Below are 111,896 nucleotides of genomic sequence, written 5' to 3' on the forward strand. Positions count from 1 at the left end.
AGATTATGACACGTTTTTAAAAGACCGGTCAACTTTTTCGCTTTTCTTTTTTCAACCCGCCGAACCACTTGGCTCAACCGGTGGATCACAGCGTTTACAGCTGTGATCAGCGAAGCCCACGACTATACAACAACTTGTCTGGCCCCTGCAAAATTTTTTCGACGATGTGCTGCTGCCGCGTGCCGCGAGGTGACGATGCCGGGATAATTTTCACCCTATGGCATTGATCTCTCTCTTGGATGCGCATCTCGCGTTCGGTCACGTTGCACTGCTCGACGGCGCACAGTTCTCCCTCGAAAGCGCCGAGCGCGTGGGGCTCATCGGGCGAAACGGCGCGGGCAAGTCGTCCCTGCTGAAAATTCTCGCGGGCATCGAGAAGCCGGACGACGGCACCATGCATGTGCAGCAAGGCCTGCGGCTGGCGTTCGTCGCCCAGGAGCCCGTGCTGCAGGCCGACGACAGCGTGTTCGCTGCGGCCAGCGCCGGGCTCGCCACGGCGATCGCTGCGCGCGACGCCTACCTGTCTGGCGAGGACGGCATCGATCTGGATGCATTGCAGACGCAGGTCGAGGCCTTCGATGCCTGGAACTGGGAGCAGCGCGTGACCGAGACGCTGCAGCGCCTGCACCTGGATGCCGACGCCCGCGTGGGCGACCTCTCCGGTGGCACGCGCAAGCGCGTGGCGCTGGCGCAGGCGCTCGTCGCGCGCCCGGACGTTCTGTTCCTGGACGAGCCGACCAACCACCTGGACCTCGATTCGATCGCCTGGCTGGAAGAACTGCTGATCGACTTCAAGGGCAGCATCGTGACCATCACGCACGACCGCAGCTTTCTGGACCGCGTCGCCACCCGCATCGTCGAGCTGGACCGTGGCCAGCTGATGTCCTACCCGGGCAACTTCGCCACCTACCAGCGCGACAAGGCAGAGCAAGCGGCACAGGAAGCTGTGATCAACGCCAAGGCCGACAAGCTGCTCGCGCAGGAAGAGGTCTGGGTGCGCAAAGGCGTGGAAGCGCGGCGCACGCGCAGCCAGAGCCGCATCGGCCGGCTTGAGGCCTTGCGCGCGTCCCGCGCGGCGCGGCGCGACGCGGTGGGCCGTGTGCGCATGGACCTGGCCACCGGCCAGAGCAGCGGCAAGATCGTCGCCGAGCTGACCGAAGTCGGCCTGTCGTTCGGCGAACGCCGCATCGTCCAGGACTTCACCGCCACCATCCTGCGCGGCGACAAGGTCGGCCTGCTGGGCGCCAACGGCGCCGGCAAGACCACGCTGCTCAAGCTGATCCTGGGCGAGCTGGAGCCCGACAAGGGCAGCGTGCGCCGCGGCAGCAACCTGGAAGTGGCCTACTTCGACCAGATGCGCAATGCGATCGACCTGGACGCCACGCTAGAGGACTTCATCAGCCCCGGCAGCGAATGGATCGAGATCGGCAACCAGCGCAAGCACGTCAAGAGCTACCTGGGCGATTTCCTGTTCTCGCCGGCCCGCGCCAACTCCCCTGTCCGCTCGCTCTCTGGCGGCGAGCGCAACCGCCTGCTGCTGGCCCGGCTGTTCGCGCGCCCGGCCAACGTGCTGGTGCTCGACGAGCCGACCAACGACCTGGACATCGACACGCTGGAACTGCTCGAGGAACTGCTGCAGGACTACCCCGGCACCGTGTTCCTGGTCAGCCATGACCGCGCCTTCGTCGACAACGTGGTGACCAGCATCATCGCCCACGAGCCCACGCCGCAGCAGCCGGCGCGCTGGCGTGAGTACGAAGGCTCGGTGCAGGATTGGCTGGACCAGTCGCGCCGCGTGCGCGCCCATGAGGCCGCCACCGCGACCGCACCAGAGCCCGCCGCGGCCCCCAAGCCCAGTTCCCCCCCCGCCGCGGCAGCGCCGACGCGCCGCAAGCTCAGCTACAAGGAGCAACGCGAGCTGGAGACACTGCCTGCCCGCATCGCCGCGCTGGAAGCCGAACAGAAACAGATCGATGCCGAACTCGACGGCGGCGCCCTCTACGCCACCAACGGCGCGCGCGCCACTGAACTGGCCCGGCGCCACAGTACGCTGGACGACGAGCTGCTGCAAGCCATGGAGCGCTGGGAACTCCTCGACCAGGCGGGCTGAGCCCACAATGGCGCAGCGGCTGCGCCTACAGACACCGCGTCGGCGCATGGCTACCTTCATGGCGCCATGCCGCAGTCCAGCCGCCTCCAGCCTCAGCCCTCCCAGTTCTCGGTCCTGCGGCTGCTCATCGCGTGGGTGGCGCTGTGCCTCACCGCCTGCGCCAGCCTGCCGTCCGAGGTGCCGCGCCCCGTCTCCCACGCCCTGCAACAGGCCGACGACACACGCCTGGGCCGCAGTGTGGCCGAGCACATCGCCCGCACCAGCCAACGCCACGCCTCGGGCTTTCGGCTGCTGGGCGGAACCGAAGCCGCGTACACCAGCCGGCTCAGCCTGATCGACGCAGCCGACAAGACGCTGGACCTGCAGTACTACGCCATCCTCGCAGACCCCAGCACCGGCCAGCTGCTGCAGCGCCTGCGCGAGGCGGCCGCGCGCGGCGTGCGCGTGCGCATCCTGCTGGACGACTTCAACACCACGGGCGCCAACGCGCAGGTGCTGCGGCTGGCCTTCGTTCCCAACATCGAGGTCCGGCTGTACAACCCGCTGCCCGGTTCGCGGCGCTCGCTCGCCGGCCGGCTGCTGGGGTCGCTGGGCAACATCGAACAGGCCCAGCGGCGCATGCACAACAAGGCCTTCATCGCCGACAACACCGTGGGCATCACGGGCGGGCGCAACCTCGGCGACGCCTACTTCGGCCAGGGTGAAGAGAGCAACTTCATCGACCTCGACGTGCTGGCCGCCGGTCGCATCGTGCGCACCATGTCGGCCAGCTTCGACGCCTACTGGAACAACGAACTCGCCTACCCCGTGCAATCGTTGCTGAGCCCCGCCGAACTCGACGCGCTCAAGAAGCCCGACGATCCGCTCGACCAGCCCGATACTGCCCCCGGCGCATCGCCGCTGGACCTCTCACCCGCGCGGCTGACTTGGGCCCCCTCGCTGCTGCTCGTGGACAAGGCCGACAAGATCGCCTCCGAACAGGAAGGCCAGGACGACACCGTCGTCGATGGCCTGCTGCGCCTGATGGCGGCCACGCGCGAAGACCTGTTCATCGTCTCGCCCTACTTCGTCCCCGGCGAGCCCATGATGGACGTGTTCGCGCAACTGCGCCGCGCCGGCGTGCGGGTGCGTGTGCTGACCAATTCGCTGGCCGCCACCGATGCTCCGTTGGCCCATGTGGGCTACGCGCGCTACCGCAAGCGCCTGCTGGAAATGGGTGTGGAGCTCTACGAGATGCGGGCCGAGCTCGGCGCGGGCGACTCGGTGCTGACCGGCGGCTCGGCCGGCATGGCGCGCGTGGCGCGCCGTGGCTCCGAAAGCAGCCCGCCGCGCCAACCCGGCGCGGGCGGCAGCGTCGGCACCTCGCGCGCGAGCCTGCACGCCAAGACCCTGGTGCTGGACCACAGCCTGCTGGTGGTCGGCTCGATGAACCTGGACCTGCGCTCGCAGCTGCAGAACAGCGAGATCGCGCTGCTGATCCGCAGCGGCACGCTCGCCCGCCAGGCCGAAGACATGGCCAAGCCCGTACTGGAACAGGACGCCTACCGCGTGGCGCTCGAAGACGGCCGGCTGGTCTGGCATGCGCCGGACGGTCCACCCATCCGCACCCGCTTCGAGCCCGATGCGGGCCTGGGCATGCAGTGGCTGCTCAAGCTGATCGGCCCGCTGGCGCCCGACGCGATGCTCTGATCAGATGCGGTGGTGCAGCCGGTCGGTGGCACTGCCCAGCTTGGCCAGCAGGGCCGGTGCGATCTGCGTCAAAGGCAGCACCTCGTCCACGGCGCCATGGGCGATCGCCTCCTTGGGCATGCCGAACACCACGCAGCTGGCCTCGTCCTGGGCGTAGTTGTAGCTGCCCTTGTCGCGCATCTCGCGCATGGCACGCGCGCCGTCGTTGCCCATGCCGGTCAGCATGATGCCGTAGGCATTGCGGCCCACCAGCGCAGCCGCCGATAGGAACAGCACCTCCACCGAAGGCCGGTGCCGGTTCACCGGTGGCGCATCCTCCACCACCGCCACATAGTTGGCCCCGCTGCGTTCGATGCGGAACTGCCTGCCGCCCGGCGCGATGTAGGCATGGCCTGGCAGGATGCGCTCGCCGTGCTGCGCCTCCTTCACGGTGATGCGGCACAGCCCGTTCAGCCGCGTCGCGAAGCTGGTCGTGAAACCCGGCGGCATGTGCTGCGTGATGACGATGGCTGGCGCATCGGCCGGCATGGCCACCAGGACTTCCCGGATCGCCTCGGTGCCGCCCGTGGAGGCACCGATGCAGATCAGCTTTTCGGTCGACACGCGGCCCAGCAGGCCGCTGCGCGGCGCCGGGCTGGCCGGCGCCGCAGTGCCGGCCGACGCTGGAACCACCGGCGCCGGCTTGCGGAACTTGGCGACCGAGGCCACACGCACCTTCTCGACGATCTCGCCCGCCAACTCCTGCAGGCCGGTGGCCAGGCCGATGCGCGGCTTGGCCACGAAGTCGACCGCGCCCAGCTCCAGCGCGCGCAGTGTCACCTCGGCACCCTGCGCCGTCAGCGTGGACACCATCACCACCGGCATGGGCCGCAAGCGCATCAGCCGGCCCAGGAAGTCGATGCCGTCCATGCGCGGCATTTCGATGTCCAGCGTCACCACATCGGGGTTGAGCTCGCGGATCATCTCGCGCGCCACCAGCGGGTCGTTGGCCGCGCCCACGCAGGTCATGTCGGGCTGGCGGTTGATGATCTCCGTCAGCAGGCTTCGCACCAGCGCCGAATCGTCCACCACCAGAACACGGATCTTTGCCATCTCGAAACTCTTCAGAACAGGTCCACGGAGCCGCCCGCGTTGGACTTGGCCACGGTGGCGGCATTGCCGTTCTTCTCGTGGATCTCGATCTGCTCCGGATGGGCATGGGCCAGCCGCTTGACCATGGCCTTGCCCGTCTCCGGGAAGAAGCAGACCTTGCGCGGGTAGATGTCCAGCACGTCCTGCGACAGCAGCGGGATGCGCTCGGTCTGCAGGTAGTCCACCACGAACTTGGTGTTGCGCTCGCCCACGTTCATGGTCGTGAAGTTGGCCATCACCTGAGCGCCGCCGAAGATCTTGGCCTGCAGCGATTCGCGCCGCGCACCGCTCTTGAGCAGCTCGTTGATCAAGAGCTCCATCGCGTAGGAGCCGTAGCGGCCGAAGCCGTCCTCGCCACCGCCCTCGGGCAGCATGAAGTGGTTCATGCCGCCGATGCGCGCACGCGAATCCCACAGGCAGGCCGAGATGCACGAGCCCAGCACCGTCATCATCACGATGTCGTCGCCCGAGACGAAGTACTCGCCCGGCAGCACCTTCACGGCGTTGTACTGGAAGTGGTGGTCCAGGTAGAAGAAGGAAGCCTCGCCCGGCTTGCGCGGCGCGCTCTTGAGCTGCTGCAGCGACACCGCCCCAGGCCCGCTGCGCGCCGCGGGGGCGGCGATGGGCGGCGCCGCACGGCGGCCACCGAGGGAGCCTGTCTCAGCGACGCTCATATGCGGTCTTTCCCTTGAGCGTGAACAGGTCACGCGACTCGCTGAAATTCTCGGCATGGCCCACGAACAGCAGGCCGCCCGGCTTCATCACGCGGTGGATGCGCTCCAGCACCTGGCGCTGCGTCGGCGCGTCGAAATAGATCATCACGTTGCGGCAGAACACCACGTCGAAGGGCTCGCGGAACGGCCAGTCGTTGCGGATCAGGTTCACGGGCAGGAACTCGACCGCCTTGATCAGCTCGGGCCGCACGCGCACCAGGCCCTCGTTGCTGCCCTTGCCCCGCAGGAAGAAGCGCTGCAGCCGCTCCTGGCTCACGCCCTTGAGCGATTCGAGCCGGTACACGCCGCGCTGCGCCGTGGCCAGCACCTTGGAATCGATGTCGCTGGCCCACAGGCCGAAGCCAGTGGCCCCGCCCAGCGCCTCCATCGCCGTCATGACGATGGAATACGGCTCCTCGCCGGTCGAGGCCGCGCTGCACCAGATGCGCCAGCCGCTGCCGGCCGGCCGGTGTTGGCGCAGGTGCTGGTCCAGCAACACGAAATGGTGCTGCTCGCGGAAGAAGGCCGTGAGGTTGGTGGTCAGCGCGTTGACGAACTCCTGCCATTCGGCGCCGTCGTCGCGCTCCAGCCAGCTCAGGTAGTCGTCGAAGCTGTCGTAGCCGGTGTCGCGCAGGCGGCGCGACAGCCGGCTATAGACCATGGCGTGCTTGCCGTCGTGCAGGGAGATGCCGGCACGCTGGTAGATCAGGCGCTGCACGCGCGTGAAGTCCGCCTGGGTCCAGGCGAACTCGCGGCCCACCGAAGCATCCTGACCGGTTGCCATGACAGCCGCCATGGTGTGCGCGGCGCGGCTCAGGCCGCGACCAGCCCCATGTCCACGCCGGACATCAGGCGCTCGATGTCCAGCAGGATCAGCATGCGCTCGCTGAGTGCGCCCAGGCCGACGATGCAGTTCGCGTCCACCGAGGTCTCCACCTCCGGCGCCGGGCGGATCTGGTCGGCCTGCAGCTGCAGCACGTCGCTGACCGAGTCCACCACGATGCCCACGATGCGCGCGCGCAGATGCAGGATGATGACCACCGTGAAGCTGTTGTACTCGGCCTGCGAGCAGTTGAACTTCAGCCGCATGTCGACGATGGGCACGATGGTGCCGCGCAGGTTCACCACGCCCTTGAGGAAGGACGGCGCATGCGCGATGCGCGTGGGCTGCTCGTAGCCGCGGATCTCCTGCACCTTCAGGATGTCGATGCCGTATTCCTCCTGGCCGAGCCGGAAGGTCAGGTACTCGCCCGCCACCGTTGCGTTCGCGCCGTCGCTCTGTTCCAGAACTGCTGCCATGCCAATCCCCGTCAATGCCGCGTGCGGCGCACCAGTGCGCCAATGTCAAGAATGAGGGCGACCTTGCCGTCGCCCAGGATGGTGGCGCCCGAGACGTTCGCCACCTTGCGGTAGTTGGATTCCAGGTTCTTCACCACCACCTGGTGCTGGCCCAGCAACTCGGACACCAGCAGCGCGGCCCGGCTGCCCTCGGACTCCACCACCACCATGATGCCGCTGCCGCCGTTGTCGGTCGAAGGCGGCACCTGGAACAGGCGCTCCAGCTCGATCACGGGCATGAACTCGTCACGCACCTTGACCAGCTGCGCGCCCTGCGCCACCGTGCTCACGGCGTCGTCCTGCACCTGGAAGGACTCCACCACCGCCGACAGCGGCAGGATGTAGACCTCGTCGCCCACGCGCACCGACATGCCGTCCATGATGGCCAGCGTCAGCGGCAACCGCACCGAGACCTTCATGCCGCGGCCGAAGTCCGAATCGATGTCCACCGTGCCGCCCAGGGCCGCGATGTTGCGCTTGACCACGTCCATGCCCACGCCGCGGCCCGACACATCGGTCACCACCTCGGCGGTGGAGAAGCCCGGCGCGAAGATGAGCTGCCAGACCTCGCTGTCGGGCATGCTGTCGGACACCGCCAGGCCGCGCTCGCGCGCCTTGGACAGGATCTTCTCGCGCGACAGGCCCTTGCCGTCGTCGCGCACCTCGATCACGATGGAGCCGCCCTGGTGCGAGGCCGCCAGCGTGATCGTGCCGTGCTCCGGCTTGCCGGCGGCCAGGCGGTCGGCCGGCATCTCGATGCCGTGGTCGCAGCTGTTGCGCACCAGATGGGTCAGCGGGTCGGTGATCTTCTCCACCAGACCCTTGTCCAGCTCGGTCGCCTCGCCCTGCGTGACGAAGTCCACCTTCTTGCCCAGCTTGTTGGCCAGGTCGCGCAGCATGCGCGGGAAGCGGTTGAAGACAAAGGACATCGGGATCATGCGGATCGACATCACCGATTCCTGCAGATCACGCGTGTTGCGGTCCAGGTCGGCCAGGCCGGCGAACAGCTGCTGGTGCAGCGCCGGCTCCAGTGCCCGGCTGTTCTGCGCCAGCATGGCCTGGGTGATGACGAGTTCGCCCACCAGGTTGATGATCTGGTCGACCTTGCTGACGGCCACGCGGATCGAGGTCGCCTCCAGCGAAGACTGGCTGGCCGCGCCAGCCGCGGCAGCCGGCGCTGCGGCAGCCACGCGGGCCGGGGCCGCAGCGGACGGCGCCGGGGCGGGCAGCTCCTGGAAGAAGCCGAAGCTCTCGCTCTCAGGCACCGGCGCGCTCGCTGGCCGGCCCTGCGCTGCAGCCTGGTCCAGCGCGGCGGCGCGTGCCTCCTCGGCGGCCAGCGGATCTTCCGAAGGCGCTGCGCCCTCTTCACGGATGTCCACCAGTTCCTTGGCCACGTGGAAGACGAACAGATCGAGCAGGTCCTCGTTGGACGAACTGGTCGTCACGTCGTAGCTGCGGCGGTCCGGCTGCGCGCTGTCCAGCGGCGTCATCGTGCCCAGGCCGGGGATGTCGCGGAACAGATCCTGCAGCGCATCGGCCAGTTCGGGCTGCGGCAGCGGTCCGATGTGGATCTTCAGGCGGCGCACGCCGGGCGGCAGCGGCTCCGCAGCCACCACGGGGGCAGGTGCCGGCGCGGCGACGGGCGCCGGTGCGGGAGCCGGCGCAGGTGCAGGTGCCGCCGCCACAGGCGCATGGCCCGCGGCCAGATCGGCAATGCGCTGCACCAGCCCGGCCGTCGGCGGCACCTCGCCCTGGCCACCGTTCTGGTGGCGCGCGAGCAGGCTGCGCGAGGCGTCGGCCGACTCCAGCAGCACGTCCACCATCTGCGGCACGGGCGTGATCTCATGGCGGCGCAGCTTGTCCAGCAACGACTCCATGTGGTGTGTGAGTTCGGTCACGTCGCGGAAACCGAAGGTCGCCGCGCCGCCCTTGATCGAGTGGGCGCAGCGGAAGATGCCGTTCAGCGCCTCGTCGTCGGCCTGCGAGAGGTCCAGCCCGACCAGCATCTGCTCCATCTGGTCCAGGTTCTCACCGGCCTCCTCGAAGAAGATCTCGTAGAACTGGCTCAGATCGAAGTCGGCGCCACCGCCTCCGGCTTCCTGGGTGTGTTCAGCCATGCAAGCTCCTCGCGGCGGTCAGCGGATGACTTTCTGGATGACTTCGATCAGGCGCGCCGGATCGAAGGGCTTGACCAGCCAGCCGGTGGCCCCGGCCGAACGGCCGGCCTGCTTCATCTGGTCGCTCGATTCAGTGGTCAGGATCAGGATGGGCACGGTCTTGAATTTGGGGTTCTCGCGCAGCTTGCGCGTCAGGCCCAGGCCGTCCAGCCGGGGCATGTTCTGGTCGGCCAGTACCAGGTCGATGGACTGGGCCTGGGCTTTCTCGTAGGCGTCCTGGCCGTCCACAGCCTCCACCACGTTGTAGCCGGCCCCGGTCAGGGTGAACGACACCATCTTGCGCATGGAAGGCGAGTCGTCTACGGCGAGGATCGAATGCATTGGAAGAACTCCGGGCGAGGTAGGCAGTGTGTGCAAGGAGAGGTCAGAACAGCTCGATCGAACCAGCGTCCATCTCGCTCTGGGTGACGGGGTTGGGGCGGCCGTTGGTCGGGGCGCCGAACGGTGCGGCAGGCTCCTCCTCGGGGCCCTCCCCCATGGATTCGGCGGCCAGCTTGTAGGCGCAGCCCTGCAGCACCTTGGTGGTGTGGGCAATCAGTTGCGAAGCCATGTCCTGGAACTGCAGCTCGGTCACAGCGTCGCGCAGCGTGCCGCGCACCTGCCCCAGGGCCTCGTGGTGCTGCGGCTCCGCCAAGGCGCTGTGCACCTTGTCGAAGCGCTCCATCAGGTTGTCCATGGTGTGGGCCAGCAGGCTGTCCAGCCGTTGCAGGTCGTGCATCACGACCATCAGCGAGTCCTGCAGGTCGGCCACGACCATGACCGGCAGCTGCACTGCCGGTGTCTGGGACTGGTCTGACTCTGCCGACATGGGTGTCTCCATAACACGGGAGAAGCTGCATTACTGAGCGAATGTTTGCCTGATATTAGTGCGGTTTGGGGACAGGCTCACCAAATGTGTAGGATGGGGCGACGAAGTGCAGCGCCGGGGAGACAGGCGTTGCGTACCGTACAGCTCCCATCACCGCCGCAAGCCCGTCCATGGCCGACAACGCCACCCCTGCTCCGATCCGGGTCCTGCACCTGGAAGACTCCGAAATCGACCACCAGCTCGTGGCCCTGACGCTGCGCAAGCATGGCATGGCCTTCGCCATGGAGCGCGTGGAAACGCTGGAGGACTTCGCGCTGCGCCTGGGGCAGGCCCGCTTCGACGTGGTCCTGGCCGACTACCACCTGGCCGGCTTCACCGCGCTGGACGCCTGGGCCCTGCTGCGCGCGCGCGCGCAGCGCCCGCCCTTCGTGCTGCTGTCGGGGGCCATCGGCGAGGCCGCCGCGGTGGAGGCCATCCGCATCGGTCTGTCGGACTACGTGCTCAAGGACCACATCGGCAAGCTGCCGCACGTGATCATGCGCGCCATCGAGGTCTGGCAGGCGCGCCAGGACCAGGCCCGGGCCGACGCCGAGCTGGCGGACTCCGAGCGCCGCCTGGCCGCGCTGACCGAGCACCTGCAGACCTCCATCGAGCAGGAGCGCGCGGCGATCGCGCGCGAGGTGCACGACGACATCGGCGGCTCGCTCGCCGCGATCCGGCTCGACCTGGCCTGGATCGCCCGCCACAGCCAGCAGGACGCCGCGATGCAGGCCCACACCCAGGCCGCCAGCGAGATGCTGCAGCACGCGCTGGAGGCCAGCCAACGCATCATGATGAACCTGCGCCCTCCCATCCTCGACCAGGGCCTGGTGGCCGCCATCGGCTGGCTGGCCGAGGCCTTCGAGCGCCGCACCGGCGTGGCCACCGTGCTGGCCGCCCCGCCGGCCGGCGTGGACATCGACAAGACCCTGGCGCTGGTGGCCTACCGCACGGCGCAGGAGGCGCTGACCAATGCCGCCAAGTACGCCGAGTGCAGCCGCGTGGCGATCGACCTGTCCGACGGCGAAGGCGTGCTGACGCTGGAGGTCAGCGACAACGGCCGCGGCATCGCGCCCGAGGCGCTGGCCAAGCCGCGGTCCTTCGGGCTGCGCGGCCTGTCCGAGCGCGCCAAGACGGTGGGCGGCTGGCTCGACATCTCCAGCCGGCCCGGCGCCGGCACCACCATCGTCCTGTCCATCCCGCTGGACGCCGCGGCGGCCGAGCGCCTGACCCAAGGAGAGTCCGCATGATCCGCGTCGTGCTCTGCGACGACCACGCCGTGGTGCGCCGCGGCATCCGCGACACACTGGCCGAGGCCGTCGACATCCAGGTCGTGGGCGAGGCGTCCAGCTACGCCGAGGTGCGCGAGCAGCTGCGCAAGACTCCCTGCGACGTGCTGGTGCTGGACCTCAACATGCCCGGCCGCGGCGGCATGGAGGTACTGTCCAGTCTGGGCGAGTCCGGCGCCACCGTGAAGGTGCTGGTGGTCTCCATGTACCCGGAGGACCAGTACGCGCTGCGCTGCCTGCGCGCCGGTGCCAAGGGCTACCTCAGCAAGGCCGGCGACCCCGAGGAACTGGTGCGCGGCGTGCGCACCGTGGCCCAGGGCCGCAACTACGTGACGCCCGAGGTCGCGCAGATGCTGGTGGACAGCCTGGCCAAGCCGGCACAGGAATCGCTGCACGCCGCGCTGTCCGAGCGCGAGCTGCAGACGGTGGTCAAGATCGCCAGCGGCAAGCGCCTGTCGGACATCGCCGAGGAGCTCATGCTGAGCCCCAAGACCGTGAGCGTTTACCGCACCCGCGCACTCGAGAAACTCAACCTCGGCAACAACGCCGAACTGACCGTCTACGCCATCCGCAACGGCCTCGTCTGAAGGAATCGTCCATGCAACTGCGTCCCCTGGGTGCCACCGGCATCGCCATCGCCCCCGTCGTCTTCGGCGGCAACGTGTTCGGCTGGACCATCGACGAGGCCACCAGCTTCTCGGCGCTCGACGCCTTCGTCGACCACGGCTTCAACGCCATCGACACGGCCGACGTGTACTCGCGCTGGGCCGCCGGCAACCAGGGCGGCGAATCCGAGACCATCCTCGGCAAATGGCTCAAGGCCCGCCCGAGCCGGCGCGACCAGGTCGTGCTGTTCACCAAGGTCGGCTCCGACATGGGCCAGGGCAAGCGCAGCCTGGCCGCCGACTGGATCGCCCGCGCCGTGGAAGATTCGCTGCGCCGCCTGGGCGTGGAGCGCATCGACCTGTATTTCTCGCACTGGCCCGACCCGGACACCCCGCACGAAGAAACGCTGGACGCCTACGCCAGACTGCAGGCCGCCGGCAAGGTGCGCGCCATCGGCGCGTCGAACTACAGCGCGCAGCAGTTGGGCGACGCGCTGGCCGTGGCGCGCAGCCAGGGCCTGCCCGCCTACCAGGTGCTGCAGCCCGAATACAACCTGGCGGACCGCCCCTCCTACGAAGGCCCGCTGCGCGACCTGTGCGTGCGCGAGGGCCTGGGCGTGGTCACCTACTACAGCCTGGCCTCGGGCTTCCTGTCGGGCAAGTACCGCAGCGAGGCCGACCTGGCCGGCAGCGCACGCAGCCGAGGGGTGGCCAAGTACCTCAACGCGCGCGGCACGGCCATCCTGAAGGCGCTCGACGCTGTGGCCGAAGCGCACAGCGCCACGCCGGCCGAGGTCGCGCTGGCCTGGCTGATCGCGCGCGAGGGTGTGACCGCGCCGATCGCCAGCGCCACCAGCGTGCGCCAGGTCGAAAGCTTTGCCAAGGCTGCCGGGCTGCAACTCGCGGCGGCAGAGATCGCCGCACTCGACGCGGCCAGCGCGCCTCAGCCGGCCTGACGCAGCGTCAGGTTGATGCGTTCCGCGCCCAGCACGGGGTGCGGCAGGTCCTTGAGCGGCAGCACGCCGTGAAAGCGCAGGCGATCCACCCCGCCCCAAACCACCACGTCGCCATGCTGCAGCGGTACGCGCGCCGCCTTGTCGGCACGCACGAGGCCGCCGAACAGGAACACCGCCGGCATGCCCAGCGAGACCGAGACGATGGGCGCGCGGTGGTCGCGCTCGTCTCTGTCCTGGTGCAGCGACAGCCGCGTACCGGGCCGGTAGTGGTTGACCAGGCAGGCATCGGGCGCATAGCCCGCGAAGCCGGTGGCCGCCGCAGCCGCCAGCGCCAGTTCGGCGAAGGCCGCCGGCATCGCCGGCCAGGGCAGACCGCTCAGGGGATCGGTAGCGCTGTAGCGGTAGCCGCGCCGGTCCGACACCCAGCCCAGCGCGCCGCAGTTGGTGTTGGCCACCGACATGGCCAGCCCGCCCGGTGTCACCATGTGCCGCGGCGGCGCGGCGCGCTCGACCTCGGCCAGCGCGGCCAGCAGCCGGTCCACCCATGGCAGCGCGAAGCCGCGCAGCACGCGGGCCTCCCGCCCCAGCACCACGACGCCCTGCTGCGCCGGTTCGTCGAACAGCGCGCCCTGGGCCACTAGCGCGGCCCGAACAGCGCGATGGTGCGCTCCATCAGCGCCATCATGGGCTGGTCCATGAGCGGCAGCGTCGCCGCGATGCCGATCAGCCCCATCACCAGCGTGACCGGAAAGCCCACGGCGAAGACGTTCATCTGCGGCGCCACGCGCGAGACGATGCCCAGCGTGAGGTTGACGAACAGCAGCAGGCCAATCATGGGCAGCGCGATCCACAGCGCGCTGGCAAAGATCTCGCGGCCCAGACCGTGCATCTGCAGCCGCGCCAGCGAGTCGAGGAAGTTGCCGTCGGCCGGGAAGGCCTCGAAGCTGCGGACCACGGCCATCAGCACCATCAGGTGGCCATTGACCACGATGAACAGCAGCATGGAGATGGTGCCCATGAAGCGCGAGACGGCGCTGACCTGCGCGTTGCTGGCCGGGTCGAAGAAGGCCGCAAAGTTCAGGCCCATCTGCAGGCCCACGAGTTCGCCGGCCAACTCCACGGCCGTGAACACCAGCCGCACCGCAAAGCCGATGGCCAGGCCGATGCCGACCTGTTGCACCACCGCACCCAGCGCCTGCGGACTGTTGATGCCAATGATGGGCTGGCCCACCAGGGTGGGCTGGGCGGCCACGGCGATCAGGAAGGCCAGCGCCACGCGCGCGCGCATGGGCACGGCGCGCATGGAAAAGATCGGCATGGCCGTGAACAGCGCCAGCACGCGCAGGAAGGGCCACAGGATCGGCGAGATCCAGGCCACCAGCTGCGCTTCGCTGAAAGTGATCACTGTGGAAGCTGGGGAATCATCTCGATCATGCGCCGGACGTAGTCCACCAGCGTGGTCAGCATCCAGGGCCCGGCCAGGGCCAGCACCAGCAGCGCCGCGATGAGCTTGGGCACGAAGGACAGTGTGGCCTCGTGGATCTGCGTGATGGCCTGGAAGATGCTGATCACCAGCCCCACCACGAGCACGATGGCCAGCACCGGGGCCGACACCATGAGCAGCAGCGTCAGCGCCTCCTGGCCGAGCGTGAGGACGAATTGCGGGCTCATCTGGCGAACGAGGAAGCGAGTGAGCCGATCAACAGGTTCCAGCCGTCGGCCAGCACGAAGACCATGAGCTTGAACGGCAAGGCCACCAGCACCGGCGACAGCATCATCATGCCCAGCGACATCAGCACACTGGCCACCACGATGTCGATGACCAGGAACGGGATGAAGATCATGAAACCGATCTGGAACGCCGACTTGAGCTCGCTCGTCACGAAGGCCGGCACCAGCACGCGCAGCGGCGCGGTCTCGGCCGTCACGGACGCATCGAGCTGCGCCAGCCGCGCGAACAGCGAGAAGTCGGACTGGCGCGTCTGCTTGAGCATGAACTCGCGCATCGGCGCCTCGCCGCGGGCCACCGCCTGCTCGAAGTTCAGGGTGTTGTTGGTGTAGGGCACATAGGCCTCCTGGTACACCTTGTCCAGCGTCGGCCCCATCACGAACAGCGTGAGGAACAGCGACAGGCCGACGACGACCTGGTTGGGCGGCGCCGACTGCGTGCCCAGCGCCTGGCGCAGCAGCGACAGCACGATCACGATGCGCGTGAAGCCCGTCATCATGAGCAGGACGGCCGGCAGGAAGGACAGCGCCGTGAAGAACAGCAGCGTCTGGATCGGCACCGAGTAGCTGCTGCCGCCCGGCCCGCTGCCGATGATGAGCGGCAGCGTCGCGTTGTTCTGCGCCAGCGCCGGCCCGGCCAGCAGGGCCAGCCCGGCCAGCCCGGCCAGGCGCGGGTTCACGGCTTGACCTCCGGCGCGGGAGCCGGCGTGGCCTCGGCCTTCACCAGCGCGCCGGCGAAGTCCGGCGCACCGGCTGGCATGCTGTGCAGCAGGTTGACCGACTGCGCCGTCACGCCCAGCACCAGCCAGGTGCGCGCACCGGGCGGGCCCACCTCCACCGTCACCACGCGCTGCTGCGGCCCCACGGCCAGCGCGCCGACCAGGCGCGAGGCCGGGCCGGCGGCGGCCATGCCGCCCTGCACGCGCCGCTGCAGCCACTTGACAGCCCAGGGCAGCGTGCACAGCGCGGCCACGAACAGGGCCACGACCAGCAGGGTCTGCGAAGAAATCGACATCTGGGAGTCAACCGCCGCGGCTGACGCGGCGCAGGCGTTCGGAGGGCGTCACCACGTCGGTCAGGCGGATGCCGAACTTGTCGTTCACGACCACCACCTCGCCCTGGGCGATCAGGTAGCCGTTGACCAGCACGTCCATGGGCTCGCCGGCCAGTGCGTCGAGCTCCACCACCGAGCCCTGCGCGAGCTGCAGGATGTACTTGATCGGCACCTTCACGCGCCCCAGTTCCACCGACAGGGTGACCGGGATGTCCAGCACCATGTTGATGTCCTGCATGGTGCCGTCCTTGTTGAAGGCCTGGCGCGGCGCGGCCTCGGCCCCGGACAGAGGGCCACCCTGCTCGGGGTCGGGCGCGGTGGCTTTCTGCTCCTCCAGCGCCTCGGCCCAGGCGGCCATCGGATCTTCTTCGGTGTTGTCTTTGGGATCTTCAGTGGCCATGGCGGTCCTCCGGATGGATGTCGTTGCCGCGCAGGCATTCCTCGATGCGGATCGCGTACTTGGCGTTGTGCGTGCCGTATTGGCACTCGAAGATGGGCACGCCGCCGATGGTGGCGGTGATGCTGGGCTGGCGCTCCAGTTCGATGAAATCGCCCGGCTTCATGGCCAGCAGCTGCTCCACCGTGGCGTCGGCCCGGGCCAGCTCGGCCACCAGCGTGACCTCGGCCGACTGAATCTCGCGCGACAGCACCGAGACCCAGCGCCGGTCGACCTCGACCGAGTCGCCCTGGGTGGACGAATACAGCACGTCGCGGATCGGCTCCAGCGTGGAGTAGGGGATGCAGACATGGATCACGCCGGCGATGTCGCCGATCTCCAGCTGGAACGCGGTGGACACCACGATCTCGCTGGGCGTGGCGATGTTGGCGAACTGCGGCTGCATCTCCGAGCGCTGGTAGTCCAGCTCCAGCGGATAGATGCCGTGCCAGGCCTTCTTGTACTCGCCAGCGATCACGTCCAGCAGCCGGTTGATCACGCGCTGCTCGGTGGCCGAGAACTCGCGGCCCTCGATGCGGGTGTGGTACTTGCCGGCGCCGCCGTACAGCGTGTCGATCACGCCGAACACCAGCGAGGGCTCGCACACCACCAGGCCACTGCCGCGCAGCGGGCGGACGGCCATGATGTTGAAGTTGGTGGGCACGGCCAGCTCGCGCAGGAAGGCGCTGTAGCGCTGCACGGTCACGGTGCCGACCGAGATCTCGGGGCTGCGGCGGATCAGGTTGAACAGGCCGACGCGGAAGTTGCGCGCAAAGCGCTCGTTCACGATCTCCATGGTCGGCATGCGGCCACGGACGATGCGTTCCTGGCTGGAGATGTCGTAGTTGCGGATCTCGCCGGTCTCGACGACCTCCTCGACATCCTTCTGGCTCTCGCCGGTCACGCCCTCCAGCAGGGCATCGACCTCTTCCTGCGAAAGGAACGACTCACTCATGGCGTGGCCCCATCACTGGATGATGAAACTGGAGAAGAGCACGCGGTAGATCGGGTTGAACGCGGCCGGGCGCGGGCGCTTGCGCGGCTTGCCTTCCTGGGCCGGTGGCTCGTCCTCTTCGACCTCGTAGCCCAGCGGCGCGGAGGCTTCGCGCAGGATGTCGTGGGCGAGCTTCTCCTTGCCGTCGCGCGTGAGCAGCTCTTCCGAGGTGCGCTGCGACACCAGCATCAGCACCGAACTGCGGATGCCGGGCAGGTGCGCCTTGACCTGGTCGGAGGTCTTCTGGTCCATGAGCTCCAGCGTCACGCCGACCTGGGCGAACTTCTCACCGCCGGCATCGGCCAGGTTCACCACCATGTTCTCCAGCGGCAGGTAGACGGGCGGTGCCGCCTCCTTGCCCTTCTTGGCATGGGCGGCAGGCGCTGGGGTGGCGTCGGCCTCTTCCTCGTCGGCATGGCCGCGGCCCAGCAGCATCCAGGCCGCGCCAGCCACGGCCAGCAACAGGACGGCCACGACACCCAGGATCAGGGGCTTCTTGCCCTTGGGCTTGGGTGCGGCGTCGGCGGCAGCAGGAGCGGACACGGCGGTTTCCTTTGTCTTCGGGGCTGGGATCGGTTCTGGCCGGATTATTGACCCGGATCGACAGACCGATCAGCGGATTAGGCTGGGAAAACAGGCATATATGCCCCGCCTTCTTCAGACATAGAGGTCCAGCGCACCCGCGGGCCGGCGCGGCCCGGCCGCCACGGCCACGGTCTCTGTGGCTGGCGCGGGCTGCGCGGCCGGCTGGCGTGCGCCCTGCCCGCCGGCTTGCGTTCCCGCCTCGCCACGGCCGTCGTGCGCGCCGTGCGCACCGACCGACACGCCGGACAACACCAGGCCCTGGGCGCCGAGCAGGTCGCGCAGCTGGTCCACGGTGCCGGCCAGCATGTCGCGCGTGGCGGCGTGCTCGGCGCGGAACTGCACCTGGGCTTCGTTGCCGTCCAGCGCGATGCGCACCTGCACCGGCTCGCTGGTGCCCACCGTCAGCTCGGCGCTGCGCACGCCCTGGCTGGCCCAATGGCGCAGCTGATCGGCCAGTTGCCGGTCGAACGCCGCATCGGGCTGCGCCGAGGCGTCCAGGTTGGCCAGCGTCGCGTCGTACTGCACGGTGGGCGTGAAATCCGGCGCGGCCCAGCCGGCAGCGCCATGGGAGCCGCCGTGCTGGCCCGTGCCATCGCCGGCGGCTTCCTGCCCGCCACGGCGGGCGCCGCCACCGGCGCCCAGACCGACCACTTCCGGCACCAGCGCCTGGACGTCGGCACGCACGGGGCCTGACAGGGCCCGCTCGGCCCGGGCCGGCTCGCGCATCTCGCGCGGCTGGCCGGCCCATGCGGCGACCGGGGGGGGCTGCCGCGAGCCCGGTTCGGGTGCCGCCTGCTCGCGTGCAGCGAGGTGCTGCTGGAGCTGCTCGAACACGCTGGCGTACTGCGGTGCCAGGCGCGGATCGGCCACGGCGGCGGTGCCCGGCGCGGCCTGGCCACCGACCGGTGCCCCCTGCGCTACCTGCGCTATCTGCGTTGCCTGCGCTGCCTGGCGCTCGCCCGCGCCGCTGGTCTTGCCGTCCTCGGGCTGCACCACCAGCGGGGTGGCGGTGGCCTCGGCCGCCACCGCGGCGGATGGCGGCTGCGCCAGCCCGGGGGTGGCCGGGGCCGGCATCGGCGCCGGCACGGGCAGCAACAGGGCCAGGGCCGCCGCATCCGCTGGGGCTGGCAGCGCGTCGGCATCGCGCCGGCCGCGCTGGCCCTCGGGCTGGGCTGCGCCAGGCAAGCAGCCAGCGGCATCGCCCTCGGCCAGGCCCAGGCTGTCTTCCAGGGCCGACATCAGGGCCAGGAAGTCGCCACCGGCCGCGGCCTGCGCTGCGGCCTTGGCGCCCGCGCCGGTCCGCTGCGCCGCGGCGGCGCCCGCGTGGCCGGCCGCCGCTCCTTTTTCAATGCCCATGTTCTTCCTCCTCGGCCTGCTGGCGCCGCGTCAGGGCGTGGCGCACGGCGGCCATTTCATCGGTCTGCCGCTGGTCGCGGCGTGTCTGTACCAGGGCCATGGCCTCTTCCTTGCGGCGCACCGCCTGGCGCAGCGTCGCCACGCGCAACTCGGCCTGCAGCAGCGCCTGGCGGGCCATCTCTTCGCGGCGCAGCTGCTCGGCCACGGCACGGCGCTGCATGGCGATGGCTTCGTCCAGCCGCGCCATGAAGCGGTGGTGGTGCAGCATGAGTTCGGGCAGCGCGCTGATGCGGGCCTGCGATTCCCAGCGCTGCTCGGTCTCCTGGGCGTAGCCGCTCAGTTGCGCGAGCTGCTGCTCGGCCGCGACGCGGCGCTGCTGGGCCTGGCCCAGGGCCTGGCTGGCGGCATCGCGCCGGCGCTCGGCCAGCTCGATGGCCAGGGCCAGGGTCTTGAGCAGTTGCTTGGACATTTCAGTTGTCCACGGCGCTGGCGCGCCACCCGCAGGACACGAAACCGGCTCGCAAGCAGCGGTTCAGAAGGCCGCGGAGCAGGCCATGCCAGCGCAGCCGCGGAACTGGCTCTGCCAGGCCGCCGGGTGCGCCCCCTTGAGGGGGGATGGGACTTCTACACGAAGTGAGAAGTCCAAACGGGAGTGGTTTCATTTCACGCCCCTTCGGGATCGAGCGCCATCGCCATCTGGCGCACGCTCTGCTGCATCGGCGAGCAGGCGAACATGTCCTGCTGCAGGAACTCGGCCATGCCGGGCGCCAGCCGCACGGCCTCGTCGAGCTGCGGGTCGGCACCGGGTGCGTAGGCGCCGATCTGCACCAGGTCGCGGCCCTTCTGGTAGCGCGAGTAGACGGCGCGGAAATGCCGCGCCAGCAGGAAATGCTCCTGGCTCACCACGTTGTGCATCACCCGCGAGGCCGACTGCTCGATGTCGATGGCCGGGTAATGGCCGGATTCGGCCAGCGCGCGCGACAGCACGATGTGTCCGTCCAGGATGGCGCGCGCGGCATCGGCGATCGGGTCCTGCTGGTCGTCGCCCTCGGACAGCACGGTGTAGAAGGCCGTGATCGAGCCATGGCCGTCCTTGCCGTTGCCGCTGCGCTCCACCAGGCCCGGCAGCTTGGCGAAGCAGGAGGGTGGGTAGCCCTTGGTGGCGGGTGGCTCGCCGATGGCCAGTGCGATCTCGCGCTGGGCCATCGCGTAGCGCGTCAGCGAATCCATGAGCAGCAGCACATGCTTGCCCTGGTCGCGGAAGTACTCGGCCACGGCGGTGGCATACGCCGCGCCCTGCATGCGCAGCAGCGGCGGCGCGTCCGACGGCGCGGCCACCACCACCGAACGCGCGCGGCCGTCCTCGCCCAGGATGTCCTCGACGAATTCCTTCACCTCGCGGCCGCGCTCGCCGATCAGGCCGACCACGATCACATCGGCCGCGGTGTAGCGCGCCATCATGCCCAGCAGCACGCTCTTGCCCACGCCGGAGCCGGCGAACAGGCCCAGGCGCTGGCCGCGGCCCACGGTCAGCATGGCGTTGATGGCGCGCACGCCGGTGTCCAGCGCCGTGCGCACGGGGTCTCGGTCCATGGCGTTGATGGGCTGGCGGTCCATCGGCAGGGCCCGCACATCCCGCACCGGCCCCTGGTGGTCCATGGGCAGGCCCTGGGCATCGACCACGCGGCCCAGCAGCCCTTCGCCCAGCGGCAGGCGCAGCACACCTTCGGCCGGCGGAGCGGCGCCGTCGGGCAGGTCGCCCAGGCGCGGCACGGGCACATAGGGCGGTGCCGGCGTGACGCTGGCGCCGCGCGACAGGCCGTGCACGTCGCCGGCCGGCATCAGGAAGGCGCGTTCGCCCGCGAAACCCACGACCTCGGCCAGCACCGGCGCCTGGCCCGGCATCTGGATGTGGACCTGCGAGCCGACCGGCACGCGCACACCCGTGGCCTCCAGCACCAGGCCCGCCAGCCGCGTGAGCGTGCCGCGCACCTCCAGCGTGGTGCCGGCGCGCACGCGCGCCAGGGCCGTGTCCAGCAGGCCGTCCCAGGCGGCGGTGGGCGCCTCGGCTTCAGGCATCGCCGCTCTCCTGCTGCCAGGGCGCGTCCAGCCCCAGCTGGGCCAGCGCACGGCGCCAGCGCGCCGGCAGCCGCCCGTCGACCACGGTGCCCGCGGCCTCCACCAGACAACCGCCGCGCTCCAGCTGCGCGTCGGCGATCCAGTTCACCTGCAGCGCCGCATGCTCCTCGCGCAGCGCGGCCTCCACCACAGCGAGGTCCTCGGGGTTCAGCGTCACGGTGGCCGCCTTGTGCTCGGCCCCCAGCAGCGCCAGCGCCTCGCGCACCACGGGCAGCACGGCATCGGGCTGCACGGCCAGCTCACGGCGCACGATCTGGCGCGCCAGCTCGGCGGCCAGATCCAGCACCTGGCGTGCCTGGCGCTGCTCGCCCTCCGCCAGCCGTTGCTGCAGCTGCTGCACCACGGCCGCCAGCTGGGCCGCGTTCTCGCGCCCCTGGCCGCCGACATAGGCGTCCAGCTGCTCATGGCCCACGCGTGCCGCATCGGCATGGCCGCTGGCATAGCCGGCGGCATGGCCGGCGTCGTAGGCGCGCTGCAGGCGGGCTTCCTCCGGCTCGGGCTCGGGTTCGGGTTGCGGCTCAGGCAACTCCGCTTCCAGCAGCGGCTCCGGTTCGGGCTCCGGCCCGCCCAGGCGGCCGAATTTCCAGGCCGCGACCGCGCCGATTTCCTCGCCCGGGATGAAGCGGGTGTACATGCGGTGGCGGGCCGTGGACATCAGATCAACGCGTCATCGCCGCCGCCCGCGAGGACGATCTGGCCCTCGTCGGCCAGCCGGCGCACGGTCTTCAAGATTTCCTTCTGCTGCGCCTCGACCTCGGACAGGCGCATCGGGCCGCGCGATTCCAGGTCTTCGCGCATGGACTCGGCGGCGCGGCTGGACATGTTGGACAGGATCTTCTCCTTGAGCTCGGGCGCGGCCCCCTTGAGCGCGGCGATGAGCGCATCGGACTGCACTTCCTTGAGCATGACCTGCATGGACTTGTTGTCCAGGTTCAGCAGGTCGTCGAACACGAACATCTTGTCCATGATCTTCTGCGCCAGGTCCGGGTCGTGGCCGCGGATGGATTCGATGACCGTGCTCTCCAGGTTGGTGCCCAGGAAGTTGATGATCTCCGCCGCCGCCTTGACGCCACCCAGCGAGGACTTGCGGATCTTGTCGCCGCCGGCCAGCACCTTGAACAGCACCTCGTTGAGGTCCTTCAGCGCGGTGGGCTGGATGCCCTCCAGCGTGGCCACGCGCAGCAGCACGTCGTTGCGCAGGCGCTCGGTCAGGTGCTTGAGCACGCCGGACGCCTGCTCGTGGTCCAGGTGCACGATGATGGCGGCGACGATCTGCGGGTGCTCGTTGCGCAGCAGCTCGGCCACCGACAGCGGGTCCATCCACTTCAGGCTCTCGATGCCGGAGATGTCGCCGCCCTGCAGGATGCGGTCGATCAGCAGCGAAGCCTTGTCGTCGCCCAGCGCACGGCGCAGCACGTTCTTCACGTAGTCGCCAGTGTCGGACACCAAGAGGCTCTGTCGGCTGGCGGTCTCGGTGAACTTGCTGACCACCGCCTCCACGCGTTCGCGCGGCACGGTGCGGGTGCGGGCGATGGTCTCGCCCAGGCGTTGCACCTCCTTGGGCGAAAGGTGCTTGAACACCTCGGCCGCTTCCTCCTCGCCCAGCGACATCAGAAAGATGGCGGCGTCGGTCAGACCTTCTTCATCCATGTTCTTGCTCCGGTCAGGAAGAAGCGGATTCGCCGTTGATCCAGTCCTTCACGATGTTGGCCACCGCGATGGGATTTTCCAGCGCCAGCTTGCGCGCCGCTTCCAGGCGCAGCTGATGGTCGGTCGGCTGCAGGTCGACCGCATCGCCCAGGGCTGGGCCACCCAGCGCCGGGCGCTCGGCGTCGTCGGCCACCAGCGCGTCGAGCTGCCCACCGCCATCCGGGCCACCCGGCGTGCCACTGCCGTCGGCCAATGCCGGCTCGGGCTTGGGCGGCTGCATGGCCTTGAAGCCCGGGCGCACCAGTCCGAACAGCACGACCAGCGCCAGCAGCAGCATGCCGATGGGCCAGGCGAAGCTGCGCAGGTTCTCCACCGTGGCCACCTGCTGCCAGAGCGGCCGCGTGTCGCCCGGCTCCACCGTCTGCACGAAGGCGGCGTTCATGATGTTGACCGAATCGCCACGGTCCTGGCTGAAACCAATGGTTTCACGCACCAGTGCCGTCATCTGGCTGATCTGGTCGGCCGTCAGCGCCCGCGTGGTCGGGTTGCCCTTCTCGTCGGTGGCGGCCTGGTGGTTGACCACCACGGCGGCCGACAGGCGCTTGATGCTGCCCGAGCCGCCGCGCACCACGCGCACGGTCTTGTCGACCTCGTAGTTGGTGATGGACTCGCGCTTGCTGTTGCTGGGGCCACCCTGCGCGCCGCCCGAGGCCTGCAGCGGCTGGGCCTGGCCGTTGATGGGCGCGTTGGCCGGCTGCGGCGGCTGGTTGGACACCGCGCCCGGCACGCCCGAAGGCTGGCCGGGCTGCGGGCCGGTGGTGGTCTCCACCACCTGCTGGCTGCGCACGGCGCTGGCATCGGCCGCCAGGTTCGGGCGGTGCTGCTCGCTGGTCTGCTCGGTCTGCGAGAAATCGACCTCGGCAGTGACCTGGGCCTTCACGTTGTTGCGGCCGACCACGGGCTCCAGGATGTCCATGATGCGGCGCGTGTACTGCTGCTCGATCAGGGAGACGTACTGCAGCTGCTGCGCGTCCACGCCACTGCCCGACTCGGGCGCGCCCGACAGCAGCTTGCCGGTGTCGTCCAGCACGCTGACGGCCGAGGGGTTCATCTCGGGCACGCTGGAGGCCACCAGGTGCACGATGCCGGCCAGCTGCGCGCGGTCCAGCGTGCGGCCGGCGCGCAGCGTCACCAGCACCGAGGCCGAGGGCTTTTGCTGCTCGCGGAAGAAGCCGTTCTGGTTCGGCAGCGCCAGGTGCACGCGGGCACTCTCCACCGAGGCGATGGACTGGATCGAGCGCGTGAGCTCGCCCTCCAGCCCGCGCTGGTAGCCCAGCCGCTCCTGGAACTGGGTCATGCCGAAGCGGTTGTTCTCCATGAGCTCGAAGCCGGCCACCGAGCCCTTGGGCAGGCCCAGCGAGGCCAGGCGCAGCCGCACGTCGTGCACGCGGTCGGCCGGCACCATGATGGAGCCGCCGCCCTCGGAGTACTTGTAGGGCACATTCATCTGCGTGAGCTGGGCCACGATGGCGCCGCCGTCCTTGTCCGTCAGGCCGTTGTACAGCGTGCGGTACTCGGTGCGGTTGCCCATCATGAAGCCGGCCACGATCACCAGCAGCAGCAGGCCGATGCCCAGCCCCAGCCGGATGCGCTGGGCGCGGTCCAGCCGCGCCAGCCGTTCGGCCAGCGGCGATTTGGCGAGCGCGCCCGCGGCAGCGGGTTCCGCGGGTGCGGGGACCAGAGGACCGGCAGGAACTTCGGCAACGGCGGACATCGTCTTGGGGCACGCCGCGGGGGCGGACGTGCGCAATGGGGGTGATGCGGCGGATTATTCTGAGATCCGGCCGGATTCTTCGCCGGATAAGCGCGCCGATTGACCGGCATTTCGGACCATGGCGGCGCCCGGCGGCCACTAGCATGGACGCCATCGCCCCTGCCAGGACTGCGCCATGGATCTTCGCCTCACCCCCTCGATCGGCTCCGCCGTCGCCCGCCCCGCGCCGGTGACCAGCCCGGCCGCCCGCGGCGTCGCGGCCGAGCCCAAGGAGCAGGCCGGCTTCTCCACCGCGCTCAAGAGCGCCCTGGTGTCGGTGAGTGGCGCCCAGGGCGAATCGGGTCGGCTCTCGCGCGAAGTGCAGCTGGAGAACCCCCAGGTCAGCCTGGAAGAGACCATGGTGGCGATCCAGAAAGCGCAGATCGGCTTCCAGGCCACCTTGCACGTGCGCAACCGCATGGTGCAGGCCTACACCGACATCATGAACATGCAGGTCTGAGTTTTCTTCCCGCCCAACGACAAGAGCCGCCCATCGGGCGGCTCTTTGCTTTGGCGGTGGCGCCAGGCCACCGGCCGGTCCAGCTCAGTGCAGCAGCTGCGGCCGGCTTTCCATCATGTACTCGAACTGGGTGAGCCAGGGCTCGGTGAGGCAGCGGATCTCGGCGTCGTTGCGCAGGATGCGTTGCATGATGCGCGCCTTCTCCTTGCGGTGCTCGGCCGTGAGCTGCTCGGTCTGCGACTGGTGGCGCAGCTGCTCGATCAGCACCGCGCAGGCGCCCTCGTGGCGCACCACCTCGTCCCAGTTCTCCTGCTGGGCGGCCCGCAGCATCTTGACGCTGCTGTCCTCGATGGCCTTGTAGTAGTCGATCAGCATGTGCGACATGGTGCTGCTGCTCAGGAACTGGCCGCCTGGCCGGCGGGGGTGGCAATGCTTTTCCAGGCGCCGTAGACCGGCACGATCAGGTCAATCACTTCTTGGATCATCGGCGCGTCGTTGTGGATGTTGGCTCTTGTCAAGCGGCTGATGCTGTAGTTGTAGACACCGCGCAGGTTGGTCGCCAGCTCGCCGCCCGCTGCATCGTTGAGGGCCGCCTTCAGGCCCTCGTCGATGATGCGCACGGCCTTGCCGATTTCCTTGCCCTTGGTCTCGATGTCGCCACGCATTGTGGCCGCGTGGGCCTGGCGCAATGCGGCAAGCAAGGCCTCATAAAGCAGGCAAATCAGCTGATGGGGGCTGGCGCCTTCCACGCTGGTCTGGGTGCCGACACGCTTGTAGGCGGCTGCGGAGCGGGAACTGACCGAGGTGAACATCGAAGAGCCCATGAAACTGTCGTTGATGTTGTGGTTATCGGCAGGCCGGGCCCGGACTCAAGCGCTGTGTGCGTGAAAAACCGGCGTCAGTCGTTCTTCTTGTTCCACTGCGAGACCTGCTGGTCCATGTAGTTGGCCAGGGCTTGCAGCGTACCCATCTTCACGTCCAGCGCGGTGTAGGTCTTGCGCAGGCGGGTTTCGGCCAGCGTGGCGCGGTCGTTGACCTTGTCCTGCTGTTCCAGGTTGCGATCGGACTCGCGGTCCAGCGCATCGGTCTTGTTGTTGAGAAGCCCGTCAAAGGACAGCAGCTGCCCGGTGTAGCTCTTCATGCGGGCGGCCAGGCCCGTGCTCGTGCCGTCATCGTTGCGCTGGATGAACAGCTTCTTGACATTGTCCAGGTCGTCCAGCGACTTGCTCAGCTTGGCGCCGTCAATCTTCAGGTTGGTATCGCCCACAGCGCCGTTGCTGCCGAGGTTGATGCCAATGGAAGACAGCGTGCTGAACACGCCTCCCGACGTGCTCGCCGTCAGCACCGAACGCAGGCTGTTGCGCAAGCTCACGGCAGTGGAGTCGCCCTGCAGGTCGCCCGCCGTCTTCGTTTCCTTGTCGTACTTGGTCGCATCGCCGAGCAAGGTGTTGATGGCGTTGTACGCATCGACGAATTCCTGGATGTTCTTGGTCATCGCCTCCTTGTCGACGGTGCTGGTGATCAGCGCATCGGAACCGACGGCCGTGACCTCGTTCAGCGAGATCGTCAGGCCCGGCACGGCATTGACCAGCTGGTTCTTGGCCGACGTCACGGTGACGCCGTTGATCGTCGCCACAGCATCCTGCGCGGCCTGGTAGGTGTTGGCCGCCATGCCCACGGTGGGCTGGGCCAGATCGAACGCCAGGCGCGACAGGCCTGCGTTGTCGCCGTTGTTGCCATCGTCGTCGGTGGCGGTGATGCGGAAGCCCGACACAGCGCCGGTCTCCTTGGAGCGCAGCATGAGCCGGTCACCCGAGGCATCGGACAGCACCGTGGCAACGACCCCGGCGCCGGAGTCGTTGATCTTGGCAGCCACCTGGGCCAGCGTGTCGGTCGCACCCACGGTGACATTGACGGCCGCCGCGGTGCCGGCCGTGAACACACCGGCATTCCAGCTGCCCAATTGCAGCGTCAGCTGGCCCGAGCCGATGGTGCCGCCCGCGGAGATGGCGGTGGACACGGTGGTCTGCGACTGCGCCAGCTTCTGCACGCCCACTGAGAAGCTGGTGGCGGCGGCGATGCCGGAGACGCTGACCGACACGGCCGATTCCTTGGACGACTTGACGGCCAGCGTGTTCCAGCCACTGTCCAGGGCCAGCTTGGAGGCCGCGTCCTGCAAGGTGGAGACCAGGGACTTGATCTCGGCATAGGAAGACACCTTGGTCTGGATCTTCTCGGCCTTGGCCTGCAATCCTTCCAACGGCTTCTTCTCCAGCGCCACCAGCTTGCTGATGATGTCCTCGACCTCGAGGCCGCTGCCGATACCGACCGATGTGATTGCCATGCCAATCTCCTAGCGCCGAAGCGCGCAAACGCAAAACGGCGGACAGGGTAGCACCCATGCCCGCCATCCGAAACGCCGAAAAGCGCCCCGATCCGGGGCGCTCGCCGGTGGCTGCTTACTGCAGCAGGGCCAGCACACCCTGGGGCAGCTGGTTGGCCTGGGCCACCATGGCGGTACCGGCCTGTTGCAGGATCTGGGTACGCGACAGGTTGGCGGTTTCCTTCGCGAAGTCGGCGTCCACGATGCGGCCGCGGGAGGCCGAGAGGTTCTCCACCTGGATCTCGATGGAGCCGACCGAGTTCTCGAAGCGGCTTTGCAGGGCACCCAGGTCCGCACGGGCGTTGTTGACCTGGTCGATGGCGCTGTCGATCTTCTTCAGCGCGACCCAGGCGTTGGCCTGCGTGTCGATGCTCAGCGTGTCGATGCCCAGCGAATCCGTGGTCGTGCTGGTAGCACTCAGGGAAGTACCTGCAGCGCCGACAGCAGCGGCGGCGTAGCCGAAATTGGTGGCGGTGAAGCCGGTGAGCGTGACTGTCGTCGCATTGCCATCCGTGGTCGTCTTCGACGACATCAAGTCAATCGTGTAAAGGCCGTCGCCGCCGCGCGTCAGGAAAGCGGTGACGCCAGTGTCGGCGGTTTTACGGTTGATGGCCTCCACCATCTGGCCCAGCCGATCAGAGCCCGACTTCGCTTCGGCGATCGCACCCAAGTCCCAGGTCGTGGTTCCGTCGTTGATCTGCAGTGCCGCTGTGTTGGTGATGGCAGACGTATCGGTGATGCTGGACGCAACGATGCCCGTGGTCTGGTCGTAGGCATAGACCACGTCGGCCAAGCCGGTGGCTCGGCTGTCGGTGAGCGAGCCGACCGAAATGTTGTCGCCCGAATTGGCACCGACCTGGAACACCGCACCCGAGAAGCTGCCATCCAGAATCTTGGTGCCGTTGAAGCTGGTCTGCTTGGCCACACGGTCGATTTCGTCGACCAGTTGGGACACTTCAGCCTGCAGCGCCTTGCGGTCGTCCGCGCTGTTGGTCGCGTTGGACGACTGCACCGCCAGTTCACGCATGCGCTGCAGCATGTCGCCGACCTTGCCCAGCGCGCCTTCCGCCGTCTGCGACAGCGAGATGCCGTCGTTGGCATTGCGCGCCGCGACGGTGTTGCCGCGGATCTGGGTGTTCATCCGCTCCGAGATCGCCAAGCCAGCAGCATCGTCCTTGGCGCTGTTGACACGCAGGCCCGAGGACAGGCGCTGCATGGACATCGCCAGCGAGCTCTGCGAAGAACTCAGGTTGCGCTGTGCGTTCAGCGAAATGGTGTTGGTATTGATGGTCTGTGCCATGAAAGACTCCAAAAAAAGCGGCAAAACGCCGATCACAACGCCAGCACCGCGCTGGCCGCCCTGACCGGTGGCGGCGAGAAAGTCTTTGATCTGAAAGACTTTTTCTCTGCCACTTTGCCGGCCAACAAGTCCTTTCGGACCCATTGCTCAGGTTTTCGGACCGCTCGTAGAAAACTTGAGGGCCTGTTACGCCCTGAGGGCAGAAATAGCGCAACTTTCGAACGCTTTTCAAGCGTATGCGCGGGCCCCAGATCTCCAGAATTCCCAGCACGCCCAGGAACGTGGGCGCCGACGGGTCGCCACCTTGGCGATCCGCACCGGTCCCACCACCTCGGACAAGCAGGAGTACCCGTCAATGGCCTCGACGATCAACACCAATTCCATCTCGCTCAACGCCCAGCGCAATCTCAGCGCCTCACAGGGGTCGCTGGCGACTTCCATGCAACGCCTTTCGTCCGGCCTGCGTGTGAACAGTGCCAAGGACGACGCCGCTGGCCTGGCGATCGCCGAGCGCATGAACACGCAGGTGCGCGGCCAGACCGTGGCGGCACGCAATTCCAACGACGGCATCTCGCTGGGCCAGACAGCGGAAGGCGCGCTGGGCAAGGTCGGCGACATGCTGCAGCGCATGCGCGAACTGGCAGTGCAAGCCTCCAATGCCACCAACAGCCCGGCCGACCGCGCCGCGCTGCAGGCCGAGGTGGCCCAGTTGCGCGACGAAGTGGACCGCGTGGCCAAGCAGACCAGCTTCAACGGCACCAAAATCCTGGACGGCAGCTTCTCGGGCGCCGTGTTCCAGGTCGGCTCCAACTCGGGCGACAACATCACGGTCGGAGCGCTGGTCGACACCCGTGCAACGCAGCTCTCCGACATCGCCTACGCCTACGACCACAGCACCGGCATCCTGGGCACCAACGTCAGTGACATCGCGGCCATCACCGACCCCTCGGCCCTGACCATCAACGACGGCAGCACGACCTGGGGCCTGGGCGCCGTGGCCGCAGCCAGTTCAGGCACCGAGCGGCTGGGCCAGATGGTGGAAGCCATCAACCGCAAGACGGCCGACACCGGCGTCACGGCCTACCTGACGCGCAACACCAATGGCGACTTCACCATCGACATCCTGTCGGCCAAGACGGACACCGACGGCAACGCCGTCACGCTGACCCTGACGGGTTTCAACAACAACAACTTCGGCTACACCCCGACCACGGTCGGCGCGGCCGGCACGGTGGTGAACGCCACGGACACCACCACGGACGCCATCGGCATCGACACACTGTCGGTGGCCACGCAGGCCGGCGCCTGGGTGGCCCTCAAGAAGATCGACAGCGCCATCGACCAGGTCAACAACGCGCGCGCCGACCTCGGTGCACTGCAAAGCCGCTTCGAAAATTCGGTGGCCAACATCGAGATCCAGATCGAGAACCTGGCCGCCGCGCGCGGACGCATCGTGGACGCCGACTTCGCGGCCGAAACCGCCAACCTCTCGCGCACGCAGATCCTGCAGCAGGCCGGCACCGCCATGGTGGCCCAGGCCAACCAGCTGCCGCAGCAGGTGCTGCAGCTGCTGCAGCAGTAAGCCAGGCGCCGCACGGCAGCCCACAAGGCCCTGCGGGGCCTTGTTGCATGGGGGCGCCGCCGGGGCTGCAACAATGCGGCCGGCGGCATGCAACCCTATCGCGTCCTGGTCATTGGAGGTTATGGCTTCTTCGGCCGGCGCCTCGTGGAACGGCTGGCCCGGCAAAGCGGCCTGGCCGTCACCGTTGCCGGCCGTTCCGCGCAGCGCGGCCGGGTTCTGGCGGACGCCCTGCAGCCGCGTTCCCGGGCCCGCCCGGCGGCGGCGGCACTCGACATCGATGCGCCAGGCCTGGCCGACGCGCTGCGCCGGCTGGCGCCCGATGCCGTCGTCCACACCGGCGGGCCCTTCCAGGGCCAGGACTACCGCGTCGCGCGGGCCTGCATCGCCATCGGCGTGCACTACATCGACCTCGCCGATGGACGCGACTTCGTGGCGGGAATCACCGCGCTGGACGCGGCCGCGCGCCATGCCGGACTTGCCGTCCTGAGCGGCGCCAGCTCCGTGCCGGCGCTGTCCGGCGCCGCGGCCGACGAGTTGGCCCATGGCCTGGCCACGCTGCAGTAGATCGACATCGGCATCAGCCCCGGCAACCGTACCGAGCGCGACCTGTCCACCGTGCGCGCCATCCTGGGCTACTGCGGCCAGCGGCTGCCGGGCGGCGCGGCGCCCCGCTTCGGCTGGGTCGGCAGTTGGGAGCACGCCTATCCGGCACCGGTGGGCCGCCGGTTCCTGTCCCCCTGCGACGTGCCGGACCTGGTGCTGCGGCCCCCGCGCTTCGCGGGATAACCGGGCGTGCGCTTCGGCGCCGGCCTGGAACTGCGGTGGCTGCACCGCGGCATGAACGCACTGGCATGGGCGGTGCGCAGAGGCTGGATCGCCGACCTGGCCGTGCACGCCGGCCTGCTCAAGCACCTGGCTGACGGGTTCCGCCACCAGGGATCGGATGCGGGCGCCATGCACGTCAGCGTCACCGGCGTGCCCAAGGACGGCGGCCCGCCCACACGGCACTGGCAACTGCTGGCCACCGCGGGGGACGGCCCCTACGTGCCAACGCTGGCGGCCGCCGCACTGGTCCGCCAACTGCAGGGCGGGCTCCTGCCGTTCGTGGGCGCCGCGCCTTGCGTGGGGGTGCTGACGCTCGACGCCTTCGCGCAGGAATGCGCCGGCCTGCAGATCCGGATGGAGCAGCTTGCGCCATGAACGGCGACGCGGTGTTCGAACAGGTGATGGGCGCGCAGTTCGGCAGGCTGCCGTCGGCCGTGCAGCGCTTCCACCGCCTGCGCGGCCGGCATGTGCTGCAGGGCCAGGTCCGGACCGGCGCACCGGCTTCGGCGCCGGCGCGCTGGCTGGGCCGCCTACTCGGCACGCCGCTGCACGCCGACGACGGCCCCATCCGCTTCGAACTCGATGCCGCAGCAGCACAGGAAACCTGGATCCGGCACTTTCCCGGGCGCACGATGCGTTCCACACTCCGGCCGGCCGGGGAAGTGCTGGTGGAGCGGCTCGGTCCGGCCCGCCTCGGCTTTCGCCTGGCAGCCCTGGATGGCATGCTGGCCATGCAGCTCACGCACATGCGCTTCTTCGGCCTGCCTTGCCCGCGCTGGCTGCTGCCGCGCGTGACCGCGCAGGAACACGGCGACGGCGACACCCTGCATTTCAGGATTTGCGCCGCACTGCCCTGGCTGGGCGTCGTCGCCGAGTACCAAGGCCATCTCAGTCTGGAGAGACTCCCATGATCGTCGTGTTCGACGCCGAGTGCCTGCTGTGCAACCGCCAGGTGCAGTTCCTGCTGCGCCACGACCGGCAGGCGCTGTGCCGCTTCGCCGCCATCCAGGGCGTGACCTGGCAGCGGCTGCTGGCGCAGCACGGACTGCAGGTCGACCGGTGGCAGACCCTGCTGGTGGTCGACGGACCGCGCGCCTGGCAGCACACGGCCGCCATCCTGCAGGTGCTGCATGCGCTGGGCTGGCCCTGGCGGCTGGCCTGGGCCGCCTGGCTGGTGCCGGCGCCGCTGCGCGATGCGGCCTACCGCTGGATGACACGCAACCGGCTGCGCTTCCTCGGCCGCGCACCCAGCTGCCTGGTGCCGACACCGGAGATCGCGGCGCGCTTCCTTGATTGAGTTCAGCCGCCGCTGCGCCGCAGGAAGCCCTCCGGCGCCACCGTCACCATGAGCTGGCGTTCCATGTCGCGGTCGACCTGGAACTCCGGGTGCGCGGGCAGCCACTGGCGCACCGCCGTCTTCGGGTTGTCGCCCACGTCCCAGGGGCGGTCCGGGAAGAACTTGGCCGGCATGTCGTCCACGAAGGTGTCGAACACCACGCAGTAGCTGCCGGGCGTGACCAGGCCGGCATAGGCCTCGAGTTCGGCCAGCACGTGGGCATGGGTGTGCATGGAGTCCAGGAACACCATGACGTTGCCATAGCCCTGCGCGGCCGCGCGCACCTGCTCCACGGTCTCCTCGGCGACCGAGGAACCCTGGAACATCTTGATGCGGCTGGCCATGGGGTGGGCCTCGATGGCGGCGCGGTTGTGGGCGCGGATGTCGATGTCCACGCCGATCACCTTGCGCGCCGAGCGGCGCGGGTCCATCGTGGTGCCGGCCTCGATCGCGTCGCTCATGTCCAGCAGGGCCAACAGCGAGGCCGACAGGATCAGCGAGCCGCCGTGCGCGATGCCGGTCTCGATGATGAGGTCGGGCCGCACGCGCCAGACCAGCTCCTGGATGCCCACCATGTCCTGCGGGTACTGGATGATGGGCCGGCCCATCCAGTCGTGGTTGTAGACATACTTCTTGGCCATGGACTGCTGCAGCCACTGGCGCGACAGGGCCTGAAATTCGGCGTCCTGGCCGTAGGCGGCCAGGCGCTCGCGGCGCTCAAGGGCGAATTGCTGTTCGGGGGTCATGTGGGCTCCTTGGAAAGTTGAGTCTGGACCAGCGCGGCCAGGCCTTGTTCGAGGGTCAGGGTCGGGCGCCAGCCGGTGGCGCGCAGGCGCGTGGTGTCGCCCACCAGCAGCGGCGGGTCGCCCGGACGGGCCGAGGCCAGCGCCAGCACGGGCGCCGGATCAGCGCCGCACAGCCGCGCGAGTTCGCGCACCACGTGGTCCATGGCCACGGGCTGGCCCGAGCAGATATTGAAGCGGCCGTTGGCGCCCTGCGCGAGCAGGTGCACGAAGGCCGCGGCCGCATCGGCCACGGGCAGCATGCCGCGGAAGGCGCCGGTGTTCACGCCGAAGGGCGCGGCGCGGCCGCGGAACACCCCGACCAGCGAGGGCAGCACGCGTCGCGGCGCTTCGCCCGGGCCGAAGGGCCAGAACACATGGCACCAGGCCAGCGTCATGCCCTGGGCCGGGCCCGGCATCTGCACCAGGGCCTGGGCCAGCCGGCGCGTGGCGTCCTTGGCGGCGCCGTACAGACCCTGGGGCGCCAGCGGCGTGCCGTCTTCGCGCAGGTAGCCGCAGGCCCAGTCGTATTCGGCGCAGGTGCCGGCCAGCGCCGCATGGCGGCCACCGGCCTCGGCAAAGGCCTGCAGCAGGCGCAGCGTGGCGTCGAGCCAGCGCAGGTTCAGCGGCGAATTCCAGTACAGGCCGTGCTCGGCGTACCAGGCCAGGTGCAGCAGGTGGGTGGCGCCCAGGCCCTGCAGCACGGGGCGCAGATCCGGCGTCTCCAGCAGGTCGCAGGCGACCGATTCCACGCCCGGCACCGGACCGCGTCCCAGCACCGCGGTGGCGATGCCGCGCGCGCGCAGGCTGGCCAGCACATGGCGGCCCAGGTAGCCGCTGGCGCCGGTCAGCAACACCTTCATGCGAGCAGCTCCAGCCGCGGCACGGCGATCGCGAAGCGGCCGCCCCAGTCGCGCACATAGGCGAGCTGCTGCACCACCTCGTTGCGCAGGTTCCAGGGCAGGATCAGCACCACGTCGGGCCGGTCTTCGCGCAGCCGCGCCTCGTCGACGATGGGGATACGGCTGCCCGGCAGGCACTTGCCCTGCTTGGCCGGGTTGCGGTCGACCACGTAGGCGACCTGGTGCGCGCGCACGCCCGCGAAGTTGAACAAGGTGTTGCCCTTGGCGGCCGCGCCGTAGGCGGCCACGCGCTTGCCGGCCGCCTGCTGCGCCGCCAGAAAGGCCTGCAGTTCGCCCGCGATGCGCGCCGGCTCCCGGCCGAAACGCGTGTAGAAGTCCGGGCCCAGCAGGCCGGCCGCGGCCTCTTCGTCGAGCAGCCGCGTGACGGCCGCGCTGCGTGGCTGGCCGCCGGTGTCGGCGCGCTGCGCGAACACGCGCAGGCTGCCGCCGTGGGTGGGCAGTTGCTCCACATCGAACACCGCCAGGCCGTTGGCCGCGAAGATGCGCTGCACGGTCGAGAGCGACAGGTAGGAGTAGTGCTCGTGGTAGGCCGTGTCGAACTGGCATTCCTGCACCATGCGCAAGAGGTGCGGGAACTCGAAGGTGGCCACGCCCTGAGGTTTCAGCAGCAGCGCGAAACCGGCCACGAAATCGTTGATGTCGGGCACGTGGGCCAGCACGTTGTTGGCGGCCGTGAGGTCGGCCTGGCGGCCGGCCGCGGCCAGCTCGCGCGCCAGCGCCACGCCGAAGAAGCGCTCGTCGATCTCCAGCCCCTTGGCGCGCGCGGCGGCCGCCGTGCTGGCCGTGGGCTCGATGCCATAGCACGGGATGCCGGCCTGCTGCACGTACTGCAGCAGGTAGCCGTCGTTGGCGGCGACTTCGGTCACGCAGCTCGTGGCGCCAAGGCCGAAGCGTTCGCGCATGGCCTGCACATAGGTCTGGGCATGGGCCAGCCAGGAGGAGGAGAAAGAGCTGAAGTAGGCGTAGTCCTCGGTGAACAGCGCCTCGCGGCCGGCATGGTCCTCGGTCTGCACGAGCCAGCAGGATTCGCAGACCAGCACGCGCAGCGGGAACCAGGTCTCGGGCGCATTGAGTGCGGCGGCGTCCAGGTAGGCGTTGCTGGGCGGGGCGCTGCCCAGGTCCAGGAAGGGAAGGCGCACCTCGGCGGCGCAGTGGCGGCATTTCACGGCGTCAATCCTTGAAAGTCATCGTCAAGTACAGCTTGTGCCCTGTCGCGCAGCGACAGCCCGCGCACGGGCAGCGGCCAGGCGATGGCCAGGCGTGGGTCCTCGGCATGCAGCCCGCCCTCGGCCTGCGGCGCATAGGGGGCCGAGTGCAGGTAGAGCATGGCCACCTCGCGGCCCAGCGCCTGGAAGCCGTGCGCGAAACCCGCCGGGATCAGCAGGGCACGGCCGTTGGCGGCCGACAGCCGCTCGGCGTGCCAGCGGCCGAAGGTGGGCGAGCCCGCGCGCAGGTCCACGGCCACGTCCCAGACCTCGCCGGCCAGGCAGCTCACGAGCTTGGCCTCGGCGTGCGGGGCGCGCTGGAAGTGCAGGCCGCGCACGGTGCCGCGCTCGGCCGTGAAGGTGTGGTTGATCTGGGCGATGGGGCCGGGCCAGCCGGCCGCGGCCAGTTCCTCGGCGCAGTAGATGCGCGCCAGGTAGCCGCGCGCGTCGCCGAGCAGGCGCCGGTCGATCCGGCACAGGCCGGCCAACGGGGTGGCGTGGATCTCAAACCGGCGCACGGGTGTACTCCGCGATGTCGGCCAGGCACAGCGCGCGCGCGTCGGCACCCTCGGCCTGGGCCCGGTACCAGGCCATGCAGCGCTGCACCGCGGTGGCCAGCGGCCAGCGCGGACGCACGTCCAGGGCCTGGCGTGCACGGCTCGCGTCCAGCGCGAGCAGGCCGGCCTCGTGCGGGCCTTCGCTGCCGTCGCCGTAGACCACCTCGCCGCGGCCGTAGGCGCTGCGCGCGAGTTCGACCACGGCGCGCACGGTGGCGGCCTCCTCGGCGGCCGGGCCGAAGTTGTAGGCGCCGGCCAGGGCCGGCGTGTCCCACAGGCGCTCGGCCAGCCGCAGGTAGGCGGCCAGCGGCTCCAGCACATGCTGCCAGGGGCGCACGGCTTGCGGCCGGCGGATCTGCAGCGGCTGGCCGGCCGCAAAGGCGCGCACGGCGTCGGGCAGCAGCCGGTCCTCGGCCCAGTCGCCGCCGCCGATCACGTTGCCGGCACGCGCGCTGGCCACGGCCACGCCCTGCGCGGCCAGGAAGGCGTCGCGCCAGCTGGCCACGGCCAGCTCGGCCGCGGCCTTGCTCGCGCTGTAGGGGTCGTGGCCGCCCAGCGCATCGTCCTCGCGGTAGGGCCAGGCCCATTCGCGGTTGCGGTAGACCTTGTCGGTGGTCACGGCCACGGCCACGCGCACGCTGCCCTGGCCACGCAGCGCGTCCAGCACATGGGCCGTTCCCATGGTGTTGGCGGCCCAGGTCTCCAGCGGCGTGCGGTAGCCGGGCCGCACCAGGGCCTGGGCCGCCAGGTGCAGCACGACCTCGGGCCGCGCGGCCTGCACCACGGTGCGCACGGCGGCCGCATCGCGGATGTCGACGACGCGGTGCGCGATGCCATCCTGCACGCGCGCCAGGCCGAACAGGTGCGGCGCCGTCGCGGGGGCCAGCGCCAGGCCCCAGACTTCGGCGCCCAGCTGCTGCAGCCACAGCGCCAGCCAGCTGCCCTTGAAGCCGGTGTGGCCGGTCAGCAGCACGCGCCGGCCGGCCCAGAACGCAGGGCTGGGGTTCACCAGGTCTTCCATGGCGCCTTGCCGCTGAGCCAGAGCTCTTCGAGCAGGTTCTTCTCGCGCAACGTGTCCATGGGCTGCCAGAAACCCTGGTGCTCGTAGGCACGCAGCTCGCCGTCCGTGGCCAGGCCTGCGAGCGGCTCGCTCTCCCAGGCCGTGGCGTCGCCCGGGATGCGCGCGATGACCTTCGGCGAGAGCACGAAGAAGCCGCCGTTGATGAGGCCGCCGTCCCCGCGCGGCTTCTCGGTGAAGCCCTGCACGCTGTCGCCCTGCATGCTCAGCGCGCCGTAGCGGCCGGGCGGCTGCACGGCCGTGACCGTGGCCAGCTTGCCGTGGGCCCCGTGGAAGGCGATGGTGGCGGCGATGTCCACGTCGGCCACGCCGTCGCCATAGGTGAAGCAGAAGGCCTCCTCGCCGCGCACGTAGTCGGCCACGCGGCGCAGGCGCCCGCCGGTCATGGTGTCCTCGCCGGTGTCCACCAGGGTCACGCGCCAGGGCTCGGCATGCTTGTGGTGCACCTCCATGCGGTTGCTGCCCATGTCGAAGGTCACGTCGGACATGTGCAGGAAGTAGTTCGCGAAGTACTCCTTGATCACGTAGCCCTTGTAGCCGCAGCAGATCACAAACTCGTTCACGCCGTGCGCCGAGTACATCTTCAGGATGTGCCACAGGATGGGCTTGCCGCCGATCTCGACCATGGGTTTGGGCTTGAGGTGGGTCTCCTCGGAGATGCGGGTGCCAAGGCCTCCGGCCAGGATGACGGCTTTCATGCTTGGTTCTCCTGTTCCCAGCGCAGGAACATCTGGCGGCAGGCGTCCTCGACGCTGCGCGCGAAGGCCGGCTCGTCCATGAGGGAGCTGCGCTGCATCTGCTCGCGCAGGCCGGCGCGCAGCGCGGTCAGGCGCGGCAGGTCGGCGGCCAGCGCAGCGGCGCGGTCGATGTATTCCGCCTCGGTGGTGGCGATCCACTCGGGCCGGCCCAGGCCGGCCAGGATGGAGCTGCCCAGGCAGCCCACGCTGGGCCGGCTAGCCAGTGTGACGAAGGGCAGTCCCATGTAAAGCGTCTCGAACAGCGTGGTGCCCGAGTTGTGCGGGAAGCAGTCCAGTCCGATGTCGGTGTCGCGCAGCACGTCCCAGGCCGGGCTGCTGTAGCCGATCAGCAGGCGCTCGCGCGCGATGCCATGGGCGGCGAAGCGCGCGGCCAGTTCGTCCTGGGTTTCGGCGTCGCGGTAGCTGCGGCTGTCGATGGACAGGCGTGCGTTCGGCACGCGCTGCAGCAGCGCGGACCACACGCGCACGACATGGTCGTTCACGCGGATCGCGCGCGTCAGCGTGCCGAAGGTCACGTAACCCTTGCGCAACGCGGGCAGCGGGCCGGGTTCGCCCATCTGCGCCGCGCCGGCCGGCCGGTAGGCCCAGCCCACGGGCAGGCGCCAGGGCTGCTCGGAGAACACGTCCTCGCAGCCCGGCGGCAGGCTGGCCGCGTCGCCCAGGAAGTAGTCGATGGCCGACAGCCCCGTGGTCGTGCCATAGCCCATCCACGACAGCGAGACCGGCGCCGGCTTGCGCGCGAACACACCGAGCCGGTTGCCGCCGGTGTGGCCGGCCAAGTCGATGAGCACGTCGATGCCGTCGGCACGGATGCGCTCGGCCAGGGCCGCATCACTGATGCCACGAGTGGGCACCCAGCGGTCGAACATGGCCTTGTAGCGCGCGGTCGCAGCGTCCTCGCGCTGCAGCTCGGCGTAGGCATGGAGTTCCACGGCCTGGCGGTCGTGGTGCGCGAGCAGCGGCACCAGGAAGTTGGCGACCGAATGGTTGCGCAGGTCCGGCGAGACGTAGCCGATCTTGAGCCGGCGCTGGCCCAGCGGCGCATTCGCGTGCGAGCGCCACTGGCTGCGCAGCGGCGCGAAGAAGCGCTCGTCGTGCACGCGGTACTCCGCGAAGATCTCCGCGCCGGTCTTATCCGGGTGGTAGTTCAGCACGAACAGCAGGTTGCCGTGGGCGCCGCGGTCGTCCGGCTGCAGGGCCAGGCCGCGCCGCATGCTGGCCTCGGCCTCGGCCAGCCGGCCCTGGTTCTGCAACGCGATGCCTAGGTTGCCGTGCGCGCGCGCTAGGCCGGGCTCCAGCGCGATGGCGCGGTGGAAGGCCTGCTTGGCCTCGACCAGGCGCAAGGCGGCGTTGTAGCAGTCGCCCAGCGTGTTCCAGGCCGAGGCCGAATCCGGCACCAGCGCCAGCGCGCGCTTGCAGCAGTCCTCGGCCTCGTCGAAGCGCGAGAGGTCGCGGTAGACGGCGGCCAGCGCCTCCAGCAGCGCCGGGTCCTCGGGATCGAACTCCAGCGCCTTGCGCAGGCAGTCCAGGGCCTCGCCGTTGCGCTGCTGCTGGCGCAGCACGGTGGCCAGCTGGCGGTAGCCGGCCGAGAAGTCGGGCCGCTCGCGCAGCACCTGGCGCCAGTGCGCCTCGGACTCGAGCGAGCGGCCCTGCTCCTGCAGCATCTGGTCCAGGTGCAAACGCGCGCTGTGCAGGCCGGCGTCGCGCGCCAGCGCCGCCTGGAAGGCGGCCTCGGCCGCGGCCTGCTGGCCCAGCTGGCGCAGGCACACGCCCAGGTTGTAGTGCGCCGTGGCCGAGTCCGGCAACAATGCCGCAGCTTCGCGGAAGCACGCAGCCGCCTGCGCCCAGTCGCCCTGGTGCTGCAGCAGCACGCCCAGGTTGCTGTGGGCTTCGGCGAACTCCGGCACCCAGGCCAGCGCGCGTCGGTAGCAGGCCTCGGCCGCCGCCGGGTCGCCGGCATCGCGCAGGCGGTTGCCGTGGTGGTAGCTGTCCTGGGCACGCTGCACCAGCGCGTGCAGCGGATGGGCATGGCCCGTGCACCAACTGGCGAACATCTGGCCATAGGCCTGCTCGACCGCGCGGGCGAAGGCCGGCGCGTCCATCAGGCGGCTGGCCTGCATTTCGCCGCGCAGGCCGGCGCGCAGCGCGGCCAGGGCCGGCAGGTCGGAGGCCAGCGCGACCACCTTGTCGATGTAGGCCTCTTCGCTGTCGGCGATCCATTGCGGCCGGCCCAAGCCCTGCAGGATGGAGCTGCCCAGCCGGCCCACGCTGGGCCGCCCGGCCAGCGTCACATAGGGCACGCCCATGTACAGGCTCTCGAACAGCGTGGTGCCCGAGTTGTGCGGGAAGCAGTCCAGCCCGATGTCGATGCCACGCAGCAGGTCCCAGGGCGGGCTGTGGTAGCCGATGCGCAGGCGATCGCGCGCCACGCCCATGGCCGCGAAGCGCGCGGCCAGCGCGTCCTGGGCCTGGGCGTCGGCAAAGCTGCCGCTGTCCACCACCAGCACGGCCTGCGGCAGCCGGCGCAGGATTTCGGCCCAGACGCGCAAGGTGTGATGGTTGATGCGCACGCTGCGCGTCAGCGTGCCCAGCGTGAGGTGGCCGCTGGCCAGGGCCGGCAGCGGGCCGGGTTCGCCCATGCCATCGGCGGGCGCGAAGCACCAGCCCACGGGCAGGCGCCAGGGCGCTTCGGCAAACAGCGCCTCGGCGCCCGCAGGCGCGCTGGCGGTGTCGGTGAAGAAGTGGTCGATCGACGACAGGCCCGTGGTGCAGCCGTAGCCCAGCCAGGACACCGCCACCGGCGCTGGCTTGCGTGCGAACACGCCGAGCCGGTTGCCCACGGTATGGCCGGCCAGGTCCACCAGGATGTCGACGGCGTCGGCGCGCACGCGCTCGGCCACGGCCGCGTCCGACAGGCCGCGCGTGGGCACCCAGTGGTCGACCAGGCTTTTGTAACGCTGGGTTGCGGCGTCCTCGCGCGCGAGTTCGGCGTAGGCGAACAGCTCCACGGCCTGGCGGTCGTGCGCCGCCAGCAGCGGCACCAGGAAGCGCTCGCAGGCATGGTGGCGGAAGTCCGGCGAGACGTAGCCGATGCGCAACCGGCGCCCCGGCGTGCGCGCATTGGCATGGGCCGCCCAGGTACCGCGCAGCGGCAGGCCGAAGCGGCGGTCGTATTCGCGGTAGTGGGCGAAGATCTGCTGCGCGCTGAGGTCCGGGTGGTAGTTGAGCGTGAACAGCAGGTTGCCGTAGATGTCCTCGTGGCCGGGCTGCAGCGCCAATGCCTGCTGGAACTGCGCCAGCGCCTCGTCGAGCCGCCCCTGCTTCTGCAGCGCCAGCGCGAGGTTGTTGTGCGCCTCCGGGTAGGCTGGCTTGAGCGCGAGCGCGCGGCGCAGCACGGCCTCGGCCTCGGCAAGCCGGCCCTGGTCCTGCAGCAGCATGCCGTAGTTGCACTGGGCCTCGGGGTCGCCGGGCAGCAGCTCGGCCGCGCGGCGCTTGGCCACCAGCGCCTCCTGCGCGCGGCCCAGCGGCTGCAGCATGGCGCCCAGGGCCTTGAAGGCAAAGCCATTGCGCGGGAAACGCTCGGCCAGCGCCTGCGCCAGCGCCGCGCCCTCTTCGAAGCGGCGCGCTTGGAACAGCTGGGTGATGGTCAGCATCTCCTCGTGCATAGGCTGGGTGCGCACCGGCGCCGCGGGGGCGGCAGCCGCCGGACGTGCGTTGGCCCAGCGCGCAAACATCTGGCGGTACGCCTGCTCCACGCCCCGCACGAAGCGCGGCTCGTCCATGAGCACGCTGTGCTGCATCTCGGTGCGCAGGCCGGCACGCAACGCGGCCAGGGCCGGCAGGTCGCTGGCCAGCGCGACCACCTTGTCAATGTAGGCCGCCTCGCTGTCGGCGATCCACTCCGGCCGGCCCAGGCCCTGCAGGATGGCGCTGCCGATGCGGCCCACGCTGGGACGCCCGGCCAGCGTCACGAAGGGCAGGCCCATGTACAGGCTCTCGAACAGCGTGGTGCCCGAGTTGTGCGGGAAGCAGTCCAGCCCGATGTCGATGCCGCGCAGCACGTCCCAGGGCGGGCTGTGGAAGCCCAGGTCGAGCCGCTCGCGCGCGATGCCCAGGGCTTCGAAGCGCGCCAGCAACCGTTCACAGGTGCCGGCATCGGCGAAGTTGCGGCTGTCCAGCACCAGGCGCGCCTGCGGCAGGCGCAGCAGCAGCGCGGCCCAGCAGCGCAGCACGCGCTCGTTGAGGCGGATGCTGCGCGTGAGGCTGCCCAGGGTAATGTGGCCTTTGCGCAGCGCCGGCAGGGGGCCGCCCTCGCCCATGCCGGGCGCCGGCCGGTACACGGCGTAGGCGCTGTCGGGCAGGCGCCAGGGCGCCTCGGCGAACAGGGGCTCGCTGCCCACGGGGGCGCTGGCCGCGTCGGTCAGGAAATGGTCGATCGCCGACAGGCCGGTCGTGCTGCCATAGCCCATCCAGGTCAGCGCCACGGGCGCGGGCTTGCGCGCGAACGCGCCGAGCCGGTTGCCGCGCGTGTGGCCGGCCAGGTCGACGAGGATGTCGATGCCGTCCTGGCGGATGCGCTCGGCCAGTTGCGCGTCCGAGAGGCCCAGCGTGGCGACCCAGTGGTCGGCGTGGCCGCGGTAGCGCTGGGTGACAGCATCCTCCTCGCGCAGTTCGGCATAGGCGTAGACCTCGAAGGCTTGCCTGTCATGCCCGGCCAGCAGGGGCTCCAGGAAGAACATGCAGGCATGCTGGCGGAAGTCCGGCGAGACATAGCCGAGCTTGAGCCGGCGCGACAGGCGGCGTGCGTTGCGGTGCGGCTGCCAGTGCGCCTGCTCGGGCAGGCCGAAGGCCTCGTCGAAGTCGCGGTAGACGGCCCGGATCTGCTCGGCCGTGCAGTCCGGGTGGTAGTTCAGCAGGAACAGCAGGTTGTCGTACAGGTGCCGTGTGCGCATGCCCAGCGCCAGCGCGCGCCGGTAGCAGGCCACGGCCTGCGCGACCTCGCCCTCGTGCTGCAACGCATTGCCCAGGTTGTGGTGTGCCAGCGCGTAGTCCGGCCGTTGCGCCAATACTGCGCGGTAGCTGGCGATGGCCTCGCCCGAGCGGCCCAGCTCCTGCAACAGCGTGCCCAGGTCGTTGAGCGCCTCGGCATGGTCCGGCTGCAGGGCCAGTGCCTGGCGCAGCAGTTGCCCGGCCTCGGGTCGGCGGCCCGCCCCGCGCTGGCTGCGGGCCTGCTGGTAAAGCAGCTCGGCCTGCAGCGCCTGCACCTCGGGTACGGCCGCGAGCGCCGCGGCGGCCGGCACGGAATCGGGTTGGGGCCGAGCCTGGGCCCAGCGCGCGAACATCTGGCGGTAGGCCGCCTCGACGCCGCGCACGAAGCCGGCCTCGTCCATGAGCGGGCTGCCCTGCATCCGCGCGCGCAGGCCGGCGCGCAACGCGGCCAGGGCCGGCAGGTCGCTGGCCAGCGCGACCACCTTGTCGATGTAGGCCGCCTCGCTGTCGGCGATCCACTCCGGCCGGCCCAGGCCCTGCAGGATGGCGCTGCCGATACGGCCCACGCTGGGCCGCCCGGCCAGCGTCACGAAGGGCACGCCCATGTACAGGCTCTCGAACAGCGTGGTGCCCGAGTTGTGCGGGAAGCAGTCCAGCCCGATGTCGATGCCGCGCAGCACGTCCCAGGGCGGGCTGTGGAAACCGATCTGCAGCCGCGCGCGCGCCACGCCGAGTGCTTCGAAGCGTTGCACCAGGGCCTCGGCCAGGGCCGGATCCTGGTAGGAGCTGCTGTCGATCACGAGCTGCGCCGTGGGCAGGCGCTGCAGCAGCGCGGCCCAGACACGCACGGTGTAGCGGTTCACGCGCACGCCGCGCGTCAGCGTGCCCAGCGTGACATGGCCGCGCGCGAGCGCCGGCAGCGGGCCCGGCAGACCCATGTTGCTGGCAGGCCGGTAGGCCGTGTAGGGCAGGCCGGGCAGGCGCCAGGGCGTCTCGGAGAACAGCGGCTCGCTGCCCTCGGGCACGCTGGCCGCGTCGGTCAGGTAGTAGTCGATGGCCTCAAGGCCCGTGGTGTACCCGAAGCCCATCCACGACAGCGAGACCGGCGCCGGTTTCAGGGCGAACATGCCGAGCCGGTTGCCGCGCGTGTGGCCGGCCAGGTCCACGAGGATGTCGATGCCGTCGGCCCGGATGCGTTCGGCCAACTGGGCGTCGGACAGACCTTGGGTCGGCACCCAGTGCGCGACGAAGCTGCGGTAGCGCAGCGTGGCCGCGTCCTCGGCATCGCGCATCTCGGCGTAGGCGAAAACCTCGAAGGCGGCGCTGTCGTGCCCCTGCAGCAGCGGCTCCATGAAGAAGGTGCAGGCGTGGTGCCGGAAGTCGGGCGAGACATAGCCCACGCGCAGGCGGCGGTCGGTACGCCCGTCGTTGGCGTGGGGTTGCCAGTGCGCCCGCTGCGGCGCGCCGAACATGCGCTCGAAGTCCGCGTAGGCGGCGCGGATCTCCGCGGCCGTCTTGTCCGGGTGGTAGTTCAGCACGAACAGCAGGTTATCGAACGCGGCGCGGTAATCGGGCCGCGCAGCGACCGCACGCGACAGCGCGTCGGCCGCTTCGTCGATGTGGCCCTGGGCGGTGTGGATGCCCGAAAGGTTGTTCCAGGCCTCGGCGAAGTCCGGGCGCAAGGCCACGGCGCGCTCGAAGCAGGCATGGGCGGCGGCCACCTGGCCCTGGGCATTGAGGGCCAGGCCCAGGTTGTTGTGGGCTTCGGCGCTGCCGGGGTCGCGTACCACCACCTGCTGCAGCACCTGGGCGGCGGCCGCGCTGTCGCCGAGTTCGAAGTGCGCACGGCCCAGGTTGCGCAGTGCCTCCACGTCGTCGGGCAGCAGTTCAGCGGCACGCTGCTTGGCGGCGAGCGCCTCCTGCTTGCGGCCCAGCGGCTGCAGCATGGTGCCCAACGCCTTCCAGAGGAAGCCGTCGTCCGGGTAGTCGGCCAGCAGCGCGAGCGCACGCTGCTCGCCCTGCACGTAATCGCCGGCCTTGAACAGATCGACGAGCGCATGCCGGTCGGCGTCGGTCAGGGCGCGATGCGGCACGGCGCGCGCCAGCGCGACAGGCGCCAGCGCGGCGGGTGCCGGCACCAGCGGCAGGCGCTCGGCCAGCGCCTGCACCATGGAGGGGACCAGGCCATGCGCCTGCGCCATGGGCAGAACCTGGCGCGCCAGCTCGAACTGCCCGGCCCGGATCAGCGCGTCCACGTAGCTGAACCAAAACTGCCCGCGGCCGGGGTCGACATTCAACGCCGCCTCGAAATGCGCCAGCGCCTGCTGCGGCCGGCCCAGGCCGATGGCGTACAGCACGCCCAGGTTGTGTTGTGCCTCGGCATGCGCGGGCACACGCTCCAGCACCGCGCGGTAGAGCCGCTCGGCCTCGGCGTGATCGAAGCCACGGTGCTTTTCGATCGCCTGGCCCAGCAGATCGGAAATCGCGGCAACGTCCGGGGCGTCGGTCATGGAGAAGGGCGGCTGAGTTTCAAGATTCCATGAGAATAGCGACGGATCCAGTCATCCAACTCTGGAAATACGCGCAGATCAGGGCCCATTTGCCCCTGAACCGGCGCGCCCCCGCGGCACCCCCACCCGATGTACGTCACCTTTGCGCCGCTTATTGGCGCTTCAGAACCTTCGTATCCCCAGGTTCATCCGATACATTCCCAAGCAAATAGCTTGGGCTTCGGCCCTGTACCGGGCCACCGAAGGCCCCCCGCCCCGCCACCATCCGCACCGCACATGATCGTCATCATCGGCTACGTCGTCGCCATGGGCTGCATCTTTGGCGTGTACGTCTTCCACGGCGGCAACATCGGCGTGATCCTGACGGCGCTGCCGTTCGAGCTGATCACCATCTTCGGCGGCGCGTTGGGCGCGTTCGCGGTGAACAACCAGCCCAAGGTGCTCAAGGCCACCCTCAAGGCCCTGCCCACCGCGTTCAAGGGCTCCAAGTTCACCAAGGACCGCTACCTGGAGCTCATGGCGCTGCTCTACGACATCCTGCAGAAGGCCCGCAAGGAGGGCCTGATGGCGATCGAGAAGGACGTGGAGGAGCCCGCACAGTCGGAGATCTTCAAGAAATACCCCGTCGTGGGCAGCGACCACCACGTGGTGGAGTTCATGACCGACTACCTGCGCATGATGGTGTCGGGCAACCTGAACGCGCACGAGATCGAGTCGCTGATGGACAGCGAGATCGAGACCCACCACCAGGAGGCCCACGCCCCCGTGGCCGCCATCGCCCGGCTGGCCGGCGCGCTGCCGGCCTTCGGCATCGTGGCCGCCGTGCTGGGTGTGGTCAACACCATGGGCTCGGTCGGCCAGCCGCCGGCCGTGCTGGGCGGCATGATCGCCTCGGCCCTGGTCGGCACCTTCCTCGGGATCCTCTTGGCCTACGGTGTGGTCGAGCCCCTGGGTGGCCTGCTGGAACAAAAGAGCGAGGACGCGGCCAAGGAACTGCAGTGCATCAAGACCACGCTGCTGGCCAGCATGCAGGGCTACAACCCATCCACCGCCATCGAGTTCGGCCGCAAGGTGCTGTTCTCGACCGAGCGCCCCAGCTTTGCCGAGCTGGAGGCGCACGTGAAGAAGAAGTAGCGGGAGCCTGAGCCATGGCCGGCGACGCGAAGAAGCTGCAACCGATCATCGTCAAGAAGATCAAGAAGTCCGGCCATGCGGCGCATGGCGGGGCCTGGAAGATCGCGTACGCCGACTTCGTGACGGCCATGATGGCCTTCTTCCTGCTGATGTGGCTGCTGGGCTCGACCACCGAGGGCGACCGCAAGGGCCTGTCGGACTACTTCAACGCCCCACTCAAGGTCGCGCTGATGGGCGGCACCGGCAGCGGCGCCAGCAATTCCATCCTGCCCGGCGGCGGCAAGGACCTGACCGAGAAGGTGGGCCAGACCGCGCGCGGCCAGGCCGACGACACCGCCAGGAAGCGCCAGAGTGCCCAGCAGGCCAAGGCCGAGGCGGCGCGCCAGGACGCCCGCCGCATCGCCGATCTGCGCTCCAAGATCGAGGCGCTGATCACCAACACGCCCAAGCTCAACGAGTACCGCTCGCAGATCCGGCTGGAGACCACGCCGGACGGCCTGCAGATCCAGATCGTGGACGACCAGAACCGCCCCATGTTCGACAGCGGTAGCGCCTTGGTCAAACCCTACATGCGCGACATCCTGCGGGAGATCGGGGCGGCGCTGAACGACGTGGAGAACCGCATCAGCCTGGCCGGCCACACCGATGCCACGCCCTACGGCAACGGCGAGCGCGGCTACAGCAACTGGGAGCTGTCGGCCGACCGCGCCAACGCCTCGCGCCGCGAGCTGGTCGCCGCCGGCATGCCGGACGCCAAGCTGGGCCGCGTGGTCGGCCTGGCCGCCAGCAGCCCGCTGGAGCCCAAGACGCCGAATGCGCCCGTCAACCGCCGCATCACGCTGACCGTGCTGACGCGCGAGGCCGAGGAGCGCCTGATGGGCACCCCGCCCGCGGGTGATGCCACAATAGCTGTGCCTGCAATACCGCAGATCGCCCCGCTGTCTGAACCCGGGCCCGGCCCGACGACGAGGGGCACCCCACCATGAAGACTTCGAGAGCTCGACCCATGCGCTTTCTTCCCGTCAACGCCAATCACGAGGGGCAACCGTGGCCGAACTTCGTTTCCTGATCGTCGATGACTTCTCCACCATGCGTCGCATCGTGCGCAACCTGCTCAAGGAGAGCGGCTACACCGATGCCGAAGAGGCCGAAGACGGCGTTGCCGCGCTGAACAAGCTGCGCAACGGCCGCTTCGACTTCGTGGTGAGCGACATCAACATGCCCAACATGAACGGCTTCGAGCTGCTGACGCAGATCAAGGCGGACGAGAAGCTCAAACACCTGCCGGTGCTGATGGTCACGGCCGAGGCCCGCAAGGAAGACATCGTGGCAGCCGCCCAGGGTGGCGCGGCCGGCTACATCGTCAAGCCGTTCACCAAGGCCACGCTCGAGGAGAAGGTGGCCCACATCCTGAAGAAGCTCGGTCTGTAAGGGCAGCCATGCAGACCAGCGAATCGACCCCGCAGCCTGCCTCGCCCGTCCAGCCCGATTCCGACGACGCCACGCCCGACGTCCACCACAAGCTGGGCCTGCTGACGCGCCAGCTGCACGACAGCCTGGCCGAACTGGGGTATGCGGAGAAGCTGCGCGGCAGCGTCGACGAACTGCCCGATGCACAGAGCCGGCTGACCTACATCGCCCGGCTCACCGGCGAGGCCGCCGAGAAGGTGCTGAGCCGCGTGGAACAGGCCAAGACCCAGCACGACTTCATCGCCGCCGAAACGCGGCGCGTGGGCGAACTGCTGGTCAAGGACCCGGTGGCGGCCGTGGCCCGCGGGGTGGTCTACAACTTCCTGGGCGATGTGGACAAGGCCTCGCGCGAGATCGACCAGCACCTGACCGAGATCATGATGGCGCAGGACTTCCACGACCTCACCGGCCAGGTGATCGCGCGCGTGGTGAACCTGGCAGCGACGATCGAGGAGCAGCTGGTGGCGCTGCTGATCCAGACCGCGCCGGCCGTCAAGGCCGCGGCCGTCGCCGCGCCGCTGCAGGGTCCGGTCGTCAACGGCGAGGGCCGCGACGACGTGGTCACCGACCAGTCGCAGGTCGACGACCTGCTGGCCAGCCTGGGCTTCTGACCCCCGCGCCCCAGCGGCGCGGGCCGGCTGATTAGGGGCGCCAAGCCCCTTCTTATTGCGCCTTCGTGGCGCCCCCTGCTCCGGACAATGCGGCTCACCCCGAGCCACATCCATGGAATCCAGCAGCCAAGACCGCAACCTGCCCGCGTCCGAGCGCAAGCTCGAACAGGCGCGCAAGGATGGCCAGATCGCCCGCTCGCGCGACCTGGGCAACCTGGCGGTGCTGGGCGTGGGCGCCTTCGCGCTGCTGGCGCTGGCGCCCTGGATGTTCGGCCGTTTGCAGCTGGCCGTGCACCACCAGTTGCGCTTCGGGGCCGACACCCTGCTGCATCCACTGCAGATGCTGGACCGGCTGCAGAGCATGACGCTGGCCGGACTCGTCGTGGCGCTGGCGCTGGCAGCCATCGTGCTGGTGGCCGCCGTGGGCAGCACCATTGCCGCCGGTGGCTGGGTCGTCACCACCAAACCCATCACGCCGGACCTGAACCGCCTGAACCCGCTCAGCGGCTTCGGCAAGATGTTCAGCAAGGAAAAAGTGGTCGAGACCGGCAAGCTCCTGGCCATCACCATCGTGCTGGGCATCGTCGCCTGGCTCTACCTGAAGGGCAGCATCGAGACCGTGGCCATGATGGTGCTGCAGCCCTCGCCCCGCTCCATCGTGCTGCTCGGCGACTGGCTGACCAAGGGCGTTTCGCTGCTGCTGCTGGTGATCTTCGCGGTGGCCATGTTCGACGTGCCGATGCAGCTGTTCCTGCACAAGTCGCGGCTCAAGATGTCGCACCAGGAGGTCAAGCAGGAGCACAAGGAATCAGAGGGCAACCCGCAGCTCAAGGGCAAGCTGCGCCAGCGCGCGCGCGAGATCGCCAACCGCCGCAGCATCCAGGCCGTGCCCAAGGCCGATTTCGTGCTCATGAACCCGACCCACTTCGCCGTGGCGCTGCGCTACGACGAGAAGACCATGGCCGCGCCGCAGGTGATCGCCAAGGGCGCCGACCTGCTGGCCTTCCGCATCCGCGAGGTGGCGCAGCTGCACGCGGTGCCGGTGCTGCAGTCGCCCATGCTGGCGCGCGCGCTGTACGCCCATGCCGAGCTGGAGGGCGAGATTCCCTCGGCGCTGTACACGGCCGTGGCCCAGATCCTGGCCTATGTCTACCGGCTGAAGGCCGCGATGCGCGGCGACGGCCCGATGCCCGAGGAACAGCCCGAACCCTTCGTGCCGCCGGAACTCGATCCGCTGGGCAAGACGGTGGTGGCCGAAACCACCAGCGCCGCCGACCCGGACGCGCCGCTGGATGAACTCAAGCCCGTGGAGCCGCGCTGATGCCGACCTCTCCGCAAGCCCTGCTCGCCGCGCTGCAACGCCACAGCACGCATGTGCGCGGCATCGCCGCACCGGTGCTGGTGGTGGCGATCCTCTCGCTCATGGTGCTGCCGATCCCGACGTGGATGCTGGACACCTTCTTCACCATCAACATCGCGATGGCGCTGATGGTCATGATGGTGGCGGCCTACATGGTGCGGCCGCTGGATTTCTCGGCCTTCCCGGCGGTGCTGCTGCTGACCACGCTGATGCGGCTGTCGCTGAACGTGGCCACCACGCGTGTGGTGCTCATGGAAGGCCACACCGGCGCGGGCGCTGCCGGCGCGGTGATCGAGGCCTTCGGCCACTTCCTGATCGGCGGCAACTTCGCGGTCGGCCTGATCGTGTTCCTGGTGCTGGTGGTGATCAACTTCATCGTGATCACCAAGGGCGCCGAGCGCATCGCCGAGGTCTCGGCCCGCTTCACGCTGGACGCCATGCCCGGCAAGCAGATGGCGGTGGACGCCGACCTCAATGCCGGCCTGATCGACGACAAGGAGGCCAAGCGCCGCCGCGCCGAGGTGGCCGAGGAAGCCGAGTTCTTCGGCTCCATGGACGGTGCCAGCAAGTTCGTGCGCGGCGACGCCATCGCCGCCATCCTGATCCTGGTCATCAACATCGTCGGCGGCTTCGCCATCGGCATGCTGCAGCACGGCCTGTCGGCCGGCCAGGCCGCCGACACCTACATCCTGCTGGCGGTCGGCGACGCGCTGGTGGCGCAGATCCCGGGTCTGCTGATCTCCGTGGCCGCCGCCATGGTGGTCTCGCGCGTGGGCAAGGACAAGGACATCGGCAAGCAGATCGTGGCGCAAATGTTCGACTCGCCGCGCGCGCTGGGCATCGTGGCCGGCATCCTGGCGCTGCTGGGCCTGGTGCCCAACATGCCGCACGTGGTGTTCCTGGGCGTGGCTTCGGTGCTGGGCTACCTGGCCTGGCGCATGGCCAACAAGCCCAAGGAGGGCACCCTGGTGGCCGGCCCGCCGCCGGCACCGGCCGACAACGAAGCCAGCTGGGACGACCTGCAGCCCGTTGACCTGCTGGGCCTGGAGCTGGGCTACCGGCTCATCACGCTGGTCGACAAGACACGCCAGGGCGACCTGCTCAACCGCATCAAGGGCGTGCGCCGCAAGTTCGCGCAGGAGGTGGGCTTCCTGCCGCCGGCCGTGCATGTGCGCGACAACCTGGAGCTCAAGCCCAGCGCCTACCGCATCACACTGCGCGGCGTGGTGGTCGGCGAGGGCGAGGCCTACCCGGGCATGTACCTGGCCATCAACCCGGGCGGCATCAGCACGCCCCTGATCGGCACCGCCACCACCGACCCGGCCTTCGGCCTGCCGGCCCACTGGATCGACGAGCGCCAGAAGGAAGCCGCCCAATTGGCCGGCTTTACGGTCGTTGATTCGGAGACCGTGATGGCCACCCACTTGTCACACTTGATGCAGGTGCAGGCGGCCCGTCTGCTCAGCCGCACCGAGACCCAGCAACTGGTGGAACACGTGACGCGCCTGGCTCCGAAACTGATCGAGGAAGTGGTACCGAAGATGGTGCCGCTCGCCGCGTTCCAGAAGGTGCTGCAGCTGCTGCTCGAAGAGTCCGTGCACATCCGCGACATCCGCAGCATCGTCGAATCGCTGGCCGAGCATGCCGGCAGCGTGAGCGACCCGCTGGAGCTGGCGCGCCGCGTGCGCATCGCGCTGGCCCCGGCCATCGTGCAGCAGATCTATGGCCCGACGCGCGAACTCAACGTGATCGCCATCGAACCTGCGCTCGAACGCCTGCTGGTCCAGGCCCTGGGCAACGCCGCCGGCCCCTCGCTGGACCCGAACGTGGCCGAGCTCCTGACCAAGAACGCGGCCGACGTGGCCATGCGCCAGGAAGAGCTCGGCGTGCCGGCCTGCCTGCTGGTGCCCGACCAGATCCGCAATGCCATCTCGCGCCTGGTGCGGCGCGTCGCGCCCCGGCTGCAGGTGCTGGGGCACAGCGAAATCCCTGAAACGCATTCCATCCGTATCGGCCCCATCCTCAGAGGTGCAAATTGAACATCCAACGCTTTACCGCCGCGACCTCGCGCGAAGCCCTGGCCAAGGCCCGGATGGCATTCGGTGAGGGCACGCTGATCCTGTCCAACCGCCAGACCGCCACCGGCGTGGAGGTGATGGCCACGGCCGAAGACACCGTCGGCACGCCGCCCGAGCAGGCCGCAGCCACGCCGGCCCGGCCCGCCCCGCGCCGCACGGCCATGGCCGCCGAGAAGACGCCCGTGGCCGAAGACGCCGAGCAGCTCGCCATGAGCACGCTGTCGTTCCAGGACTATGTGCGCGAGCGCATGCTGCGCCGCCGCCACGAGGCCATGGGCAGCACGGCCGCACCGACCAAGCCCGCGGTGGCGCCCCGCGCCCCCATCGCGCCCATCATCGCCAAGCCTGCCACGCTGTCCGAGCGTGCCGAGCGCGAGGTGCAGACGCTGCGCAAGCCGGCCGCCTCGGTGCAGCTCGCGCAGCTGGCCGAACGGCTGGAGGCCGCGAACGCGGCGCAGGCCGCTGTCCAGGTCAAACCGGTCGCCACGAAGGCCACGCCGCATGCCCTGCCCTTCGTGAAGGAAGTGCTTCGCACCCGGCCGCAGTCCGGCCCCGCAGCCCCCGTGGCAGCGCCGGCCTCGCAAGGCATCGTGGACGAGTTACAGGCCATGAAGGAGATGATCGAGGAACGCTTCAGCACGCTGGCCTGGCTGGGCCAGGCCAAGCAGGACCCGATCCAGTCCAACCTCATGCTCAAGCTGATCCGCGCCGGCTACTCGCCGAGCCTGGCGCGCGCGCTGCTGGAACGCATGCCCGCGGACTTCTCCGCGGCCGAGGCCGTGCACTGGATCATCGAGGTGCTGCAGCGCAACCTGCACACCGACGCCCAGGCTGCGCCGCTCTACACCGAAGGCGGCGTGTTCGCGCTGGTCGGCGCCACCGGCGTGGGCAAGACCACCACGGCCGCCAAGCTCGCCGCGCATTGCGTGCAGGAGCATGGCGCGGCCAGCGTGGGCCTGATCACGCTGGACACCTACCGCGTGGGCGCACACGAGCAGCTGCGCAGCTACGGCCGCATGCTGGGCGTGGTGGCGCACCTCGCGCACGACCGGGCCGCGCTGCAGGACCTGCTGGGCCTGCTCGCCAACAAGAAGATGGTGCTGGTGGACACCACCGGCGTGGCCCCGCGCGACCCGCGCAAGCAGGGCATGCTGGACATGCTGGACCTGCCCGGCGTGCAGCGCCTGCTGGTGGTCAACGCCGGCGGCCAGGGCGACCAGCTCGACGACGTGATGGGCGCCTTCAAGACCGGCGGCGTGCAGCAGACCATCCTGTCCAAGGTGGACGAGGCCGTGAAGCTGGGCCCGGCGCTGGACGCCACGATCCGCCACCAGCTGCTGGTGCGCGGCATCTGCAACGGCCAGCGCGTGCCCGAAGACTTCGAGCGCGCCGATGCGGCCAAGCTGGTGGCCGCCTCCATGCGCAGCAATGTGCGCTCGGCCTACGACCCCAAGGCGGCCGACCTGAGCTTCATCTTCTCGACGGCCGGCGCCGCCCCGTCGCGTGCGGAGCGCGCCCATGCTTGACGCCTTCGCCGACCAGGGCGCCAGCCTGCGCCAGGCCCGCCCGCCCGCGCCGGCCCGGCTCATCACGCTGGTCAGCCAGGGCGAGGAGCGGTACGAGCAGGCCTTGCTGTGGCAGCTGTGCCAGGCGCTGCAGAGCTACGGCTATCCGCCCGTGGTGCTGGACGGCACCAGCCTGGAATCCCCCGCGCATCCCGGCCTGGTCGACCTCATGCAGCACACGCCCTGGGGCGCGCTGGGAGCGACCGAAGATTCCGACTGGGCCGTGATGCCCGCCGCCGTCGGGCTACGCGCACTGGGACAGGCCCGGCCGCGGCCGCTGGACCTGCTCGGCTCGCTGTTCCAGGGCTGCGGCGTGCTGGTGGTCTATGCCCGCGCCGAGCTGCTGATCCCGGTGCTGGCCGGCAGCGCGGCGCAGCCGGTGCTCGCCGTGGCCCCCGGCCGCCATGCGCTGCTGCGCGGCTACCGCACGCTCAAGCAATTCCAGCAGGAAGGCCGGCTGGCGCCGACGCTGGTCTCGCTGATCACTTCGTCGCTCCGCAACGCGGACCAATTGGCCCGTACGACCGGCCGAAGTCTGCAAAAATGCGCCCTGACCTTCCTGGGCTGCGAGACCGACATGATCACCGTGCGCAGTGAACCGCAAGCCGAGCAACGCAGCGACGACGTGCGCCGGCTGGCGCTGCGCCTGCTCGAGAACGGCGCCGTTCCCTTCATGGCCTGAGGTGCAATTGCGCGTACGCTCCACCTCCACTGTCCACCACGCCCATCACCGCTTGCCGGCGACGGGAGGCGACTGACATGTACACCGCCAAAGGCCAACTTGACCGCGAGCACATGATCCGCCAGTACGTGCCGCTGGTGCGCCGCCTGGCGCACCACATGATCGCCAAGCTGCCGGCGAATGTGGAGCTGGACGACCTGATCCAGGTCGGCATGATCGGCCTGTCCGAGGCGCTGACACGCTACGAGGCTGCGCAGGGCGTGCAGTTCGAGACCTTCGCGACCCAGCGCATCCGCGGCGCCATGATCGACGAGCTGCGCGAGGGCGACTGGATGTCGCGCGGCTCGCGCAAGAGCCAGAAGGACATCGAACGCGCCGTGCAGCGCGTGGAGCAGCGCCTGGGCCGCAGCGCCAAGGAGTCCGAGATCGCCGCCGAACTCGGCATGGCGCTGGACGAGTACCAGGAGTTGCTGAACAAGGTGCGCGGCACCCAGCTCGTGTACCTGGAGGACATGGGCGGCGACGAAGACGCCGAGGGCTTCCTCGACCGCCACACCGGTGACACCGAGGCCGATCCGCTGAACCTGCTGCGCAACGAGCGCCTGCGCAGCGCGCTGGTGGAGGCCATCAAGTCGCTGCCCGAGCGCGAGCAGTACATCATGAGCATGTACTACGAGAAGGATCTCAACCTCAAGGAAATCGCCGCCGTGCTGGGCGTCACCGAATCGCGCGTGTGCCAGCTGCACAGCCAGTCGGTGGCACGGCTGCGCGCCAAGATGCGGGCGCACTGAGCGCTCGCCGCAGTGCCGCTCATGCAAAGCAGAACGCCCTGCGGTGCAGGGCGTTTTTGCATGCCAGCATTGGACCCGCTCAGCGCGCCGGTGCCGAATAGATCTGCGGTGCCGCGCCGCTGAAGCCGGCCCGCCGCCCCGGCGCCTGGTAGGTCGGCTGCGTCTGCGGCAGCACCACGGCCAGGCTGCGCGCCACCACCACGGCACGGCGCGCCAGTTGGTCGCGCTGCTGCACCAGCGCACGCGCCAGTTGCGCCAGCCGTACGGCCACGGCGTCCGGCACCGGCGTGGGCTGGTCGGCCGCGGCATGGGCCAGCTGCACCAGGGCCTGCCGGAACGCCAACGCGCCGGCCTCATAGGCAGGCGCATCGCCTTGCAGCAACAAATGGGTCAGGGAATCGAGCTGCGCCTCGGCCTCGGCGAGCTGGTGGAGAAAGATGTCAGCCACCATGGCGGTGGCTCCGGTTCAGGCCGCGGCCGGGCCTCAGTGGTTGCCGGTGCCGCGCTTGGGCTGCAGCATTTCCTGCGCGTTGGCGAGCATCTTGTCGGCAATGGCTTCGGGGTTGATCCGGTAGCTGCCGTCCGCAATCGCTGCCTTGATCTCGTCGACCTTGGCCTGGTCGACGTCGCCAGCATCCGCGCGGCGCGTGGCTTCCAGCGTCTTGCCCAGTGTGGAGACGCTCACCGAAGCGCCCGGCGTGGCCGCGGGCGTGCGGACAGCGGCCGCCTTCGCCTGGGCGGCGGCTTCCGTTTCTGGCCCGGGCCGCTTGGCCGGGGGGATTCCCGGGTTCGGGTCGGGCGTCTGTCCGATCTTCATTGCACTCTCCATCGCCCCTGTGAAAAGGGCATCGTGCTGATGCTATCGGCAGTTCCTGGAGCGACTTGAGGGCCGGCATGCGAATTCCTTGGCAAACCAGGGTCACATGGACAGTTCGACTGTACGGGCATCCAGAACCGTGCCGGTGAGGATGCGGCCGTTGTCCATGCGCACGCGGGCCGCCTGGCCGACCACGCCGACCGTCAGCGCCTGGCCGTCCGAACTGATCGAGAAGCCCGAGCCCTGGGCCACCACGCGCACCTGGGCCCCGGCCTGGAAGGCCAGCGGCGCGCGCACCATGGACTGGCGGATGGCCTGGCCGGGCATGTAGCTGCGCGTGGCGATCTGGCCGACCCACAGCGCCGGATCGGCCAGCACGGGCGAGCGGTCTTCGGCCCAGTCGACCTCGCCCTGCTCGGCATCGTCAGCTGTCAGCACCGCGCCCTGGGCCACCGGCCCGCGCAGCATCCAGGCCGGCCCGAAGGCCTTGACCGTGATCGGCAGGAACACGCTCCAGCGCGTGGCGCCATCGACGCAGCGCAGGCCCAGCCGCGTGCGGCCCCACAGCCGGGTGTTGGGCGGCAGATAGGGTTCGACCTGGGCACAGGGGGCCAGCTTGAGACGGCTGTCCAGCGCGCCCACGCTGACTTCCATGCGCAGCGGGCCCTTGGCGTCGGCCGGCAGCTGGGCCAGCGCCTGGTCCACCCATTGCTGGCTGATCTGTTCGTATTGCGCCCAGGCAGGGGCACACAGCGCCGCCAGCAGCGGCAGCCCGGCCTGGCACAGCCTTCGAGCAAAGCCCATGGGGATACCTCCTGCAAGCGTGAATGGGACAACCGCAACTGTAGGCAGCCCACCGCCGCGCGAAGCCGCGAACTGCCCGCCAAACACGGCCCTCATCCCGGTTTCGCGCGGCCGGCGGACTTCCACAATTCCCGGCACCCCCCGCTCCGCCCGCCCCCTGACGGAGCCAACCATTGCACGAGGTGATGCCCATGTTGGACAAATTGACCGGCACGCTGGACTTCCAGGCCCGCGCCCTGCTGCTGCGCTCGGAGCGCCAGCGCACCATCGCCAGCAACATCGCCAACGTGGACACCCCCGGCTTCGTGGCACGCGACTACAAGTTCGGCGACGCGCTCAAGGGCGTGATGCAGGGCGACAAGGGCTACGTGGTCTCCACCGGCCAGGCCCGCACCGCGGCTGGCCACCTGCCGTTCTCGCGCATCGGCGAGCTGTCGCACCAGGGCGACCCCGAACTCGGCTACAGCGTGCAGGCCCAGCCCAACCTGGACCAGAACACCGTGGACCTTGACCGCGAGCGCGCCAACTTCGTGGACAACACCGTGCGCTACGAGGCCGCGCTGCGCTTCATCAACGGCCAGGCCAAGACCATGCTCACGGCCATCCAGGGGCAATAAGGAGCTTCGCCATGTCGATGTTCTCGATCTTCGGCGTCTCGGGCAGCGGCATCAGCGCCCAGTCGCAGCGGCTCAACGTGGTGGCCTCCAACCTGGCCAACGTCGATGCCGTGGCCGGCCCCGACGCCCAGCCCTACAAGGCGCGCCAGGTGGTGTTCCAGACCACGCTGATGGGCGCCGACAGCGCCGCCGGCGTGGCCGTGCGCCAGGTGACCGAAAGCGATGCGCCGGCGCGCAAGGTGCTGGACCCGAACCATCCGCTGGCCGACGCGGAGGGCTATGTCACGCACTCCAACGTCAACGCGGTGGAGGAGATGGTCAACATGATCTCGGCCTCGCGCTCCTACCAGAACAACGTGGAAGTCATGAACACGGCCAAGACGCTGCTGCTCAAGACGCTGCAGATGGGCCAGTGAGCCCTCACCACCTGAAAGACACACACCATGGCCATCAGCACCGACGTCCTGAACTCGCTCAACGGCACGAGCAGTACCGGCACCGGCACCACCAGCGGCACGAACAAGAACGACTCCAGCGCCCAGGCGGTGCAGGACCGCTTCCTCAAGCTGCTGGTCGCTCAGCTCAACAACCAGGACCCGATGAACCCGCTGGACAACGCGCAGATGACCTCGCAGATCGCGCAGCTCAACACCGTGACGGGCATCGAGAACCTGAACTCCACCGTCAACAACGTGCTCGCGCAGATGGCCTCCATGCAGGCCCTGCAGGGCGCGGCCATGGTCGGCCACGATGTGCTGACCGAGGGCTCGGCGCTGCAGGTGACGGACAAGGTGGGCCGCGGCGGCTTCGACCTCGCCACCAACGCCGACAGCGTGAAGGTGCAGGTGCGCACGGCCGGCGGCACGCTGGTGGACACCATCGACATGGGTGGCCTGGCCGCTGGCCGCCACGCCTTCGAATGGGACGCCACCAAGTACAGCGGCAGCGAGGCCTTGACCTTCACCGTGATGCCCACGGCCAGCAAGACCGCCGTCACCGCCACCGCGCTGCAGCGCAGCCGCGTCGAAGGCGTGAGCAACGACAACAACGTGCTGACGCTGCAACTGGCCGGCGGCAAGACGCTGCCCTACAGCAGCGTCAAGGCCATCCTCTGACCCCCCAACGCTTCAGGAGTCTTCCATGGGTTTCCAACAAGGCCTTTCCGGTCTGAGCGCTTCCAGCAAGAACCTGGACGTGATCGGCCACAACATCGCCAACGCCAACACCACCGGCATGAAGGCCTCGCGCGCCGAATTCGCCGAGCTGTACGCCAACGCCATGGGCTCGGCCGGTGGCATCAACCAAGGCATCGGGGTGGAGGTGGCCACCGTGTCGCAGCAGTTCACCCAGGGCAACCTGTCGGTGACCGGCCGCTCGCTGGACGTGGCCATCAACGGCAACGGCTTCTTCCAGATCGACCAGCCCAACGGCTCGCGCGCCTACACCCGCGACGGTTCGTTCAAGCTGACCAAGGACGGCCAGATCGTCACCAACGACGGCGGCAGCCTGCTGGGCATCACCGCCACGCCGGACGGCGTGATCCCCACCGGCGGCGTGGTCGGCCCGCTGATCCTGCCGGCCGGCGGCGAGATCAAGGCCGACCGCAGCACGCAGCTGGACCTGCGCTTCAACCTGGACGCCTCGGCCACCGTGCCGACCGGCACCGCACCGGCCGCGCTGGTCCCGCCGATCGAGACCTACGGCACCTCGGCCGTGGGCTACAACTCGCTGGGCACAGCCGTGCCCATCGGCATCTACTTCACCAAGACCGGCAACAACACCTGGGACGTGTGGACCTCGGTGGACGGCGGCGCCATGACCAACAGCGGCACCATGACCTTCGGCAACGACGGCGAGCTGACCTCCTCGCCCACGCTGACGGCGCTGAACCTGGCCGAGTCCGACGGCTCCACCTTCCCGGTCACCTTCAACCTGGAACGCGCCACGCAGTACGGCTCCTCGCGCTTCTCGGTGACCAAGGCGCTGACCGACGGCCAGGCCTCGGGCAAGCTCACCGCCATCAACATCGACGACAGCGGCGTGGTACTGGGCGTGTACTCCAACGGCAAGACGCTGGCGGCCGGCCAGATCCAGCTGGCCACCTTCACCAACGAGCAGGGCCTGTCGCCCATCGGCGGCAACCTGTGGATGGCGACGCCGGCCTCGGGCCTGGAGCCCACGGCCACGGGCGTGCCGGGCACCGGCAACATCGGCGTGGTGCGCGCCGGCACGCTGGAGGACTCCAACGTCGACCTGACCAAGGAGCTGGTCAACATGATGACGGCGCAGCGCACCTACCAGGCCAACGCGCAGACCATCAAGACGCAGGACCAGGTCCTGAACACGATTCTCAACATCCGCTGAGGCTGAGCCATGGACCACATCATCTACACCGCGATGACCGGCGCCACCGCCGCTGCGGGTCGGCAGGCGGTGTTGTCCAACAACCTCGCCAATGTCTCGACCAATGGCTTCCGGGCCGAGCTGTCGACCTTCCGCTCGGTGCCGCTGAACGGCCCGGGCTCCAGCAGCCGCGTGTTCGCTCTGGAGACCACGCGCGGGCACGACAGCACGCCGGGCCCGGTGCAGCGCACCGGCCGCAACCTCGATGCGATGGCGCGCGACAACGCCTGGTTCGCCGTGCAGGGCCTGGACGGCACCGAGGCCTACACGCGCGGCGGCGCCTTCGAGATCACTGCCGCCGGCACGCTGGTGACGCCCACCGGCCTGCCGGTGCTCAGCGACGGGGGCGCGCCGATCGACGTGCCGCCCAACGCAGAGGTCACGCTGGGCTCGGACGGCAGCATCAGCGCCAAGGTGGGCAACCTGCCGCCGACCAACCTGGGCCGCCTGAAGCTGGCCACGCCCACGCCGGACGACCCGCTCAAGCGCAGCGACGACGGCCTGTTCCGCACCACCTCGGGCGACCCGATGGCCAACGACGCCAATGCGCGCATGGCCGCCGGTGCGCTGGAAGGCTCCAACGTGAACGCCGTGGAAACCATGGTCGGGATGATCCAGGTCGCCCGCCAGTTCGAAACGCAGATGCGCCTGCTGCAGCTCGCCGAGGCCGGCGACAAGAGCGCCAGCCAACTCCTGGGCGTCCAGGGCTAACAAGGAACCGCCATGATCAATTCGCTCTGGATCTCCAAGACCGGCATGGAAGCCCAGCAGACCCAGCTGGACGTCATCTCGCACAACCTGGCCAACGTCTCGACCACGGGCTTCAAGCGCTCCAACGCGGTGTTCGAAGACCTGATCTACCAGAACCTGCGCCAGGTCGGTGCCAACAACACCGAGGCCGAGCAGTTGCCCACCGGCTTGCAGCTGGGCCTGGGCGTGCGCACCGTGGCCACCAGCCGGCAGTTCTCCCAAGGCTCGCTGCAGCTGACCGACAACCACTTCGACGTGGCAATCAACGGCAACGGCTTCTTCAACATCCAGCTGCCCGACGGCACCGTGGGCTACACCCGTGACGGCAGCTTCGAGGTCGACTCGCAGGGCCGGCTGGTCACCTCCAACGGGCTGCCGGTGGCCAACGGCATCACCATCCCGCCCAACACGCTGTCGGTGAGCATCAGCGAGACCGGCACCGTGACCGTGATGCTGCCGGGCAACACCGCGCCGCAGACGGTGGGCACCATCGCCATGTCCACCTTCATCAACCCGCCGGGCCTGGAGCCGCGCGGCCAGAACATCTTCACCGAGACGGCCGCCTCGGGCCAGCCACAGGGCGGCACGCCGGGCACCAACGGCCTGGGCATCATGCGCCAGGGCTACCTGGAAACTTCCAACGTCAACGTGGTGCAGGAACTGGTCACCATGATCCAGACGCAGCGCGCCTACGAGATGAATTCCAAGGCCGTGCAGACCTCCGACCAGATGCTGCAAAAGCTCGCCCAGCTGTAGGAGCAGGCATGGCCAGAACCCTTTCCCTGCGCCCCTGGCCGCTGGCCCTGGCGGCGCTCGCGCTGGCGGGCTGCGAGACGCTGCAGCAAACGCCCAAGGTCGAGTTTCCCGACCCCGCGACCCAGCGCCCCGTGGCCATCGCACCGCAACCCGCGCACGTGGCGACGGGCGGCCTGTACTCGCAGGTGCGCTACCGCCCCCTGTTCGAGGACCGGCGCCCGCGCATGGTCGGCGACACGCTCACCGTGCAGATCGTCGAGAGCCTGAACGCCAGCCAGACCAGCACCGCCTCGGTCGACAAGTCCGGCAGCGTGAGCAGCGGCATCAGCGCCTTCCCCTTCCTGTCGGCCAACCGCCTGGGCAAGCTCAACGTCGGCGCGGAGTCCGAGAACACCTTCGCCGGCAGCGGCGGCACCAGCGCGGCCAACACCTTCAGCGGCACCATCACCACCACGGTGGTGGACCTGCTGCCCAACGGCCACCTGGTGGTGCTGGGCGAGAAGCAGATCGGTGTGAATCAGAACGTGGACGTGCTGCGCTTCTCGGGCACGGTGGACCCGCGCGCCGTGCTGCCCGGCAGCATCGTGCCCTCCACCGCCGTGGCCAACGTGCGCGTGGAGTCGCGCGGGCGCGGCCAGCAACAGGATGCGATGGCAATTGGCTGGCTGGCGCGGTTCTTTTTGAGCGTTCTGCCGTTCTGAGGCTTCGCACAATCGCGGCAGCCCTCCTTGTCCCGAGCACTGCCATGACCTTCCTGCCACGCCTCCTGCTTCCGCTGCTCGCCGCCCTGGCGCTGCTGGCCACGCCGGCCCAGGCCATGCGGATCAAGGAGGTGGCCGCGGTGCAGGGCGTGCGCAGCAACCAGTTGACGGGCTACGGCCTGGTGGTGGGCCTGGACGGCACCGGCGACCAGACCACGCAGATGCCCTACACCACGCAGAGCCTGTCCAACTACCTGCAGCAGCAAGGCATCGTGCTGCCGGCCAACCAGGCCTCGCAGCTGCAGCTCAAGAACGTCGCAGCGGTGCTGGTCACGGCCGAGCTGCCGCCGTTCGCGCAGCCGGGCCAATCGATCGACGTCACGGTCTCCTCCATGGGCAACGCCAAGTCGCTCAAGGGCGGCACGCTGATCGTCACGCCGCTGCGCGGCGCCGACGGCGAGGTCTATGCACTGGCCCAGGGCAGCCTGGTGGTGGCCGGCGCCGGTGCCGCCGCCGGGGGCAGCAAGGTGCAGATCAACCACCTGTCGGCCGGCCGCATCCCGGCTGGCGGCCAGGTCGAGCGCAGCGTGCCCACGCCGCTGCAGGACGGCGACCACATCACGCTGGGGCTGGACGCCTCGGACTTCCAGACCGCGCGGCGCGTGGCCAGCGTCATCAACGACAAGCTGGGCCAGGGCCTGGCACAGGCGCTGGACGGCCGCACGGTGCAGGTGCGCGCACCCACCACGCCGCACGCCCGCGTGAACTTCATCGCCGAGCTGGAGGAACTGCGCTTCGACATGGCCGTGCCTTCGGCCAAGGTGGTCATCAACTCGCGCACCGGCTCCATCGTGCTGAACCAGGCCGTGACGCTGGGACCTTGCGCCATCGCGCACGGCAACCTGTCGGTCAGCATCGCCACCACGCCGGTGGTCAGCCAGCCGGCACCGTTCTCGCAGGGCCAGACGGTGGTGACGCAGCAGTCGGACATCGCCGTCAAGCAGGAGCCCGGCAAGCTGGTGCAGCTGCAGGGCGCGCCGCAGCTGGGCGACGTGGTGCGCGCGCTGAACGCGCTGGGCGCCACGCCGCAGGACCTGCTGGCCATCCTGCAGGCCATCAAGGCCGCGGGCGCCCTGAATGCCGAGCTGGAGGTGATTTGACATGAAGCACCCCCGTTTGAATTTCGAAGGGCGTGTAGAAATTCCATCCCCCCTCAAGGGGGCGCCGCCAGCGGCCTGGCAGAGCCAGTTCCGCGGCGTCTGTTGGCATGGCCTGCTCCGCGGCCTTCGGAACAGCGGCTTGCGTGCCGGCGTTGGATCCTGCGTGTGGCGCGCCAGCGCCATGGAGATCTGACATGTCTCTGTCCCCACTGGTCACCAAGAACAATGCGCTGGCCGCCGATGCGCGCTCGCTGGACACGCTGAAGGCCCAGGCCGGCAAGGACGGCGCCGGCGCCGTCAAGGAAGCCGCCAAGCAGCTCGAATCGCTGTTCATGCGCGAGCTGATCAAGAGCATGCGCGACGCGACCATGAAGTCCGGCCTGCTCGACAGCCCGCAGAGCGAGATCAGCTCGGACCTGCTGGACCAGCAGCTGTCGGTCTCCATGTCCGGCCTGCCGGGCGGGCTGTCGGCCGCCATCGAGCGCCAGCTCTCGCGCCACACCGTGGCCATGGACAACACGCGCGTGCTGCCGCCGTCCGACGACGCCGGCAAGGTCTCGCGCGCCACACCGGCCAGTGCCGGCAGCGCCAAGCACGGCTTCGTGCAGCGGCACCAGGAGGCGGCCGAGCGCATCGAGCAGCAAAGCGGCATCCCGGCCCACTACATGATGGGCCAGGCCGCGCACGAGACCGGCTGGGGCAGGCGCGAGATCAAGAACGCCGACGGCAGCCCCTCGTTCAACCTGTTCGGCATCAAGGCCGGCCCGGGCTGGACCGGCAAGGTGGCCGAGGTGACGACCACTGAATACGTCAACGGCGAGGCGCGCAAGGTCAAGGCCAAGTTCCGCGCCTACGACTCCTACGAGGATTCGTTCCGCGACTACGCGAACATGATCACCAACAGCCCGCGCTACGAGAAGGTGCTGACCAAGACGGCCTCGCCGATGGCCTTCGCCACCGAGCTCAAGCGCGCCGGCTACGCCACCGACCCCGACTATGCGGGCAAGCTCAGCCGCGTGATCAACAGCACGCTGCAGGTGCAGCGTGCCCTGAACGCATGACCCACGGCGAGCCATGAGCAACATCCTCAACGTCGGCGTCCGCGCGCTGCAGGCCAACCAGGCCGCGCTGTCGACCATCGGCCACAACATCGCCAACAACGCCACCGTGGGCTACTCGCGCCAGGTGGTCAACCTGGCCACGGTGGAAGGCCAGTACACCGGCGGCGGCTACATCGGCAAGGGCGTGGAGGTGGCGTCGATCCAGCGCGTCTACGACGCCTACCTGACGCGCCAGGCGGCGCTGTCCAAGTCGGTGTCGGCCCAGGACGTGTCGCGCGCCGAGAAGCTGCTGCAGCTGGAGGACCTGTTCGGCACCGGCAAGACCGGCCTGGGCGCCTCGGTCAGCGAGATGATGAACGCGTTCTCGGACGTGGCCAGCGCACCGACCGACCTGACGGCCCGCACCGTGGTGCTGACGCGCGCGTCGGAAACCGCCTCGCGCTTCAACGACGCCGCCACGCAGCTGGACAACCTGCAGCGCGGGCTGACCGAGGAGCTGCAGAACAGCGTGTCCACGCTGAACACGCTGATCACCGGCATTGCCGAGGTGAACCGCCAGATCCAGTCCGTCACCGGCCTGGACCAGCCGCCCAACGACCTGCTGGACCGGCGCGACCAGCTCATCAGCGAGATGAACAAGTACGTCCAGACGACGACGCTGGAGAACAACGACGGCACCATCAGCGTGTTCGTGGCGCAGAGCCAGCCCGTGGTGCTCGGCACGCGCGCGATGGAGCTCAAGGTGGCCAACGATCCGCTGGACCCCACGCGCAGCGAGCTGCGGCTCGTCAACGGCAGCACCGAGGTGAAGCTGCAGGACGGCATGCTGGGCGGCGGCTCGCTGTCCGGGCTGATGCGCTTCCAGAACGAGGACCTGGCCGAGGCGCAGAACCTGCTGGGCCGCATGGCGGTGTCCATCACCACGGTCATCAACGCCCAGCACAAGCTCGGGCTGGACCTGGACGGCGAGCCCGGCGGCGATCTGTTCACGCCGATTGCCATGTCCGATGGCACCGCCTTCGCCAACAACACGGGCAGCGCCGGCATCGGCCTCAGCGTGGCCGACCCGAGCCAGCTGCGCGCCTCGGACTACCGCGTGACGTTCACCTCACCGACCACCTACACGGTGACGCGGCTGTCCGACGGCGTCTCGCCCGCGGTGGACCCCGGCCCGCCGCCCACCGTGGACGGCCTGGCGCTGGACATCACGGGCGCGGCCGCCACCGGCGACAGCTTCCTGCTGCGGCCCTATGCCCAGGCGGCCGGCAACATGCACACGCTGTTCGCCTCGCCGCGCGACCTGGCCGTGGCCAGCCCGGTGCAGGCCAGCATGGGCACCACCAACACCGGCGGCCTGGCGGTGGGCAAGCTGGCGGCGGGATCGGTGCCGGCACCGGCCGACGTGACCATCACCTTCACGAGCGGCACCCAGTACACGCGTTCGGACGTGCCGGGCACCTTCACCTACAGCCCGGGCACGCCCATCAGCTACGACGGCGCCAACCCCTCGGCCTGGACGCTGACGCTGACCGGCGCACCGCAGCCCGGCGACACGCTGACCGTGGGCGCCATCGACCCGGCCTACGCACCGCTGGACGCCGGCAACGCCAAGGCGCTGATGGACCTGCGCGACATGAAGCTGTTCGACGGCGCGCCGCTGACGGACGGCTATGCCGCGCTGATCGCCAACGTGGGCGTGCGCGCCCAGAGCGCGCAGTACGCGGCCGACGTGTCCAAGTCCATCGCCGAAGGCCTGGAAGCCCAGCGCACCGGCGTCTCGGGCGTGAACCTGGACGAGGAAGCCGCCAAGCTGATCCAGTTCCAGCAGGCCTACCAGGCTTCGGCGAAGATGCTGCAGGTCGCGCAAAGCATCTTCGACAGCCTGATCCAGACCGTGACGCGCTGAAACCATGGCCAATACCTTCACCCGCCTGGGCACCGCCAACACCTTCGACGCTGCGCGCCAGACGCTGCAGACGCGCCAGTCCACCCTGGCCGACCTGCAGGCCAAGCTGACCGAAGGCAAGCGCGTGGTGCGCCCCAGCGACGACCCGACCTCGGCCGCGCAGGCCGAGCGCGCGCAGACGCGCATCGCCCGCATCACCGTGGAGCAACGCGCGCTGGAGACGCAGAAGAGCGCCATCCAGCTCGGCGAATCCACGCTGGGCGATGCCACCGCGCTGCTGCAGCAGTTCCGTGACCTGCTGGTGCAGTCCGGCGGCGGCGTCAACAGCCCGACGGAGCGCGAGACCATCGCCAAGCAGCTGGTGGGCCTGCGCGACGAGCTCATCACGCTGGCCAACCGCAAGGACGCCAACGGCCTGCCGCTGTTCCATGGCCTCGGAAGCACCTCCGCGCCGTTCGAGGTCAGCGCCGACGGCACCGTGCCCGACCCGGACTACAGCTTCAACGGCCTGCCCGGCCAGGCCGGCTCCAACGAGGTGGCCATCCCGGGCACGCTGGACGGCCGCGCCACCTGGATGGACGTGCCCGAAAGCAACGGCGTGTTCAAGGTCAGCCTGGGCACGGGCAACACCGGGCAGATGTACACCGACGTGGGCATCATCAAGGACGCGGCGCTGATGGGCAGCGAGGGCACGGACTTCACGCTGACCTTCCATGTCGACGCCACGACCGGCGCGATGAGCTACGACGCCACCAACAACACCACCGGCGTCACCACGACGGGCCTGCCGTACAAGGAGAACCAGACCATCACGCTGGGCGGCATCTCCATGGTGGTCAAGGGCGTGCCGGCCGAAGGCGACCAGCTGGAGGTCGACGCCACGGTGCCGGCCGACCGGCCCAGCATCTTCGGCGTGCTGGACCGCGCCATCGCCGGCATGTACGAGCCGGGCAGCTCGACCAAGGGCGCGGCCAGCGCCAATGCCAACTTCAACCACGAGCTGGCCATCTCGCTGGCCCAGGTGGACACCAGCCTGGAGCGCATCGGTGCCATGCGCGGCCGCGCGGGCGACCTGCTCAACCGCGCCGACCGCATCCACGACACCCAGGAAGACCGCAACGTGCAGGCCGAAGGCGACCGCTCGCGTGCCGAGGACATGGATATGATCCAGGGCCTGTCGGACTTCCAGAACCAGCAGACGAGCTACCAGGTTGCGTTGCAGACCTACGCCTCGATCCAGAAGCTCTCGCTGTTCGACTTCATCCGGTGAGATGACCCACCCCCGTTTGGATGTCTCACTTCGTGTAGACATCCCATCCCCCCTCCAGGGGGCGCACCCGGCGGCCTGGCAGAGCCGGCTCCGCGGCAGCGCTGGCATGGCCTGCTCCGCGGCCGCTCGGCCAGTGGCTTGCAGGCGGGGCCTGTCTCCTGCGGATGGCGCGCCGGCACAATGGGCCCTTGAGTTTTCTGGTCGCGAGGAGACATGACGCAATCCGTCGTCGGCAGCATCACCCTGGGCTACCGCCCGCTCTGGAACCAGGCCCGCGAGCTCGAGGCCGTGCAGTTGTTCGTCGAAGCCGCCCAGGGCGGCGCGATCGACGCCGTGCACCTGGTCGCCGCGCTGCAGGAACTCTCGTCCATGGCCACGCCGCAACTGCTGCTGTCCATGCACAACAAGCGTCTGCTGTCCGACATGCTGGCGCATGCGCCGGCCGGCGACTACTGGATCGAGGTGCGCAACGAGTGGCTGGCCGAGCCCGACATCTACGAGCGCACCCAGGCCGCCCATGCGCGTGGCGTCAAGCTGGTCTGGCGCGGCGCGCAGGAGGACTGGCCGACGTGCCCGCTGCAGCCCTGCTTCTTCCTGCGCATGCTGCGCCTGGCGCCACTGACGGCGGCCACGGCGCTGCAGGCCGATGCGGCCGGCAAGCCCGGCAACAGCGTGCTCGCACCCGGCCAGATCTACGAGGACGTGCAGAGCCGCGCACTGGCCAGCCTGTGCCTGGACCGGGCCGGTGCGCTGGCCATTGCGGGCTGGCCGTCGGAGGACGTGCTGCATGCGCACCGCCACCATCCCGTGGCGCCGGACGGCGAGGTGATCCGCCGCGCCGGCAAGGCGGTGGACCAGGACCAGTCGATGGAGCAGATCGAGGCCGTGGTGCGCGAGGAACCGGTGCTGGCCTACCGTTTCCTCTCCTTCACCAACTCGGCCGCCATGGCCGGGCGCGGCGGCATCGACTCCGTGCGCCACGGGCTCATGATGCTGGGCTACGGCGCACTGGGCCGCTGGCTGGCCGAGCAGGGCGCGCACGCCGCCACCGACATCGACCTGCGCCCGGTGAAGGCGCAGATGGTGCTGCGCGCGCGGCTGACCGAACACCTGCTGAACGCCGGTGCCGAAGACAGCCTGCGCCGCGAGGTCTACCTGTGCGGCCTGTTCGCCGAACTCGACCTGCTGCTGCACGAACCGCTGGGCCAGGTGCTGAACCGGCTTCCGCTGTCCGAGCGCATCTATGCCGCGGCCGTCAAGCGCACAGGCCCCTATGCCCCGGCGCTGCAGGCCGCGCGCGCCATGGAGGGCGACGACACGCCGGCGCTGCGCGCGGTCTGCCGCGCGCATGGCATTGGCGTGGAAGAGGCCAACCGGCAGTTGCTGCGGGCCCTGGTGGGTGCGCGGCGGTAGCAGGGATTGCCGCTCGGCGACCGGGTGTGCGAGCGCTTGTGGCTGTGTGACGATGACGGTCACTGCGGGCCGGAAAGCAGGGATGCGGCACTTCTGGGCTGCCTGCGCGGCAGTGACGTCGGCTGCTCGGGCTGGCGCCGTGGGCTGCGGTTTCTGAGCTGCCTACGCGGCAGTGACGAAGGTCTGCGCCCTTCCGAGGCCGAGGGTGGATTTCTGAGCTGCCTACGCGGCAGTGACGGCTGATCAGCAAGCTCAACAGCATCGCGCACTTTTCTGAGCGGCCTACGCGGCAGTGACGATCAAGGTCAAGCGGCCAGGTGCGACCCCGGCCTTTCTGAGCTGCCTACGCGGCAGTGACGCGCTTTATCGAGGCCGTGACGACGCCCACGATTTTCTGAGCTGCCTACGCGGCAGTGACGGGGCCGGCCAGGGGCCGCGCCTGGCGGTCGCTTTTCTGAGCTGCCTACGCGGCAGTGACGGTAGGCTGCCGCAGAGCTGGCACGGATCGCCATTTCTGAGCTGCCTACGCGGCAGTGACGATGGCTTCGGCTAGGTTCTTGTCCGGGTGCGTTTTCTGAGCTGCCTACGCGGCAGTGACGCGTTCGCCCTCCTACACAGAGGGCGCTCATCATTTCTGAGCTGCCTACGCGGCAGTGACGGCGACGAACGCGCCTGCCAAGCCGGCGTTGATTTTCTGAGCTGCCTACGCGGCAGTGACGCCAGGGTATTGGCGCGAGCCCGGCCCAGGCCGATTTCTGAGCTGCCTACGCGGCAGTGACGGGTCATGGTGAAGATCACGGGCAACAGTTCAGTTTCTGAGCTGCCTACGCGGCAGTGACGGGCCTGGCTGCATTGGGAGGGGAATAGGCGATTTTCTGAGCTGCCTACGCGGCAGTGACGGGCGTCGATGCTCATCGCACCCTTGCCCGCTGTTTCTGAGCTGCCTACGCGGCAGTGACGCCAGCGGCCCAGCGCGTATTCGGTCTGGCGCATTTCTGAGCTGCCTACGCGGCAGTGACGGACCCAGGCGCCGTTCTGCGCACCACCGACGCTTTCTGAGCTGCCTACGCGGCAGTGACGACGAAGTCGAGCACCTGCGGGCGGGCCTTGATTTTCTGAGCTGCCTACGCGGCAGTGACGGCTTGATCCCCAGCTTTTCAGCAAATGCTCCCTTTTCTGAGCTGCCTACGCGGCAGTGACGGCCCCAATGGCGCTGAGTAGCAGTCGTGCGTATTTCTGAGCTGCCTACGCGGCAGTGACGGCATGGGCTGCGCCGGCAAGCAAAGCGGCAAGTTTCTGAGCTGCCTACGCGGCAGTGACGACTGATGGAAGCCGCTGCGTCCTACTGGACAATTTCTGAGCTGCCTACGCGGCAGTGACGGACACGATCAGGATGTAGGCGGTGCGAGCAGTTTTCTGAGCTGCCTACGCGGCAGTGACGGCTGCCCCTGCCATCGCCCAGCCCTACACCCTTTTCTGAGCTGCCTACGCGGCAGTGACGTGGTCTGTCAGCGCCAAGCCGCTCCGCTGGATTTTCTGAGCTGCCTACGCGGCAGTGACGCCACCACCTCGGTCCACAGCGCGCGGTCGAACTTTCTGAGCTGCCTACGCGGCAGTGACGGCATGGCGGCTGTCCTCGTGCTCGAACAGGATTTTCTGAGCTGCCTACGCGGCAGTGACGTCGCCGTGGTCGCACCAGCCCACCCACCAGTCTTTCTGAGCTGCCTACGCGGCAGTGACGGCCGGCGGCTGGGACGGCATCACCTGCAACCTTTTCTGAGCTGCCTACGCGGCAGTGACGGCACCGGGAGCCACCGCCACTTTCTCCTTCCATTTCTGAGCTGCCTACGCGGCAGTGACGCTCGCGGTGGGCAACGGCACCACCTGGACGGTTTTCTGAGCTGCCTACGCGGCAGTGACGGCCTGCACAACTGGGCACGCTGGAAAGCGACATTTCTGAGCTGCCTACGCGGCAGTGACGCTCATCTATTGCCCGAGAGTGGTTTTGCCCATTTTCTGAGCTGCCTACGCGGCAGTGACGTCCGTGCTGTCGATGGCGAGGGGAACGGCGTATTTCTGAGCTGCCTACGCGGCAGTGACGCCAGCGGCACTGCCCGGGTCATCGGCCTGTCTTTTCTGAGCTGCCTACGCGGCAGTGACGGGCGACGCAGGCTTCGGTGCGCTCACGCGGGCTTTCTGAGCTGCCTACGCGGCAGTGACGTGGCGGCCAGTTGAACCCGGCACATTCCCGCTTTTCTGAGCTGCCTACGCGGCAGTGACGGGCAGCCATCGCCAGGATGTGCTCCTGGTTCTTTTCTGAGCTGCCTACGCGGCAGTGACGCGGTTCATGCCATCCGCGTTCAGGACGTAGGCTTTCTGAGCTGCCTACGCGGCAGTGACGGCATGTGGTGCCGGCATTCAACCCGCACACCGTTTCTGAGCTGCCTACGCGGCAGTGACGAGGTGTCTTTGTGGTGATGACAAGGGGGTTAATTTCTGAGCTGCCTACGCGGCAGTGACGGACGCGACGGGCAACTGGGTGTTCCGCCTGGATTTCTGAGCTGCCTACGCGGCAGTGACGTGGCAGGCCGTGCACGACGACGCCGGCCGCTTTTTCTGAGCTGCCTACGCGGCAGTGACGCGCGATCCGTCCAGCCGTCCAGCGTTTGGCATTTTCTGAGCTGCCTACGCGGCAGTGACGAGAAGAAGGCAAGGTCGCTCGAACGCCTAGCGTTTCTGAGCTGCCTACGCGGCAGTGACGCATGGCGCTGCTGCGCCGGCCCTCTTGTTCGATTTCTGAGCTGCCTACGCGGCAGTGACGCCCAGAAGATCAACACGACCACGACCGCCACATTTCTGAGCTGCCTACGCGGCAGTGACGCCTGCGCCACCCCGGGTCGCCCGTGGTGTCGGTTTCTGAGCTGCCTACGCGGCAGTGACGCTACGTCCTGAACGCGGATGGCATGAACCGCTTTTCTGAGCTGCCTACGCGGCAGTGACGAGGGCTAGATTCGCGTTGCGGGCGCGGATCATTTTCTGAGCTGCCTACGCGGCAGTGACGTCGGCCGCGCCTTGTTCTGTTTGCTTGGTCATTTTCTGAGCTGCCTACGCGGCAGTGACGCGCTGCAACTGCGGCGCGGAGCCGGCCGCCCATTTCTGAGCTGCCTACGCGGCAGTGACGGCTCAAGCTCCTACTGGAGCGACCGGCTAAACTTTCTGAGCTGCCTACGCGGCAGTGACGTTCTCCAGGTTGTCCACGGAGAAGTTGCGCGTTTTCTGAGCTGCCTACGCGGCAGTGACGTAGAAAGAAACCCACGCAACCGACTGAATCCCCAGGAGATTCTCCCCGGATCCAGCCATGCACCCTTTTCTGAAGCGCGCGTCCGCCCAAGGCGGTGGCCCGCGCCGCTGCAAAAAAGGGTCAGAACCAGGGCACTGTCGCGTGCGGGCTCAGCCCATAGGCACTGAAGCTCCCTGGCTGGGGTGCAGCCTGCAGTGGCCCATGGTCGACGAACAGCCGGAATATCTGCCCCGTGCTGGCACTGCGCAGCCTCACGTAGGGCAGCGCCAGCGTCCGCTCGACGCTGTCGGGCACGCGCTCGCGCGCCTGCGCCGCGTCATAGCCGTGCCTGCGCATCTGCCGCCGCCGGATCCGCTCGGCGCTGCTCTTGGCTTGCACGCGCCGCACCACGCGGTAGCTCGCGCCAGGCGGAACGGCAGCCACGTCCCCGGCCTGCACATGGTCGAGCAATCCCGCCAGCCAGCGGGTTTCCATCAGCGCCTCCAGCGCACCGGCGCTGCCATGCAGGCGCAGCACATCACCGAGGCCCGTGCGCCCGGACGCCACGCCTGGAAAACTGGCGCCGATGTCGCCCGTGCGCCGCGCCGCCAACGTGAGGTGCAACCTACCGAACAGCACGTCCATCACATGGGACGCGATCAGTTCCGGGTCGGGTCGCACCCGAAGATCGACATAGTGGTCCATGGCCTGCCCTCAGTCCTTGCCGGAGTCGCCGAACACCCCGCCGCGGATCAGCGTGGCCAGCACGAAATGCTGCTGCTCCAGCGCGGGCACCTTGTCCTTCAGCAGCCAGTTGTCCAGCAGGTTGTAGAAGTCGTCCTTGTTCTTCGGCTGCCGGTACGCCTTGCCCTGCGTGGTGACGGAGCCGTAGGGCTCGACCGCGATGGGGCCCTGCTCGCCCGCACCCTCGTACCAGGTGTCGACGGTGCGCACGGCGTTGCCGATCTTCTGTGAATGAATCGCCGCGACCTTGTTCACGTCGTACAGCGTCTTGCTCTTGTCGCCACGGCCGCGGTCCAGGATCAGCTCCTGCGACGGGAACACCTCCTGCCCCGCGCCCAGGCGCGCGAAGGCCGTGACTTCCAGCAGCACATGGCGTTCGCCCGCCAGGCCCGCCGCGATCAGCGCCGCCACCTCGGCCAGCGCGCCTGAAGGTACGTCGAACGCGCGCAGCGACAGTTGCAGCGCGTCGAAGGTCCAGCGCTTCGCCGCGGCGCCATCGACCAGGTGCGCGATCTGCACCTGCACCTGCTCGGCGCCCACCCGGTTGCGCCACAGGAAGCGCGCATTGGCCAGGTTGGCGGCATAGCGGCCCGCCAGTTCGGAGAATCCATGCGTGGTGGCGTAGCCCTTCACCGTCTCCAGCAGCTTGCTGCGGTAGTCGGCCTCGTTGCAGGCCGAGGGCGTGCCGGCACCGCCCAGCACGCGCAGCGTGAAGCGCACGCGCAGGGTGTCGGCGTCGGCCGGCAGCGTGGCCACGTCCACGGTCTGCAGGTTGGGGTTCTCGATGGCGGCATCGAGCTTGGCGGGGTCCTGGTCCTTGGTCTTCAAGCGGTTGGAGATGGTGCCGCGCACCGACTTGGCGCGGATGGCGATGGGCGCCCAGCCCTCGGCGGCATCGCGCGCGGCCCAGAGGCCTGCGGCCATCAGCGCATCGGAGGGGTCGAGCTTGCGTTCGAAGGCGAGGACGGAGGCGGTCTTGAGGTTGTTGGTGGCCATGGTGGTTCCTTCGGATTCAGACAAGAGGGGCGAGGTCGGCAGCTGCAGTGCGTGCGCCTCCGAGCGGGTTGACGCAGCGGTACAGCCCGCTGGCCGGGTCGTGGTGGGCATGCCAGAGCAGATCGGTGGGTGCTTTCAGGCGGTGCGGGCTGATCCACTGGCCCACCGAGTACAGGCTCTCGACGAAGCGCAGTGGCGTCTCGCGGTCGCGTGCGCCGGCCACGGTGCCCGCGGGGTGCAGCTCCGACAGCGCACCGTAGCCCACCGGGATGGGCACGATCCAGCCAGGCGGGCGCCGGGCGGTCCACTCGACCTGCTCGGTGCCCTGGCCCGTGGCCGGGTCGATGCCCGTGCGGCGCTCGGCGCGGTAGTTCAGGCGCGACAAGTCCAGCCAGGCATCCAGCGCGCTGGCTGCGGGCATCGTCTGGCGCAAGGCCGCCAGGTGCTCGGCCAGCAGGTCGTCGCGCGACACCAGGGCGAAGCCCGGGAGCCAGCGTCGGCGCTCGGCGCGAAAGAGCTTGGCGCGTTCTTCGGCGCCGTAGTCGAAGCGCTGCAGGCGCGGCTTCGACTGCGCGGCCGGCAAACGGCGCAGCGACGGCATGACGCTGCCGCCCGCCACGCGCATGCCCGCCACCAGTTCGCCCACGGCGTTCGCCATGCACTGCTCGCGTTCGCCATCGCCCGGTGCGAAGCCGTCGAGGAACTGCACGCCGAAGACCAGCGTCACCTCCAGGTGGATGCGGCCTTCCTCGACGATGGCGGCGGTGCCGCCATCGCTGCCGACCGGGTTGCGCGTGAGGTGGAAGGCGTGCGTGAACCCGCCGCGCGTGGCCTGCGCCTGGAAGTCGTGGCACACCACGCCCGCCGACACCAGGCCCCAGCCGAAGTCCTGTGGCAACCTGCGTTCCAGCGCCTGCATCAGGCCGAGGAAGGCGGTCATGGACGGGAAGCCCCAGGTCAACGGGCTGGAGATGGCGTTGGCGTTCTGGATGCGCAGGCGCGGGAGGACGAGCAGGGCGTCGATGGGGGGAGATTCAGTCGCCACCGAGATCCTCCTTCATCGCCTGGAGCTTTTCCATGCGGCGCCGCATCTGGTCGATCTGCCACCGGAATTCCTGCTCGTTCCCGAACTCCCTGGCCCAGTGGCGGTCTTCGGCACCGCCCATCGGCAGGCCCGTGGCCTTGCTCAGGCGCTCGTTGAGCCATTTGGCAAAGTCGTCGTACACGCCTTGGACCCATTGCATGGACCGCCACTGCTTGGCGAACTCCTCATCCTTCAGACCACGCCCGGGGTCGAGCCAGAGCTGTTGGTGCTCCAGGAGGCGGCAGTCGTCGGCGGCGGTCCAGCCGGGCTCGAAGCTTTGCTGCACCAGGTTGCCGTAGTGCAGCAGTTCGTCGATGAGCTGGTCCGTCCAGTGGTCGCGGTCGTTGCGGGTTTCGAAGGTCTTGCCGGGGTCGGCTTTCAGGAAGGCCGCCAGTTCGCGCACCAGGCGCCGCACTTCGCGCTGGCGCCCGAAGGCGTGGATCGCGTTCTCGATGCGCAGCGGCATCTGCAGCTCGCTGGCTTCCCATAGCGGGGGCATGGAGGCAAGCAGGTAATTGCTGCCACCCCGCTCGCTGTTCAACTGGCTGATGTTCTGCGGCTTGGTGCCGCCGAGCTTCTGCACCGCCAGGTGGGGGTATTCGTGCACCGGCGTGTCGCTGAACGTGCCGTCGCGCCTAGCCTGGCGCGCGGCCTTGGCAGGTTCGCCGAAGCGGTCTTCGTTGATGGCTCCGAAAACAGCATGCGCGAGTGAACTGGCATACAGGGGCGCCAGCAGGTGGTAGTTGGCATCCATGCGCGGGTCTTCACCCACCAACCAGTAGAGCTGCTTGGCCTGGGTGTGCGAGGCTGCCTTGCCGCGTGGTTGGGCGATGCCGACAAAGGCGTCGATCCACGCCTGTGCCTGGGCACCGTCATCGCTCAATGCGGCCAGCACGTCGGCATCGCCGGCCCGCATCCGGTCCAGCAGGGTCTGGCCCTCGTGCGCGATGCGCAGAAACTTGTAGACGTCGAGTGCGGCGGCGTTGCCCACCACGTCGCCGGCAAAGTCGTCGGGCAGGCAATGGCTGCCGACCAGCGCGTGCTGCACCAGTTCGGCGGGCGGCTTGTACAGGCTGGTGCCGCGCGCATCCGGGTGCGTGGCCTTGAGCGCATGTGTCACGGCCTGGATCTGGCTGGCACGTCGGGCCGCGTCGTCGATCCAGGTCTTGAACTCGAACTGCGCCAGCAAGGCCTGGCGCTTGGGGTCGTCGGGCGGCAGCGGCTTCAGCTTGGTGTCGAGACGCTCCTGCAGGAAGCGTTCGATGGCCGAGCGAAGGGCTGCCGACCTCTCGGGGGAGGTTGGCGGCATTCGAATTCCCATGGTGGATCAATAGAATGCTCTGGCGCACGACGGCCACCGGAGCGGCGATGCCAGCGAACAAACTCCTCGCTGCGCGACCAGTCTACATACCGATGCATTTGCAGTTTTTGGGGAAAGTCAACATGAAACCGTCGATTCCCTTTGAACAAAAGCGCCAGGACATCCGCCGGATTGCAAGCCGCTTTCCAGTGGCCAATCCGCGCGTGTTCGGCTCGGTGCTGCATGGCGACGATACGGATGGCAGTGACCTCGATCTGCTGGTCGATGCGTTGCCCGGCACCACTCTGTTCGACCTGAGTGGCCTGCAGCTTGAGCTGGAAGACCTGCTCGGCGTGCCAGTCGAAGTGCTGACACCGCAGGATCTCGGGCCAAGACTGCGTCACGTTGTGCTGGCGGAAGCGCAGCCGGTATGAAGGACACCTTGCGGCTACCCGACTACCTGGAGCACATGCTCCAAGCGGCCAACCAGGCCCTGGAGTTTGTCGATGGCATGGACGAGACCGCGTTTGCAGCGGACAGGCGGACACAGCAGGCCGCCATCTTCAATCTGCTGGTGCTCGGGGAGGCGGCAGGCAATGTGCTGGCGGTCGACCCGGTGTTCGCCGCACAGCACCCCGAGTTGCCATGGCGCGTCATACGGGCAACGCGCAACCGCCTGATGCACGGTTACTTCGATCTCAACTTGACCGTGGTCTGGGGCACTATACAGAACGAGTTGCCGGCGTTGCTGCAGATGCTGCCGACGATGTTGGCGGCAGCACGCGCGCAGAGCGCAGGCCCTCCGCCCCCTACCGCCGCTTCGTGAACCCCAGCGCCGGGTGGAAGCGCCACCCCCGGTCGTGCGCCGGCAGCGTGACCTGGCCATACCGCTGCGCGCACGCCTGCAACGGCATGTCCAGCGCCGCCGCAAGCTCGGCCAGCGCCTGCAGGTAGTCCGGTGCATTCCAGGGCGTGATCCGCTCGCCGGCCACGGCGGCATCGGCGATGCGCTCCAGCTTGCTGTCGTACTCCACGTACAGCGCCTCGCGCCTCGCCCCCGGCTTGTCCTCGACCAGATGCAGGACGAAGCGCTCGCCATCTTCATCGGGCAACAGGCAGGCGTCCTGCTGCGGGCCATCGTCCTGGCGGAACGGCTGTTGCTGTTGCAGCACCGCCGCCAGCAGGGCGTCCTGACGCGCCAGGGTCCACCAGTGGTGGGCGAACAGGTCGTACGACGGCGCGGCCACCCCCGCACGGCTGTTGCTGCGGCGCCCCGCGGGCGGCGGCGCGCCGGTGACCTGCGGCGCAGGCTGCATGGTGGCCTGCAGCCGCGCATGCTCCAGGTCGACCAGGCTCACGTCCGGCCGCAGCGCGGCCTGCGGCAGGATGCGTGGCCGGGCGTCGATGGCGTCGCGTTCGCTGGGGCGCAGCAGTTCGCCCAGGGGCTTGCGCGGCAGGGACTGGCTGACGGTCTCGAAACCCGGCCGCATGTAGGCGGGCTGGTCCAGCTGCGACCAGAAGCGCAGGTTGTGGTCCAGCACGACCAGGTTCGGCACCGTGCATTCGCGCAGCGGCCGGTGGCGCCACACGCGGCCCGCCAGCTGGATCAGCGAGCGCATGGACGAGGGCTCGACCACGGCCCAGTCGTAGTCGTGGTCGCGGCCCACCTCGGTGACGGGACTGCCGAGCACCACGAACACCTGATCGTCCTCGCTGCAGGCATCGAGCCGCGCACGCACCTCGGGCAGGCGGAACACGGCGCCCTCCTCCCGGCGGTCCAACACCTGGTCCAGCACCCGCTCGATGGCCGAGCGCAGCAGCAACGCGGTGCGCGCGTGGTACACGCACAGGTGCAGCCGCATGCCGGCCGGCGCGCCCAGCCGGTACAGCGCCAGCGCCACTTCCACCAGCGGCGCGATGTTGGCCATGCGCACCAGGCCGAAGCTCACGCGCCTGCCCGTGAGCGGATGGCGGCCGTGGTGCCGGCGGTGCAGCGTGGCCACGGCGTCGCGGATGCATTGCGCCGCGTGGGCCGGCACATCGGCCGCCTTGCCGGCGTGCGTGAACGGCAGCAGTTCGGCACGGCGGCGCACCAAGCCCTTGGCCAGCTGTGCATGGCGCTGCCGCACGAAGCCGAGGTGGGCCTGCGCAAAGCCGGCCGCGTCGCTGCTGTCGTGCCGCTGCCGGTCGAACTCGTCGATCCAGGCGCAGGCCACGGGCGCTGCCTCGCCAGGCCGCAAACCACGGTTGCGGGCGTACAGGCTGCGGCCATCCTGGTAGGCCTCGAACATGCCCTGCACCAGTGCCGGCGGCAGGGTGGCCGACGAGATCAGCACCCGCGCACCCAGCAGGCCGGCCCAGTGCACCAGGCGCGCCACGGCCGGCAGGTCGGCGGTGTCGAAGTCGTCCAGTTCGTCGAGCACCAGGTCGCTGCCCATCAGCCGCAGCATGGGCGCAATCTGCCGGCCGCCGCGCTGGCTTTCGGTGGCGGGCGTCAGGTGGTCAATGGTGCAGACCAGCACAGGCGCGGCCAGCAGCTTGCGCACGGCCGGGTCGTGCATGGCCTTGGCCAGCAGGGGGTGGCCGTCGGTGTTGCCTTCGAAAAACACGCCGCCATCGTCGCGCTCGCCCGCTTCGTCGAGCAGCGACTGCCGCGAGGCCGAGCCCGTGGCCTCGGCCTGCGCCAGCTGGTGCTCGAACAGTTCGCGGCTGGGCGCACCACCGACGCGGATGGCGACCACCTCGTCACCCAGCCGCACGTCGTCGCGGTAGACGCGGCCGGTCTGCAATGTCAGCGTGCGCAGGCCCAGCGCAAAGCTGCAGCGCATGCCGTGCTGCGGGTCGGCCAGCGCATACATGATCCGCGCGTTGGCCAGTGTCTTGCCGCAGCCGGTGGAGGCCATGTTGACGATGAACCCACCACCGGCCGCCGCCGCGGTGCGCATGCCGGCCGCCAGATCGGCCGCCTTGTCCTGCCAGCGAAAACGCGCATCGTCGCTGCGCCGCTTCAGGCCCTTGTGGCGGGCCAGGCGCGGCAGGTGCAGTTCGAACCGCGGCAGCGCGTGGCACAGCTCGGCGCAGTGGCGGGCCACACCCACCAGGTGCTCGTCCAGCGTCTGGTTGACCACGCGCCGGCCCTGGCCGTCCACACGTGTGTTGGCGGCCAGCGGATAGTCCTTCTCGCCCCTGACACGGCGCGCATCGCGGGGATCGGTCAGGCTGGAGTAGTGGTGGTCGGCCAGCATCAGCGCCAGGCGCGAGACGTGCATCACGTAGGGATTGGCCAGCCAGTCGCCCTTGCCAGGCTGCTGGCACAACGCGGCGAGGCGCTTGGCCACCCGGACGGCGCGCTCGCGCCAGGCCGTGGTGGTGACGGGCAGCCCATGCGGGAACTGCCAGTACGGGGCGATGCGTTCGTGGGCGGTCTCGGTGCATTGCTCGTTCCAGCCGGCGTCGACCTGGGCCAGCAGGCCGGTCAAGTCCCCGGGGTTCAAGGCATCGAGTTTCTTGCCCAGCCAGGCACCGTCGGGGCGTGGCTTGACCGGCAACCGGTGGTGCGTCAGCACCAGCCAGGCCACGGCCTGGGCCAGCGGCGGCAGCACGGCGAAGGGCTTGTCGCAGGGAGCGCCCATGCCGTCGCGCTGCAGCCGCCCGAGCCAGCTGGCATCGTCCTGTCCGTCGGGTGCAGCCAGCCGCGCGAGCCACGCGGCATCGTCGTCACCGCCGACAAAGGCCTGGAACAAGCGCACCGACACCCATTCGTGGCGGTACAGGTTGCGCGTCAACGGACCATGGCCCTGCAGGCGCTGCTGGAACGCGGCCGTGGCCTTGCCCAGGTCGTGCAGCAGCGCGGCCAGCGTGCCGAGCAGGTGGATGTCTTCGCCCGTCTGCCAGTCGTTCTCGTCCCGCGCCCGCAGCACGTTGCGCACCGTGGTGTTGGTCGGCACCGCGCCTTCGGCATTGAAGCGGCCCGCATCGCCCACCACCCACAGCAGCTCGCTGTGGTCCAGCCCGCGGATCCAGTGGCAGGCCACGGCCGTGTTCTTGCGCGCGGTCTTGCGCAGCAGGCGGCGCAGCGTGTCCAGCCCGTCCTGCGTGATCGACGTCTGCCAGGTGCGATCGCCACGCCGTTCGGCGAACTGGTCGAGGATGCGGCGCGTCTCGGTCAGCGCGCGCTTGTCGCACTGGGAGATCAGCAGGACGTTCATGCCGCTGCGGCCTTGGCCTGCGCCAGGCGGCCGCCCTGCTCGGCCACGGCCTTCACGGTGTCGACCATGAAGTCCAGCGCCTCGCTGCGCGTGAGGCTCTCGATGCAGGCGCGGCGGAAGTCCTGCTCCTCGTCGCCGCGCACGGCGGCCACGAAGGCCAGCGGCAGGATGGTGGCGTCCTTCACGAGGTCGGCCACGTCGAACACCAGGCCGCCGCGGCGCGTCTTGCCGTGCAGCACTGCCAGGCCATGCGGCAGGCCCAGCACCCAGGTGGCGGTAGCGCCCAGGCCGTAGGCCAGGTAGTTGCCGTGGTCGAGGAATCGATTCGCCGGGTCACCGCTGTCACCTCGTTTGGCGCGCGTGAACTCGCCGTACATCGTGGCCTGCGCAGCGAGCTTGAACAGGTGCTTGGACAGGCGCGCCTCTTCGGTCAGCAGGTGGGTGTTGTCGGGCGCGGCGTCGATGTTGCGCACCGAGGCGGCCAACGCATCCTCCAGCGCCTTCGGATCGACCGTGAACCCGGCATCCTTCAGCACCCGACTCTTGAGCCACTGCACGCGGATGCGCTCCAGTCGCGCACGCTGGAAGGCCTTGGCGGCGGCCAGGCGCAGCGCATCGTCAAACCAGAAGCGCACCCAGTGCTGCAGGTACTCGGTGGGCCGGTACTCGCTCTGCGGCGTGAGCCAGGCCACCTCGACATCGACCTCGTTGGCGCTGAACAGCGGAGTTCCCCCACCGCCGCAGAAACCCACCAGCACGCCGGCCTTGGCCAGTTCACGCATCGCCGCTTGCGTGATCGACGTGCCGGTTCCGAGCAGCACCGTCGTGGTGTTGGCGATGGGGATGTTCCAGTACAGCTGGCGCTTGCCCTCGTCGGTCACATACTCGACCCGGCCGCCGTTGACCAACACCCGGCAATGCTCCAGGTAGTACAGGTTGGCCCGCTTGGAATGCAGGATGGCCTTGAGATCCGAGGGACTGAAATCATCCATGCGCCGCCTCCCAGCGATTTGCCCCGTGCGTGGCCTTTGGGCCCGCGCTCAGTACGCCAGCGTACCGGCCCGGGTGCGGCTCGCACCTTCGAGCCGGTTGCCCCGCAGCTCCACCTGCCGCCCGCCGGGCGCCACGCGCAGGTAGATGCCGCCCTCGGGCCGGTCGTCGATGAGCAGGTTGTCTTGCAGCACCAGCCGGTTCTCGGGCCAGGGGTAACCCTCGGCACCGTAGGACACCATGGCCGAATTGGTGGTGGCCGGCCCCTGGCGCAGCCGGTTGTGGGTGACGTTGGCCAGGCCGCCGTTCGGCAATTCCAGCTCGTAGCTGGACTGGCCGGCATCGCTGTCGGTCAGTTGGTTGCGGTGGATCTCGCTGCGCGCGGCGCGGCTCTTGAGCAGGTGGCCGCCGCGGGCGTCGTGGAAGGCGCTGTCGGTCACCGTGAGCGTGGCGATGCGGCCCACATACAGGTTGTGGCTCTGCCCGTCGCCGGCGCCGTTGCCCTGGAACAGGCTGTGTTCGATGACCAGCTCGGCCGCCCGGTCGCTGGCGGTCAGGATGCCGTTCTCGTTGTCCCTGAAGCGGCAGTCCACCACGGCGAGACGCCCCTTCTCGAAGCGGATGCCCGCGCCATTGCGCGCCGCCGCGCGGGCGCCCTCGAAGTCGAAGCCCTCGACGCGGATGTCGCCGCCACGCACCACCCAGATGCCCTTGCCTTCGGCGCTGGCGCCATCGGCCAGCAGCCGCACCCGGCCCCCGACGGCGCGCAGCAGAAGCTGGCGCTGGGCCCAGATGGCGACATCGGCGCGGTAGTCGCCGGCCTGCACCTCCACGGTGTCGCCATCGCGCGCCACCCGGGCGGCCTCGGCGATGGTGGAGAAGGGCCGGCCCGGACCGACCTCATGCACCACGCCCGGACCGGCCGCCCACGCGCCCGCGCCCGCGCCCAGGGCCAGCGCTGAGCAAAACCGGCGACGCGACAGGCCGCTCATGCGAGAGCCCCGCGCGCGTCGACGCGCAGCAGTTCCTCCACCCGGCCGTGCAGCAGGCCGCCGCGCACACCCACCAGCGTGTCGTGCAGGTTCACGGTCGGGTCGCAGTGGCCTGGAATCAGCCAGACCGCCTGGCCCAGTTCGGGCAGCGGCTGGCCGGCGTCCGCATGCAGCACACCGTGCTCGTCGCCGCCGTTGGCGTAACGCCAGGGCAGCCCGCCGTCGGGCCGGTGCACCAGCGGCAGGCCCGAATCGATGGCGTGGCTCTTGTGGCCCGCATCGCAGACCGCATGCCGCGCGTTGCGGCTGATGACCTGCGACTTGAGGAACAGCGCATGCTCGAAGGCCGGCTGCTCCGGATCGGCGTCGTTGCCGGCGTAGTCGGCGTCCATGAACAGGAACGAGCCGGACTGCAACTCGCCGTAGATGCCGCTGGCGGCCTCGTGCACCATGCTGCCGGTGCCCGCGCCCGTCACGAGCGGCACGGCCAGGCCGGCCTGGGCGAATGCGTCGAGCTGGTCGCGCACGAGCAGCAGCACGGCGGCGATGGCGGCACGCCGGTCCTCGGCACCGCGCAGGTGCTGGGCCTTGCCGTGGTAGGCCTGGAGCCCTGCGAAGCGCAGCGGCGCTGCGGCGGCGATGCGCTGTGCCAGTTGCACTGCCGCGGGGCCGGGCGGCAGGCCGCAGCGGCCCTGGCCCACATCGATCTCCACGAACACGTCGATGGCATCGTGCGCGCCGGCCAGCGCGGCGGCGAGCCGGTCCACGCCTTCGACGCTGTCGACCGCGATCGCCAGCCGGCCGCCGCGCTGCTGCAACCCGCGCGCGAGCTCTGCCACGCGCGCGAGCTTGGCCGGCGCGAGCACCTCGTTGCTGATGTACAGGTCCTGCACGCCGGCCGCGGCCAACGCCTGGGCCTCGGCCGTCTTCTGCACGCAGGCGCCCGCGGCACCGGCCGCCACCAGACGCTGCGCCAGCGCGGCGCACTTGTGCATCTTGGCGTGGGGCCGCCAAAGCACGCCATGCGCGTGCGCGAACGCGGCCATGCGCGCGATGTTGCGCTCCATGGCGTCCAGGTCCAGCACCAGCGCAGGCGTGTCGATGGCGTCCACGGCGTCGCCGATCCGTGCGATCGGGGTCATGCGCTGATCTCGTCCAGCGCAGCGCCGTCGTCAAGGTGCGCGGTGTCGGCCCAGCCGACCAGCGTCAGGGCTTCGGGTGTCCACAGCAGGCGGTTGATGGCGGCATTGCCCAGCGCCCAGGTGCGCGGCGCCTGCAGTTCCTGGCCGGTGGCGGCGCGGTACAGCACGTCCATCACGCCGCCGTGGCCGACCAGCACGATCTGCCCGCCCGAGTGGCGCGCCGCCAGCCGGTTCAGCGTGCCGACGATGCGTTCGCGAAAGCGCAGCAGCGACTCGCCGCCCGCAGGCTCGAAAGCCGGGTCGCGCTTGCGCCAGAGCAGGGCCTGGTCCGGCCAGTCGGCCTCGATCTCGGCAAAGGTCCGGCCTTCGAACGTGCCGAACGCGCGCTCGCGCAGGCCCACGTCGGCCATCACCGGCAGGCCAATCCGGTCGGCCACGGCCTGCGCGGTCTGGTGCGCGCGGCCCAGGTCGCTGGCATAGATGGCCGACAGTTCCTCGCCGGCCAGTGCCGCGCCAACACGGCGTGCCTGCCAGCGCCCGGTGTCGTTGAGCGGAATGTCCAGATGGCCCTGGATGCGGGTGTCCACGTTCCAGGCGGTTTCGCCATGGCGGATGGCAATGATGCGGGTGGCGTCCATGCGGAATTCTAGGAGCCCGCCCGCGCGGCCTTCAACCGGCCGGGGCAGCGGCCAGCGCAGGCAGCAGCAACCGCAGCAGCGCGGCCGTTTCCTGCTGCATGGTGGCGATGGCCTTGCGGTCGCCGGCCAGGTGGCGCAGCAGGGCCTGCTGGAACACTCCGTCCAGCGCGGCATAGGCCAGCGCCGGGCTGGGCAGCGGCCCTTGCGTGCCGGCGAGCGCAGCCAGCCGCGCCACCACATTCCAGACCATCTTCTCCAGGCTCTTGTCGATCTTGGCCACATCGGCACGGAATGCCGCCTCGAACATGGCCTGCGCACGCAGGTCATACCACAGGCGGTGCAGCATGGCCTCGTCGCGCAGCGTGTCGCCCAGCGTGGCGAGGAACGCCTGCTGCAGCGCGGCGGCGTCCTGCGCCTCTGTGACGATGGCGTCGTAGCGCGTGACGCAGCGCGCCTTGTACTGGCGCACGCTGCACAGGATCAGGTCGGTCTTGTCCTGGAAGTAGTAGTGCAGCACGCCGTGCGAGAAGGCCGAGTTCTGGGCGATCTCGCGCAGGCTGGTGCGCGCGTAGCCGAGCGCGGCCAGCGTCTGCAATGTGGCCTCGCCGAGCTCGGCGCGGCGCAGCTCGAACTTCTCCAGCGGAACCTTGGGTGTGCGCATGGCGCGCAAAGATAGCACAGCGTTGCGGGTGAAAACCCCATGTTCTTGACACTTGTCCAGTTTTATTCTGACAACTGTCAAGACAACAGAAGGAGACATGCAATGACGAGCGACATCCTGCAGGGCCGCCGCGCCCTGGTGACCGGAGGCGCCCAGGGCCTGGGCGCTGGCATGGCGCAGGCCCTGGCCCGCGCCGGCGCGGCCGTGATGGTGGGCGACCTGCGCGAGGCGCAGGGCCGCGACATGGCGGGCAGCCTGCGCGCGGCCGGTGGCCAGGCCAGCTTCGTGCGCATGGACGTGACGCAGGAGGCCGACTGGGCACGCGCCGCCGAGGCCACCATCGCCGAACTGGGCGGCTTCGACATCCTCGTCAACAACGCCGGCATCGAGATCACCGCGCTGGTCAGCGAGGTCGAGGCGGACAGCCTGCGCCGCATGTTCGACGTCAACGTGGTCGGCACGCTGCTGGGCATGAAGCACGCATTCCGCGCCATGCGGCCCGGCGGCGCGGCAGGCCAAGGTGGCGCCATCGTCAACATCTCCTCCGTCGCCGCGACCATCGCGTTCCCGGCGATCGCCGGCTACTCGGCGACCAAGTCGGCCGTGGACCGCGCCACGCGCGTGGCGGCCATGGAGTCGGGCAAGCTCGGCTACGGCGTGCGCGTGAACTGCGTCTACCCCGGCCTGGTGCCGACCGAGATGGGCCTGCAGCTGGCGGCCGACGTGGTGGCCGCAGGCCTGTTCGCCTCGCCCGAGGAAGCGGTGGGCAGCATCGTCGGCCAGACGCCGCTGGGCCGCCTGGGCGAGGTGGCCGACATGGCCGATGCCGTGGTGTTCCTGTGTTCGGACGCCGCCCGTTTCATCACCGGTGCCGGCCTGCCTGTCGACGGCGGCATGGGCATGTGACCCCCTTTGGAGACCAGAACATGAGCAACAAGAAACCCGTCGTCGTCTACGGTGCCTCCGGCTACACCGGCCGCCTGGTCTGCGAGTACCTGCGCGAGTACGGCATCCCCTTCATCGCCGCCGGCAGGAGCCAGGAGAAGCTCGAAGAGGCCATGCGCGCCCACGTGCCCGGCATCGAGACCGCCGACCACGAGGTGGTGCAGGTGGAGCACAGCACCGATGCGCTGACTGCGCTGTTCAAGGGTGCCTCGGTGGTGCTGAACACCGTCGGCCCGTTCGCCAAGTTCGGCCACGAGGTCGTGCAGGCCTGCCTGGCCGCCGGCTGCCACTACACCGACACCACGGGCGAGCAGGACTGGCTCATCACCCTCGACCAGGAATACGGTGCGCGCTTCGCCAAGGCCGGCCTGCTGCTCTCGCCGGGCCTGGCACAGATGTACACCACGGGCGAGATCGCGGCCCAGCTGTGCCTGGAGACGCCGGGCCTGGACACGCTGGACATCGCCGTGTTCTGGGGCGGCAGCCCGACCATCGCGTCCACGCAGACCATCCTGGTCAACGCGGCCACGAGCAAGGCCTTTCACCTGCAGGGCAAGCAGTACGTGGAGTGGCAGCCCGATGCCGGCCTGTACCAGTTGGCGATCCCGGGCCAGCACGAGATGGCGCTGGCCCTGCCCTGGGGCGGCACCTCGCACCCGGTGTGGTTCAAGCGCGACCCGCGCGTGGCCAACGTCAAGGTGCTGGGCGGCGTGTTCAACAAGCCGCTGATGCTGGGCGTGCCCAAGATCGTCGAGGCCGCGCTCAAGGCCACCGAGGGCATGAACGAAGCGGACCGCTACGCCGCCTTGTCGCAGACCGCCTCCAGCGTCATGAACACCATGCCGCCGCGCGAGAACCCGCGCATCAACAAGTCGGTCGATTCGGTGCACGCATCCGGGCCTCTGGGCCGCGCGCACTGCGTGATCTACGGCAACTGCAACTACAAGCAGACCGGGCTGCTGCAGGCCTTCGCGGCCAACTGGCTGCTGCAGCAGCCACCGCTGCGCGCGGGCTTCGCCTCGGGCTGCCAGGCCTTCGGCCACCATGCGCTGCTGGGCGCGCTGCGGCACTTCGGCTTGGTGCAGGCGCCGGTGCTGACGGTCCACGTCTGAGCCATGCGGCTGATCGACTACCTCGACAAGGGTGCGCAACTGGGCGCCGGCGCACCCTGCTTCACCATGGGCGAGCGGGATCTTTCCTACGCCCAGGTGCAGGCGCTGAGCCACCGCGTGGGCCGCGGCCTGGTGCGCGCCGGCGTGGCGCCCGGCGAGAAGGTGGCCGTGCTGTCGTCGAACGATGCCACGGCCTTCGGCTGCGTGTTCGGCATCTCGCGCGCGGCGGCCGTCTGGTGCCCTGTCAACCCGCGCAACGAGATCGCCGAGAACCGCTTCGTGCTGCAGGCCTTCGACTGCGTGGTCCTGCTGTTCCACAGTGCCTACGCAGCCATGGTGCAGGCCATGCGCGCGGAGCTGCCCGGGCTCAAGGCGCTGGTCTGCATCGACCAGCGGCTGGACTTCGCGCCGGCACTGGCCGACTGGCTGGACGGCGTGCCGGACGGGCCGCTGCAGGTGACGCCGGTGGACGACCTGGTGATGCTGCCCGGCACCGGCGGCACCACGGGCCAGCCCAAAGGGGTGATGCTGTCGGGCCGCAACCTGGAGGCCATGACGGCGCTCACGCTGATGGGCTACCCCTTCGAGGGCCGGCCGACCTACCTGGCGCTGGCGCCGCTCACACACGCGGCCGGTGTGCTGTGCCTGCCCATGCTGGCACTCGGCGGGCGCATCGTGATCATGGGCAAGCCGGACCTGGACGACTTCCTGGCGCTGATCGAGCGCCACAGCGTGACCCACACCTTCCTGCCGCCCACGCTGATCTACATGCTGCTGCTGCACCCGCGCCTGGCCCAGGCGCGGCTGGATTCGCTGCAGTGCTTCTGGTATGGCGCCGCGCCCATGGCCACGGCCCGGCTGGAAGAGGCGTTGCGGCGCATCGGCCCGGTGATGGCCCAGCTGTTCGGCCAGACCGAGGCGCCGATGATGGTCTCGATGATGGCGCCGCGCGAACACTTCCACGCAGACGGCTCCATCGCCACCGAGCGCCTGGCTTCGGCCGGCCGGCCCGGACCGCTGGTGCAGGTGGCCATCATGGACGAGGCTGGCCAGCTGCTCTCCACGGACGAGACCGGCGAGATCGTGGTGCGCGGCTCGCTGGTCATGCTGGGCTACTACAAGAACCCCGAGGCCACGGCCGAGGCCGGCCGCCACGGCTGGCACCACACGGGCGACATTGGCCGGCTCTCCGAAGACGGCTACCTTTACATCGTCGACCGCGCCAAGGACATGATCATCAGCGGCGGCTTCAACGTCTACTCGGCCGAGGTCGAGCAGGCGCTTTTGCAGCACCCGGCGATCCAGGACAGCGCCGTCGTCGGCCTGCCCGACGACAAGTGGGGCGAGCGCGTGGTCGCCGTGCTGCAGCTGGCGCCCGGCCAGACGCTGGCGCCCGAGGAGGCCCAGGCCTTCGTCAAGGCCCGGCTGGGCAGCGTGAAGGCGCCCAAGCAGGTCGAGGTCTGGCCGGAACTGCCGCGCTCCAAGGTCGGCAAGGTGCTCAAGAAGGAAGTCCGGACGACGCTGCTGGCGCGCCAGGCCGGTTAGCGGAGCGGGCTATGCTGCCGGCATGGACAGCATCCCGCTCATCGACATCGGCCCGCTGACGCACCGCGACGCTGCGGCGCGCCTGGCCGTCGCCCAGGCCATCGGCCATGCCTGCCGCGAGACCGGCTTCTTCGCCATCACCGGCCATGGCGTTCCTGCCGCCTGCACCGCGGAGGTGTTCGCAGCAGCGCACGCGGTCTTCGCGCTGCCGGCGCAGGACAAGCGCGCCCTGGCGATCGCCCGCCACGGCCACAACCGCGGCCATGTGGGCCTGGGTGTGGAAGCGCTGGACGAGGCCGCCGCACCCGACCTCAAGGAGGCCTACAACCTCATCTGGACCGACGAAGCCACGCGCCCGCCCAACATCTGGCCGCCCATCGACGGCTGGCGGCCGCAGGCGCAGGCCTACTTCGATGCCGTGCTGGCGGTGGGCCGGCGGCTGCACCGCGCGTTCGCGCTGGACCTGGGCCTGGCCGAGGACTTCTTCGACGACAAGCTGGACCGCCCGCAGGCCACGCTGCGCCTGCTGCACTACCCCGCGCACTTCGAAGCCGGCGCGCCGGCCGGCCGGGCCGGGGCCGGCGCCCACACCGACTACGGCAACGTGACGCTGCTGGCCACCGATGGCGTGGCCGGGCTGCAGGTGCAACGGCGTGGCGGTGGCTGGACCGACGTGCCGGCGTTGCCGGGCGCCTTCGTCTGCAACATCGGCGATTGCCTGATGCGCTGGTCCAACGATGTCTATGTGTCCACCCCGCACCGCGTGCTGCCGCCGGCGCGCGAGCGTTACTCGGTGGCCTTCTTCCTGGACCCGAACCCGGACGCGCTGGTCAGCGCGATTCCCGGCTGCGTGCCGGCCGGCGAGGCGCCGCGCCACGCACCCGTGACGGCCGGCGACTACCTGCGCCAGCGCCTGGCCGCCACCTACGGCGCCATCACTTCTTGAGCGGGATCTCGATGTTGACCTGCCGCACGCCGGCCGGCGGCTGCGGGAAGCTGCTCAACGCGGCGTCGAACATGGGCGCGAGCAGGTCCGGGTCGTTCGGCCAGCGCGACTCGTGCACGGCGCGCGTCTCGTAGACCACCTGCTGGTTCGACAGATCGCGGATCACCACGCTGACCTGGCGCTGCACGTAGCTGCGGTCCCACATGTCGTTGCGGTAGCTCCAGTACGGCCCCCAGCCGTAGAAGCCTGCGCCGCCGGCCCAGCGCCGGCCGTAGTACGGGCCCCAGGGACCGAAGCGGCTGTAGACCCAGGGGTCCACCAGCTGGGTGGTGCTCACCACGTCGCTGCCGATCAGCACGCTGTAGCGCGCCGCGGCGTCGTTCCGCACCCAGCCGGCCTTGGCCAGCGCGGGCTCGGCCGCGGCCTCCAGTTGGGCCTGCGCGCCCGAGGCCGACTGCTGCGAGGGCAGGCGCTCGAAGCGGTAGGTGGCCGGAGTGGGCACGGTGCGCAGCTCGGAGAAGGTCTGCACCTGGTTGTCGACCACATAGCTCGTGGCGCAGCCGGACAGCAGCGCAACGGCGGCCAGGGCCGCGGCCATGAACATTCGCATCGGGACACGCATCTTCAGCCTCCTCGGCGCACCACCTGGCTCAGAGCCGGACGACCTGCAGCAGCGGTGCGACGGGCGGCGCGATGTCTTCCGCGTCGAACGCCTTGTCGCCGGAGGGGTCGGGCACGCCCGTGGTCTTCAGACCCTTGAAGTCGTAGCGGGTTCCGTCCATCAGGTGCGAAAGCACGACGTTCTGTAACGCCGTGAACATGTTTTCCACCCGGCCCGGATACTTTTTCTCCCAGTCCTGCAGCATGGCAGCGACCTGCTTGCGCTGCGCGTTCTCCTGGCTGCCGCACAGCGTGCACGGGATGATGGGGAACTCGCGGTGCGCGGCCCAGCGCACCAGGTCGCGCTCGGGCACGTAGGCCAGCGGGCGGATCACGATGTGGCGGCCGTCGTCGCTGACCAGCTTGGCCGGCATGCCCTTGAGCTTGGCGCCGAAGAACATGTTGAGGAACAGCGTCTGCAGGATGTCGTCGCGGTGGTGGCCCAGCGCGATCTTGGTCGCGCCCAGTTCGTCGGCCACGCGGTACAGGATGCCGCGGCGCAGCCGGCTGCACAGGCCGCAGGTGGTCTTGCCCTCGGGGATCACGCGCTTGACGATGCTGTAGGTGTCCTGCTCCTCGATGTGGAAGGGCACGCCCTGGCTCTTCAGGTACTCGGGCAGCACGTGCTCGGGGAAGCCGGGCTGCTTCTGGTCCAGGTTCACGGCCACGATGTCGAACGAGATCGGGGCCCGCGCGCGCAGCTTGAGCAGGATGTCCAGCATGGCGTAGCTGTCCTTGCCGCCGGACATGCAGACCATGACCTTGTCGCCCTCCTCGACCATGTTGTAGTCGACGATGGCCTGGCCCATCAGGCGGCACAGGCGCTTTTCGAGCTTGTGGGTTTCGCGCTCGATCTTGGGCTGCGCGGTGGGCGCGGCTTGTGCAATGGGTTCTTCGGCGGTCCAGACGGCGTTCATAGGGCTTCCTGCGGGCAAGGGTGGGATTTTCCGTCAAGCCGGCCCTGGCCCGCTGCGCAGGGCCTTTTCGCTCACCACTGCCCGGCTTCGACCCGGATCGCCACTTCGCAGTCGTCGAAGATCTCCAGCTTGGCGATCTTCACGCGCACGCCCAGCACGCCGGGCAGTCGCATGAGGCGCTGGGCCAGCTTGCCGATCAGGCTTTCCAGCAGGTTCACATGCTCGGCCGTGCACTCGTCGATGATGATCTGGCGCACCTTGCGGTAGTCCAGCACATGGGTGATGTCGTCGTCGCGCGGGCGCAGCGGCTGGGTGCCCAGGTTGAGCTCGGCGTCCACCAGGATGGGCTGGGGCGCGGTCTTCTCGGAGTCGAGGATGCCCAGGTTGGCGTCGAAGCGCAGCCCCGTCAGGTGCAGGGTCTGGGTGCCGGCGGCGTTGATCGTCATGGTTGTTTCTCCATCATCGAGAAGTCGCGCTCGAACTTCATGAGGTGCTGGCCGCCATCGACCAGCAGCGTGGTGCCCGTGAGCGACTGGTTCTCGAGCGCGAAGCGCACGGCGCTGGCCACGTCCTCGGGCGTGGACGAGCGGCCCAGCGGCGACAGCCGGTGCGCGGCCCCGAAGGCCTCGTCGCTGAGCAGGTGGCTGGTCAGCGTGAGCCCGGGCGCCACGCCGACCACGCGCAGCAGCGGCGCCAGCGCCTGGGCCAGCAAGGTGTTGGCAGCCTCCAGCGCGGCCTTGGACAGCGTGTAGCTCAGGAAATCGGGGTTCGGGTTCCAGAGCTTCTGGTCCAGCAGGTTGACCACCGCGCCACTGCGCGGGCCGGCGCCGCGCGCGGCCAGCAGCTGGTGCAGCACCTGGGCCAGCACGATGGGCGCACCGGTGTTGCTGCGCCAGTGCCGCTCCATGGCGGCGTAGCCGAAGTCCTGCGCGCCGTCGTGCTCGAACAGCGAGGCATTGTTGACCACCGCCGTGACGGGCCCCAGCGCAGCCTCGACGGCGGGCAGCAGCGCGCGCGTGGCAGCCTCGTCGGCCAGGTCGCAGGCGAAGGCGGCATGGCAGCCCGGGCCTGCCGCGGTGCAGTCCGCCACGGTCTGCAGCGCCTCGGCCTGCGACGCGCGGTAGTGCACGGCCACCTGCCAGCCGGCAGCGGCCAGGTCCAGCGCAATGGCGCGGCCCAGCCGCCGGCCGGCGCCGGTGACCAGCACGGTGCGTGCGGCGGTGACGGGGATCTGGGTCATTGGGGGAGAATCCACGGGTGCACGAAAACGAGACCGCGCATCCTAATGGAAGCCCCTCCGCGCGGGAGGGAAGCCCCGCATTGCGGGCCCACATCGCCCAAGCCATCGACCAAGCCGGCGGCTGGCTGCCCTTCGACCGCTTCATGGCGCTGGCGCTGTACGCGCCCGGCCTGGGCTACTACGCCAATGCCGGCCGCAAGTTCGGCGCCATGCCCGAAGGCGGCAGCGACTTCGTGACCGCGCCCGAACTCTCGCCGCTGTTCGGCCAGGCCCTGGCCGTGCAGGTCGCCGACATGCTGGAGCGCACCGGCACCGACGAGGTGTGGGAGTTCGGCGCCGGCACCGGCGCGCTGGCGACCCAGTTGCTGGCACACCTGGGCGACCGCGTGCGCCGCTACACCATCGTCGACCTGTCGGCCGAGCTGCGCGCGCGCCAGCAAGCGCGGCTGGCCGCGCATGCCGACCAACTGCACTGGGCCGACGCCCTGCCCGCGCAGATCGACGGCGTGCTGGTCGGCAACGAGGTGCTGGACGCCATGCCCGTGCAGCTGCTGCACCGCGTGGCAGGCGTTTGGCACGAGCGTGGCGTGGTGCTGCAAGGCGGTGCGCTGGCCTGGCAGGACCGCCCCACGGCCCTGCGCCCGTCCGTCGAGATCCCCGGCACGCACGACTACCTGACCGAGATCCACCCGCAGGGCCAGGCCTTCGTGCGCACGCTGGCCGGCCATGTGCGCCGCGGCGCGGCGCTGCTGATCGACTACGGTTTTCCCGAAGCCGAGTACTACCACCCGCAGCGCAGCGCCGGCACGCTGATGTGCCACCAGGCCCACCGCGCCGACGCCGACCCGCTGACCGGCCTGGGCGCCAAGGACATCACCGCGCACGTGGACTTCACGGGCATCGCCGTGGCCGCGCAGGACGCCGACTGGGACGTGCTGGGCTACACCAGCCAGGCCCGTTTCCTGGTCAACTGCGGCCTGCCCGCGCTGATGGAGGCGGCCCCCATCCCGCAGCGCGCGATGGCGCACCGCCTGATCGCCGAGCACGAGATGGGCGAACTGTTCAAGGTGCTGGCCCTGGCCAGGGGCGTGGAGCCCTGGGACGCGCCGGGCTTCGCCCGCGGCGACCGCAGCCACACGCTGTAGGACCGATCCATGCTGCGCTGGCTACTCGTCGTCTTTCTCGCGCTGATGCTGATCAGCTGGCTGCAACCCTTCCTGGCCAAGCTGGGTTTCGGGAAACTTCCGGGCGATCTGCGCTTCCGACTGTTCGGGCGCGAATGGTTCGTGCCGCTGACCAGCACCATCCTGCTGAGCACCGTCGTCAGCCTGATTTCCAAGATTCTTTGAGACAAGACCTGCCCATGAAAGCCTGCATCGACATCGGCGGCACCAAGGTGGCCGTGGGCCTGGCGCCCGCCGGCGACCGGCCCGAGATCCTCGCGCGCCAGAGCGAACCCACGGCCAAGACCGGCACGCCGCTGGCGCTGTCCGCGCAGATCCTGCGCCTCGTCGACGCGGCCTGCGCCGCGGCCGGCGTGGACCCGGCCCAGGTGCAGTCGGCCGGCGTGTCCTCGGCCGGGCCCTTCGTCAAGCAGGGGGGCCGCATCGAACTGGCCACGCCCAACATCTGCGGCGGCCTGGCCGGCCCCGCGCGCGGCCTGCCCAACGACTGGATGAGCGTGCCCGTGGAGGCGCCGCTGGCCGCGCGCTTCGCCCGCCTGCGCGTGGAGAACGACTGCGTCGCCGCGCTGGAGGCCGAGCGCCGCTGGGGCGCGCTGCAAGGCGTGGACGACTGCGCCTACGTGACCTGGAGCACCGGCATCGGCGTGGGCCTGTGCGTGGACGGCCGCGTGCTGCGCGGCAAGAACGGCAATGCCGGCCATGCCGGCCACAGCTTCGTCATCGACGACCGGGAAGCCCTGTGCGGCTGCGGCAACCGCGGCGACGTGGAATCCCTGGTGGCCGGCAACGCCATCGCACGCCGCTTCGGCCAGGACGCCGCCCATTGGCTGGGTCGCGCCAGCGCAGGCGACGCGGCCGCGCAGGACACGGTGGACGGCCTGTGCCGCATATTGGGCCGCATGCTCTACAACCTCGTCGCCACGCTGGACCTGCAATGCATCAGCCTGGGCGGCAGCGTGTTCTGGCACCACCGCGCGTATTTGCTTCCCCGATTGCAGGCCGAAGTCCAGGCGCATTTTCCGGCACTCACGCAAGGGGTAATCCTGGCACCGGCTGGATTGCAGGACCGTGTAGGAGATTATGCGGCGCTGGCCCTAGCGCCCGACTGAGGCGGGGCAGCGTACGCATAATCCCCAACATCAGGCCGAGAAATTCAGTTTCTGCAGCGAATGGATTTATCTCTATAATCCGCCCGCCTGCCAATAGTTCGGCAGGATTCATGGACGGAAAACGATGACCACCTACAAGGAACTGCTGCAGCAGCGCGAAAGCCTCGAAAAGCAGATCGAGGAAGCCAGGCAGCGTGAAAATCAGGCCGCGATCGACAAGGTGCGCGCCCTGGTCGCCGAATTCGCATTGACGCCCGACGACGTCTTTGGCCGCAAGAGCGGCAAAAGCAGCACCGCCGGCCAGAAGGTCGCGCCCAAGTACCGCGACAAGAGCACCGGCGCCACCTGGACCGGCCGCGGCAAGCCGCCGAAGTGGATCGAAGGCAAGAACCGCGAAGAGTACCTGATCAACTGATCACCATCGGGCCGAGGCGCAAGCCTTTGCGCCCGGCCGCGATAATGGCTCGGCGGGCCGCCTCAGGCCCGCGCCAGATATTCTTCCAGAGCCGCCAAGCGCGCCTTCTGGATTCGGGCGCCGATTTCCGGCCCCTTGCGCCCCTCGGCCAGGGCCTCGCTGGAGATTCTGTCGGTCGCCACCGCCAGAACCGATTGCATGCATTGCCGCAGGCGCTCCCGCTGCGGATAAGGGCGGCTTTCCAGGCCAGCCCGGCCACGCGCGTCGCATTCACAGGCCAGCAGGGCTTGCTCGAATCGCGCGGGCTTGCGAATCGCGTCGCAACGCTCCAGTAGCCGCATCACGGCAGCCGCGCCCAATTCAGCGCTGCGGTGGATATTGCCGTGCTCGCGCGCGACCACGTCGGCCAGATCGCGGCATTCGGTCGGAACGCGCAGTCGTTCGGCCAGGCGCCGCAGCAATTGGGCGCTGCGCTGCTCATGGCCGTGGTGGCGCGGCAACAGATCGGCCGGCGTGGTGGCCTTGCCCAGGTCATGGCACAGGCAGGCGAAACGCACGGGCAGCGGGGCGGCCAGCGCGGCCGCCATGTCCAGCACGAGCATCAGGTGCACGCCGGTGTCGACCTCGGGGTGGTGCTCGGCGCGCTGCGGCACGCCCCAGAGCGCGTCGACCTCGGGCAGCAGGCGGGCCAGCGCACCGCTTGCGCGCAGCACCTCGAACATGCGCGAGGGCCGGCGCTCCATGAGGCCGCGCGCGAGCTCCTGCCAGACCCGCTCGGCCACCAGCGCATCGACCTCGCCATCCGCCACCATCTCGCGCATCAGCGCCTGGGTGGCCGGCGCCACCGTGAAATCGGCGAAGCGGGCCGCGAAGCGCGCCAGCCGCAGGATGCGCACCGGGTCTTCGCGGAAGGCGTCCGAGACATGGCGCAGCACCCGGCCCCGCAGGTCGGCCGCGCCGCCGAAGGGGTCGACCAGGCCGTCCAGCCCCTGCGCGTCGGCCGGCTGGGCCATGGCGTTGATGGTGAGGTCGCGGCGCGCGAGGTCCTGCTCCAGCGTGACGTCTGGCGCGGCATGGAAGGCGAAGCCGTGGTAACCCCGCGCGGTCTTGCGCTCGGTGCGGGCCAGCGCATACTCCTCGCGCGTCTGGGGATGCAGGAACACCGGAAAGTCCTTGCCCACGGGCAGGTAGCCGGCGTCCAGCATCTGCTGCGGCGAGGCGCCCACCACCACCCAGTCGTGGTCGTGCACGGGCAAGCCCATCAGCGCATCGCGCACGGCGCCGCCCACCTTGTAGATCTGCATCGGACGAGTGTAGGGGGCGCCAGGACGTACAGTAGCGGCCGCTTCGCAGACCGCTTCCCATGCCCTCCCCTCTCCTGATTCTCAAGGCCGGTGCCACCTTTCCCGCCCTGGCCCAGACGCTGGGTGATTTCGACGACTGGATCCGTGCCGGCCTGGATGCACCCGGGCTCGCCATCCGCGTGGTCGACGCGCGCCACGGCGACCTGCCGCCGCCGCAGGCCCTGGCCGGGGTGGTCATCACCGGCTCGCACGCCATGGTGAGCGAGCGCGAACCCTGGAGCGAGGCGGCCGCCACCTGGCTGCGCGGCGCCGTGCAGGCCGGTCTGCCGGTGCTGGGCATCTGCTACGGCCACCAGCTGCTGGCGCACAGCCTGGGCGGCGAGGTCGGCTACCACCCGGGCGGCATCGAGGTCGGCACGGTGTCCGTGCAGTTGCAGCCGGCCGCCAGCGACGATCCGGTGCTGGGCGACCTGCCGCCGGTGTTCGCGGCCCAGGTCGTGCACCGCCAATCGGTGCAGCAGTTGCCCGACGGGGCGGTGCGGCTGGCGGCCAATGCCTTCGAGCCGAACCAGGCTTTCCGCGTCGGGCCGGCGGCCTGGGGCGTGCAGTTCCACCCCGAATTCAGCGCCCAGGCCATGCGCGCCTATGTCGAGCGGCTCGGCCCCGAGCTGCGCGAGGAAGGGCATGACCCGGCCGCACTGGCGGCCGGCGTCGCCGACACACCGGCCGCCGCGCGCGTGCTGCGCAACTTCGCGCGCCACGTGCAAGCGGCCTAAGCCAGCGCCTCCAGGAAGCCCAGCAACCGGCATTCGGCCGCCGTGAGGCCGGCCTTGCGCCGCGGCGGTGCCTCCAGACAGGGCGGTGCCGCTGCGTCCTGCAGCAGCAGTGCCAGTACGGCCGGGTGCACATAGGCCTTGCGGCACACGGCCACGGTGTTGCCCAGCCGCGCCGCCACCTCGGCCAGCACCGCCTTGGCGGCCATGCGACGGGCCGCCACCGAGCTGCCCGGCGTGCAGGGCCGGGCGCGCGCGAGCGCCAGGGCATGCACGCTGGCATGCCAGGTGCGGAAATCCTTGGCCGTGAAGTCGCCACCGCTGGCGCTGCGCAGATAGGCGTTCACGCCGTCGGAGTCGATGACGTGGCGCTCGCCCGCATCGTCCAGGTACTGGAACAGCTCCTGGCCCGGCAATTCCTGGCAGCGCCGCACCACGCGGGCGACGCGCGCATCGTCCAGCGCCACGGCGTGCTCCACGCCGCTCTTGCCCTTGAAGCGCAGCCGCACGGCGCTGCCGCGCACCTGGGCATGGCGCGCGCGCAGCGTGGTCAGGCCGTAGGAACCGTTCTCGCGCGCATAGACACCGTTGCCCACGCGCGCGAGCGTGGTGTCCAGCAGCCGCACCACGGTCGCCAGCACGCAGTCGCGCTGCAGCGGCCCGGGCAGCGCAAGGTCGCGCCGCACGGCGGCGCGGATGCGCGGCAGCACGCTGGCGAATTCCTGCAGCCGCGCGTACTTTCCCGCGTCCTGCGCGAGATGCCAGTCGGCGTGGTAGCGGTACTGCTTGCGGCCGCGCGCGTCGCGCCCGGTGGCCTGCAGGTGGCCATTGGCCCGTGTGCAGATCCAGACCTGCGTATAGGCCGGCGGAATGGCCAGCGCGCGGATGCGCTGCAGCGACGCGCGGTCGGCCAGCGGCGTGCCGTCGGGCCGCCGGTAGCTGAAGCCCTTGCCGCTGCGCCGGCGCGTGATGCCGGGAAGGCCGTCATGGACATAGACCAGGCCTGGGGGCACGTCGGCAGCAGCAGGGGTGGGGGCAGCAGATGACATCAATGGTGATCCTCGGCAGCGCATGGGCACCCGCATGTCGGAAAGGCCGGTCTTCGCGCGTCGGCGGCCGGCGGCACGGAACGTGCTCCCCTCCGTAATGTGCACAATTTTTAACGAAAAGTGCACAAAGCCGGTGCACCAGCCATGGCGCGCCATGTCCCCGCCTTCGCTGGAGTTCCGCATGGACCTGCTGCCCCACCTTTCCCGCCGGCACCTGCTGGCCGCCCTGGCCACCCTGTGCACCGCATTGGCGCCGATGGCACCTGCCGCGGCCCAGGACGTCGCCGCCTACCCCGACCGACCGGTCAAGATCGTCGTTCCCTTCCCACCCGGCGGCGCAGCCGATGTCTATGCCCGCCTGGTCGGGCAAAAGCTGGGCGAAGCCTGGGGCGGCAAGCAGGCCGTGGTCATCGACAACCGCGCCGGTGCCGGCGGCGTGATCGGCACCGACGTGGCGGCCAAGGCGCCGGCCGACGGCAGCACCTTGCTGATGGTGACCATCGGCCATGCGGTCAACCCGTTCATGTACAGCAAGCTGCCCTACGACACGCGCGCCGATCTGGTGCCGGTGGGCGTGGTCGCCAAGGTCCCGAGCGTGGTCGTGACCGGCCCGGCGCTCAAGGGCAAGACCCTGCAGGACCTCCTCGCGCTGGCCAAGGCCCAGCCCGATGCCATGCAGTACGCGTCCTCGGGCGTGGGCACCACCAGCCACGTGGGCGCGGCGCTGCTGGAATCCATGTCGGGCGTCCACATGCTGCACGTCCCCTACAAGGGTGCGGCACCGGCCCTGCAGGACGTGATGGCCGACCGCGTGACGCTGTCGGTGGACATCATCACCTCCTCGCTGCCGCTCGTGAAAAGCGGCAAGCTCAACGGCGTGGCGATCACCAGCGCCAAGCGCTCGCCGCAGTTGCCCGACGTGCCCACGGTGGCCGAGGCCGGCCTGCCCGGCTACGAATTCGTGTCCTGGTACATGCTGCTGGCACCGGCCAGGACGCCCACTCCCATCCTGGAGAAGCTCAACGCCGCGCTGCGCGCCATGGCCCAGGCCCCCGACTTCCGCGCCCGCGTCGAGGGCACGGGCGGCGAGGTGGCCAGCATGACGCTCAAGGAATCCAACGACTACCTGGACGCCGAGTTCACGCGCTGGGCCAAGGTCGTGAAGGAACGCAACATCAAGGCAGAGCAATGATCCAACGCGATCTGGCGGGTTACGCCAACCGCCCGCCCGCCGTGGCCTGGCCCCACCAGGCCCGCGTCGCGGTGTCCTTCGTGCTGAACTTCGAGGAGGGTGCCGAGTTCTCGGTCGCCGACGGCGATGCGCGCAACGAGTCGGTCTACGAGGTGATCGACCCGCGCACGGGCTGGGACCCCTGCATCGACAGCCACTTCGAGTACGGCACGCGCGCGGCCTGGTGGCGCATCGCCGACACCTTCGCGCGCTGGGACGCGCCGATGACGGTCAGCGCCTGCGGCCGCGCCGTGGAGCGCAGCCCCTGGCTCGCGCAGGACGCGGTGGCGCGCGGCCACGAGCTGTCGGCCCATGGCTGGCGCTGGGAGAGCCATGCCGGCATGGCGCCCGAACGCGAGGCGGCCGACATGGACGCCTGCATCCGCACCTTCGAGGCCGTCTGCGGCCAGCGCCCGCTGGGCTGGCACACGCGCTCGGCCTGCACGCCGGCCACGCGCGCGCTGCTGGCCGAGCGCGGTTTCCTCTACGACAGCGACGCCTACAACGACGACCTGCCCTACTTCGTGCCCGTGGCCGGGCGGCGGCACCTGGTGCTGCCCTATGCCTTCGACACCAACGACATGCAGTTCCAGCACACCCAGCGCTTCGCCACGGCCGGCCAGTTCGCCGAGTACTGCTGCGACGCCTTCGACTGGCTCGCCAGGGAAGGTGCGCGCGCACCGCGCATGCTGTCCATCGGCCTGCACCTGCGCATGATCGGCCGGCCCGCACGCATGAAGGCGCTCGAGCAGATCCTGGCGCACCTGCGCGAACGCGGCGGCGCCTGGATCGCCACGCGCGCGCAGATCGCGCGGCACTGGATCGCGCACGCGCCGGCCGCTTGAGGGGCTGCGCTACATTCGCTGGATGCACCCCCAGGAACAGGCCATCCACGCAACCTTGGCGCAGACCCTGCTGGCCGGCCGCCTGGCGCCGGGCACACAGCTCATCGAGACCCGCCTCGCGCAGATCTTCGGCGTCTCGCGCGAGCGCGTGCGCAAGGTGTTGCACCGGCTCGGCCACGAGCGGCTGCTGGAGCTGATCCCCAACCGCGGCTGCTTCGTCTCCAACCCCACGCTGGCGCAGGCGCGCGAGATCTACGAAGCGCGCCGCATCGTCGAAGGCGGCCTGGTCGGCCGGCTCGCGGGGCGGCTGTCGACCGCGCAACTGGCCGCGCTACAGGCCCATGGCGAGCTCGAACACGCCGCCCTGCACGCGCAGGACCGCGCGCGCTCGATCCAGCTCAGCGGCGAATTCCACCTGTTGCTGGCCAGCTTTGCCGACAGCCCCTTCGTGCTGCGCGCGCTGCAGGAACTGGTCAGCCGCACAGCCATGCTGGTGGCCTTCTTCGAGCCGGCCGCCTCGTCCACCTGTGCCTGCGAGGAGCACGAGGACATCGTGCGCGCCCTCGCACAAGGCGATGGCGCGCGCGCCATGAAGGCCATGCACGTGCACCTCTCGCTGATCGAGACACGGCTGCAGCCGCGCGCGCAGGCCGCCCCCAGCGCCGATGCGGACACCGAGATTGCGCGGGCGTGGGAAGCCGCGCAGCAGGTGGCGGCGTGAGCGCCGCGCCGGGCCGCCCCAAGCAAGCTCGTGCCCGCTTAGGCGGACTACAGGCCGCAGGCCGAAGGGTGCACCAGTGAGCGTGCAGACGCTGCACCTGTCGATCAGCGGGCGCGTCCAGGGCGTGTCCTACCGCGCCAGCATGGCGGAGCAGGCCCGTCGGCTCGGCGTGCGCGGCTGGGTGCGCAATCGGCACGACGGCCGCGTCGAAGCGCTGGTGCAGGCCGCACCCGAGACCCTGCAAGCCCTGCTCGCCTGGTGCCGGCGCGGCCCGCCAGCCGCGCGCGTGGACGCGGTGCAGGCCACGCCCGCCAGCGACGACGGCGGCCTGCCGGCCGGCTTCGAGACCCGCCCCAGCGCCTGAACTCAGGGCCGCAGCACACCCAGGAAGTGGTCCAGCATCTGGAAGTGGTCGTCATGGAACTGCGGCTCCAGCGCCGCCAGCTCGGCAATCGGCACCCACTGCGCATCGCGCGCATCGTCGCCGGCCTGCACGGCCGGTAGCGCGCGCTCGCCCAGGTCGAAATAGTGCGCATGCGTGACCACGCGGCCGCGCTGGCTGCGGTCGGGCCGGTCGAACACCGTGACGGCCTTCAGGCACTGGCGCAGCGCGGGCTCCAGCATGGCCAGGCCGGTCTCCTCCTCCAGCTCGCGCACGGCCGACTGGTAGACCGTGTCGCGCGGCTCCAGGAAGCCGCCCGGCACGGCCAGCAGGCCCAGGCCCGGCGCCTGGCCGCGCCGGATCAGCAGCACGCGGCCCTGGCAACGGATCACCGCATCCACCGTCACGAACACCGGCGGATAGGGTGAGCCGGCCCACTCGGCGCGGCCGCGCGCCAACGCCTGCCATTCGGCCGTGAGCGCCGGCAGGTGGCCCTGGTCCAGCCAGTCGCGCAGGAACTCCTGCGTGTTGGCATGCAGCAGCGGCGCCATGCGCAGCAGCGCGGCCTGGGCGCCGCCGGGGCCGGCGCCGAGCAGCGCATCGCGCACGGTGCGTGCGTCGTAGGCACCGAAGCCCGGCACGGCCCAGAGCTTCCATTGCGGAAAGTCGCGGATCCAGGCGCTGCTGGCGTCCTTGAAATGCCCGGCCAGCAGCACGCGGCCGCCCTCGGGCAGGGCGGCGGCCACCAGCGCGCGCACGCTGTCGGCCCAGCGCTGCTCGTCGTGGTGGTCGCGCAGCGGCTGCACCTCCACGCGCTCGCGCAGCTCCTCGGGCAGGGCCTGGCGCAGCATCTCGGCGCGCTCCTGCCAGGTCCAGGGCTGGGCCGGCGTGCGCGCCTGGTGCGCCGAGCCCAGCAGCATCAGGCAGCGGCGCGCCTGCGCCAGGGCCTGCAGCAGCACGGCGCGGTGGCCCAGGTGGAAGGGCTGGAAGCGGCCGATGCACACGGCCAGGGCATAGGGGGAAACGGACATGGACGACTCCGATGGAACGGGCCATTGTGCGCAATGGCCAGCGGCCGTCCAACACCCGTAGCGCCGGCACGGACGTCCGCTCTCAGCGCGCCGCGCCGCGCTCCTGCGCCAGCAGCGCCGTCAGTTCGTTCTTGAGCACCTTGCCGGTCGCGCTGGTCACGAGCCGTTCCACGAGCCGGATCTCGGGCACCTTGTAGCTGGCCATGCGCGCATGGCACCAGTCCTGCAGCGCCGCGGCCGTGAGGCCCGCCGCCTGCGCCGGGTCGAGCCGCACGAAGGCCACCGGCACCTCGCCCCGGTCCGCGTCCGCGCGGCCGACCACGCCCGAGCCCAGCACGGCCGGATGCATGCCCAGCAGCGCCTCGACCTCGGCCGGGAACACGCTCATGCCCTTGACCTTGAGCATCTCCTTGCGCCGGCCCAGGAAGTGCAGGTAGCCCTGCTCGTCCAGCATGGCGATGTCGCCCGTGTGCAGCCAGCCGTTGCGCAGCGTCTGTGCGTTGGCTTCGGGCTTGTTCCAGTAACCCTTGAGCAGCGAGGGCGTGCGGCAGCACAGTTCGCCCTCGCTGCCCAGCGGCAGCAGCGCGCCGGAGTCGAAGTCGCAGACCTTGAACTCGGTGCCGGGCATCGGCAGCCCGACGAAGATGGGCCGGGAATGCAGGTCGAAGTCGCCCGCCTGCATGCCGCGCGTGAAGCTGTCGTTGGTGTGCGTCTCGGTCATGCCCCAGGCCGACTCGACCATGGTGGTGCCCGTCAGCGCACGCCAGCGTTCGCGGTAGCCCAGGCCCAGCTTCTTGACGAAGGAGGACACGCGCATGCTGCGCAGCGAACGCAGGTCGTAGCGCCCCACCTCGGGGTGTTCCATGACCTCCACGGCCGAGTCCAGCACCAGGCCGGCGAAGCTCACGCGGTAGCGCTGCACGGCCGCCATCCAGGCCACCGGGTCCCAGCGCGCCAGCATCACCACAGTCACACCGCTGAACACGGGCTGGATCAGCAGCGCGTTCTCGCCCGCGATCCAGAACGCCGGGTTGATGCCGATGCCCACATCGTCCTCGCGCAGGTCGACCGAGATGCTGTGCGTGGCGGCCGCGGTGTAGAGCATGTCGGCCTGGGTGTGCACGCAGCCCTTGGGCAGGCCGGTGGTGCCGCCCGTGTAGTTGAGCGCGGCCACGTCGTCCAGGCCCGGCGAGGGCAGCGCGACGGGTGCGGTGGCGGCCAGCGCGGGCAACAGGTCCTCGGCGTCGGGGCAATCGGTGCGCGCGGCAGCCACGGCTGCGGGCAGTGGCAGCGTGGGTTGGTCCGGCCGCATGTCGGCGAAGCTGGTCACGAACAGGTGCCGCAGCGCGCCCTGCGCGCGCGCCGCGCGGGCCACGTCCATGAGCTGGTCCAGCGCCAGCATCACCTGGGCGCCGCTGTCGCGCAGCTCGTAGAACACCTCCTCGGCCTTGAACAACGGGTTCACGGGCACATGCACGGCACCGAGCTTCAGGATGCCGTAGAACGCGACCAGGAACTGCGGGCAGTTCGGCATGAACACCGCGACCCGGTCGCCGCGCTGCACGCCGCGGGCGGCCAGCAGCGCGGCGAAGCGATCGCTCAGCGCGTCGAGTTCGCCGAAACCGAGTTCGCGGCCGTAGAAGACGATGACGGGCTTGTCCGGCTGCAGCCGCGCGCGCTCGCGCAGGTACTCGGACAGCGGACGCCGGCCCAGCGGGTAGCAGACCTCGCGCGGCACACCGGCCGGCCAGTTCTTCGCGTGCAGCGCGGCCAGATGGGCCAGGTAGGTGGCTTCTTCGGTCATGGGTTCACCAGGTCTCGATGTGGGTGCGCCGGCGCCCGCTGCGGGCGGGCCGCTCGCGCACGGCCGACTGCAGGCCGCTGGTGATCCAGCGCCGCGTGTCGGCCGGGTCGATCACGTCGTCGATCTCCACGACCGAGGCCATGCTCAGCGCCTTGCCGTGCTCGTACATCTGGGCCACACGCCGCTCGAACTCGGCCTGCTGCGCCTGCGGGTCTTCGATCGCCGCCAGCTCCTTGCGGTATGCCAGACGCACCGCGCCCTCCAGGCCCATGCCGCCGAACTCGCCCGTGGGCCAGGAGACCGTGAACACCGTGTCCTGGAAGTCGCCGCCGGCCATGGCCAGCGCGCCCAGGCCGTAGCCCTTGCGCAGCACCACCATCACCAGCGGCACGCTCAGCGAGGCGGTGCCCACGAACATGCGCGACACGCGCCGCACCTGCGCCGTCTTCTCGGCCTCGGGGCCGACCATGAAGCCCGGCGTGTCGCACAGCGAGACGATGGGCAGGCCGTGCGCATCGCAGAGCTGGATGAAGCGCGCGGCCTTGTCGGCCGCATCGGCGTCGATGGCGCCCCCCAGGTGCATGGGGTTGTTGGCGATCAGGCCCACCGGCCGGCCTTCGATGCGCACCAGCGCCGTGACCATCGCCAGGCCGAAGCCGCGCCGCAGCTCCAGCACAGAGCCGGTGTCGGCCAGCAGGTCGATGAGCTTGCGCACGTCGTACACGCGCAGCCGGTTCTCGGGGATCGCGCGGCGCAGTTCGCGCTGGTCGGCGCACTGCCAGGCCGAAAGCAGGCCCTGGAAGTACGCCAGGTACTGGCGCGCCGCCGCGGTGGCCGCGGCCTCGTCGTCGACCAGCACGTCGATCACGCCGTTGGCGCTCTGCACGTCGGCCGGGCCGATCTGCTCGGGCGTGTAGACGCCCAGGCCGCCGCCCTCGATCATGGCCGGCCCGCCCATGCCGATGTTGGCGCTGCGTGTGGAGATGATCACGTCGCAGCAGCCCAGCAGCGCCGCGTTGCCCGCGAAGCAGCGGCCGTGCACCACGCCGACCACGGGCACCAGGCCCGACAGGTGGGCGAAGGCCTTGAAGGTCGGGATGTCGAGGCTGGCCACCTTGAACAAGGCCTTGTCGGTGTCGCCGGGCCGCCCGCCGCCGCCCTCGGCGAACAGCACCAGCGGGCGCTCGATGTCGGCGGCCAGCTTGTAGAGCCGGTCCTGCTTCTTGTGGTTGAACGAGCCCTGCGTACCTGCCAGCACCGTGTAGTCATAGGAGACGACCACGGTGCGGGCGCGCTCGGCACCGAAGTCGGCCGCGTTCACGGTGGCCAGCCCGCCGATCAGGCCGTCGGCCGGCGTCGTGCGCTGCAGTTGCTCGACCGGGTGGCGGCTGCGCTGCGCGGCGAAGGCCAGCGCGCCGTACTCGGTGAAGCTGCCGGCGTCGACCAAATCGGCGATGTTCTCGCGCGCGGTGCGCCCGCCCTGGGCATGGCGCTTGCGCACGGCCTCGGGCCGGGCCGCGTCCGCCGTCAGGCGGTGGCGCTCGACCGACTCCGCGAGGTCGGGGCGGATGCGGTCCAGGTCGACCTGCTCCTCGCGCGCATCGTCCAGGGCCTCGCCCTCGCCGGGTTCGACGAAGGCGATGGCCTGGCCCTGCAGCAGCACCTCGCCCACGGCCGTGGCCAGGCCGCGCACGGTGCCGTGCTGCTCGGCCGTGACCACGTGCTGCATCTTCATGGCTTCGAGCACGGCCACCTGCTGGCCCGGGCGCACCGCATCGCCTGCGCGCACGTCGATGGCGACCACGCTGGCCTGCATGGGCGCGACCAGGGCCACGGTGCCGGCCGGTGCCGCCGTGGCGGCGGCCGGTGCGGCGCTGGCCGCGCCGCTGTCGAAGAAGGCCGCGGCCGCCGGTGCGGCGGCCTCGCTGGCCAGCAATTCGGCCATGTGCGCATCGAGCCAGCGCGTGGAAACCGCATTGGCCAGCACCTCGGGGTGGGCCAGCGTGGCGGCCAGGAAGCCCAGGTTGGTCGCCACGCCTTCGATGCGGGTCTCGGCCAGCGCGCGCCGCGCACGCGCCACCGCGTCGGCATAGGTGCCGGGCGCATGCACGATGAGCTTGGCCAGCAGCGCGTCGTAGTTGCTGCTGGTGCGGTAGCCGGCGTAGCCGAAGCCGTCCACGCGCACGCCGGGGCCGGACGACAGCTCGTAGGCCGTGAGCAGGCCGGCGGCCGGCAGAGCGCTGCCGTCGGGCTGCATGCTCTCCATGTTCACGCGCAGCTGCAGCGCATGGCCGCGCGGCGCCGGGATGTCGACCTGGCGCAGGCCCAGTTCGGCCAGCGTCGCGCCCAGGGCCACGCGGATCTGCGCCTGCACCAGGTCCACGCCGTAGACGGCCTCGGTGACGGTGTGCTCGACCTGCAGCCGCGGGTTGGCCTCGATGAAGACGAAGCGGTCCGCGCGGCCGCGGTCGACCAGGAACTCGAAGGTTCCCAGGCCCCGGTACTTCGCAGCGCGCGCCATGCGCAGCGCGGCGTCGGCGATGCGTTCGCGCAGCGCGGCCGGCAGCGTGGGACTGGGCGCGATCTCGACGATCTTCTGGTGGCGCCGCTGCAGGCTGCATTCGCGTTCGCCGAACTGCGTCACCTCGCCGCTGCCGTCGCCCAGCACCTGGATCTCGATGTGGCGCGCGTCCGCGATCAATTCCTCGCAGTACAGCTCGCCGCGGCCGAAGGCAGACAGCGCCTCGGCGCTGGCGCGGGCATGGGCCTCGGCGATGTCCTCGGCCCGCTGCACGACGCGCATGCCGCGCCCGCCGCCGCCGGCGATGGCCTTGAGCAGCATGCCGCCGCCGTTCAGCGATGCGAAGAAGGCCTGGGCGCCGGCGATGTCCACCGCGCCGGCGGTGCCGGCCAGCACGGGCACATCCTGCTCGGCCGCGGCGCGGCGCGCGCGGGCCTTGTCGCCGAACAGGCGCAGCACCTCGGCCGAGGGACCGATGAAGACCATGCCGGCGGCCGTGCAGGCGTCGGCCAGCGCGTCGCTCTCGCTCAGGAAGCCGTAGCCGGGATGCACGGCGCCGCAGCCCGTGGCCTGCGCCGCGGCGACGATCTGCGCCACGTCCAGGTAGGCGGCGGCGCCACGGCCGGGCAGCAGCTGCGCCGCATCGGCGCGCAGCACGTGCAGCGAACGCGCATCGTCGGCCGGGTGCACGGCCACGCTGCGCAGGCCCAGGTCGGCGCAGGCGCGTGCGATGCGGATGGCGATCTCGCCGCGGTTGGCGATCAGGATAGAAGGCGATGTCATAGCAGCTTGGCCAGTTCTTCTTTCTTGACTTTCCCGGTGGCGGTCATCGGCAGCGCGTCGACGAAACGGATCTCGGGCACCTTGTAGCCGGCCATGTTGCGGCGGCACCAGTCGACCAGTTGCTGCTCGTCGACCTCGGCACGGCGCGCCGGGTCCACGCGGATGAAGGCCACGGGCACCTGGCCGCGTTCGGCGTCGGGCCGGCCGACCACGCCCGAGCCCAGAATGGCCGGGTTCTGGCCCAGCAGCGCTTCGATCTCGGCCGGGAACACGCTCATGCCCTTGACCTTGAGCATCTCCTTGCGCCGGCCCAGAAAGTGCAGGTAGCCCATGGCGTCGATGACGCCGATGTCGCCCGTGTGCAGCCAGCTGCCCTGCAGCGCCTGGGCGCTGGCCTCGGGCTTGTTCCAGTAGCCCTTGAGCAACGAGGGCGAGCGGCAGCAGATCTCGCCCTCCTCGTCCAGCGGTTTGAGCGCGCCGGTGTCGAAGTCGCAGATCTTGAACTCGGTGCCCGGCATGGGCAGGCCCACGAACACGGGCTGAGCCTTGAGGTCGAAGTCCTCGCCCTGCATGCCGGTGGTGAAGGTGTCGCAGGTGTGGGTCTCGGTCATGCCCCAGGCGGCCTCGGCCATGACGGTGCCGGTCAGCGCCTGCCAGCGGCGCCGGTAGTCGATGTTGAGCTTCTTGACGAAGGAGGACACGCGCACGCGCTGCAGCGAGCGCAGCTCGTACTGCGCGGCCTGCGGGTGCTCGAGCAGCTCGACCGCGTTGTCCACGAGCAGGCCGGCCACATTGACCTTGTAACGCTGCACGGCGGCCATGAAGCCCACCGGGTCCCAGCGCGCCAGCAGCACGCAGCTGCCGCCGCTGAAGATCGGAAACAGCAGCGCGAAGTCCTCGCCCGCGATCCAGAACACCGGGAAGAAGTTGATGCTGATGTCGTCCGGCGAACCGGGCGAGCCCACGGTGCAGGTGGTGGCCGCGGTGTAGAGCATGTTGCGCTGGGTGTGCACGCAGCCCTTGGGCATGCCGGTGGTGCCGCCCGTGTAGTTGAGCGCGGCCACGTCGTCCAGGCCGACCTGCACGGGTGGGCAGGCCAGCCCCTCGGCCTGCGCCTCGCCCAGCGCACGCAACAGGTCGATGGTGCCGGGGCACTCGATCTTGGGCTGGCGGATCGATTCGGGGACCGGGATGGTCGGCTCGGCCGGCAATGCGTCGGCGAAGCTGGTCGTGAAGACCGTGGCCAGCGGCGCGCGGTCGTGCACGGCGTGGACCAGCGGCATCAGTTGGTCCTGCACGATGGCGACCTTGGCGCCCGTGTCGTTCAGCTCATACACCAGCTCGGCCTCCTTGAACAAGGGGTTCACGGGCACGTGCACGGCGCCGAGCTTGAGGATGGCGTAGAAGGCGACGACGAACTGCGGGCAGTTGCCCAGGAACACGGCCACGCGCTCGCCCTGGCGCACGCCGTGGCGGGCCAGCAGCGCGGCCAGCGCGTCGCTCTGCTGGTCGAGCGCGCGGTAGCTCAGTTCGGCGCCGTAGTAGATGAAGGCCGGCTTGTCGGGCTGCAGCGCGGCCCAGCGGCGCAGGTAGTCGGTCATCGGCAGCTCGCCGAAGCGATAGACCGCCTCGCGCGGGATGTCGGCAGGCCAGTGGCGTTGCTGCAGTTGCGCGACGTCGCGCAGGTAGTCGTCTTCGGTCATGGCAGTGCGGGCTCCAAGGGGGTGCCGGCGCGTGCGGCAGGCACGGCGGCGGTGGGCGCGGCAGTGGCGCGCGCGGCTTCGACATGGCAGGCGGCCCAGTGCAGCGCCGAGAACGGCGTCGGCTGGGGCTTGTCGCTGCGGCAGGTGTCGATGGCCTGCGGGCAGCGTGGATGGAACTTGCAGCCCGGCGGCGGCGCCAGCGCGCTGCCGATCTCGCCGCGGATCATGCCCACGGGCAGCGGCACGTCGGGGTCGGGCCGCAGCACCGAGGCCAGCAGCGCGCGGGTGTAGGGATGGCGCGGTGCACCGAAGACCTGCGCGGTCGGCCCCTGCTCGACCATGTCGCCCAGGTACATCACGCCGACCGCGTCGGCGAAATGCTCGACCAGCGCGAGGTCGTGCGCGATCAGCAGGTAGGTCAGGCCGTACTGCTGCTGGATGTCCGACAGCAGGTTCAGGATCTGCGCGCGGATCGACACGTCCAGCGCCGAGGTCGGCTCGTCCAGCACCAGCAGGCGCGGCCGCAGAGCCAGCGCACGCGCGATCGCCACGCGCTGGCGCTGGCCGCCGCTGAACTCATGCGGGTAGCGCCGCGCTGCATCCGCTGGCAGGCCCACCACGTCCAGCAGCTCGGCGATGCGCCGGTCGAGTTCGGCACGCGTGGGCTTCTCGTTGGCCAGGATGGGCTCGGCGATGATGGTCGCCACGCGCAGGCGCGGGTTCAGCGAGGCATAGGGGTCCTGGAACACGGCCTGCACCTGGCGTCGCCAGGCGCGTTTGTCGGGCCCGGCCAGCGAGGCCACGTCGCGGCCGTCGAAGCGGATGCTGCCGGCGCTGGGTGGCTCCAGCCCCAGGATCAGCTTGGCGCAGGTGGTCTTGCCGCAGCCGGACTCGCCGACGATGGCGAAAGTGCTGCCCGCGGGCACGGCAAAGCTCAGATGCTCGACGGCCTTGACCGGGTTGCGCGAGTGCCGCACCTTGAAGTGCTTCTGCAGACCCTGCACTTCCAGCAGCGGCGTCGCTAGCGTTTCAGGAGGCATGGGGTGCGCCCTCGTGCAGCCAGCAGGCGGCACGGTGGCCGCTGGCGGTTTCGAATTCCGGCGGGTACGCGTCCCCGCAGCGTGCCATGCGTTGCGGGCAGCGCGCGGCGAAGCGGCAGCCGCGCGGCGGGTCCAGCAGGCTGGGCGGCTGGCCGCCGATGGAATCCAGCCGCGCACGGCTCTGCCCCAGCCGCGGGATCGAGGCCAGCAGCGCCTGCGTGTAGGGGTGGGCCGGCGCGTGGTAGATGCGGCGCACCGGGCCCGACTCGACCACGCGGCCGGCGTACATCACGGCGATGCGGTCGCACATGGAGGCGGCCACGCCCATGTCGTGCGTGATCATGAGGATGCCGACGCCCGTGTCCTGCTGGATGCGGCGCAGCAGGTCGATCATCTGCACCTGGATGGTCACGTCGAGCGCGCTGGTCGGCTCGTCGGCGATCAGCAGCCGCGGTTGGCAGGCGATGGCCATGGCCGCTACCACGCGCTGGCGCATGCCGCCGCTGAACTGGTGCGGGTAGTCGTCCAGCCGCTTCTCGGGCGAGGGAATGCGCACGCGGCCCAGCACGTCGATGGCGGCGCTGCGGGCCTCGGCGCGCGAGGCGGCCAGCCCGTGGTAGCGGAACGGGCCGCCGACCTGGTCGCCGATGGAATAGACCGGATTCAGCGAGGTCAGCGGGTCCTGCGAGACCATGGAGATGCGCCGGCCGCGCCAGCTGCGCGCCATCTCGCGCTCGGGCACGCCGACGAGGTCGGTGCCGTCCAGTTCGATGCTGCCGCCGGCGATGCGGCCCCCGGGGCGCGGCAGCAGCTTCAGGATGGACAGGCCGGTCATGGTCTTGCCGGAACCCGATTCGCCGACCACGCCCAGCGTCTCGCGTTCGGCGATGTCCAGGTTCACGCCATCGACGGCGCGCACGGTCCCGTTGCGCACGGCGATGTGGGTCTGCAGGTTGCGGATGCGCAGCAGCGGCGGCTTGGCCGGCGCGGCGGGCGTGGCGACCTGGGGCGAGGTGAGGGCATCCATCAGCGTTGCTTCCTGCGCGGGTCCAGCGTGTCGCGCAGCCAGTCGCCCACCAGGTTGGAGGCCAGGCAGGTCAGCATGATGGCCAAGCCGGGCAGCGTGATGAGCCACCAGGCGTTGGTCATGTAGTTGCGGGCGTCGGCCAGCATCAGGCCCCAGGACACGTCGGGCTGCTGGATTCCGAGGCCCAGGAAGCTCAGCGAGGCCTCGAACACGATGACCTGGCCGACCTGCAGCGTGGCCAGCACCAGCAGCGTGTTCGACACGTTGGGCAGCAGGTGGCGGCGCAGGATGGTGGCGTTGCTGCAACCGGCGACGCGCGCCAGCGCCACGTAGTCGCGCTCCTTGAGCGAGAGCACCTCGCTGCGGATGATGCGCGCGTACCAGGTCCAGTAGGTGATCACGATCACCACCACCACGGTGGAGAAGCTCGGGTCCAGCACCACGGCCACGACGAGGGCCAGCGCCAGCGAGGGGATGGACATCTGGATGTCGGCCAGGCGCATCAGCACGGCATCGACCCAGCCGCCGAAGTAGCCGGCCACCAGGCCGATCAGCGCGCCGATGCCGCCGGACAGCACGATCACGTAGAGCGCCACCGTCACCGACACGCGGGCGCCCGCGATGATGCGGCTGGCGATGTCGCGGCCCAGGTTGTCGGTGCCGAGCCAGTGCGCGGCGCTGCCCTCGGCATGCCAGGCCGGCGGCTTGAAGACATTGGCCAGGTCCAGCGCGTTCGGATCCCAGGGCGCCAGCGCCTCGCCACCGATGGCGGCGATGCCCAGCAACAGCAGCAGGCCCAGCGACAGCCAGGGGATGCCGCGGCCGCGCAGGCGGCGCAGCCAGCCGGCGCGCGGTGCGTGCGGCGCCAGCGGCGCGGCTTGCAGCGTGACGTCAGCCTGCATGGCGGATCCTCGGGTCGATGACGCC

104 protein-coding genes, 1 pseudogene and 1 CRISPR repeat array (1 of these 106 running past the window's edge) are annotated in these 111,896 nt (G+C 69.8%); of the genes and pseudogenes, 46 read left to right on the top strand and 59 right to left on the bottom strand.

The features are described 5' to 3' along the window. Positions 1-217: 217 nt before the first annotated feature. Both ACSQ4M_RS00005 and ACSQ4M_RS00010 read left to right on the top strand, forming a co-directional pair. Positions 218-2,110, top strand: a complete 1,893-nt coding sequence (locus ACSQ4M_RS00005) for an ABC-F family ATP-binding cassette domain-containing protein (protein WP_436187640.1) — start codon at positions 218-220, stop codon at positions 2,108-2,110. A gap of 66 nt (positions 2,111-2,176) precedes the next feature. Further along, positions 2,177-3,799 (top strand): phospholipase D-like domain-containing protein, encoded by a 1,623-nt coding sequence (locus tag ACSQ4M_RS00010; protein ID WP_436187641.1) that lies wholly within the window; start codon positions 2,177-2,179, stop codon positions 3,797-3,799. Here ACSQ4M_RS00010 and ACSQ4M_RS00015 read toward each other — a convergent pair whose 3' ends face one another. From ACSQ4M_RS00015 to ACSQ4M_RS00045, 7 genes are read right to left on the bottom strand one after another with little or no spacing between them, the layout of a single operon-like run. After that, on the bottom strand, positions 3,800-4,891 hold the full coding sequence (locus tag ACSQ4M_RS00015) for a protein-glutamate methylesterase/protein-glutamine glutaminase (protein ID WP_436187642.1): 1,092 nt from the start codon (positions 4,889-4,891) through the stop codon (positions 3,800-3,802). It abuts the gene before it with no gap. 11 nt (positions 4,892-4,902) lie between these two features. After that, positions 4,903-5,604 carry a chemoreceptor glutamine deamidase CheD gene (cheD, locus tag ACSQ4M_RS00020; RefSeq protein WP_436187643.1) on the bottom strand — a complete coding sequence of 234 codons (702 nt, stop codon included), beginning with the start codon at positions 5,602-5,604 and terminating at the stop codon, positions 4,903-4,905. After that, positions 5,591-6,427 carry a CheR family methyltransferase gene (locus ACSQ4M_RS00025; protein WP_436187644.1) on the bottom strand — a complete coding sequence of 279 codons (837 nt, stop codon included), beginning with the start codon at positions 6,425-6,427 and terminating at the stop codon, positions 5,591-5,593. The genes cheD and ACSQ4M_RS00025 overlap by 14 nt, the downstream gene beginning before the upstream one ends. A 29-nt stretch (positions 6,428-6,456) precedes the next feature. After that, positions 6,457-6,942, bottom strand: coding sequence for a chemotaxis protein CheW (locus ACSQ4M_RS00030; protein WP_436187645.1), 486 nt, complete (start codon positions 6,940-6,942; stop codon positions 6,457-6,459). 11 nt (positions 6,943-6,953) lie between these two features. After that, entirely contained in the window at positions 6,954-9,098 is a 2,145-nt protein-coding gene (locus ACSQ4M_RS00035; protein ID WP_436187646.1) for a chemotaxis protein CheW, read from the bottom strand. A gap of 18 nt (positions 9,099-9,116) precedes the next feature. Beyond that, positions 9,117-9,479, bottom strand: coding sequence for a response regulator (locus ACSQ4M_RS00040; RefSeq protein ID WP_056667547.1), 363 nt, complete (start codon positions 9,477-9,479; stop codon positions 9,117-9,119). Positions 9,480-9,522: 43 nt separating this feature from the next. Then, positions 9,523-9,966 (bottom strand): hypothetical protein, encoded by a 444-nt coding sequence (locus ACSQ4M_RS00045; RefSeq protein ID WP_436187647.1) that lies wholly within the window; start codon positions 9,964-9,966, stop codon positions 9,523-9,525. Between the two features lie 170 nt (positions 9,967-10,136). Here ACSQ4M_RS00045 and ACSQ4M_RS00050 point away from each other — a divergent pair, with 170 nt between their 5' ends. From ACSQ4M_RS00050 to ACSQ4M_RS00060, 3 genes are read left to right on the top strand one after another with little or no spacing between them, the layout of a single operon-like run. Further along, entirely contained in the window at positions 10,137-11,255 is a 1,119-nt protein-coding gene (locus tag ACSQ4M_RS00050; protein WP_436187648.1) for an ATP-binding protein, read from the top strand. Further along, the gene (locus tag ACSQ4M_RS00055; protein ID WP_436187649.1) at positions 11,252-11,881 is read left to right on the top strand and encodes a response regulator; all 630 of its coding nucleotides are present in this window, start codon (positions 11,252-11,254) and stop codon (positions 11,879-11,881) included. Before ACSQ4M_RS00050 ends, ACSQ4M_RS00055 begins: the two co-directional genes overlap by 4 nt. Before the next feature lie 11 nt (positions 11,882-11,892). Beyond that, positions 11,893-12,855 (top strand): aldo/keto reductase, encoded by a 963-nt coding sequence (locus ACSQ4M_RS00060; protein WP_436187650.1) that lies wholly within the window; start codon positions 11,893-11,895, stop codon positions 12,853-12,855. Here ACSQ4M_RS00060 and alkB read toward each other — a convergent pair. The 14 genes from alkB to fliF form a co-directional block, all read right to left on the bottom strand. Beyond that, on the bottom strand, positions 12,843-13,478 hold the full coding sequence (gene alkB, locus ACSQ4M_RS00065; RefSeq protein ID WP_436193943.1) for a DNA oxidative demethylase AlkB: 636 nt from the start codon (positions 13,476-13,478) through the stop codon (positions 12,843-12,845). The genes ACSQ4M_RS00060 and alkB overlap by 13 nt on opposite strands. Positions 13,479-13,492: 14 nt before the next feature. Further along, positions 13,493-14,260, bottom strand: a complete 768-nt coding sequence (fliR, locus tag ACSQ4M_RS00070) for a flagellar biosynthetic protein FliR (RefSeq protein ID WP_436187651.1) — start codon at positions 14,258-14,260, stop codon at positions 13,493-13,495. Then, positions 14,257-14,526, bottom strand: a complete 270-nt coding sequence (gene fliQ, locus ACSQ4M_RS00075; RefSeq protein ID WP_056667529.1) for a flagellar biosynthesis protein FliQ — start codon at positions 14,524-14,526, stop codon at positions 14,257-14,259. Before fliQ ends, fliR begins: the two co-directional genes overlap by 4 nt. Further along, the gene (gene fliP, locus ACSQ4M_RS00080; RefSeq protein WP_436187652.1) at positions 14,523-15,263 is read right to left on the bottom strand and encodes a flagellar type III secretion system pore protein FliP; all 741 of its coding nucleotides are present in this window, start codon (positions 15,261-15,263) and stop codon (positions 14,523-14,525) included. Before fliP ends, fliQ begins: the two co-directional genes overlap by 4 nt. After that, positions 15,260-15,598 carry a FliO/MopB family protein gene (locus ACSQ4M_RS00085; protein WP_436187653.1) on the bottom strand — a complete coding sequence of 113 codons (339 nt, stop codon included), beginning with the start codon at positions 15,596-15,598 and terminating at the stop codon, positions 15,260-15,262. Before ACSQ4M_RS00085 ends, fliP begins: the two co-directional genes overlap by 4 nt. Positions 15,599-15,605: 7 nt before the next feature. Continuing rightward, positions 15,606-16,037, bottom strand: a complete 432-nt coding sequence (gene fliN / locus ACSQ4M_RS00090) for a flagellar motor switch protein FliN (protein WP_436187654.1) — start codon at positions 16,035-16,037, stop codon at positions 15,606-15,608. Further along, on the bottom strand, positions 16,027-17,028 hold the full coding sequence (gene fliM, locus ACSQ4M_RS00095) for a flagellar motor switch protein FliM (protein WP_436187655.1): 1,002 nt from the start codon (positions 17,026-17,028) through the stop codon (positions 16,027-16,029). Before fliM ends, fliN begins: the two co-directional genes overlap by 11 nt. Positions 17,029-17,040: 12 nt before the next feature. Continuing rightward, the gene (locus ACSQ4M_RS00100; RefSeq protein ID WP_436187656.1) at positions 17,041-17,610 is read right to left on the bottom strand and encodes a flagellar basal body-associated FliL family protein; all 570 of its coding nucleotides are present in this window, start codon (positions 17,608-17,610) and stop codon (positions 17,041-17,043) included. 114 nt (positions 17,611-17,724) lie between these two features. Then, positions 17,725-19,008, bottom strand: a complete 1,284-nt coding sequence (locus ACSQ4M_RS00105; RefSeq protein WP_436187657.1) for a flagellar hook-length control protein FliK — start codon at positions 19,006-19,008, stop codon at positions 17,725-17,727. Beyond that, a complete protein-coding gene (gene fliJ / locus ACSQ4M_RS00110; RefSeq protein WP_436187658.1) occupies positions 18,998-19,477 on the bottom strand; it encodes a flagellar export protein FliJ in 480 nt (159 codons plus the stop codon). The genes ACSQ4M_RS00105 and fliJ overlap by 11 nt, the downstream gene beginning before the upstream one ends. Positions 19,478-19,671: 194 nt before the next feature. Beyond that, positions 19,672-21,087: a flagellar protein export ATPase FliI gene (gene fliI / locus ACSQ4M_RS00115; RefSeq protein WP_436187659.1), complete on the bottom strand. Its 1,416-nt coding sequence runs from the start codon at positions 21,085-21,087 to the stop codon at positions 19,672-19,674. After that, positions 21,080-21,802, bottom strand: coding sequence for a FliH/SctL family protein (locus ACSQ4M_RS00120; protein ID WP_436187660.1), 723 nt, complete (start codon positions 21,800-21,802; stop codon positions 21,080-21,082). The genes fliI and ACSQ4M_RS00120 overlap by 8 nt, the downstream gene beginning before the upstream one ends. Beyond that, a complete protein-coding gene (gene fliG / locus ACSQ4M_RS00125; protein WP_056667499.1) occupies positions 21,802-22,797 on the bottom strand; it encodes a flagellar motor switch protein FliG in 996 nt (331 codons plus the stop codon). Before fliG ends, ACSQ4M_RS00120 begins: the two co-directional genes overlap by 1 nt. 13 nt (positions 22,798-22,810) lie before the next feature. Further along, positions 22,811-24,571, bottom strand: coding sequence for a flagellar basal-body MS-ring/collar protein FliF (fliF, locus tag ACSQ4M_RS00130; protein WP_436187661.1), 1,761 nt, complete (start codon positions 24,569-24,571; stop codon positions 22,811-22,813). A 175-nt stretch (positions 24,572-24,746) separates the two neighbouring features. Here fliF and fliE point away from each other — a divergent pair, with 175 nt between their 5' ends. After that, positions 24,747-25,070: a flagellar hook-basal body complex protein FliE gene (fliE, locus tag ACSQ4M_RS00135; protein WP_056667493.1), complete on the top strand. Its 324-nt coding sequence runs from the start codon at positions 24,747-24,749 to the stop codon at positions 25,068-25,070. An 84-nt stretch (positions 25,071-25,154) separates the two neighbouring features. On the opposite strand, the gene ACSQ4M_RS00140 is transcribed toward fliE, so the two are convergent. The 4 genes from ACSQ4M_RS00140 to ACSQ4M_RS00155 form a co-directional block, all read right to left on the bottom strand. After that, positions 25,155-25,454: a flagellar protein FliT gene (locus ACSQ4M_RS00140; RefSeq protein WP_436187662.1), complete on the bottom strand. Its 300-nt coding sequence runs from the start codon at positions 25,452-25,454 to the stop codon at positions 25,155-25,157. Between the two features lie 11 nt (positions 25,455-25,465). Then, positions 25,466-25,894 (bottom strand): flagellar export chaperone FliS, encoded by a 429-nt coding sequence (gene fliS, locus ACSQ4M_RS00145; protein WP_436187663.1) that lies wholly within the window; start codon positions 25,892-25,894, stop codon positions 25,466-25,468. A 74-nt stretch (positions 25,895-25,968) separates the two neighbouring features. Beyond that, positions 25,969-27,414: a flagellar filament capping protein FliD gene (fliD, locus tag ACSQ4M_RS00150; RefSeq protein ID WP_436187664.1), complete on the bottom strand. Its 1,446-nt coding sequence runs from the start codon at positions 27,412-27,414 to the stop codon at positions 25,969-25,971. Positions 27,415-27,529: 115 nt separating this feature from the next. Then, on the bottom strand, positions 27,530-28,753 hold the full coding sequence (locus tag ACSQ4M_RS00155; protein ID WP_436193944.1) for a flagellin: 1,224 nt from the start codon (positions 28,751-28,753) through the stop codon (positions 27,530-27,532). A 355-nt stretch (positions 28,754-29,108) separates the two neighbouring features. On the opposite strand from ACSQ4M_RS00155, the gene ACSQ4M_RS00160 reads away from it, so the two are divergent. The 4 genes and pseudogenes from ACSQ4M_RS00160 to ACSQ4M_RS00175 all read left to right on the top strand — a co-directional run bounded on the left by ACSQ4M_RS00160 (position 29,109) and on the right by ACSQ4M_RS00175 (position 32,457). After that, complete coding sequence (locus ACSQ4M_RS00160; protein WP_436193945.1) at positions 29,109-30,335, top strand: flagellin; 1,227 nt, start codon at positions 29,109-29,111, stop codon at positions 30,333-30,335. A gap of 87 nt (positions 30,336-30,422) precedes the next feature. After that, a pseudogene (locus tag ACSQ4M_RS00165) lies at positions 30,423-31,535 on the top strand (saccharopine dehydrogenase NADP-binding domain-containing protein). Further along, complete coding sequence (locus tag ACSQ4M_RS00170; RefSeq protein ID WP_436187665.1) at positions 31,532-32,071, top strand: DUF4166 domain-containing protein; 540 nt, start codon at positions 31,532-31,534, stop codon at positions 32,069-32,071. The pseudogene ACSQ4M_RS00165 and the gene ACSQ4M_RS00170 overlap by 4 nt, the downstream one beginning before the upstream one ends. After that, positions 32,068-32,457, top strand: a complete 390-nt coding sequence (locus ACSQ4M_RS00175) for a thiol-disulfide oxidoreductase DCC family protein (protein WP_436187666.1) — start codon at positions 32,068-32,070, stop codon at positions 32,455-32,457. The genes ACSQ4M_RS00170 and ACSQ4M_RS00175 overlap by 4 nt, the downstream gene beginning before the upstream one ends. A 2-nt stretch (positions 32,458-32,459) precedes the next feature. Here the strand turns inward: ACSQ4M_RS00175 and ACSQ4M_RS00180 are convergent, their stop codons facing one another. The 7 genes from ACSQ4M_RS00180 to ACSQ4M_RS00210 are packed head-to-tail and all read right to left on the bottom strand — an operon-like array spanning position 32,460 to position 45,298. Beyond that, complete coding sequence (locus tag ACSQ4M_RS00180) at positions 32,460-33,242, bottom strand: cephalosporin hydroxylase family protein (RefSeq protein WP_436187667.1); 783 nt, start codon at positions 33,240-33,242, stop codon at positions 32,460-32,462. Next, complete coding sequence (locus ACSQ4M_RS00185) at positions 33,239-34,141, bottom strand: NAD-dependent epimerase/dehydratase family protein (protein WP_436187668.1); 903 nt, start codon at positions 34,139-34,141, stop codon at positions 33,239-33,241. Before ACSQ4M_RS00185 ends, ACSQ4M_RS00180 begins: the two co-directional genes overlap by 4 nt. After that, positions 34,138-35,367, bottom strand: coding sequence for a methyltransferase domain-containing protein (locus tag ACSQ4M_RS00190; protein WP_436187669.1), 1,230 nt, complete (start codon positions 35,365-35,367; stop codon positions 34,138-34,140). The genes ACSQ4M_RS00185 and ACSQ4M_RS00190 overlap by 4 nt, the downstream gene beginning before the upstream one ends. Then, positions 35,364-35,924 (bottom strand): dTDP-4-dehydrorhamnose 3,5-epimerase family protein, encoded by a 561-nt coding sequence (locus ACSQ4M_RS00195; protein ID WP_436187670.1) that lies wholly within the window; start codon positions 35,922-35,924, stop codon positions 35,364-35,366. The genes ACSQ4M_RS00190 and ACSQ4M_RS00195 overlap by 4 nt, the downstream gene beginning before the upstream one ends. Then, a complete protein-coding gene (gene rfbG / locus ACSQ4M_RS00200) occupies positions 35,911-36,984 on the bottom strand; it encodes a CDP-glucose 4,6-dehydratase (protein WP_436187671.1) in 1,074 nt (357 codons plus the stop codon). The genes ACSQ4M_RS00195 and rfbG overlap by 14 nt, the downstream gene beginning before the upstream one ends. Then, positions 36,969-37,739: a glucose-1-phosphate cytidylyltransferase gene (rfbF, locus tag ACSQ4M_RS00205; protein ID WP_436187672.1), complete on the bottom strand. Its 771-nt coding sequence runs from the start codon at positions 37,737-37,739 to the stop codon at positions 36,969-36,971. Before rfbF ends, rfbG begins: the two co-directional genes overlap by 16 nt. Continuing rightward, positions 37,736-45,298, bottom strand: a complete 7,563-nt coding sequence (locus tag ACSQ4M_RS00210) for an O-linked N-acetylglucosamine transferase family protein (RefSeq protein WP_436187673.1) — start codon at positions 45,296-45,298, stop codon at positions 37,736-37,738. The genes rfbF and ACSQ4M_RS00210 overlap by 4 nt, the downstream gene beginning before the upstream one ends. A 276-nt stretch (positions 45,299-45,574) precedes the next feature. Between ACSQ4M_RS00210 and motA the strand changes: the two genes are divergently transcribed. From motA to ACSQ4M_RS00255, 9 genes are all read left to right on the top strand, one after another. Continuing rightward, the gene (gene motA / locus ACSQ4M_RS00215) at positions 45,575-46,432 is read left to right on the top strand and encodes a flagellar motor stator protein MotA (protein WP_436187674.1); all 858 of its coding nucleotides are present in this window, start codon (positions 45,575-45,577) and stop codon (positions 46,430-46,432) included. Positions 46,433-46,446: 14 nt separating this feature from the next. Beyond that, the gene (motB, locus tag ACSQ4M_RS00220; RefSeq protein WP_436187675.1) at positions 46,447-47,418 is read left to right on the top strand and encodes a flagellar motor protein MotB; all 972 of its coding nucleotides are present in this window, start codon (positions 46,447-46,449) and stop codon (positions 47,416-47,418) included. Positions 47,419-47,479: 61 nt separating this feature from the next. Further along, positions 47,480-47,863: a chemotaxis response regulator CheY gene (cheY, locus tag ACSQ4M_RS00225; protein ID WP_255357798.1), complete on the top strand. Its 384-nt coding sequence runs from the start codon at positions 47,480-47,482 to the stop codon at positions 47,861-47,863. Between the two features lie 8 nt (positions 47,864-47,871). Continuing rightward, positions 47,872-48,513 carry a protein phosphatase CheZ gene (locus ACSQ4M_RS00230; protein ID WP_436187676.1) on the top strand — a complete coding sequence of 214 codons (642 nt, stop codon included), beginning with the start codon at positions 47,872-47,874 and terminating at the stop codon, positions 48,511-48,513. 112 nt (positions 48,514-48,625) lie between these two features. After that, positions 48,626-49,834 carry an EscU/YscU/HrcU family type III secretion system export apparatus switch protein gene (locus tag ACSQ4M_RS00235; protein WP_436187677.1) on the top strand — a complete coding sequence of 403 codons (1,209 nt, stop codon included), beginning with the start codon at positions 48,626-48,628 and terminating at the stop codon, positions 49,832-49,834. Then, on the top strand, positions 49,834-51,912 hold the full coding sequence (gene flhA, locus ACSQ4M_RS00240) for a flagellar biosynthesis protein FlhA (protein WP_436187678.1): 2,079 nt from the start codon (positions 49,834-49,836) through the stop codon (positions 51,910-51,912). The genes ACSQ4M_RS00235 and flhA overlap by 1 nt, the downstream gene beginning before the upstream one ends. Next, positions 51,909-53,477 carry a flagellar biosynthesis protein FlhF gene (flhF, locus tag ACSQ4M_RS00245; protein WP_436187679.1) on the top strand — a complete coding sequence of 523 codons (1,569 nt, stop codon included), beginning with the start codon at positions 51,909-51,911 and terminating at the stop codon, positions 53,475-53,477. The genes flhA and flhF overlap by 4 nt, the downstream gene beginning before the upstream one ends. Beyond that, positions 53,470-54,198 carry a hypothetical protein gene (locus ACSQ4M_RS00250; protein ID WP_056664041.1) on the top strand — a complete coding sequence of 243 codons (729 nt, stop codon included), beginning with the start codon at positions 53,470-53,472 and terminating at the stop codon, positions 54,196-54,198. Before flhF ends, ACSQ4M_RS00250 begins: the two co-directional genes overlap by 8 nt. A 77-nt stretch (positions 54,199-54,275) precedes the next feature. Then, positions 54,276-54,989 carry an RNA polymerase sigma factor FliA gene (locus ACSQ4M_RS00255; RefSeq protein ID WP_056664038.1) on the top strand — a complete coding sequence of 238 codons (714 nt, stop codon included), beginning with the start codon at positions 54,276-54,278 and terminating at the stop codon, positions 54,987-54,989. A gap of 79 nt (positions 54,990-55,068) precedes the next feature. On the opposite strand, the gene ACSQ4M_RS00260 is transcribed toward ACSQ4M_RS00255, so the two are convergent. From ACSQ4M_RS00260 to flgA, 3 genes are all read right to left on the bottom strand, one after another. Continuing rightward, the gene (locus tag ACSQ4M_RS00260; protein WP_056664036.1) at positions 55,069-55,440 is read right to left on the bottom strand and encodes a hypothetical protein; all 372 of its coding nucleotides are present in this window, start codon (positions 55,438-55,440) and stop codon (positions 55,069-55,071) included. Between the two features lie 33 nt (positions 55,441-55,473). After that, entirely contained in the window at positions 55,474-55,806 is a 333-nt protein-coding gene (flgM, locus tag ACSQ4M_RS00265) for a flagellar biosynthesis anti-sigma factor FlgM (protein ID WP_436187680.1), read from the bottom strand. Between the two features lie 102 nt (positions 55,807-55,908). Then, positions 55,909-56,610 (bottom strand): flagellar basal body P-ring formation chaperone FlgA, encoded by a 702-nt coding sequence (gene flgA, locus ACSQ4M_RS00270; protein WP_436187681.1) that lies wholly within the window; start codon positions 56,608-56,610, stop codon positions 55,909-55,911. 191 nt (positions 56,611-56,801) lie between these two features. Here flgA and flgB point away from each other — a divergent pair, with 191 nt between their 5' ends. The 12 genes from flgB (at position 56,802) to ACSQ4M_RS00330 (ending at position 68,647) form a co-directional block, all read left to right on the top strand. Continuing rightward, positions 56,802-57,227 (top strand): flagellar basal body rod protein FlgB, encoded by a 426-nt coding sequence (gene flgB / locus ACSQ4M_RS00275; RefSeq protein ID WP_436187682.1) that lies wholly within the window; start codon positions 56,802-56,804, stop codon positions 57,225-57,227. Positions 57,228-57,238: 11 nt separating this feature from the next. Then, positions 57,239-57,643 carry a flagellar basal body rod protein FlgC gene (gene flgC / locus ACSQ4M_RS00280; protein ID WP_056664028.1) on the top strand — a complete coding sequence of 135 codons (405 nt, stop codon included), beginning with the start codon at positions 57,239-57,241 and terminating at the stop codon, positions 57,641-57,643. Between the two features lie 27 nt (positions 57,644-57,670). Continuing rightward, positions 57,671-58,342 (top strand): flagellar hook assembly protein FlgD, encoded by a 672-nt coding sequence (locus ACSQ4M_RS00285; RefSeq protein WP_436187683.1) that lies wholly within the window; start codon positions 57,671-57,673, stop codon positions 58,340-58,342. 25 nt (positions 58,343-58,367) lie between these two features. After that, positions 58,368-59,591, top strand: coding sequence for a flagellar hook protein FlgE (flgE, locus tag ACSQ4M_RS00290; RefSeq protein WP_436187684.1), 1,224 nt, complete (start codon positions 58,368-58,370; stop codon positions 59,589-59,591). A 9-nt stretch (positions 59,592-59,600) separates the two neighbouring features. Then, the gene (locus ACSQ4M_RS00295) at positions 59,601-60,341 is read left to right on the top strand and encodes a flagellar basal body rod protein FlgF (protein WP_436187685.1); all 741 of its coding nucleotides are present in this window, start codon (positions 59,601-59,603) and stop codon (positions 60,339-60,341) included. 12 nt (positions 60,342-60,353) lie between these two features. Further along, positions 60,354-61,136: a flagellar basal-body rod protein FlgG gene (gene flgG, locus ACSQ4M_RS00300; protein ID WP_056664016.1), complete on the top strand. Its 783-nt coding sequence runs from the start codon at positions 60,354-60,356 to the stop codon at positions 61,134-61,136. An 8-nt stretch (positions 61,137-61,144) separates the two neighbouring features. Further along, positions 61,145-61,837, top strand: a complete 693-nt coding sequence (locus tag ACSQ4M_RS00305) for a flagellar basal body L-ring protein FlgH (protein ID WP_436187686.1) — start codon at positions 61,145-61,147, stop codon at positions 61,835-61,837. 44 nt (positions 61,838-61,881) lie between these two features. After that, the gene (locus ACSQ4M_RS00310) at positions 61,882-62,997 is read left to right on the top strand and encodes a flagellar basal body P-ring protein FlgI (RefSeq protein ID WP_436187687.1); all 1,116 of its coding nucleotides are present in this window, start codon (positions 61,882-61,884) and stop codon (positions 62,995-62,997) included. Positions 62,998-63,191: 194 nt separating this feature from the next. Continuing rightward, on the top strand, positions 63,192-64,058 hold the full coding sequence (flgJ, locus tag ACSQ4M_RS00315; protein WP_436187688.1) for a flagellar assembly peptidoglycan hydrolase FlgJ: 867 nt from the start codon (positions 63,192-63,194) through the stop codon (positions 64,056-64,058). A gap of 13 nt (positions 64,059-64,071) precedes the next feature. Beyond that, positions 64,072-65,964, top strand: a complete 1,893-nt coding sequence (gene flgK, locus ACSQ4M_RS00320; protein WP_436187689.1) for a flagellar hook-associated protein FlgK — start codon at positions 64,072-64,074, stop codon at positions 65,962-65,964. 4 nt (positions 65,965-65,968) lie between these two features. Beyond that, positions 65,969-67,234, top strand: a complete 1,266-nt coding sequence (gene flgL, locus ACSQ4M_RS00325; RefSeq protein ID WP_436187690.1) for a flagellar hook-associated protein FlgL — start codon at positions 65,969-65,971, stop codon at positions 67,232-67,234. A 213-nt stretch (positions 67,235-67,447) separates the two neighbouring features. Beyond that, a complete protein-coding gene (locus ACSQ4M_RS00330; protein WP_436187691.1) occupies positions 67,448-68,647 on the top strand; it encodes an HDOD domain-containing protein in 1,200 nt (399 codons plus the stop codon). 90 nt (positions 68,648-68,737) lie between these two features. Then, positions 68,738-71,948: a CRISPR direct-repeat array (repeat unit 28 nt; unit sequence TTTCTGAGCTGCCTACGCGGCAGTGACG). 120 nt (positions 71,949-72,068) lie between these two features. On the opposite strand, the gene cas6f is transcribed toward ACSQ4M_RS00330, so the two are convergent. Genes cas6f through csy1 form a run of 4 tightly spaced genes read right to left on the bottom strand, consistent with a single transcriptional unit; the run spans position 72,069 to position 76,060 of the window. After that, positions 72,069-72,632 carry a type I-F CRISPR-associated endoribonuclease Cas6/Csy4 gene (gene cas6f, locus ACSQ4M_RS00335; RefSeq protein ID WP_436187692.1) on the bottom strand — a complete coding sequence of 188 codons (564 nt, stop codon included), beginning with the start codon at positions 72,630-72,632 and terminating at the stop codon, positions 72,069-72,071. A gap of 9 nt (positions 72,633-72,641) precedes the next feature. Beyond that, positions 72,642-73,667, bottom strand: coding sequence for a type I-F CRISPR-associated protein Csy3 (gene csy3, locus ACSQ4M_RS00340; protein WP_436187693.1), 1,026 nt, complete (start codon positions 73,665-73,667; stop codon positions 72,642-72,644). Positions 73,668-73,683: 16 nt separating this feature from the next. Beyond that, the gene (csy2, locus tag ACSQ4M_RS00345) at positions 73,684-74,712 is read right to left on the bottom strand and encodes a type I-F CRISPR-associated protein Csy2 (RefSeq protein ID WP_436187694.1); all 1,029 of its coding nucleotides are present in this window, start codon (positions 74,710-74,712) and stop codon (positions 73,684-73,686) included. Continuing rightward, complete coding sequence (gene csy1, locus ACSQ4M_RS00350; protein ID WP_436187695.1) at positions 74,702-76,060, bottom strand: type I-F CRISPR-associated protein Csy1; 1,359 nt, start codon at positions 76,058-76,060, stop codon at positions 74,702-74,704. The genes csy2 and csy1 overlap by 11 nt, the downstream gene beginning before the upstream one ends. Before the next feature lie 134 nt (positions 76,061-76,194). Here csy1 and ACSQ4M_RS00355 point away from each other — a divergent pair, with 134 nt between their 5' ends. Beyond that, complete coding sequence (locus ACSQ4M_RS00355; RefSeq protein WP_436193946.1) at positions 76,195-76,485, top strand: nucleotidyltransferase family protein; 291 nt, start codon at positions 76,195-76,197, stop codon at positions 76,483-76,485. Beyond that, positions 76,482-76,877, top strand: coding sequence for a HepT-like ribonuclease domain-containing protein (locus ACSQ4M_RS00360; RefSeq protein ID WP_436187696.1), 396 nt, complete (start codon positions 76,482-76,484; stop codon positions 76,875-76,877). Before ACSQ4M_RS00355 ends, ACSQ4M_RS00360 begins: the two co-directional genes overlap by 4 nt. Here the strand turns inward: ACSQ4M_RS00360 and cas3f are convergent. The 6 genes from cas3f to ACSQ4M_RS00390 are packed head-to-tail and all read right to left on the bottom strand — an operon-like array spanning position 76,861 to position 84,682. After that, entirely contained in the window at positions 76,861-80,259 is a 3,399-nt protein-coding gene (gene cas3f / locus ACSQ4M_RS00365) for a type I-F CRISPR-associated helicase Cas3f (protein WP_436187697.1), read from the bottom strand. The genes ACSQ4M_RS00360 and cas3f overlap by 17 nt on opposite strands. Next, a complete protein-coding gene (gene cas1f, locus ACSQ4M_RS00370) occupies positions 80,256-81,251 on the bottom strand; it encodes a type I-F CRISPR-associated endonuclease Cas1f (RefSeq protein ID WP_436187698.1) in 996 nt (331 codons plus the stop codon). Before cas1f ends, cas3f begins: the two co-directional genes overlap by 4 nt. 48 nt (positions 81,252-81,299) lie before the next feature. After that, positions 81,300-82,241, bottom strand: coding sequence for a hypothetical protein (locus ACSQ4M_RS00375; protein WP_436187699.1), 942 nt, complete (start codon positions 82,239-82,241; stop codon positions 81,300-81,302). Next, positions 82,238-83,383, bottom strand: a complete 1,146-nt coding sequence (locus ACSQ4M_RS00380) for a DSD1 family PLP-dependent enzyme (RefSeq protein ID WP_436187700.1) — start codon at positions 83,381-83,383, stop codon at positions 82,238-82,240. The genes ACSQ4M_RS00375 and ACSQ4M_RS00380 overlap by 4 nt, the downstream gene beginning before the upstream one ends. After that, positions 83,380-84,021 carry a histidine phosphatase family protein gene (locus ACSQ4M_RS00385; protein WP_436187701.1) on the bottom strand — a complete coding sequence of 214 codons (642 nt, stop codon included), beginning with the start codon at positions 84,019-84,021 and terminating at the stop codon, positions 83,380-83,382. The genes ACSQ4M_RS00380 and ACSQ4M_RS00385 overlap by 4 nt, the downstream gene beginning before the upstream one ends. Before the next feature lie 31 nt (positions 84,022-84,052). Further along, on the bottom strand, positions 84,053-84,682 hold the full coding sequence (locus tag ACSQ4M_RS00390; protein WP_436187702.1) for a TetR family transcriptional regulator: 630 nt from the start codon (positions 84,680-84,682) through the stop codon (positions 84,053-84,055). 102 nt (positions 84,683-84,784) lie between these two features. Here ACSQ4M_RS00390 and ACSQ4M_RS00395 point away from each other — a divergent pair, with 102 nt between their 5' ends. Genes ACSQ4M_RS00395 through ACSQ4M_RS00410 form a run of 4 tightly spaced genes read left to right on the top strand, consistent with a single transcriptional unit; the run spans position 84,785 to position 89,230 of the window. Continuing rightward, positions 84,785-85,588, top strand: coding sequence for an SDR family NAD(P)-dependent oxidoreductase (locus ACSQ4M_RS00395; protein WP_436187703.1), 804 nt, complete (start codon positions 84,785-84,787; stop codon positions 85,586-85,588). 20 nt (positions 85,589-85,608) lie between these two features. After that, on the top strand, positions 85,609-86,739 hold the full coding sequence (locus tag ACSQ4M_RS00400; RefSeq protein WP_436187704.1) for a DUF5938 domain-containing protein: 1,131 nt from the start codon (positions 85,609-85,611) through the stop codon (positions 86,737-86,739). 3 nt (positions 86,740-86,742) lie between these two features. Continuing rightward, positions 86,743-88,284 carry an AMP-binding protein gene (locus ACSQ4M_RS00405; protein WP_436187705.1) on the top strand — a complete coding sequence of 514 codons (1,542 nt, stop codon included), beginning with the start codon at positions 86,743-86,745 and terminating at the stop codon, positions 88,282-88,284. 22 nt (positions 88,285-88,306) lie between these two features. Then, positions 88,307-89,230: an isopenicillin N synthase family dioxygenase gene (locus tag ACSQ4M_RS00410; protein ID WP_436187706.1), complete on the top strand. Its 924-nt coding sequence runs from the start codon at positions 88,307-88,309 to the stop codon at positions 89,228-89,230. Here ACSQ4M_RS00410 and ACSQ4M_RS00415 read toward each other — a convergent pair. The 4 genes from ACSQ4M_RS00415 to ACSQ4M_RS00430 form a co-directional block, all read right to left on the bottom strand. Beyond that, a complete protein-coding gene (locus tag ACSQ4M_RS00415) occupies positions 89,220-89,852 on the bottom strand; it encodes a DUF4136 domain-containing protein (protein WP_436187707.1) in 633 nt (210 codons plus the stop codon). The genes ACSQ4M_RS00410 and ACSQ4M_RS00415 overlap by 11 nt on opposite strands. A gap of 28 nt (positions 89,853-89,880) precedes the next feature. After that, positions 89,881-90,807, bottom strand: a complete 927-nt coding sequence (ttcA, locus tag ACSQ4M_RS00420) for a tRNA 2-thiocytidine(32) synthetase TtcA (protein WP_436187708.1) — start codon at positions 90,805-90,807, stop codon at positions 89,881-89,883. A gap of 71 nt (positions 90,808-90,878) precedes the next feature. Then, on the bottom strand, positions 90,879-91,253 hold the full coding sequence (locus ACSQ4M_RS00425; RefSeq protein ID WP_436187709.1) for a dihydroneopterin aldolase: 375 nt from the start codon (positions 91,251-91,253) through the stop codon (positions 90,879-90,881). Further along, positions 91,250-92,047 carry an SDR family oxidoreductase gene (locus tag ACSQ4M_RS00430; protein WP_436187710.1) on the bottom strand — a complete coding sequence of 266 codons (798 nt, stop codon included), beginning with the start codon at positions 92,045-92,047 and terminating at the stop codon, positions 91,250-91,252. Before ACSQ4M_RS00430 ends, ACSQ4M_RS00425 begins: the two co-directional genes overlap by 4 nt. Positions 92,048-92,064: 17 nt before the next feature. Between ACSQ4M_RS00430 and ACSQ4M_RS00435 the strand changes: the two genes are divergently transcribed. From ACSQ4M_RS00435 to ACSQ4M_RS00450, 4 genes are all read left to right on the top strand, one after another. Continuing rightward, entirely contained in the window at positions 92,065-93,192 is a 1,128-nt protein-coding gene (locus ACSQ4M_RS00435) for a class I SAM-dependent methyltransferase (RefSeq protein WP_436187711.1), read from the top strand. 9 nt (positions 93,193-93,201) lie between these two features. Beyond that, the gene (locus ACSQ4M_RS00440) at positions 93,202-93,396 is read left to right on the top strand and encodes a DUF2905 domain-containing protein (RefSeq protein ID WP_436187712.1); all 195 of its coding nucleotides are present in this window, start codon (positions 93,202-93,204) and stop codon (positions 93,394-93,396) included. Positions 93,397-93,410: 14 nt separating this feature from the next. Beyond that, entirely contained in the window at positions 93,411-94,340 is a 930-nt protein-coding gene (locus ACSQ4M_RS00445) for an ROK family protein (protein WP_436187713.1), read from the top strand. Between the two features lie 124 nt (positions 94,341-94,464). Continuing rightward, positions 94,465-94,755: an H-NS histone family protein gene (locus tag ACSQ4M_RS00450; RefSeq protein ID WP_056663951.1), complete on the top strand. Its 291-nt coding sequence runs from the start codon at positions 94,465-94,467 to the stop codon at positions 94,753-94,755. A gap of 62 nt (positions 94,756-94,817) precedes the next feature. Here the strand turns inward: ACSQ4M_RS00450 and ACSQ4M_RS00455 are convergent, their stop codons facing one another. Then, positions 94,818-96,059, bottom strand: a complete 1,242-nt coding sequence (locus ACSQ4M_RS00455) for a multifunctional CCA addition/repair protein (protein WP_436187714.1) — start codon at positions 96,057-96,059, stop codon at positions 94,818-94,820. 59 nt (positions 96,060-96,118) lie between these two features. On the opposite strand from ACSQ4M_RS00455, the gene ACSQ4M_RS00460 reads away from it, so the two are divergent. Next, positions 96,119-96,835, top strand: coding sequence for a glutamine amidotransferase (locus ACSQ4M_RS00460; protein WP_436187715.1), 717 nt, complete (start codon positions 96,119-96,121; stop codon positions 96,833-96,835). Here the strand turns inward: ACSQ4M_RS00460 and ACSQ4M_RS00465 are convergent. After that, positions 96,832-97,881, bottom strand: coding sequence for a DNA topoisomerase IB (locus tag ACSQ4M_RS00465; protein WP_436187716.1), 1,050 nt, complete (start codon positions 97,879-97,881; stop codon positions 96,832-96,834). The two genes, ACSQ4M_RS00460 and ACSQ4M_RS00465, sit on opposite strands and share 4 nt — an antisense overlap. Before the next feature lie 181 nt (positions 97,882-98,062). On the opposite strand from ACSQ4M_RS00465, the gene ACSQ4M_RS00470 reads away from it, so the two are divergent. The 4 genes from ACSQ4M_RS00470 to ACSQ4M_RS00485 all read left to right on the top strand — a co-directional run bounded on the left by ACSQ4M_RS00470 (position 98,063) and on the right by ACSQ4M_RS00485 (position 101,042). Next, positions 98,063-99,073 (top strand): tripartite tricarboxylate transporter substrate binding protein, encoded by a 1,011-nt coding sequence (locus ACSQ4M_RS00470; protein ID WP_436187717.1) that lies wholly within the window; start codon positions 98,063-98,065, stop codon positions 99,071-99,073. Continuing rightward, the gene (locus ACSQ4M_RS00475; protein ID WP_436187718.1) at positions 99,070-99,957 is read left to right on the top strand and encodes a polysaccharide deacetylase family protein; all 888 of its coding nucleotides are present in this window, start codon (positions 99,070-99,072) and stop codon (positions 99,955-99,957) included. The genes ACSQ4M_RS00470 and ACSQ4M_RS00475 overlap by 4 nt, the downstream gene beginning before the upstream one ends. 22 nt (positions 99,958-99,979) lie before the next feature. Next, complete coding sequence (locus ACSQ4M_RS00480; protein ID WP_436187719.1) at positions 99,980-100,678, top strand: GntR family transcriptional regulator; 699 nt, start codon at positions 99,980-99,982, stop codon at positions 100,676-100,678. A 76-nt stretch (positions 100,679-100,754) separates the two neighbouring features. After that, positions 100,755-101,042, top strand: a complete 288-nt coding sequence (locus ACSQ4M_RS00485; RefSeq protein WP_436187720.1) for an acylphosphatase — start codon at positions 100,755-100,757, stop codon at positions 101,040-101,042. A gap of 2 nt (positions 101,043-101,044) precedes the next feature. Here ACSQ4M_RS00485 and ACSQ4M_RS00490 read toward each other — a convergent pair whose 3' ends face one another. From ACSQ4M_RS00490 to ACSQ4M_RS00525, 8 genes are all read right to left on the bottom strand, one after another. Continuing rightward, a complete protein-coding gene (locus ACSQ4M_RS00490; protein WP_436187721.1) occupies positions 101,045-102,091 on the bottom strand; it encodes an NUDIX domain-containing protein in 1,047 nt (348 codons plus the stop codon). 82 nt (positions 102,092-102,173) lie between these two features. Next, entirely contained in the window at positions 102,174-103,895 is a 1,722-nt protein-coding gene (locus ACSQ4M_RS00495; protein WP_436187722.1) for an AMP-binding protein, read from the bottom strand. Between the two features lie 4 nt (positions 103,896-103,899). Continuing rightward, a complete protein-coding gene (locus ACSQ4M_RS00500) occupies positions 103,900-107,199 on the bottom strand; it encodes a carboxyl transferase domain-containing protein (protein ID WP_436187723.1) in 3,300 nt (1,099 codons plus the stop codon). Beyond that, on the bottom strand, positions 107,196-108,902 hold the full coding sequence (locus ACSQ4M_RS00505; protein ID WP_436187724.1) for an AMP-binding protein: 1,707 nt from the start codon (positions 108,900-108,902) through the stop codon (positions 107,196-107,198). Before ACSQ4M_RS00505 ends, ACSQ4M_RS00500 begins: the two co-directional genes overlap by 4 nt. Next, the gene (locus tag ACSQ4M_RS00510) at positions 108,899-109,942 is read right to left on the bottom strand and encodes an ABC transporter ATP-binding protein (RefSeq protein ID WP_436187725.1); all 1,044 of its coding nucleotides are present in this window, start codon (positions 109,940-109,942) and stop codon (positions 108,899-108,901) included. Before ACSQ4M_RS00510 ends, ACSQ4M_RS00505 begins: the two co-directional genes overlap by 4 nt. After that, positions 109,932-110,969: an ABC transporter ATP-binding protein gene (locus tag ACSQ4M_RS00515; protein ID WP_436187726.1), complete on the bottom strand. Its 1,038-nt coding sequence runs from the start codon at positions 110,967-110,969 to the stop codon at positions 109,932-109,934. The genes ACSQ4M_RS00510 and ACSQ4M_RS00515 overlap by 11 nt, the downstream gene beginning before the upstream one ends. Then, positions 110,969-111,871, bottom strand: a complete 903-nt coding sequence (locus ACSQ4M_RS00520) for an ABC transporter permease (RefSeq protein ID WP_436187727.1) — start codon at positions 111,869-111,871, stop codon at positions 110,969-110,971. The genes ACSQ4M_RS00515 and ACSQ4M_RS00520 overlap by 1 nt, the downstream gene beginning before the upstream one ends. After that, positions 111,861-111,896: the 3' end of an ABC transporter permease gene (locus ACSQ4M_RS00525; protein ID WP_436187728.1), read on the bottom strand. The gene runs 885 nt beyond the window's last position; only the last 36 of its 921 coding nucleotides appear in the window; its start codon lies beyond the right edge, outside the window; it ends in the stop codon at positions 111,861-111,863. The genes ACSQ4M_RS00520 and ACSQ4M_RS00525 overlap by 11 nt, the downstream gene beginning before the upstream one ends.

This window comes from Pseudorhodoferax sp. LjRoot39 (assembly GCF_964253035.1).
Classification (GTDB): domain Bacteria; phylum Pseudomonadota; class Gammaproteobacteria; order Burkholderiales; family Burkholderiaceae_C; genus Pseudorhodoferax.

Bases quoted from the DNA above. Each gene is read 5' to 3' on its own strand.
- ACSQ4M_RS00005 (WP_436187640.1), top strand. From the start codon at position 218: ATGGCATTGATCTCTCTCTTGGATGCGCATCTCGCGTTCGGTCACGTT.
- ACSQ4M_RS00010 (WP_436187641.1), top strand. From the start codon at position 2,177: ATGCCGCAGTCCAGCCGCCTCCAGCCTCAGCCCTCCCAGTTCTCGGTC.
- ACSQ4M_RS00015 (WP_436187642.1), bottom strand. From the start codon at position 4,891: ATGGCAAAGATCCGTGTTCTGGTGGTGGACGATTCGGCGCTGGTGCGA.
- cheD (WP_436187643.1), bottom strand. From the start codon at position 5,604: ATGAGCGTCGCTGAGACAGGCTCCCTCGGTGGCCGCCGTGCGGCGCCG.
- ACSQ4M_RS00025 (WP_436187644.1), bottom strand. From the start codon at position 6,427: ATGGCAACCGGTCAGGATGCTTCGGTGGGCCGCGAGTTCGCCTGGACC.
- ACSQ4M_RS00030 (WP_436187645.1), bottom strand. From the start codon at position 6,942: ATGGCAGCAGTTCTGGAACAGAGCGACGGCGCGAACGCAACGGTGGCG.
- ACSQ4M_RS00035 (WP_436187646.1), bottom strand. From the start codon at position 9,098: ATGGCTGAACACACCCAGGAAGCCGGAGGCGGTGGCGCCGACTTCGAT.
- ACSQ4M_RS00040 (WP_056667547.1), bottom strand. From the start codon at position 9,479: ATGCATTCGATCCTCGCCGTAGACGACTCGCCTTCCATGCGCAAGATG.
- ACSQ4M_RS00045 (WP_436187647.1), bottom strand. From the start codon at position 9,966: ATGTCGGCAGAGTCAGACCAGTCCCAGACACCGGCAGTGCAGCTGCCG.
- ACSQ4M_RS00050 (WP_436187648.1), top strand. From the start codon at position 10,137: ATGGCCGACAACGCCACCCCTGCTCCGATCCGGGTCCTGCACCTGGAA.
- ACSQ4M_RS00055 (WP_436187649.1), top strand. From the start codon at position 11,252: ATGATCCGCGTCGTGCTCTGCGACGACCACGCCGTGGTGCGCCGCGGC.
- ACSQ4M_RS00060 (WP_436187650.1), top strand. From the start codon at position 11,893: ATGCAACTGCGTCCCCTGGGTGCCACCGGCATCGCCATCGCCCCCGTC.
- fliQ (WP_056667529.1), bottom strand. From the start codon at position 14,526: ATGAGCCCGCAATTCGTCCTCACGCTCGGCCAGGAGGCGCTGACGCTG.
- ACSQ4M_RS00085 (WP_436187653.1), bottom strand. From the start codon at position 15,598: ATGTCGATTTCTTCGCAGACCCTGCTGGTCGTGGCCCTGTTCGTGGCC.
- fliN (WP_436187654.1), bottom strand. From the start codon at position 16,037: ATGGCCACTGAAGATCCCAAAGACAACACCGAAGAAGATCCGATGGCC.
- fliM (WP_436187655.1), bottom strand. From the start codon at position 17,028: ATGAGTGAGTCGTTCCTTTCGCAGGAAGAGGTCGATGCCCTGCTGGAG.
- ACSQ4M_RS00105 (WP_436187657.1), bottom strand. From the start codon at position 19,008: ATGGGCATTGAAAAAGGAGCGGCGGCCGGCCACGCGGGCGCCGCCGCG.
- fliJ (WP_436187658.1), bottom strand. From the start codon at position 19,477: ATGTCCAAGCAACTGCTCAAGACCCTGGCCCTGGCCATCGAGCTGGCC.
- fliI (WP_436187659.1), bottom strand. From the start codon at position 21,087: ATGCCTGAAGCCGAGGCGCCCACCGCCGCCTGGGACGGCCTGCTGGAC.
- ACSQ4M_RS00120 (WP_436187660.1), bottom strand. From the start codon at position 21,802: ATGTCCACGGCCCGCCACCGCATGTACACCCGCTTCATCCCGGGCGAG.
- fliG (WP_056667499.1), bottom strand. From the start codon at position 22,797: ATGGATGAAGAAGGTCTGACCGACGCCGCCATCTTTCTGATGTCGCTG.
- fliF (WP_436187661.1), bottom strand. From the start codon at position 24,571: ATGTCCGCCGTTGCCGAAGTTCCTGCCGGTCCTCTGGTCCCCGCACCC.
- fliE (WP_056667493.1), top strand. From the start codon at position 24,747: ATGGATCTTCGCCTCACCCCCTCGATCGGCTCCGCCGTCGCCCGCCCC.
- ACSQ4M_RS00140 (WP_436187662.1), bottom strand. From the start codon at position 25,454: ATGTCGCACATGCTGATCGACTACTACAAGGCCATCGAGGACAGCAGC.
- fliS (WP_436187663.1), bottom strand. From the start codon at position 25,894: ATGGGCTCTTCGATGTTCACCTCGGTCAGTTCCCGCTCCGCAGCCGCC.
- fliD (WP_436187664.1), bottom strand. From the start codon at position 27,414: ATGGCAATCACATCGGTCGGTATCGGCAGCGGCCTCGAGGTCGAGGAC.
- ACSQ4M_RS00155 (WP_436193944.1), bottom strand. From the start codon at position 28,753: ATGGCACAGACCATCAATACCAACACCATTTCGCTGAACGCACAGCGC.
- ACSQ4M_RS00160 (WP_436193945.1), top strand. From the start codon at position 29,109: ATGGCCTCGACGATCAACACCAATTCCATCTCGCTCAACGCCCAGCGC.
- ACSQ4M_RS00170 (WP_436187665.1), top strand. From the start codon at position 31,532: ATGAACGGCGACGCGGTGTTCGAACAGGTGATGGGCGCGCAGTTCGGC.
- ACSQ4M_RS00175 (WP_436187666.1), top strand. From the start codon at position 32,068: ATGATCGTCGTGTTCGACGCCGAGTGCCTGCTGTGCAACCGCCAGGTG.
- ACSQ4M_RS00180 (WP_436187667.1), bottom strand. From the start codon at position 33,242: ATGACCCCCGAACAGCAATTCGCCCTTGAGCGCCGCGAGCGCCTGGCC.
- ACSQ4M_RS00185 (WP_436187668.1), bottom strand. From the start codon at position 34,141: ATGAAGGTGTTGCTGACCGGCGCCAGCGGCTACCTGGGCCGCCATGTG.
- rfbG (WP_436187671.1), bottom strand. From the start codon at position 36,984: ATGGAAGACCTGGTGAACCCCAGCCCTGCGTTCTGGGCCGGCCGGCGC.
- rfbF (WP_436187672.1), bottom strand. From the start codon at position 37,739: ATGAAAGCCGTCATCCTGGCCGGAGGCCTTGGCACCCGCATCTCCGAG.
- ACSQ4M_RS00210 (WP_436187673.1), bottom strand. From the start codon at position 45,298: ATGACCGACGCCCCGGACGTTGCCGCGATTTCCGATCTGCTGGGCCAG.
- motA (WP_436187674.1), top strand. From the start codon at position 45,575: ATGATCGTCATCATCGGCTACGTCGTCGCCATGGGCTGCATCTTTGGC.
- motB (WP_436187675.1), top strand. From the start codon at position 46,447: ATGGCCGGCGACGCGAAGAAGCTGCAACCGATCATCGTCAAGAAGATC.
- ACSQ4M_RS00230 (WP_436187676.1), top strand. From the start codon at position 47,872: ATGCAGACCAGCGAATCGACCCCGCAGCCTGCCTCGCCCGTCCAGCCC.
- ACSQ4M_RS00235 (WP_436187677.1), top strand. From the start codon at position 48,626: ATGGAATCCAGCAGCCAAGACCGCAACCTGCCCGCGTCCGAGCGCAAG.
- flhA (WP_436187678.1), top strand. From the start codon at position 49,834: ATGCCGACCTCTCCGCAAGCCCTGCTCGCCGCGCTGCAACGCCACAGC.
- ACSQ4M_RS00250 (WP_056664041.1), top strand. From the start codon at position 53,470: ATGCTTGACGCCTTCGCCGACCAGGGCGCCAGCCTGCGCCAGGCCCGC.
- ACSQ4M_RS00255 (WP_056664038.1), top strand. From the start codon at position 54,276: ATGTACACCGCCAAAGGCCAACTTGACCGCGAGCACATGATCCGCCAG.
- ACSQ4M_RS00260 (WP_056664036.1), bottom strand. From the start codon at position 55,440: ATGGTGGCTGACATCTTTCTCCACCAGCTCGCCGAGGCCGAGGCGCAG.
- flgM (WP_436187680.1), bottom strand. From the start codon at position 55,806: ATGAAGATCGGACAGACGCCCGACCCGAACCCGGGAATCCCCCCGGCC.
- flgA (WP_436187681.1), bottom strand. From the start codon at position 56,610: ATGGGCTTTGCTCGAAGGCTGTGCCAGGCCGGGCTGCCGCTGCTGGCG.
- flgB (WP_436187682.1), top strand. From the start codon at position 56,802: ATGTTGGACAAATTGACCGGCACGCTGGACTTCCAGGCCCGCGCCCTG.
- flgC (WP_056664028.1), top strand. From the start codon at position 57,239: ATGTCGATGTTCTCGATCTTCGGCGTCTCGGGCAGCGGCATCAGCGCC.
- ACSQ4M_RS00285 (WP_436187683.1), top strand. From the start codon at position 57,671: ATGGCCATCAGCACCGACGTCCTGAACTCGCTCAACGGCACGAGCAGT.
- flgE (WP_436187684.1), top strand. From the start codon at position 58,368: ATGGGTTTCCAACAAGGCCTTTCCGGTCTGAGCGCTTCCAGCAAGAAC.
- ACSQ4M_RS00295 (WP_436187685.1), top strand. From the start codon at position 59,601: ATGGACCACATCATCTACACCGCGATGACCGGCGCCACCGCCGCTGCG.
- flgG (WP_056664016.1), top strand. From the start codon at position 60,354: ATGATCAATTCGCTCTGGATCTCCAAGACCGGCATGGAAGCCCAGCAG.
- ACSQ4M_RS00305 (WP_436187686.1), top strand. From the start codon at position 61,145: ATGGCCAGAACCCTTTCCCTGCGCCCCTGGCCGCTGGCCCTGGCGGCG.
- ACSQ4M_RS00310 (WP_436187687.1), top strand. From the start codon at position 61,882: ATGACCTTCCTGCCACGCCTCCTGCTTCCGCTGCTCGCCGCCCTGGCG.
- flgJ (WP_436187688.1), top strand. From the start codon at position 63,192: ATGTCTCTGTCCCCACTGGTCACCAAGAACAATGCGCTGGCCGCCGAT.
- flgK (WP_436187689.1), top strand. From the start codon at position 64,072: ATGAGCAACATCCTCAACGTCGGCGTCCGCGCGCTGCAGGCCAACCAG.
- flgL (WP_436187690.1), top strand. From the start codon at position 65,969: ATGGCCAATACCTTCACCCGCCTGGGCACCGCCAACACCTTCGACGCT.
- ACSQ4M_RS00330 (WP_436187691.1), top strand. From the start codon at position 67,448: ATGACGCAATCCGTCGTCGGCAGCATCACCCTGGGCTACCGCCCGCTC.
- cas6f (WP_436187692.1), bottom strand. From the start codon at position 72,632: ATGGACCACTATGTCGATCTTCGGGTGCGACCCGACCCGGAACTGATC.
- csy3 (WP_436187693.1), bottom strand. From the start codon at position 73,667: ATGGCCACCAACAACCTCAAGACCGCCTCCGTCCTCGCCTTCGAACGC.
- csy1 (WP_436187695.1), bottom strand. From the start codon at position 76,060: ATGCCGCCAACCTCCCCCGAGAGGTCGGCAGCCCTTCGCTCGGCCATC.
- ACSQ4M_RS00355 (WP_436193946.1), top strand. From the start codon at position 76,195: ATGAAACCGTCGATTCCCTTTGAACAAAAGCGCCAGGACATCCGCCGG.
- ACSQ4M_RS00360 (WP_436187696.1), top strand. From the start codon at position 76,482: ATGAAGGACACCTTGCGGCTACCCGACTACCTGGAGCACATGCTCCAA.
- cas3f (WP_436187697.1), bottom strand. From the start codon at position 80,259: ATGAACGTCCTGCTGATCTCCCAGTGCGACAAGCGCGCGCTGACCGAG.
- cas1f (WP_436187698.1), bottom strand. From the start codon at position 81,251: ATGGATGATTTCAGTCCCTCGGATCTCAAGGCCATCCTGCATTCCAAG.
- ACSQ4M_RS00375 (WP_436187699.1), bottom strand. From the start codon at position 82,241: ATGAGCGGCCTGTCGCGTCGCCGGTTTTGCTCAGCGCTGGCCCTGGGC.
- ACSQ4M_RS00380 (WP_436187700.1), bottom strand. From the start codon at position 83,383: ATGACCCCGATCGCACGGATCGGCGACGCCGTGGACGCCATCGACACG.
- ACSQ4M_RS00385 (WP_436187701.1), bottom strand. From the start codon at position 84,021: ATGGACGCCACCCGCATCATTGCCATCCGCCATGGCGAAACCGCCTGG.
- ACSQ4M_RS00390 (WP_436187702.1), bottom strand. From the start codon at position 84,682: ATGCGCACACCCAAGGTTCCGCTGGAGAAGTTCGAGCTGCGCCGCGCC.
- ACSQ4M_RS00395 (WP_436187703.1), top strand. From the start codon at position 84,785: ATGACGAGCGACATCCTGCAGGGCCGCCGCGCCCTGGTGACCGGAGGC.
- ACSQ4M_RS00400 (WP_436187704.1), top strand. From the start codon at position 85,609: ATGAGCAACAAGAAACCCGTCGTCGTCTACGGTGCCTCCGGCTACACC.
- ACSQ4M_RS00405 (WP_436187705.1), top strand. From the start codon at position 86,743: ATGCGGCTGATCGACTACCTCGACAAGGGTGCGCAACTGGGCGCCGGC.
- ACSQ4M_RS00410 (WP_436187706.1), top strand. From the start codon at position 88,307: ATGGACAGCATCCCGCTCATCGACATCGGCCCGCTGACGCACCGCGAC.
- ACSQ4M_RS00415 (WP_436187707.1), bottom strand. From the start codon at position 89,852: ATGCGTGTCCCGATGCGAATGTTCATGGCCGCGGCCCTGGCCGCCGTT.
- ttcA (WP_436187708.1), bottom strand. From the start codon at position 90,807: ATGAACGCCGTCTGGACCGCCGAAGAACCCATTGCACAAGCCGCGCCC.
- ACSQ4M_RS00425 (WP_436187709.1), bottom strand. From the start codon at position 91,253: ATGACGATCAACGCCGCCGGCACCCAGACCCTGCACCTGACGGGGCTG.
- ACSQ4M_RS00430 (WP_436187710.1), bottom strand. From the start codon at position 92,047: ATGACCCAGATCCCCGTCACCGCCGCACGCACCGTGCTGGTCACCGGC.
- ACSQ4M_RS00440 (WP_436187712.1), top strand. From the start codon at position 93,202: ATGCTGCGCTGGCTACTCGTCGTCTTTCTCGCGCTGATGCTGATCAGC.
- ACSQ4M_RS00445 (WP_436187713.1), top strand. From the start codon at position 93,411: ATGAAAGCCTGCATCGACATCGGCGGCACCAAGGTGGCCGTGGGCCTG.
- ACSQ4M_RS00450 (WP_056663951.1), top strand. From the start codon at position 94,465: ATGACCACCTACAAGGAACTGCTGCAGCAGCGCGAAAGCCTCGAAAAG.
- ACSQ4M_RS00455 (WP_436187714.1), bottom strand. From the start codon at position 96,059: ATGCAGATCTACAAGGTGGGCGGCGCCGTGCGCGATGCGCTGATGGGC.
- ACSQ4M_RS00460 (WP_436187715.1), top strand. From the start codon at position 96,119: ATGCCCTCCCCTCTCCTGATTCTCAAGGCCGGTGCCACCTTTCCCGCC.
- ACSQ4M_RS00465 (WP_436187716.1), bottom strand. From the start codon at position 97,881: ATGTCATCTGCTGCCCCCACCCCTGCTGCTGCCGACGTGCCCCCAGGC.
- ACSQ4M_RS00470 (WP_436187717.1), top strand. From the start codon at position 98,063: ATGGACCTGCTGCCCCACCTTTCCCGCCGGCACCTGCTGGCCGCCCTG.
- ACSQ4M_RS00475 (WP_436187718.1), top strand. From the start codon at position 99,070: ATGATCCAACGCGATCTGGCGGGTTACGCCAACCGCCCGCCCGCCGTG.
- ACSQ4M_RS00480 (WP_436187719.1), top strand. From the start codon at position 99,980: ATGCACCCCCAGGAACAGGCCATCCACGCAACCTTGGCGCAGACCCTG.
- ACSQ4M_RS00490 (WP_436187721.1), bottom strand. From the start codon at position 102,091: ATGTCCGTTTCCCCCTATGCCCTGGCCGTGTGCATCGGCCGCTTCCAG.
- ACSQ4M_RS00495 (WP_436187722.1), bottom strand. From the start codon at position 103,895: ATGACCGAAGAAGCCACCTACCTGGCCCATCTGGCCGCGCTGCACGCG.
- ACSQ4M_RS00500 (WP_436187723.1), bottom strand. From the start codon at position 107,199: ATGACATCGCCTTCTATCCTGATCGCCAACCGCGGCGAGATCGCCATC.
- ACSQ4M_RS00505 (WP_436187724.1), bottom strand. From the start codon at position 108,902: ATGACCGAAGACGACTACCTGCGCGACGTCGCGCAACTGCAGCAACGC.
- ACSQ4M_RS00510 (WP_436187725.1), bottom strand. From the start codon at position 109,942: ATGCCTCCTGAAACGCTAGCGACGCCGCTGCTGGAAGTGCAGGGTCTG.
- ACSQ4M_RS00515 (WP_436187726.1), bottom strand. From the start codon at position 110,969: ATGGATGCCCTCACCTCGCCCCAGGTCGCCACGCCCGCCGCGCCGGCC.
- ACSQ4M_RS00520 (WP_436187727.1), bottom strand. From the start codon at position 111,871: ATGCAGGCTGACGTCACGCTGCAAGCCGCGCCGCTGGCGCCGCACGCA.